Source organism: Gemmatimonadaceae bacterium, assembly GCA_037721215.1.
Classification (GTDB): Bacteria; Gemmatimonadota; Gemmatimonadetes; order Gemmatimonadales; family Gemmatimonadaceae; genus UBA4720.
Window position 1 is genome coordinate 1 of sequence record JBBJNV010000020.1, and the last position, 85,447, is coordinate 85,447.

Below are 85,447 nucleotides of genomic sequence, written 5' to 3' on the forward strand. Positions count from 1 at the left end.
ATGAAAGATTCGATGATGATGAAAGATTCGATGATGATGAAAGATTCGATGATGAAGCGTGACTCGACCATGAAGCGGGACTCGACGTCGAGACAGTAGGCGGAGTAAAATCAGGCCGGATTCACTAATCCGGGAAAGGGAACGCGAGCTGAACATTGGGGGCGGGATAGCCAGTTGGCGTCTCGCCCCCATTGTCGTCTTCGACTCTTGCCCAACTCGCTACACGGTACTTGACGCATAGCTGGTCAAAAAAACTCGCCAGGCCTGTCCGATACTTATCGCCTGCCTGATATCCGTGGGCATAGGTATTCCGGTATCTCTCAGCGAGATGAGGGAATTCGGACTCGATGAAGGGCAGATATTTCGCTCGCGCGGATGATTGGAGTCTGAGTGCACATGCGCCAACGTAGGTGGCGCCAGCTTCCGACACTCGCTTCACCAGAGCCTCGAGGTCCGACGGTTTGTCGGTAATGCCGGGCAGTACCGGCATGCAGTTGATCCCGGCGTCAATACCGGCCTCCCGCAATCGTGCGAGCGCACGGATCCGGGCTTCAGGTGTAGGCGCGCGTGGTTCGATGCGCCTCGCGAGGTCCCGGTTCAACGTTATCAGGGATATATGAACGCTGACGTCAGAGTGCCGTCCAAGACGCGATAACACGTCGATGTCGCGCGTTATCAGCGGGCTTTTGGTAATTATTACTACCGTCAGACCGGGATGATCGGTAAGCACCTCGAGAACTCGGCGAGTCACCCGGAACCGTCGCTCCGCCGGCTGGTAGGGATCAGTTGCCGTTCCAATTACGACAGCATCACCGTTGATGAGGCCCAGATGTCTGTCACTGCCTTGGCGAAGAGCGCGGGCGAGAACCTCGGGCGCGTTCTGTTTCACGAAGATATTCCGCTCGAACGCGAGCCAGGGTGGCGTCTCATCGAAGCGTTGCGCGAGACCGTTATCCATCCGGTCACTGGTTGCAGCTCGTTCCATGACGTAGCGGTGGGCGTAACGCGCATAGCAATAGGCACAGCCGAATGCGCATCCTACGTATGGGTTGATGGACCAGTATCCCATGCCCGTGGTTTCCGGCCCGTTGAGCACGGTTTTCGCCATCGATGAGAAATAGCGGATGTCTTTTTGTTCGCCGATCACCGGAATCAGGCGAGATTCACGCTCGAATGCGTCATCAAAAAGGCTTTGCTGACGGATGGCTCTGGCTTTCGCCGAAGGTCTGATGCCCGGGCTCATACCCGAATATATCCCGAAATGCCCCCGTATGCGATATTGGCTGTTACATTCTCGCGCGCGGCTTCAACCACTCCCACACGTCGCAAACGGAGGCGAGAAATATGGCCGAGCTGTTATCTGATATCGCTATTCAGCGTGAGTTGGGCAGTCTTGTGGGTTGGTCCCGGAAAGGTGACGTGCTCACAAAGACCTACCAGTTCAAGCAATTCAGGGATTCTATCGCGTTTGTGAACCGGGCCGCGGATGCTGCCGAGTCGGCGGAACATCACCCTGACATCGACATCCGGTACACGAAGGTGACCGCGGTGCTCAGCACTCACGATTCAGGTGGCATAACTCAAAAGGATATTGACCTCGCTAAAGCGCTGGAAGCTGCGCAGCAGGGGGAGTAGCCGGCACCCCTAACTTCGGCGTCCTCCAAGCACGCGCAGGAGCCCTAGGAAAATATTCAGCAGGTCGAGGTAGATCTGAACCGCCGCCGCGACATAGTCGTTGGGTCCGTAGACATTGCGGATGCGCCAGGTGTCGTACACCAGCAAACCGCTGAAGACAAGCACCGTAACGCCTGCCAGCCACAGGTCCATTGCCGGGTTGCGGAAGAAGAGATTGAGCAGCGAGGTGCCGATAAGCACCCAGAGTCCAACGACGAAGAAGCTGCCCCACGCGCTGAAGTCGCGGCGCGAGACAAATGCGTACCCAGTAAGCACGCCAAAGGCGCCGATGGTTAGAACCGCAGCCTGCGTGATGAGCCCGGGCTGTTGCTGTCCGTAGACGTAGAGTATTGGCGAGATAAAGACGCCCTCCACGAACGTGAAAAGCAGTACCAGGCCAATGTTGGCAGGGAAGGCGTCCTTCGCGCGCAACGCCATTATGAGCGGGGCGAAGGTAGCTGCCATCGCAATGAACGGATGTGCTGCGACTGCCTGCATCAAGCGCGGCTGCGAAAGCGCGAACATCGCGCCCGCGATCGTGAACAGCACACTGACAAAAACGAGCGAGTAGGTACGGCGAACGAGCGTCGCGCGCTCAGCGCCCGTACGAACGAGGGTTCCCGCGGGAAAAGTCACTCCCATCTAACTTGCTCCAGTGGTGGGGATCATGGTGCAATCATACACTGTGAAACGGGCGAGGGTTCGTGAATGACTGCTATTCGGCGCGCGGGGCCTGGATGGTGTCCAGCAACGCCGGCAGGCCGCGGATGGAATCCAGGTAATGCGCCGGTTTGCACGGCGCAAGCTGCTCGCGTGTAAACGGACCCCAAAGCGCGGCGACCGACACCACCTTCGCCGCATTGCCGGCATTGACGTCGTGAGGCGAGTCGCCCACGAACACGGCTTCGTCGGTGTTGTAACCCAGCTCCTGGAGCGCGAGCAGCACCGGAAACGCGTCCGGCTTGTGAGTCTCGCAGGAGTCGGCGCCGATCATCGTCTTCATGTAGCGATCGAGACCGACGTACCTGATGCCGCGCTCCATCATTTCATTGCTCTTGCTCGTGACCAAGCCCATCGGGTGGCCGCGCCGATCGAGCTCGGCGAGCGTCTCCGGTACTCCATCAAACACCGTCGTCAGGCGGTCGTGATGCTCCCTTTGAAACACCCGGTAGATCTGTTGAAACTCCGCTGCCTCTTCCTCTGAGCTGGCGTACGGTCGAAGCTGTTTCGCGAGCGGGGTGCCGATGCCTGCGATCCATTCTTCCACTGTTGGTGCGGGAGTGCGACCCTCGAAGGTGTGCTTCACCGATGCGAGCAGCAGCCCGACCGAGTCGATGAGCGTGCCGTCGAGGTCGAACAGGACGGCGAAGGGGCGAGGCGGATTCATCGCTCTAAAACTATGTTGAAAGTTGGCTCCCTGGTGGGGGAAGCCGAAACTGTCCCGCGGGACGGAGGTAGGTGCGATTCCGTCGCGTGACTCAGTCGCACGCAACTGGCGGTAGCAATGGTGCGCAGCAGCCGTGATATTACCCGCAGGATGCCTACCGTAACGAGAGCAGCGTTCAAGCGAGTCTTCGACGAGACCGGCACCGTAGATGAGGTCGGTATTGAAGAGCGCGTCGCCAAGTTCCAGACGCGGTCGATCAAGAAGAAATCAAAGCTCTGGGGCCTCACCACCGCGGTGTCGATGGTGGATCTTACCACGCTCGAGGGCAAGGATACGCGCGGCAAGGTTGCATCTCTTTGCGCCAAGGCGCGGCGGCCGAGTTCCGACCCTGAGGTTCCGCCGGTTGCGGCGGTGTGCATTTATTCGGCGCATGTTAAAACCGCCGCAAAGCTCCTGGCGGACACGCCTATCAGAATTGCATCTGTCGCGACAGGATTTCCGGCCGGGCAGACGCCGTTGAAAGTGCGGCTGGTCGAAGTGAAGCAAGCCGTTGCCGATGGTGCGGATGAAGTCGACATGGTTATCAACCGCGGGGCGTTCCTGGCTGGCGAGTTCCAGCTCGTGCAGGATGAAATCGCGTCCGTTGTCGAAGCGTGTGGTGATGCCACGCTCAAGGTAATTCTCGAGACTGCCGAGCTCGAGAGCTTCGACAAGATTCGTGCTGCGTCGTTTCTGGCGATGCGTGTGATCCGCGAAGGGGACTTCATCAAGACCAGCACCGGCAAGGCGTCCGGTTCTGCCACGCTTGGCAACACCCAGGTGATGCTCGAGGCGATTCGTGATTTCTACATGGAGACCGGCACTGCGATCGGCATGAAGCCCGCCGGCGGGATAAAGACCGCCAAGCAGGCGCTGCATTATCTCGTGGCGGTGAAGGAGACGCTTGGCGATGCGTGGCTCAACTCGAGCCGGTACCGGTTTGGCGCAAGCTCGTTGCTGAATGATCTGCTGAGGCAGATCGAGAAAGAAAAGACCGGCGCGTATCAGGCGCCCTACTATTTCACCGAAGCGACGGAGAGTTACTGATGGGCACCATCAAGTCAGTCCCGAAGCCTGTTGCAAAGGGGTCGCGGCAGCTCTCGACCAACGGCTCTCGCCATGGAGGCAGGGCACCGGTTCCGCAACTCATTTTCGGTGATCTGTGGGAATACGATCCAGCGCCCGAGACCGCTGACCCGAAGATCAAGCCACAATACGAGCTGTACATCGGCGGAAAGTTTGTTGCGCCTCGCTCCGGGAAATACTTCGACTCGATAAATCCTGCGACCGAAAAGGTCGTTTCGCGCATCGCGCTCGCCAACGCGGAAGACGTCGATGCGGCGTATCAGGCCGCGAAGAAGGCGTACGACAACGTGTGGTCGAAGATGCCGGGGAAGGAGAGGGGAAAGTACATCTTCAGGATTGCGCGGTTGCTGCAGGACCGGGCGCGTGAGTTTGCGGTGGCCGAGACGATCGATGGTGGCAAGCCGATCAAGGAATCACGCGATTTCGACGTGCCGATGGCGGCCGCGCACTTTTTTTATCACGCCGGGTGGGCTGATAAGATCGAGTACGCAATTCCGGGTATCGATGTAAAGCCCCTCGGAGTCGTAGGGCAGGTGATTCCCTGGAATTTTCCGTTGCTGATGCTGGCGTGGAAGATTGCGCCGGCGATCGCGATGGGGAACACCGTCGTGTTAAAGCCGGCTGAGACGTCGTCGGTGAGCGCGTTGAAGTTTGCGGAGCTGCTGGAGGAGGCTGAGCTACCGCCGGGCGTTATCAACTTCGTGACCGGTGCAGGTGAGACCGGTGCCGCAGTAATGGGTCATCCGATTGCGGCGAAGGTTGCGTTCACGGGTTCGACCGCGGTTGGCAAGCGAATCATGAAGCAGCTGGCCGGCAACGACAAGAAGATGACGATGGAGCTTGGCGGGAAGGCGGCAAACATCGTGTTCGATGATTCTCCGATTGACCAGGCGGTGGAGGGTGTCGTCAATGGAATCTTCTTCAATCAGGGACATGTGTGCTGCGCGGGGAGCCGGCTGCTCGTACAGGAGACCATCTCCGAGGCGTTCGTCGCGAAGCTGCGGAATCGGATCGATGTCCTGAGAGTGGGCAATCCGCTCGACAAGAACACCGACATCGGTGCGATCAATTCGCGGGCGCAGCTCGACCGGATCACCGAGCTCGTCGAGGCAGGAGTGACAGGTGGTGCAACGATGTATCAGTCGTCGTGCAGCCTTCCGGGGAACGGGTTCTGGTTCAGGCCCACTGTGTTTACCAACGTGACGCAGAGTCATCGGATAGCGCAGGAGGAAATCTTCGGGCCTGTGCTTGCGGTATTGACCTTTCGCACGTTGGAAGAAGCGGTGGAGAAGGCGAACAACACCATGTATGGCTTGTCGGCCGGGGTGTGGACCGACAAGGGGTCGCGGATACTCAAGATGAGCACCGAGTTGAAGGCCGGCGTGGTGTGGGCTAACACCTTCAACAAGTTCGACCCGTCGTCGCCGTTTGGTGGTTACAAGGAGAGCGGGTTCGGGCGGGAAGGGGGAAGGCAGGGGCTGCTCGACTACGTGAAGATCGGTTGATATATGGGATCCCATAGATTGCCGATTACGAAGACGCCCAAGGTTTATGTGGGTGGGGCGTTCATCAGGTCGGAGAGTGGGCGGGTGTTTCCTATCTTTGAAGACGGGAAGAAGGACGGGAAGTTTTTCGCCAACGTGCCGCAGTGCACCCGAAAGGATCTGCGGAATGCGGTAGAGGCCGCGGCGAAGGCGGGGCCGGACTGGGCAAAGCGGACGCCGTACAACCGTGGACAGATTTTGTATCGGCTCGGCGAGATGCTCGAGTCGCGGGCGGATGAAATGGCTGATGCGATTTCGCGTACAGGCGGGGCTTCGCGGGGAGAGGCGGAGAAGGAAGTCGCCGCTGCGGTTGACCGGCTCATTTATTACGCAGGCTGGGCGGACAAGTACGCGCAGGTCGTAGGGAATACCAATCCTGTAGCGGGGCCGTTCTTCAACTTCACCGTGCCGGAGCCGATGGGAATTGTCGGAGTCATTGCGGCGGATTCGGATCCGTTGCTCGGATTGGTGAGTCTCATCGCACCGGTGATCGTTTCCGGGAACACTGTCATCGCGCTGGCGTCCGAGACGGAGCCGTATCCGGCGATCGTGCTTGGGGAGATGCTGGCGACTTCAGATCTGCCGGGTGGGGTGGTGAATCTGCTGACAGGATTCAGGCGCGAGCTGATACCGACGTTCGCTACTCATACGCACATTCGAGGGGTGAGTGCGGTTGTTGGGGCGGAGGACAGGAAGGAGCTTGGGTTTGGTGCAGCGGATTCGGTGAAGCGGGTGAGGACACGGAAGGCGGAGGAGAAGATCGACTGGCATTCGGAGAAGGCGGAGGGTGTCTACGACATCAAGGACTTCATCGAATTCAAGACGACGTGGCATCCGATTGGGATTTGATAGCGCGAGGCGCAAGCGTTGCGGAATCCATGACACTCTCGACAAGCCCATGATTAACGCAACAAGGAGCGTAGGCGACCTTCATGAGGTTCGTCAGCGGACGGCGAACGCGCCAGATGACTGATACAACTCGGGTGCACAAACGCCGGCTGTGGTCGACCTGGTGGTTCTGGCCGTTCACGATTGCAGGACTGCTGTCGAACATTGTATTGATAATGATAATGACGGCGCGCGATTGTGCGCCGATGAGTGACGCGGCGCGCATCGCGATGCTCCCCGCGTACGCGACGCGTCTTGTCTTCAGCATACCCCTCATCGCGATCTACAGGGTCTTCAAAATCAGCCCGGGATATTCGTTCTTCCCGATAATCTCTCTTCTGTCCATGCTTCCGTTTGTCGGTCTCGATATGTTCATACGCCGAGTGCGCGCACGGGGGCAGGCGCGATAATGACCCGCGCTACTTCCTCTCCGCCACCACCTGCGGACTTACGATAATCGGCACCCCAACCCTGCTCCCCGTCGGCCACATCCACACTTCGAGCGTCATCGTACCCGCCTTCATCGGCACGTACGTGTAGTCCGCCGTCTCCCCGGGTCCCATCTCTGCCGTCGCCGTCCGCTGGCCCTGCAACGCTGCCGGCAAATCTGCGCCATCTCTCGCAATCGGATTCCAGCTCGCAACCGTGGAGTCGTCCCCCAGCCTGAACCTCAGGATGTTATCGGCATGGATGCTCACGGTTCGCAGCCGGTTGGGCTCACCGACGGTCATACGAATCGGCCGCGGTCGATCTCGCCCATTCACGAGCAGAAAAGACGGACCCAACTTGTCAAACACCGGCAAGCCTCCACCCCCAGCGACAACGACGTGGTCGCGCAGTGTGTCCCTCGGCGCATCGCTGACGATGAGCGCGCCATACATGCCTGATCCAATCTGCCTCAACTCATGAAGGTGAGAGTGGTAAGGAAATGTCCCGCTCCGCGGCGGTGTAAACTCAGCGACGAATGAGTCGGCAGGCGCGATCGGCGGCATGATGCGTTTGCCGATGCCGCTGAAGCCCGGCACGCCGTCGGGGAAACTTTCGATCTCCAGTCCATGCCAGTGAACGCCTGTCGGTTCGTCCATGTTGTTCTTCACGACAAGGCGCACCGGCTCGCCCCGTTTCAATTCGAGTATGGGGCCGGGGATCTGCACCGCGTCGCGTGGTGGTGCGGAATCGCTCGTTTGTAGCATGAACCCATATGCCGTCTGGAAGCCGGCCAACCTGCGAGGGCTCTTCTGCGCGAGCAGCCGGATGGTGCGCCGGTTGGTGACGACCGGCTCTTTGTAGCCACGCGCCGGCATGACATGCATGCCGATGACCAGACCGCGCATCTGATGTCCGCCGGGAGAACTCTCGTGCGCGTGGTCGACTGTCTTTGCGGCTTTCTTCCCTCCGGCCTTCGTAGCGCCGGTAGATACCGACGCGAGATGCGCATCCGGTGAGCCGTTCAGCGTGACGTGCTCACCAACATGAGACGCGAAGTGGCAGTGAAATAGCCAATTGCCGGGCGTGGTCGGCAGCCAGGAAATGGACATGGTGCCACCCTGCTGCATGATCTGCATGTTTTGCAGTGCCTGATGCGCGTGCGCGATGGCAGTATCGGCTCGCTCACCTCCACGCCTCGTGACACGAAAGTAAAATCCGTGTAAATGCATCGGGTGCTCGATGGCAGCGGCATTGATCAGCCGCCAGTGAACTGAGTCGCCCTGCGCGAGAGTAAGGCGATCGTTGTGCGGCCATGCCCTGCCATTGAACACCAGCACGCTCTCGAATGGCCGGTCAGGATATGAGTGAAACCACTCTGTCACAAGCCATATCCTGTCACGCGCTTTTCCTGGAGGAGTGCCCGCCGGATCGACGACAAATGCCCCCGTGAGCTGCGAGTCGAGCCAATCGCGGTCTTTCCATGTGCGAAGGCCCTTTAGTACGCCCCAGTAGAAAAACGTCCCGACAGAATCGAGCGCGAACGTGATCCGCCGCGTCGCGCCAGCAGCAAGGTGAAGGGTGTCGTCCTTCGCCGCGGTCGATTGACGGAAGCCGCCCATCATCACGGCCGAGTCGGAGCGGTTGCGCAGGGTCAGATGCACGGTCGTCCCGGCGGGGGCGCGAAGCAACGGTCCCGGAACCTGCGGATGCTTTCCGGGTTCGGCGAGCGCGAGGATTCGCACCACCGGGTCGCCCGTGCCTTCGGCGCGCCACGCGGCTTCGACAATGTCGAGTGAAAGGTCTGACTTCGACCCTGTGTTTGAGTGCCTCTAAACTGCGCCGGCGAGACGCATTGTCAATTCGGAATTGCAGAATCCGATGAAACGCTTCACGTCCGCCGCCCGCGGTATGTTGTTGAACATCACGTAAGTGTCGACGGCCGAGTCTTTGGGAAGCCACTGTATGATCTGACGAAGCTCGGCGTCAGTGTAACTGGCGTACGCGCTCTTGTTCCCATGCAAACGCCAGTAGACCACCTCGGGAGTGACTGACGGCCGAACGAACGGATCGACGGTATGGGTCAGCGCGAGATCGCGACAAAGCGTGAGGATCGTATCGTCGGGCCAGGCACCGCGTGGCTCCCAGAGAAACCGAATTCCACTGGGTCGCTCGATAGCCGCAAAGAATGATCGCATGGCGGTCACGTTATCATCCGTCGCCTTGAAGCTGGGCGGACACTGGAAGAGAATCGCGGTGGCGCGAAGGGCCCGAGCCGCTTCAAGGGTTGTATCCCAGGCCGCGAGAGTCGTGCGATTCAACATGAACCCACCTGCCTCCGCGCGTTCCCGCTCGTCGAACGCGCGCTTCATTCTGCGGTACGTGCTGCTTGTCCCACGATGCGTGATAACCTGCCACGCTTTCATCGTGAATTCGAAGTCAGCGGGCGCCTGACTTCGCCACTTCCCTATTGTCGCCAGCGGCGGCGGATCATAGAAAGTCTGCTGAATTTCCACGACGGGAAACCGCTTGACGTATGCGGCTGCTCCAATCGTAAAACCGCACATCCCCAGCTTTACTGGTATCTCATCGACCCGGTTGAGAAGTCAGCCAACCACCGGCAGACCGCTTATCGCCTTCGCGCTGCTGTCTTGTCGCGCACCGGGCGGAACTCAGATGTCGCCCGGTAGTTCGGCCAGTCTCGCGAATTGGCGAGGTTCATTCCCAATCCGTGCAGCACCGCGACATCCTCGGCGATCCCGCCAAAATTCCACGCCGGATTGTATTCATCCGCGGGCTGGTGATACGCATCCTTTCGATATGTATCATCAGCAAGCTTGCCCGCCGCAGCCCCACCCGTCAGCAGATCAGACCCACTGTCCATGTACAACATCGGCACGCCACGCTTCGCCATCGGGAAATGGTCCGACCGAAAGAAATATCCGGCCTCCGGACTGGCATCGGGCGTGATCACCCGGTTGCTGACGGCAAGTACGGCCTTTAGTCGATCCTCCAGATCGCTCTGCCCGTAACCGACAACGAGCACATCGCGCGCACGTCCTGTCGCACTCAGCGCGTCGATGTTGAACCCGGCAACAGTTGACTCGAGCGGATACACGGGACTGCTCGCATAGTGCTCCGAACCGAGCAAACCCTTCTCCTCAGCGGTCCAGAACGCGAATACCAGTGACCGCTGCGTACGCGGGCCCGCGGCAAATACGCGAGCCAGTTCCAGCACCGCGGCGATTCCTGTTCCGTTGTCGACCGCGCCATTGTAGATGCTGTCGCCGCGAGCATCGGGCGCGCCAACGCCAAGATGATCCCAATGCGCGCCGTACAGTACGGTCTCGTTCGGATGAGTCGTACCGGCCAGACGACCCATTACGTTCTTCGAGCGAATCGTCCGGCGGCGCACCTGATAGCTCGCCGAGAACGTGGCATTGCCGAGCGGCACCGGGCGAAAGTCGCGCGACTGTGCACGCCGCTTGAGCGCCTCGAAGTCCTGCCCTGCGGCGGTGAAGAATCGCACTGCATCATCCCGCTGCACCCAACCCTCGAGCAATGGATGCACCTCGGCGGGATTCGCCCGCACGATGTCGAACATCGTGTTTGTGTTGGAGTTCTTGACAGTCGCCCACCCATACGACGCCGGCGCGGTCTCATGTACGATAAGCAGTCCCGCCAATCCCTGTCGCGCGGCTTCTTCGTACTTGTAAGTCCATCGCCCATAGTAAGTCATTGCCTTGCCGCCAAAATCTCCCTGCCCGGTCTCGAAATCAGGATCGTTGACGAGCACGATCCCAACCTTGCCACGCACGCTCTCTCCCTTGAAGTCATCCCAGTTGCGCTCGGCGGCGCGGACGCCATAGCCAAGAAAAACCATCGGTGCATTCCGAATGTCGACGCGCTCCACGTTCTGCATCGACGCGCGCACGGCAATCTGCTCACCCTGTCTCAGTGCGATCGTCCGGCCGCCAACGGTTACCGAGAGCGATGGTGTCCCGGTGATATCTGACTGACTCAGCGGCACTTCCTGGAACCATGAGCCGTTTGGACCGCCAGGCTGTACGCCCGCGGCAATGAGCTGATCGCGAATGTAATTCACCGTCAGCTCTTCGCCGCGCGTCGCGGGGCCGCGGCCAATGAACGCATCAGACGACACTGTGCGAACGTCGGTGGTCATGCGGTCTGCGCTGACGGATGCGCGAACCGGGTCAGTGCCTGAACGCACGGGGGCGGTGCATGCAGTAAGTGCAGCGAAAGCGACAATGACGCGTGACTGCTTCATCATGTTGTGGGTAGAATGAAAGTGGAATGCGCAGTGGCGGAGCTTCCGCGCGCGTCCCGCCGCGGATCGAGGATCATCTAATAGTATCAGGATGTCATCCATGAAGCTCTGCTGGAACGCTGGCGAGCAGGGAATCGGATCGATGGCAATAGAGATCGAGCGCGTCTCGGAAGGTCAACGGTTCGTAACCCGCCTGCTCCCGGAATCGCAAACGCCACTCGGCGCGTCGCATCGAATTCAGCAGCCTTTGACGACCGATCCGGAGGGCGCAGTCAAACGTTGACCGACGTCACTTTCTGGTTGCGGTTCCCCACAAGTTGTCGTCCTGCAGTCTCATGACGAACCCCACCACGCGCCCGTTCGCGCGTGTGAATTCGACAACGACATCGGGCTTCAGCACTTCGTAGATCTGGCCCTTTTCATCGTACACGCCGGGTGCGAACCAGTCTGGTGCGATTCGTACAAGCGCGAACTTTTTCATGTACGGGTCGTCGGGAGTCCATCGGCCTTTCAGAGTGCCGTCCTCGTGCGTAATCGTAAATGCGGACACTTTGCCGGGTTTGCCAGTTGAATCCTGCTCGGTGAATGTGTACTGCCCCAGAAACGGCTTCGCGTCGCCGGCGGGAAGTGTCGTGACGAGCGACGGTTCGACCTCGACGTCAATCGCGACACGTGCCCGTTCCCATTGCATGACCAGCTTGCCGCCACTAATGCGGAGTTCGGGCATCGACCAGGTGAGCACTTCCGTAAAGGGAACCGCGTCGACTTTTGCCGGAAAGCGAATCTGCGTGGCGCTGGAATCGGGATGTTCCATGTGATACTGGCGCACCTTCGGATCCAATACGACCGTCCAGTCGCCCTTTTGCTTCACGACCATCCATACCGAATACTTGCCCTTCGCGACCGGGCGCCCGTTCAACTTCAAATTCCTGCTGACCTCGAGGGTCGTCGCCCAATTGGCGCCAGGCGTCCACACTTCGTCCCACTGGACTGCTTTTGTCCCGAAGAGTGGATCTCGCCCGCGTGCTCGCGGCCGGGAGTACTCGACGGTTAGGGTCGTCCCATCAATCGTCTGTGAGATTGTGCCGATCTCACTCGCGCGAATCTGAGCGACGAGTGGGAGCGGCAGGGTGGCGGACAAAAGCAGAGCGAGGCCAAACCCCATGAGGATTCCCTTATAGAAGGTCACGGTACCGAAACAGAACGAAGCTCCCTCGTTTCCTCAACCAAATTTCGCGTCGATTGCGGCTCGGATCTGCGCGAGCGACCTGCCTTCCCGGTGAAGCCGGACGGCGAGGCGGGCCTGGCCCTGACAGATGAAGCAGTCGCGCGCCATGCCATTTCCCTCGTAGCAGGACAGGAGGGAATAAAAAAGCGGCGGGTCGGTACAGCCGCAGTTACACCGAATTCCATCGATTATCTGGGGGATAGCACGGACCGAATCGAACAGCGGTATGAACTTCGGCGTGGCGGCAAGCTGCTGTTTCGTGAGCACCCTCGCTGCAGTGATCCCTGGTCGTGGTGCAGGATGCGGCAGGATGGAGCGCGCCCATGCATCGCGACGAAAGACAAGCAGCGCTGCGAGAGCCGCTGAGCAGGCGCCAACGAATCGGCGCCGCGTCAGGTCGATATGATGCATGTCGAGCATGCCGATGCGTGTAACGTGCGCGTTATTTCACCGACCAGTCGGTCGTGAGCGCAATGGTGCTCCACGCCATTATCAACTGGCCCTTCGGTGCGCCGGCATCTCTCGACGGGATCAGCCACATCGTCAGACTCTCGAGCGGGGCTGGCAATGTGCTTTGGCGAAGATCGATTCGTGCTACGTCATTGGCCGGATTGTAGGCCATTGCCGCTGCCATCGGCGATTGTTGAGCCTCTTTCTGGATCAGCAGCTTCCACCCGGCGCGGCCGGGAATTGTCTGAATCACATACGTGCCCCTGGGCACGCTCTTACCGCCGATTACCAGATCAACATCCGTTGTGAACTTCGTCGCGTCGTTCGCGCCGGTGCGCCATGGCTTGTCGTACGGAACAAGGCTGTCAGTGAGCAGCTTGCGGCCGCGGAGGTGCGGCTGACCGTAATCGATCTTGATCATCGACGGCTTCGCGGCCGCGCGCGCCACACTGTCCACAAGCGTAAGCGTAACCTGCGTTGTCGCTCGGCCACTTGGAGACGCCCGCATGGGCCCCTGGGCGGCGAGAGAGCCGGCAACAATCGTGGAGCAGGCGAGCGCAAGTGCAGCTGACTGATATCGCATTGATTTGACAGGATAAGGTTTTCTGATCGTCACCACGACCGTCGCAAGCCCCGCGTGTGCGAGATAAAGTAGCGGTAGGGGCGTACCGGCGCCAAGCTGACACGGGGCGGGGTTGGCTGAGCTCGGAAGACGGGAGGAAGCTGTGTCGGGCGGGCGGACTGGTCAGGGGCCGTTCATTGCATAATGTTCACCGTGTCTTTTTTCCAACGGAGAACAGGTGGCTGGTTCACGTACTTCGGCATTGATCGCTGTCGTTGCGGTTTTCGTTCTCGCAGATGCTTCAGCAGCTCAACCGCCAGGGTCCGGCCAGTCGGCGCGCGAGACCCGGATTGGGAACGGACAGTCCTGTCCGGCGGGCACAACGGAGATTCGTCCGGGGATTTGCAGAGCACCGGAAACACCCCCACCCAGCATTCTCGACTATCGCCCCCGGTCCACGCTTGTCACACCGGCGCACATGATACGAGCGGCGAAATATCCCGCAATCGACTACCATGGTCACCCGCAGGATCGGATCAGCACACCCGAAGGGCTGGCGCAGCTCGGTGCTTCGCTCGACAGTCTGAACGTGCGGGTAATGATTGCCGCAGACAATCTGTCGGGTGAGCGGCTACAGCGAGCCGTAGCTGCAATTCGTGCATCGCCGCAAATGAAGGATCGCGTGCGCGTTCTTGCGGGGGTCAACTTCAGGGACGTGGGACCGGGCTGGGCCGGGAAAGCCGTGAAGCAACTCGAGGCCGACATCGCTGCCGGCGCCGTCGGCCTCGGAGAAATATCGAAGGGTCTCGGGCTTTCGATCAAGAAAACAGATGGAACGCGCTTGCGCATCGACTCTCCCGATCTCGACCCGATCTGGGAAGCGTGCGCCCGGCTCCGTATTCCGGTGTTCATCCACACGGCAGATCCGCAGGAATTCTTCAAACCAGTCGTGGATTACAGCAATGAACGGTGGCTCGAACTGTCGCTGTTCCCTGGCCGACGCTATCCGCCGGATCATTTTCCGAGCTTCGATGCGCTGATTCAGGAGAGGAACAATCTTTTTCGCAGGCATCCAAAAACGACTTTCGTCGCAGCGCACATGGGGTGGCACGCCAACGACCTCTCGCGACTCGGCAAATTGCTGACGGAATTTCCAAACGTTTACACCGAAGTCGGTGCCGTGCTGTATGACATTGGCCGGCAGCCACGGGCCGCGCACGACTTCTTTGTGAGGTATCAGGACCGCATCCTGTTCGGTAAGGATTCATATCAGCCCGACGAATATCCGTACTACTGGCGCGTCTTCGAGACGCGTGACGATTACTTCGACTATTACCGTGACTATCACGCGTCCTGGCAGTTGTACGGGATAGATCTCCCCGACACGGTCCTGAGGAAGGTGTACTACCAGAACGCACTGAGAATCACGCGCGCACTTCCGAGAGGTGCCTGGTCGCGATGAGCTAAGCGCTTGCAGCGGCCACGATGCCGGGTTCCGTAGCCATCCGGCACGCGCCGAGCATGTGATCAAACGCAGGCGGGAACCAGGCCGTAAATGATTCCGGCTGAGTTGTCAGCCAATCCCGGATGTCGTTCACACTAACCCACCGCCACTCTTCGACTTCCGCTGAATCGTGTCCTGGTACATTGCTCGTCGACCCGACATAAACGTGATCGAACTCGTGTTCCATCAAAGCCATATCAAGCGATGCCTGATAGAGGAAACTTGTCACCCAGGTTAGATCACAATCTAATCCCATCTCCTCGTTGAGACGCCGTCTTGCCGCCTTCGCAGATCGCTCACCGGGTCGTGGGTGACCGCAGCACGTATTCGACCAGAGGCCGGGGCTGTGATACTTCGTCTCAGCACGCCGCTGAAGCAGGCAACGGCCATCGTTATCAAATACAAAAACCGAGAATGCTCGATGAAGTGCTCCAGTTCGGTGCACCTCGAGTTTCGGCGCCTCACCAATCTCGATGTCGGTGTTCGATACGAGTATCACCCGCTCCTCGTTGTCGATCATCCTGTAGCGCGGACCAAGGCAATCTCCGGTGCTCCGCCGCGCAGAGCTGACATCGACCCGCGCACGGAGGGCCACGCGGCAGGGGCGCCTTCGCCATGCTCGGCGACAAATGACAGAATGCCATCCAGCAGGCGCTCGACCGTCTGTTCCAGGTCCGCTGCCGTTGCAGATTGCGCGTCGACGACCTTGCCCGCAGCTAAAAATGCGTGGGGGGCGGGCGCCGACAGTGGCTCGAGATGGATGCCCAGAGGCAGGATATCCGCCGCCGGAAGATGCCTCGCAAAAAGCTCGATACCTTTTTCAAAGCCGAGCGGTCTGACGTGAGACGGCCAGATGCGGCCTTGCGGAAAGTAGGCGACCACCGAATCGGGACGTCGCTCGAGCCGTCCGCGTAACGAGCGGACGCAGCGAGCAACGCTCGTGGGGCTGCCCGGATCGATTCCCACGCATCCAAGCAGGCGAAACAGCGGCCGGCGCCCGAGTTCTGACTCCAGCATCACGGTATTGAGCGGTGCCCCGGGGCGTAGAAGCCGGTGGACTTCGCGCAACAGAAATCCGTCCCACCAGCTCACATGATTGCTGACGAGAATCAGCGGCCGCTTCGAGCCCGCGTTGTCCAGTCCCGTAATGTGGACTGCCGCTATACGGCGTCGCATCCACGGAAGGAACATCGCATCGAACGCACGGAGCGCTCCCGGCAACGGAAGATCGATTGCAGTCAACGGGAAAGAGTCTGCGACAGTGAGGGTCGCCGCTGTTCTCTGTGGCGATCCTCTTCCGAGACGAACGTGACCTCGTGCTCAACCCGTCGTCGCCGGCGCAACCTCACCTGGAGGTCCATCACCGCGCGGGTCGCCAGCAGGGCTTTACGAGGGCCCGAAGTGCGCGCGCGACGCGAGAGGTTGTCGTAGCCGGACTTGCGAATTTCATCGAGGATGCCCCTGTACACATAGCCGGCAACAGCGACAGGTAGCTGAAGTCCCCGCGGAAGATCCAACACCCCCGTAAATCCGGCGCGGTAAGCAGACTCGGCCGCAACGATCAACTCTTCCATCAACGCCGCATACCCGGCGGGGGGCTGGCCAAGGCTGAGCTCGGCCTCCGTCACCTGGTGCGTCCGCATCATATCCGCCGGCAGATAGCATCTACCTGCGCGCAAATCCTCGCCTACGTCGCGAAGAATATTGGTGAGCTGCATCGCGTGCCCCATCGCCTCTGCCCGTCGCAACACAACATGATCCCGAACGTTGAAAAGCTCGGAAATCCAGAGACCCACAACGGAGGCGACACGGTATGTGTATCGCTGCAATTCCAGCATCCCGCCATACCGCTCGCCGCGAAGATCCATCCGCATCCCCTCGGCAAGCTGCTCCGCATAGATGAAGGGAACGCGAGCGCCAGCCATTTCACTCATGACGCGATCGAGCAGGGGAAGACCAGAGGCATAACCGCCGTACGCGCGGCGGGAGAGCTCCATCCACTCATCGAGCAGCAAGGCGGCGGTGACTGGATCGGTGGCCGGATCGTCCACCAGATCGTCGGTAAATCTGCAATACGCGTAAACGCGAGTAACACGGTCGTCGGCACCACCAGGAAAAAACCGCGTCGCGAACCGAAACGAGCGGCTGTTCCTCGCCAGATATGCGTTCTCGCTCGCCGAAGGGATCAGCTTTGCAATCAGTTGCGGGCTGGGGCGCAGCACGGAAGGCGATCGAGCCGTGGAAACGCTGAGAGGCAGGAAGGTCGGGGGGGCATTGGCAGGCGATGTGATCCGAGAGACACCGGCGGTCCATCGAGCTGCTGCTACCTCCTCTCGCTCGACCGCTTCTCCAGCACGGCGACGCCAGCCCCCTAACATTTCGATGAGGGTAGCGCTGTCGCCAAAGTGGCTCACGATTTCTCTGGTGACAGCATCCACCTCTTCTTCGTACTGACACAGGCAGCATCGAAGTGCGGTTTGTCCCGCCGACTCGACATGCAATGCGCGCATAAGAGAGTCTGGCTCAGCACCAAATGCCTCAACGCCAAGCTTGGCGAGCGGCCACGTCCAGTGCCCTTGTGCGTAGTCGACCAGAGCGGGCTTCCCGGTATCGGTCGCGGGCGCAAGATCCAGAAGGTCGTCCAGCATCTGATAGACCAGGCCTACCCGGCATCCTATTTCGTGATAGGCCAGGACACGCTCGGGGGCGCAGAGCGAGGCACCAAGCGCTATTGCACAGCCGATCAGCTCTCCAGACTTTCCGCCCGCAATCGCAGAGTATTCCTCAAAGCAGAGGACCCGGCCAGTCGCGCGTGCCTGTGCAAGTTCTCCGGCGACTGTCCGCTCTACGGCGCGGGCAAAGAGCTCGACGAATGATGGGCTGCCCGTTCGCACAGCGTATCGATACGCCGTCGTGAGAAGATGATCCCCCTGCACGAGCGCAGCAGCTGCACCGCGCGTGGCAACAACGGTCGGAATACCTCGCCGCACCGCCGCACCGTCCACAACATCGTCGTGAAGAAGCGATGCTTCGTGCGCGAGCTGCACCGCCATCGCGCCAAACCAGAACTCAGCTGGCGGCGGCGCGGCGGAGAGCGAACGCCAGCCTGACAATGCCACCACCGGTCTGATGAGCTGTCCCTCCAACTGCGCGACAGCCATTCCCTCCGATTCGGCCCACTGGGCAATCGACTGGAGCGCACCACGAGCCAGGCCCGCGTCGGTTTGCGTCTTTCTTACGATCTGAGGGATGAATGTCGCAATCATGGTCAGGTCGCCAGCCGGGTTGACTGATCGGTTGAGATAACGTTGGTATCGGCACCCATCGATCGAGGCCTCGTGTTACCGAGCCATCGCCCGACAAGGAAGGCAGCGAGTAGCGCGACGAGCGCAGCACCGACGGCCGCCCACAGACCCGCGGCGACGTTCATGCCCAGGGACAGCGCGAGATTTGCGAGGTAGAACGCGGTGATCCATCGTATCGGCAGGGCCGCTATCCATCGATCCGCACGCAGTAATGCGAGGGCCGCCATCAGTGCCAGGCCGGTTACGTACCAGCCGAAGAGATTGAGCCACGGCATTCCGTAATAGGCGCCGCTCGACGCCCAGACCCAGTATTGAGTTGCATAGCTCATTGCCGGATCGAGACTCAGATCCCAGCTCAGCAACGCAGCCGATCCCAGGAAAACACGAGCCCGCCTCCTCTCGGGAGCAGGCAGAACCGACTGCGCCAACGCATAAGAAGGGACGGCCATGAAAAACCAGCTGAGGGGAATCACAATCGGCACATGCCCGAACCACATGGGGTTGAGCAGTGGGCTATAGCTGTATTCGCCGAAAGGGAGTCCAGTTACCGTGCCCAACAGCTCGCTTGCAAGACTGATCGCATAAAGCACGAAAAAAGACGGTAACCAACGCGTTCCGACGGTGCGGGTGAGGAAGAACGCAAGGACGCCCCACGCAAGCCAGACATGGGCGACCGCAAAAAATCGAAACGCGTACGAGTAGATGCTCGCAGCACCCGGCACATGTCTGATAAGACCCGGGTTGAGGCCAAATGTCGAAAATCCCAGCAGCGTCATAACCGTGAAGGCGGCGAGCGCGATAAGCGCTTTCTCGCTCCACAAATCTGACTTCCGCTGATCCCTCGAGGTTCTCGTTCCGCTCGTGTCGCGCAAGCCGCAGGCTCTCCCATCGATCTATTTCAGTTGTGCAACCGCTGTCAAACACGCGAGCACCAATTTCGGTCGTCGTCGAAGGGTTGTCAAGGCTGCGAGTGCAAATTATAATAGACAACACTTCTACAGCAAGAGGCATGCTTTGGCGGACGAATCAAGCGGGCGCCCGCTTTTTCCGATCGGCGCCGTGGTGGAGAAAACGGGCCTTTCGGCGCACGTTCTGCGAGCATGGGAGCGTCGCTATGGCGCTGTGGTTCCGAAGCGGCGGGACGACGGAATTCGCGTCTACGACGATGCGGACGTCGTCAAGCTGCGGCTGCTGAAGAGGGTTACCGAATCAGGCCATGGCATTGGCGGCGTTGCCAACCTTTCCACAGAGACGCTGCTGGAGCTGGTGCGCGACGAGCCCGAAACGCGGGCGAGATCCGACAAAGGTGCAGCAAAGCGCCAGATGGCCGAGTGTTTGAAGGCTGTCGAGTTGATGGACAGCGGTCGGGTTCACGGGTTGCTCATGCGGTCTCTGGTAATCATGGGGAGCGAGCGCTTCGTCGAGGCTCTGGTCGTCCCACTGCTTCACCGCGTGGGAGAACTCTGGGACGATGGAAGCATTTTTCCTGCGCACGAGCACCTTGTCTCTGCTGCACTGCAGAGGGTGCTGGGCTGGGTGATGGATCAGCTTGAAGTCGACGATGGCAGTCCAACGATCGTGACATCGACGCCGACCGGACAGCGACATGAAATGGGCGCGCTCCTGAGTGGGGTGGTGGCGGCAGAAGAGGGATGGAGGGTGGAGTACCTGGGTGCCGACCTTCCCGCGGAAGACATTGCCAGGGCAGTCACAAGGGCATCGGCAACCGTCGTGGCGCTGAGCGTGATTCATTCAACGGATGCCGATTCGCTGTTTTCCGAGCTTTCAGGTCTTCGCGAGCAACTTCCAGGCAACGTCACGATACTCCTCGGTGGGAAGGCGATATCGGGGCAGGCCGAAAAGCTTGCGCGAATGGGGGTGACGTGGCTCCCCGACCTGGGCGCGCTGCGCGATCAGCTTCGGCGGCTGCGCCTGGAGCACGCGGCCGGTGTAGCGTAGTGTCCGCGCATGCGGTGGTGATCGGAAGCGGATTTGGAGGCTTGGCGGCGGCAGTACGTCTTCGTGTGATGGGCTACCGGGTAACCGTGCTCGAGGCTCTCGACCAACCTGGAGGACGGGCACGTGTATTCCGGCGTGATGGCTTTACCTTCGACGCCGGTCCAACGGTAATCACTGCCCCGTACCTGCTCGAGGAACTATTCGTACTGGCCGGCCGCAGCCTGAGCGATTACGCCACCCTCGTTCCAGTCGACCCTTTTTACCGCGTGCTGTTTCGTGATGGGAGCCGGTTCGATTACGTGGGGGACGAGGAGAGGTTGATTCAGAATATCGCCGCGATCAGCCCCGGTGATGTCGACGGCTATCGTAAGCTGGCGGCCCACGCAGAGCGCATTTTCGATGTCGGATATACACAGCTCGCGGACCAGCCTTTTCACCGGGCCGTCGATATGATGCGCGTCATCCCGGCAATGATGCGACTGGAGAGTTACCGCAGTGTGTATGGGCTGGTGTCGAGGTACATAAAAGACGACCGGCTGCGGAGAGTATTTAGCTTTGAGCCGCTGCTCGTAGGCGGTAATCCATTCACTACAACGTCCATTTATCTCCTGATTCACTGGCTGGAGCGGAAATGGGGCGTGCATTTCGCGATGGGTGGCACGACGTCGCTGGTTACCGCACTCGTGCAACTTCTCACGGAGCTGGATGTCGAAGTGCGGCTCGATACGGCAGTGACGGCGATCGAGGTGGCGAACGGCACCGCTCGCGCCGTTCAGACTCAGAGCGGAGAGTGGATTCCGTGCGACATCGTGGTCAGCAACGCCGATCCCACTCACGTATACTCTCACCTGATTTCGCCACAACACCTCAAAAAAAACGCGCCTCGATCCGTGGCGCGCGTCAGACAATCAATGAGTTTGTTCGTCGCCTACTTCGGCGCCACACGGCAGTACCCGGATATCGCGCACCATACGATCGTACTCGGCAACCGGTACAAGGACTTACTCGACGACGTCTTCAGGCGGCGCATTCTGGCAGCCGATTTTTCGTTGTATCTTCACGCGCCCACACGCACCGATCCCTCGCTTGCGCCGCCGGGCCACGAGGGGTTTTACGTCCTGTCGCCGGTGCCAAACAACAAAAGCGGTATCGACTGGAGCAAAGAGGCCAATCGATATTTCGCGCGCATCGTCGATGAGCTTGAAGCGCGTGTTCTCCCAGGCATTTCAGATTCGCTGGTGTCCACTTCGTTTATGACGCCTCACGATTTCGAACACACTCTTCGCTCCGCCGACGGTTCTGCTTTCGGTCCAGAGCCGATTCTCACGCAGTCGGCGTACTTTCGCTACCACAATCGCTCAGGCGACGTAGAGGGGCTTTACTTTGTTGGCGCGGGGACACATCCGGGCGGAGGAGTGCCCGGGGTGCTTTCGTCAGCCCGGGTTTTGGAGCGGATTGTACCACGGCCCGCGAGCGCCGAGCCGCTCCCTCCGCGCGGCGCATCATCGCGTCCGGGTGCAATCATCGCAATCACCGGCAACTGATGGCAGGTGCGTGACGTACCTGCAGTTTCATTTCTACTTCATCGTTCCACCGTTGATACTGCTCGCGGCGGGGCGACCGTGGCGCAAAGTCGACGGCCGGGCGCTGCGATTCCTGTTGCTGCTCGCGCTGATCGCCTTTCTGTACGCAACGCCGTGGGACAACTATCTGGTGTGGCGTGGTGCATGGGCCTACGATCCGGATCGTGTTGCCGGCGTGGTTGGTTATGTGCCGATGGAGGAATACCTTTTTTTCATTCTGCAGCCGCTGTTGACGGGTTGCTGGCTTTATCATTTGATGGGAAGGGAAGGGCGGGCTCACGTAAAACAGGCTGTGCCGGGTTTCGGAAATCGCGTCCGGATTGCCGGCGCTCTCTCCTATGCCACCGCCGCCGTCGCTGGCGCATTTTGTCTCACGCGTCCAGAAGGCACCTACCTCGGTCTCATTCTCGTCTGGGCCGCTCCCATCCTTGCCGCGCAATGGGCATACGCCGGACATCGGATATTCACGTATCGACGAACCGCCTTACTCGGCGTGGCCATTCCGACTTTATACCTGTCCGTAGCGGATGCGATCGCGATCCGTGCTGGAATCTGGCGCATCTCGGATGCTCACAGCTTCGGACTTGAACTGTTCGGCCTGCCAATTGAGGAAGCGGTTTTTTTTCTCGTCACCAACATCCTTGTAGTCCAGGGCCTGATCCTGTTCATCGCTCCGCCAGCGCGAGTACGCGGCCGCGTCGATGCCTGACTACGACGTAATAGTCGTGGGTGCCGGTCACAATGCGCTCGTCACTGCCTGCTACGTCGCGCAAGCCGGTTACAGTGTCGCTGTGTTCGAACGGAGGGATCAGGTGGGCGGCGCTGTATCGACAAAAGAAGTCATCCCCGGTTATCAGTTCGATCTTGGCGGCAGCGCGCACATCCTTATCCGCCTCACGCCGATTGTCGAGGAGCTCGGCCTCGAACGCTTCGGGCTTCAATACCTCGAACTGGACCCGCTGTTCTTCGCTCCGTTTCTTGATGGAGACTCAATGTTCATCTACCGTGATGAGGATCGCACGGTTGCGGAGCTCGAAGCGAAATTCCCATCGCAGGGTGAAGCCTACAAACGTTTTATCGATGACTGGCGGCCCTTCGCAGGCCTTGTCAAGGAAGCATTTCTCAGCCCGCCGGGTCCGCTTGAACTGGGGAAGCGATTTGTATTCAACCGCGCTCTTCGCAACGACTGGCAACGCGCACTCGGGACGATCCTGCGCCCGTATGGTGAAGTGGCGGACAGCTACTTCTCCGAAGAAAAAGTAAAGGCGCCGCTGGTGTGGATGGCGGCGCAGTCCGGTCCGCCACCAACCGAGCCGCTCTCGGCGCCGTTCCTGTTGTGGCAGCCACTCTATCATGAAGGGGGTATCGCCCGACCGCGCGGGGGCTCGGGAATGCTGAGCGAAGCACTTCGCAGAAAACTGCAATCCAACGGAGGTGAAGTGCATGTCTCCGCGCATGTGGACGAGATTCTTGTCGAGGGCGGGCGAGCCGTGGGTGTGCGCGTTGCGGGCACCATTTACACGTCGCGTGCGGTGATTTCGGGGACTCACGCGATGGAGACTTTCGGGCGCCTTTTGCCCGAGGCACATCGGCCACCGGGAGCGTTGGGCATGCGCGCCGGAAATGGGTTCGGCGCTGTACTGCGACTCGCACTGAGCGGGCCAGTATCATACACAGCGCATCCGGGCGCCGAGGCGCGCGTTGCGCTCCAGTTGTTATGCGAGAATCGTCTGCAACTGATGACCGCATATGGCGACTATCTGCGCGGCGAGCCCGCAGCTGAACCGCCGATTGTAGCAATGACGTTCTCAGCGGTAGACGATTCTCTCGCCCCGCCCGGAGGCGAAGTGCTGTGGCTGTGGGCTCAATATTTTCCGTACGAGCTCGCGAGCGGAAACTGGGATGAGATCGGCCCTGTCATTGCCGACCGGATTCTGACCGCCTACGAGCGTTATGCCCCGGGAACCCGTGAGCGAGTCGTCGGCTCGCTATTCCAGCATCCGCTCTGGCTGGAGCGTGAGCTGGGGTTGCACCGCGGCAACGTTATGCACCTGGAGATGAGTGTCAGTCAGATGTTCTCGCTGCGTCCGTTTGCCGGTATGTCCGGCTATCGTACTCATCTAGGGGGTCTCTATCTCACCGGCGCAAGCACTCATCCGGGAGGCGGCATCATGGGCGCCTCGGGGCGAAACGCGGCCCGGGTTCTCCTTCGAGACCTGAGCCGGCGAAAGATCTGAGCAGACAACTCCTTATGTCGTAAAATTATCTGCGGTCTCTCACAATATTCCAACGGAGAAGGTTACGATGGCGACGGGAATACGGAAAACGGGTGAATTCTGCTGGATCAACATGCTCACGCCGCAGCCGCCGCAGGCACGAGAGTTTTTCAGCAAGCTCCTTGGCTGGACCTACACCGACGTTCCGGGCATGGACTCCGGCAACATCATCCAGATGAATGGGCATAATATCGGAGGGTTGTGGGACCTCGAAAGCCCCATGACGCCGCCGGGAACGCCGCCCGCAATCGGTGTCATGGTGAAGATCGACAGCGCCGACGACATGGTTAAAAAAGTGACGGCGCTCGGCGGAACCGCGAATCCGCCGATGGACATCATGGAGAACGGGCGAATGGTCGGATGCGTTGATCCGAACGGTGCCGCCATCGATCTGTGGGAGGCGAAGAATCAGCCAGGGATGGACGGAGACAGCACGCAGCACGGCGCTCCAAGCTGGTTCGAGACGCTGACGACGGACGCCGGACGCGCGCGGGAGTTCTACAGTGAGCTCTTTGGCTGGACGTCCGAGGACCAGCAGATGCCGGGTTTCAAGTACACGACCTTCAGCCTCGGTAGCGAACCGGTGGCAGGCATGTTTCCGCTGACGCGCGAAATGGGGGAAATGCCCCCGCACTGGGCGACTTATTTCACGGTTGACGATCCCGACAAGACTGCGGAGAGGGTAACTGAGCTGGGGGGGAGTGTCTTCATGCCATTGATGGATATCGATGGCGTGGGACGCATGGCCGGCGTAAGCTCACCGCAAGGGATCATGTTTTATGTCATCAAATATTTTCCAATGACGTAGAACGAAAGCGCGCCTCGCAATCGGAAGGCGGCGTGTGACGGGCAGCTGATACCGAATACACCAACGCTGCGCAAACCAGTGGCTTGCGCAGCGTTGCGGTGAATAGAATGGCCCCCAGCGTCACACCATCGGCGGATCGCTCTCGCGCTCGGGATGGCGATGTCTGGTGAGCGCGGCGATGAACTTGTCGGCGGTGCTGCCGGTGGCGCCGGGGACGATGAGCAGACCTGGGTCGGCCTTTGCGCCATCTTTAGCGCCGGCAATGCCGGCTTTTTCGAGCAATGTGCGCGACGCCCCGAGCGCGAGAATCGTCTTGGCGTGCCGGTACTGGTTGGTCACGAACTCCATCGTGTGACCGTCCGAAGCGAGCGCCCGTACCCCAGCCTCTCCGTCGGGAAGGATGAGACCGTCGAACAGTACAGCTGGAGAATTTTCCATCGACGCATCGGCCTCGAGAGTGCCACCGCTTGTCGTGGAATAAGTGCCAAGTCGCGGGCCCACAAAACGCGGTACCGCGCCGGCGTTGGTGAGGGAGGAATGCAGCGACTTCAATGAGTCGCCGTCGACGCCATTCGCAATGAGAATGGCAACCTTTCGCGTGCGGATACCAACTTCACCCGGCAGCGCTGTCAGAGACAATGCCGGTGACTCGGTGACCTCTGGCTTCGGCGGGTTCTCGAGTACACGTGGCAATGGATCCGGGAGATCGATGCCAAGTCCTTTCGCGACCTGTGCTGCCAGATCCTCGTCCACGTTTCGCAGCGATGCAACCATCCGCACGCGGATTGCTGGAACCGTGAGCTTGCTCAGCTCGAACCGCAATGCGCCAACAATGTGCTGCTTTTCCCAATCGGTCTGGCTGTTGTAGAAAAGCGTCGCCTGCGCGTAATGCTCGGCGAATTTTTCAGGTTTGCCACGCAGTTTGTCTTCCTGCACCGGCTGCGGGAACGACACGAAGCCTTTGGCGCCTGCCTGAAAAGGACAGCCGCCGCCAAGCGAATTGGGCTCGTAAGAAACGCGTCCGCGCGCGATTGACTGGCGATGCATGCCGTCGCGCTGATTGTTGTGGACGGCCGCAACAGGAGCGTTGATCGGAATCTCGTGGAAGTTCGGCCCGCCAAGTCGCGAGATCTGAGTGTCGACGTAGGAGTGGATTCGTCCGGCGAGCAGGGGATCGTTGGAGAAGTCGATACCGGGCACCACATGCGCCGTGCAGAACGCAACCTGCTCCGTTTCGGCAAAGAAGTTGTCGGGGTTGCGATTCAGAGTCATGCGGCCAACGGGCCTGACCGGCACGAGCTCCTCCGGTATGATTTTGGTCGCATCAAGAATGTCGAAGCTGAATCGTTCAGACTCTTCTTCGGTAAAGATCTGGAGTCCGAGCTCCCATTCCGGGTACTCGCCAGCCTCGATTGCCTCCCAAAGATCGCGGCGGTGAAAATCCGGGTCGGCGCCCATTATTTTTGCGGCTTCGTCCCATACCAGTGAATGCGTTCCCTGCTTCGGCTTCCAGTGGAACTTCACGAAGACCGATTCGCCCGCCTCGTTTACAAAGCGGTAGCTGTGAACTCCGAACCCCTGCATCATGCGGTAGCTGCGGGGAAGACCGCGATCCGACATCGCCCACATGATCATGTGTGTCGACTCTGGCATCAGTGAGATAAAATCCCAGAACGTGTCGTGGGCTGACGCTGCCTGCGGCATGCCGTGGTGAGGTTCAGGCTTCACCGCGTGAATGAGGTCCGGAAACTTCATTGCGTCCTGAATGAAAAAAACAGGGATATTGTTTCCCACGAGATCCCAGTTGCCTTCGTCCGTGTAGAATTTGACGGCAAATCCTCTTACGTCGCGCGCGGTATCGACCGAGCCACGTTCCCCGGCGACAGTGGAGAAGCGCACAAACACCGGTGTCTGCTTGCCCGCTTCTTTGAAAGGAGCCGCGCGCGTGATGTCAGTGAGCGGCTCGTAGCATTCGAACACACCATGCGCGCCAGAGCCGCGAGCGTGAACGATGCGCTCCGGAATTCGCTCGTGGTCGAAGTGGGTGATTTTTTCGCGAAGGATGAAATCCTCGAGCAGCGTTGGCCCGCGAAGCCCTGCCTTGAGCGAATTCTGATTGTCGCCGATGGCGACGCCCTGATTGGTGGTGAGGGCGCGCCCGCTGTTGTCCACCCGCACGCGGTCGAGCGGCCCTGTCATCCGATTGACACCGTCCGGTGAATCGCCAGTTCCAGTCTTGTCCGACGCGTTGGCTTCGCTGACGGTGCTGCTCCCAACAACCGGCGACGGTGCTTCCACGGAGAAGCCAGTGGGCGGTGCGACCGCATTCGCGGCGCCGAATTCGCCGGGCTTGTTGGTGTTGTGCGTAACCTGGGAGACCATCGCTTCGGTATCTGCGGCTTTCACCGATAGCATGTCGTTGGGCGGTGGCGGGGCGGTATTCGACGGACTGCTCGAAGTATTCCGGGAAGGAGTTTTTGCAGCCGACGATCCGGATTTCGAGTTGCTGCTCTTCGGTAATTGGGAAGCCGGCGGGGCCGGCGCTTTCTTTTTAGCCATGGATGGACGGGGGAAAGAGAGGCTGGACTCGCAGCCCGGGACCCTGCCCCGACCGCATTCGCGGAGTGGCAGCGAGTTTGTTTCCCACGCCCCATGCAAAAGCTGCGCTCGGTCGGCGAAAGCTCTCGTAATTCCGACTAGCTCTGCCTGAGTGCCCTCGTCAGCGCCCGGTCGAGTGCGTTGGCGAACGCCTGTTTTTCGCGCGAACCGTAGGGCGCGTGGCCGCCGGTCTCCACGCCGGAACTTCGAAGACCGTCCATGAAATTTCTTACCGAGAGCCGCTCGCCGATGCTCTCCGCGGTGTACTCCTCGCCTCGCGGGTCGATCACGACAACTCTCTTCGGCACCAGCAGCGCAGCCAGCGGGATATCGGCCGTGACCGCGACATCGCCCGCCTCGGCGTGCTCTGCGATGTAGAGGTCGGCCACGTCAGGCCCGCCGTCGACGCGGATTGCCGTGAGGGACGCGTAGCCGGCGGGAAGCTGAACCCGCTGGTTGGCGACCAGCACAGTCTCGAGCCCCAGCCGCTCGGACGCGCGGAAGCAGACCTCCTTTACCTCACGCGGCGCTGCATCCGCATCGATCCACAGCTTCATCGATGCGAATGGGTTAACGTGATGCGACTGGGTAACGAAGGTGATCGACAAACATCGTCGCGACACATGAGGAGCGCCAGGCGTTGCTCGCTGCTTCAGCCGGCGTCGGTTCTGTTCCTCTGACTCCGCCAGATCAGATAGACCGGCAAACCTGCCGCTACAATCCCTGCGCTGAGCAAAGTCGCCGAGGGTCGCTTGATTAGCGCATTCGCCATCATTACTGATACGCCAATCAGGAAGATTGCGGGGATAACTGGATAACCGGCGGTGCGATAAGGCCGGTGAAGCTCTGGACGCCGTCGGCGAAGCACGAACACTGCGGCTACAGTCATCGCAATGAACGGATAGAGCAGGAGAACGAACGCCTCGGCGAGCTGCTCAAATGTCCTTACCGAAGCGTTGAGTACCGTAAGCGCGACGATTACCGCGGTTGCAACATGTGGTGTCTGGTAACGCGGATGAATTGCGGCAACGCTGCGGAAAAACAGCCGATCTTCAGCCATCGCGTAGAACACGCGGGGGCCGGTCATGATCCCGGCGTTGAGTCCGCCAAATGTCGAGAGCATCACGAGGGCCGCGACCAGCGCCGCACCACCTGCGCCGGCCACGCGAGTCATTGCGTCAGCGGCGACGGCCTTCGACGCTGCCATATCCGCGAGAGGAAGAGCATACAGATACGCCAAGTTAATGGAGAGATATGCGATCACGATGACTACCGCGGCCCCACCCAGTGCCCGTGGAAGGGCGCGTTCGGGATCGCGGATTTCCCCCGCAACGAGCGTGGCCGCAATCCATCCGTCATACGCGAAAAGCGCCGCGATGAGCGCGACACCGAAACCGCCGGAGCTCCACGGTGATAACGAGGGTGCCGTCGCGAGCGCACCTGCCTGTGCATCGCCGAGCGCGAAAATCGCCACCGCCAGAACTAGAAGCGCGACGACCTTCGCCAGCGTCGACGCGTTCTGAATGGCGGCGCCCAGCCGTACCGAGCGGTAATTCGCCAATCCGACCAGAATAATCAGCGCTACCGCCACCATTCGCCCCTGTCCGTCTTCCAGTGGCACGAAGGTCCGCAGGTAGGCAACGAAAATCAGCGCAGTTCCTGCCGAGGCTGCCGAGCGGATGAAAAACCAGGACCAGCCGAAGAGGAAAGCAGCGAGTGGGCCGTATGCTTCGCGCAGGTACACGTACAATCCACCCGCGCGCGGGAACATTGCCGCGAGCTCGGCGAGGGTCAGCGCGCCGCAGAGGGTGATTACACCGCCAAGCACCCAGACGAGAATCGCTGCGCCGACGCTCCCCGACTCTGCGGCCACGGTGCTTGGAACGCGGAAGATGCCGCTGCCAATTGTCAGGCCTACCGCCGCTGCCGCCGCGCTCCACACCCCAAGGCTGCGCGGCAACCGGTCCTCGCGGATAACACTTTCCGAAGTGCTGGCGGATCGTAAATCGGCAGTGGGTCGCGAGGTCATCGCAATGTCCTTTCAAGAGTGCGCTGATTTATCATGCATTCGGGGCTGCTGGTCTGCGTGCTGTGCAGCGACAACACAAGCTACGAGATTGTTGCAGCGAAGCGACAATCGAAAATCCGGACGGGGGGGTACGATGCAATACGCACAACTTGGTCGAAGCGGTCTCACCGTTTCGCGCATATGCCTCGGCTGCATGAGCTACGGAAGCTCGAAATGGCGCCCCTGGATACTGGATGAAGCCGAGGCAAGACCGTTTTACCGTAAGGCTCTCGACCTTGGAATAAACTTCTTCGATACCGCGGACATGTACTCCCTGGGAGTAAGCGAAGAAGTAACCGGCAAAGCATTGCGCGAGATGGCGAACACGGAGGAGATCGTGCTTGCCACCAAGGTTCATTTCCCGATGGGGAAAGGGCCAAACCTGGAAGGGCTTTCGCGAAAACACATTGTTCAGGGCTGCGAGGCGAGCCTTCGACGACTGGGCGTTGAGACTATCGACCTGTACCAGATTCATCGGTTCGAAGGAACAGCGCCCATCGAGGAGACCCTCGGCGCGCTGCAGCATCTGGTTCAGCAGGGGAAGGTACGGTACATCGGGGCGAGCTCAGGTTACGCATGGCAGATGGCCAGGGCACTGTCGGTTTCCGAGCGTAACGGTTGGGCTCGTTTCGTATCGATGCAGAATCATTACAACCTCATGTATCGCGAGGAGGAAAGAGAAATGATTCCGCTCTGCATCGAGGACGGAGTGGGTGTGATCCCGTGGTCGCCGCTGGCGCGCGGACGCCTCGCGCGCACCGGGCCGGCTGACGCTGGTGGAACGATGCGGGCCGAGAATGATCAATACGCGGTGGGTCTGTACGATTCGCCGGGCGACTCGGAAGTCATTGAAGCAAACCAGGCCGTGGCCGAAGAGATTGGTGCGCAGCCGGGCGAGGTAGCGCTCGCGTGGCTGTTATCGCGTCCGGGGGTTGTGGCGCCAATCATTGGCGCGACCAGGGTCGAACATCTCGATACGGCGGCGAGAGCCCTGGAGTTGACCCTCAGCAACGAACAGGTCGGCCGGCTCGAGGCCGCGTACCGGCCTCACGCAATCAAGGGGCATTGACCGACGGTGTCCGGGACTCGCGACCATTGATACAGAAAGCCGGGGCGAGCCAATGACGCCGAGGCGAACGACAGATGCGAACAGCCCGATGATACTCCTCACCGGAGCAACCGGTTACGTCGGCGGCCGTCTTCTGCAACGACTGCAGGAGGATGGTCATAAGGTGCGCTGCCTCGCGCGCCGTCCTGAAGTTCTTGGGCAAAAGGCGATCTCTCCGACAGAAGTAGTAGCGGGCGATGTCCTCGACCGGGCGAGTCTCAATTCTGCGATGCGTGGGGTTGGGGTGGCTTACTATCTCATCCACTCCATGGGTTCGAGTGGGTCGTTTGAAGTGGCCGACCGGCAGGCTGCGCTGAACTTTGGCGAAGCAGCGATGAGTGCGGGTGTGAAACGGATTGTTTATCTGGGAGGCCTGGGCAGGGAGGACGAGGTGCTGTCGCCCCATCTCCGCAGTCGCCAGGAGGTAGGAGATATCCTGCGCAAGTCCGGCGTGCCCGTGCTCGAGTTTCGCGCGTCGATCATCATCGGTTCCGGCAGCCTGTCGTTTGAAATGATTCGCTCGCTGGTTGAGCGCCTGCCGATCATGATCACACCGAAATGGGTGAACGTCCCGGCGCAGCCGATCGCTATCGACGATGTGCTGGAATATCTCGTTGCGGCGCTTGAGCTGCCCATCGCGCAATACCGCGTTTACGAGATTGGCGGTGCCGATCAGGTCTCGTATGCGGAAATCATGCGCGTATATGCGCGCCAGCGCGGTAAACGTTTTCGGATGCTGCCGGTTCCGGTTCTTACTCCGTTCCTGTCGAGTCTGTGGCTCGGGCTCGTCACACCTTTGTATGCGCGTATCGGAAGAAAACTGATCGAGAGCATCGTTCACACGACAGTGGTTCGCGATGAGGCGGCGCTCACGACCTTCGCCATACGTCCGGTTGGGGTAAACGATGCCATTCATCGCGCGCTTGCCGGCGAGGAAGCCCAGCATCTGGTGACGCGCTGGTCAGACGCACGGTCATCAGCAGGGGAATCGCGCTCGTGGGATGGAGTACAGTTTGAACCACAGCTCATTGACTCCCGCACGGTGAGCGTGGCCACCACACCGCAAATGGCGTTCAGGCCTATCCAGCGCATTGGAGGCGACACCGGATGGTATGCGTGGAACTGGCTCTGGGACGTGCGCGGGTTGCTCGATCTTGTCGCCGGCGGGGCAGGGATGAGGCGAGGACGTGCTTCTCCCACTACGCTTCGCGTCGGCGATACACTCGATTTCTGGCGCGTTGAATCGATAGTGCCTGACCGGCTCCTGAGGCTCGTGGCGGAAATGAAACTGCCGGGGCGAGCATGGCTCGAATTCGAGGTTACCGGCGAGGGTTCGTCAGCGATCATTCGGCAAACCGCGACTTTCGACCCAGTGGGGAAGGTCGGGATAGCGTACTGGTATGCGCTGTATCCACTGCATCAACTGGTGTTCAAGGGAATGCTTCAGGGTGTCGCACGCGCGGCCCTGGATGAACAGCGCCGGAGCTGATCGCGGCTGGTAATTGCGACATCTGTCGCATCACCACAAGTTGGGGATGCGGCCAGCCGGTCGCCGTCCGTGGAGGCATAGCCATCTCGAAAACGCAGACAGCTAGTGCGATGATCCACCTCTGGTCTGCCCGCCGTCGCACGCTCGTCTGCGCGTCTGCGATCGCATTCATGTCCTGCCCCCTTGCAGCGCAGGGCAGGCAGGCAACCGGAACGGTGTCGGGTGCGGCCGTAAGCGAAGCCGGTACACCACTGGCAGATGTCACTGTTTCGGTCGAACGTAACGACAGCGGCGAAACGCACACGGCGGTTACCGATGAGCGAGGCGGGTTCCGTGTTGGAGGGTTGAACCCCGGACTGTACCGCGTGACTGCGCGTCGTATTGGCCACCGGGTGGCGCAGCTGCACTTCCTGCGCGTCATGGCGGGACAAACCGCCGAGATCCGCGTCACGCTCAGCGCATCGCCAACCCTGCTCTCGACAGTCGAGGTCCGTTCCAGTCCTACCTCTATCGATGTCGCCACGAGTGAACTAACGCGCCGCATCGAAGTTGCCGACGTTGCGCTGGTCCCGATGGGTCGCACGGCTGCTTCGCTTGTCGAGCTGGTACCGGGCGTGCGTAATGGGTTCGTATGGGGCGGGGCGGGTGAGGCAGCGAACAACTACCAACTTGACGGCGTTGCCGTGAACCATCCGGGGATCGGCGGAGATTTCCTCGCACCGAGCATCGACTGGATCGAATCCCTCGAGTTACGAGGGCTGGGAGCAGGCGCCGAGCATGGGGCGTTCCAGGGCGCAATCATAAATGCCATCACGAAAACCGGATCGAACGTTTGGCGCGGCGCGCTTCGCTCCCACTATATCTCACCCCGGCTGACTGATTCGAACATCCTGCCGAATGAAGAAGGCGCCGAGCAATCCATGAGGCGCGAGTTCAGCGGCGACATGCGGGGCCCGATCGTGCGCGACCGGCTCTTTTATTTTCTGGGTGCAATCGTTACCGATCGGAATGTTCAGGTGCCGCAGCTGCTGACGGTAATTCCGGATGATGTGAGGCCTGTGGAGCAGCAATTCCGGGATCTTCGCGGAATCGGCAAGCTGACCCTGAGGCCAGGTCCGCTCGATCGCCTCGACGCGCTCGTCGGTCACACCAGCAACAGAGCCGAGCACGCGAATCTCGATGGCATCGATGACCCCGCCGCGTCGAACAGGGTCAGATCACCAACGACGTTCTATGAGGCCATCTGGGCGAGGACGGGTTTGACCAGCTCGCTCGATGCAAAGCTGGCCGGGTTCACCTCGAGCCAGAGCACGGTGGGATACGCCGGTGACAGCGTACCCGCGGTGCAGGTTTTCTCCGCCGGACGTCAACCCGTCTTTCAAAACGCCATCTTCAGCGAAAGGACGGCGCCACGCAGTCTCGGCGGGAATCTCACTTACCGGAAAGAGCATGCTGCGTTTGGCGGAGTGAACCGGCTCGTCGTCGGGGGTGAATACACACGAGGCTTCTGGAAGAAAGCGCGTACGCGGAATGGCGGGATGACGTGGCTGCCGTACGTGAATCCGGCAACGGGGACGGTCAATCCCCTCGATGCTGCAAGCTGGGTCGATGCGGCCAACGAGTGGGGCGGCGAGGTCGACATCGATTCCGAGATCGAGGATCTCGGATTGTTTTTTCAGAATTATCTGAGCATCCGTCCGAATTTCACAATCACGCCCGGAGTGAGGGTTGGACGCTGGAAGGGATGGCTGGCCGGCGACAGGTCGCAAGCGAAATTTCTGGCAGCGAGCGACGCGAGGCCGGATGGTAGAATCGGAATGATCTGGGACCTGACCGGCCGGAATGACTTCGTCGTGAAGGCACACTTGGGGACATATCATCAGTCGATGAGCTCACTTTTCTTCGACAGGGCAGCAGGTAGTAACTCCTACACCAACGAGCATTTCTATTTTCAGGGTCCGCCAATCGGTGATAGCCGAACCACGTTCACGCCGGCTCAACGCGACGCGCGGCTCGACACGTTTACAGGTTTTTCTCCCACCTACCTCGAGACGATCCTGAACGAGGCGGGGTCGGTGGAGAACTTTCGACAGCCCTATGTTCGCCAGACGGTGCTGTCGATCGAGAAGGAGCTCGGTCAAAGATGGAAAGTCGAGGTTTCCTTCGCCAACAGAGTCAACAAGGACATCGTCGGATTGGTAGATCGCAATCTTGATCAGAACTACAGCTTGCTCCCGAATGTGGCAGTGCGCGACCGAGTCACGCAGCAGCCAATCTTCGACCAGTTCGGGAACCCGCTCGTTCTGCCACAGGTGTGGATTTCGAACTACGACCTGGTTCGGGCGCTCATCCGCAGGCGCGACGGATTTTTCCGGTCCCAGCCTCCGCTCACGGGTTTCTCATTCGCGGATATCGACCGGCTCAAGTTCGAGCCGGACATCGCGCTCACGACCCTGCCCGGCGCGAGGCGCCGCACCAATCAGCTGTCCGCGTCTGTGCGAACGGAACAGCAGACCTGGAGCGCGTTCGCTTCGGCAACGTTCACGGACATTCGCGGAAATGTCGAGGGCCTTACGGGTTTCGCGACGACCCGCTCGGGGTTCACCGCCGGCCCTGGAGTGCGCCGAAACGAAGGAATCAATACCGATGGACGGCTGGGGGGCATCCCTGCTTTCGATACGAAGGCGTGGTTGACGGGGCAGCTTCCGTGGGGAATCCGCGGCGGCCTGTTCACGACCTTCACCCTCGGCGAATATATAACGCCGGGCTTCCAGATTACGCCGCGGTATCAATTCCTCCTGTCCGACCGCAGCATGCTCGAGGACTCGCTGTTTGCCGGAGTGCTGGGCCAGAGCATTCTCATCGAGGAAAGAGGAGCCCGGAAATATCCTTCGTACGCGACGGTTGACTTGCGAGGTGAAAAGCGCTTCACCGCCGGAGGCTTGAGTTACGTGATTAGCGGAGACGTGTTCAACGCGCTTGCGTCCGATGCGATTGTGCAACGCAACCTTAGCGTTAACGATGCGGTCAGCAAGGATCCGACATCGCTATTCGGCGCGCCGCGCAGGCGGGCGGCACCGTTGCGACTGCAAGTGGGATTCCGAATAGAGCGGTGAGCACCGGTTAGGGTGGAAGCGGTCCGATTGTAGTGATGCCATCCGGAATATACGAAGAGCGTAGTACCAGACAGGTGATGTAACCCGTGGACGTGCGGGGCTCTTGTTAATAAGAGCGCGCTGAGCACAGTTGAGCGCCCCGGCGGGGCCGGAGCGCTCAACCATAGGGGTGGCGCGATCATGTCTGGTTGTTGCCGGAGTGGCGCAATCACGTCGGTTGCTACCGTGGCGCTCGTCCGGAATGTCGCGGATGTCCTGCTCAGTAAGGCAGAATCCCCGCAGCAATCGAGGCAGCCGCAGCTCGCCCAGCAGCATTGCTCAAGCCGATTGGGCCCAGAAACCATTCGTACACGATCGTCCCGATAAACGCACCGATATCCGCCTTGATGATTCGCTTCTCCCGCTGGGTCAGTCCGAGACGGACTTCCGTGCCCGATGCACCAACCACAATCTTAGAGGGGACGGTAGGGTAGCCGTTGCGAGCGTAGGCAATTGGACCGTCGTTGTTTCCGCCAATCCCCCCCGATTGCCACTCATCCTGATTGGCATCCCAGTAGTCGACCGAGCTGATGGCAACCTCGCCGGCGGAGATCACTGCACCTGCCTCCAGCTCCTGGAGATTGAACGCGGCGGTGCCCTGGATGGAGTAGATGGCCGAGCGAATCGCCTCCACCGACTCGTTATTATCGACTGCGGCATCGACCTGAGCGAGAAGCGCGCTGGCGTCAGCCGAGATTTCGTTCTTGCGGAGAACTCCCGGAACTCCGGACGGTTCGACGATCTGCTGCTTCGCTCCCCTGTTGCAGGCGGTGCCGGCGAAGGAAACGTCCGCAAAAGGCATCGGCTGTCCATCCTTTCGGTACGCCTTGTTGAAATCCCTGAGTGCTGCTTCAGCCAGGCGGCACTTGGCCGCTGGCGAGAGCGATCTGGCGTTTTGCTTCATGAGCTGGCTGAAGGCGTACTCGAGCGCGCGCGTATGGTAGTCTCCCGGCCAGCCATACTTTGCCCGGAGCTCATTCACCTTGCCGTTGATGGCGGGCTTCACGCTGTGATTTACGTCGGACTTCCGCGGTGAAGTCGCCGTGTCCGTGCAGCTCACCGCCGCCACTGCAATTCCTCCGGTAATCACTGCGACATACGTTGCGCGTTTCCAGATGGTTCGCATCCTTCCTCCTCGTCTGTGGAGTCTGGGCAGGTAATTCCTGCCTTGGCGCGAACCATAAATTCGATGTGGCCATCGACCGTCAGCGATTGGTTTCCGCTGTCAACCAAATCACGTATCCCGGCTGCACTGATACAGAATTAACGCTGCGATGGACGAGCCATCTGACTCATCCTCGGACGCAGCGAGGGAGTACTCCGCGCCGAAAGCTTCGATGGATTCAAGCCAGTCTTCATCATTCACCTTTGACGACGCCAACTGGCAAAGCGCTCGCTCTGCCTCAATTCCGTACGTCGCGAGCACCACGGCGCGAGAACGATCTGCGGCGGCAGCAGCCCGACCTCGCAGATGAGGCTGCGCACGAATGGAAACAGTAGCTATTCGTCTCAGCAAAGCGCGTCGCGCCTGCGTCACCGAAACGGCGCCGGGCGTGATACCACGCATCGCATCGACTGCGCGGAAATGCGAGTGCAGAGCAAACAGCGCGGCGCGCAATGCGATCCGGGATACAGGCTCGACGCTGCCGATTATCTGCGTCACTGTCACTGTTTCGCATACTGCATTAAGATCCCCGGTGGCATGCCCGTCGTTCGATGTCAACAACACCTTCCGCCCGTTCAGGACACACGCCGCGAGAAAGCCTTCGCGTTTAGCGGCGACGGCCGTTAGAAAGCCGGTCGTCGAAAGCGGCAGATGAGCGGATTGGCATTGCGAATCAGGATCACCACCTTGCCATGTCGCCATAGCGCGACGAATCGCCTCCGCCGCTGCTGGCGCCGCAACCCCACCTGATTTGACCTCAGTGCGGGCAGATTCCCGGAGCCCGCGATTTGTCTCCCCGGTACCGGTAACTACGGGCGCGCAAGGCGGCGATGCGGCAGCCCCGCCGTACGCCTGCAGGTCTGCAAACGGGGGAAGCACGTGATAATCGCCTCCGATGCTGGCTTGCGCGATGGTGAGTTTGTCCGCGATGATCTGCTCGAATTGCAACAGAGCCTCGGCACTCGCAGGAGGTTTGAATACATAGGACCACACGCGTCGATGCTCCGATTCCAGGCGCACGATTCGGCCAGTGCGCTGCACCAGCCTCGCCGGTGTCCAGGGAATATCCAGATGCACCACTACTCCGGCGTCCTGAAGATTCACACCCTCGCTGAGGATATCCGTAGTGAGGAGCAGCGATATCTGCTCAGCGGGGCTCGGTGGTGATGCACGTCGAGCGCGCGGGGCGAAACAGTCGAGAGTTTCCCGCCGCGACATCGTTCCGCCCGCTACTCTTGCGCCTCGCGCTGTAAGCGCCGCCGACCGACCGCGCCCTGCAAGCGACCGAAACAATCCGTTGACCGTATCGGAGTACTGCGAGAACGCGACGATCTTGACCCCTTCGTGCCGTTTCGCGATCCGCAGGAGCGCCGAAGCGCGCTCCTGGTCAGCTTGCCGCGTGTGATCCCTGCTTCGGAAGATCTCGAGCAGCCCCTCGCGATGCGCCCGCGCCATGCCGAGGTATTCTGCTGCTGAGCGAGTGGGCGGCGCGATCAGCTCCGGAAATGCGAGCTGCATCGAATCTTCGCCTGCGACCCATGCACGCAACTCAGCGTCAGAGGGAAATACGCCGCATTCCAGGCTGGCAATCAGCGCGGCAGTTTTCTGAAGGCGGCGCCTCAGCCCTCCCAGCAGAGCTGATTCGCTTGACGACCATTGCCTGATGAGCGATCTGGCGATCAACACGCCCCCGTCCCCGCCGTCGCGTGGAGGCAGTGGCGGCGGCAGGGCCAACACAGCCGCCGGCAAAGCATCATCCCGCGTCACATGCACCCACTCGGCCGCTTCAGCAACCGGAATTGCCTGCCCCTCACCGACAGTCTCACGCTCACGACGAATGATGCATCGGGAGATTTCGGGATCGCTCAGCGATCCGGCTCGAGAGCCGAGAAACAGTGCAAGCAGCACCGGCAGATCGCTCGATCGGTTATGAACAGGCGTGGCTGATAGAAGCAGGGTAGGTGTGTTGGAGGCCAGCGCTGACAGCTCCCGGTATCTGGCAGTCGACGGGTTGCGAGCATGGTGCGCCTCGTCGACGATGAGGAAGGCGCAGTTTTCGTGGGGTCGTCGCCTCCTGCTCAACAGCTCGAATGATGTAAAGGCCACTGCAATTCCCGCGCGTTGCGCGGACTGGCGCCACATATCCTCCAGCGATGCAGGAGCTACAACAAGTATGCTCCGGGCATGCCGCGCTACCGCGAGGGCAATGAACGTTTTACCGGTTCCGACTTCGTCACCCAGTAGTGCACCGCCAAACTCCTTGATTGCGGCTGCAAGACGTGCGACGGCCGACTGTTGGTGTGGTCGCAGCGTAATTTCGCCGAGGGCGATTTCGTGAGAGTTCGATGCGGTGCAGGTTGCATCGCCCAGCCACCATCGGGATATGAATGATCGGACTGCGTCAGGAGTGGCGACGCGCAATGTTCCCGAAGTAGCGCTTATCGAACGCTCCATGTCATCAGCGCTTCCACTTCCGCATGGCTGACTCCGTAGGCATCGAGGGTAGCTGAAACGAGCTCGTGCAGCGGAGGCGGTTGTCCACCAGCAGCAGCTGCGCCAATAGGAGCGAGGATCCCGCGCGCGCGCGACCAGTCCTTTGGTGCAGGAAGTAGAGCCACTGTCCACCCTAAATAGCGATTGTAGCCACCGCGCGCGGGTTCGGCGATGGCATTCAGCCACGCGGCCGTGACCGGCGAGTTCAGCAGCGTTGCGAGAGTGTGTGCATCGGTCATGTCGCGACATCGCGCGACGTAGCAGGTGTTGAGCGCCACTACTGGATCGCCGGCAGGAATCGCAACCGCGCGCGGTATCTTTCCGATATCAGACCAGAAGACGCGCGGGGCTTCCGCGCTTGCGCTTTCCGTGCGAAACAGCATCCACCACCGTTCCCTGCCGGACGCGTCGCTGCGATCCTCCAACCGGCGCCGCCAGCTTCCCAGCCATTTGCGGGCATGTGAGGGGAGCTGACGGAGTGCCAGCCCGTCGTCGCCATGCGTCCAGACGATCCGGGAACCGGCCGGCACTGTTTTCCATGGCACAACCGAGTCGCCTCGCGCGAGCGGGCGAAGCAGGGTGCTCTCGATCTCACCGGACCGCCCCGCCGACTTTACGATCGACACTCCATCGATGCAGCTCTCGTCGACCAGCTCGACCACGAATGCTTCATTGCACCCCGTTTTGACTCCGAGCAACGGACGGCCGATGATGCTTTCGCTCAAGGGAATGCCGGCTGCGGCTAGCAGGTTGAATGCTGTACGAACCTCCGGTGGCAGCAGCAGCCACGGGCTTCCAGGCGATGGATCGAAGGCAAGTCCCGCCGGGTCGAACGACCATGTTGCGACTACAGAGCGGCGATGGACATACGCGCTGCCGCCCGGACATTCGATGCGATGGGAAGATTTTCTGTCGAGCGGGATCGAAAACGTATGGGATCCCATGGGATCGGCGCTGCCGGCGGGCATGGTCACCGTTTCCCGCGACTGGCTGATCCCTGGCAAACGGCGCGGCACAACCGGGTTCACCGTGGCTACAACCAGCGATGGATAGACCACGGCATCGAACACCTGTGGTGAATCGGTCAGGTCGTGGATCTGGGTGAGTCGCGTATGGCGCAGGAGAAACTCTCTGACTCCGCCTCCCGCCAGCGATCGCCAGAGTTTGGCTGGGACCAGCAGTGCGATTGTTCCGGACGGGCGGGTGAGACGGACAGAACGCTCGATGAACAAAGCAGCGAGGTCGACCTGAGAGGCAAACCCGCTTGCGGCGCCGGCGGACTGCGCGCCGCTCGCCCATGCAGAATGCCGAAAGACCCAGAAGTCCTGTCGAAAACTGGCGCGTGCAGTGGGGTTGAAGTTGCCGGTTCGCACCCAGGGCGGGTTGCCGATCACGAGATCGAATCCGCCCGCTGCGCCCGCATCGGCAAAATGTGTCTGAAAGGAGAATGGCAGGGCTGCTCCGCGCCCGATTGATCGCATTTCGCGGCGGGCCTGTCGCATTGCCGTGCGGATCGTCGCCAGGCTTGCAGCGATGCTGACCGGTGGCGGGAGACGATGTCCAAAAAGGTCGCGAGACCGTGCAGTGGCAATAAGGTCAAGTCGTGTGAGCGTGAGGGCGCGGATCGTTGCTGCGAGGCTCTCCAGGGCGCAGGCCCGCTCGGTTCGATCGATAGCGCGGGCGAGGGTTTTTCTGCGCGGTCCGGTTGCTCGCGCGTACTTCGCGCGGGCGGTTGCCAGTCGCCTCGCGTCGCGGAAGGTGTCGCGGTCATGGAAGCCGCCGCCCGAGAGGGAATCACCAACCCTGATGTGTCGATCGAGGTTTGGCAGCGGCCGGACTTTCATTGGGTCTCGCTCGGGATCTTCGATTGCCATCGACAGCCAGAGCCGCAGCTCGCACAGCCAGACCGCCATGGGGTTGATGTCCACGCCGAAGATGGAGGATGTGAGAATCGATCGCCGAATCGTGTGGGGTGGCCGGACGTCTCCCAGGCGGGTGCACAGTGTGGAAAGCTGTTCGAGGATATGCACGAGGAACGCGCCCGATCCACATGACGGGTCGAGTACGCGAAAGCTGGAGATTCGTCCCAGAATCTCCTCCCGTGCTTCTGGTTCCGGGATCTGGCCAGCGAGAGCACGTGCTATCGTCTCAATTTCTGTGTGGGGGCCAGAGAGAGCGCCTGTCAGACCTGATGTGGTGAGCTCGCCGACGAGGGACTGAGGTGTATAGAACGCGCCGGTTGTTTTCCGGTTCGACGATGCCATCAGCGATTCGAACGATTTGCCAAGCATTTCCGGATCGATTGCGGCTTCGGACCAGACGGCTGAGTCTTCGCGTGCGGTAAAGCGGTATCTCGTGAGCAAATTCGCGTAGAGGTTGCCGAGTGATTCATCGGTGAACCGGGCGTTGCGGAGGTTGCGTTCGAGTGGGGAGCGTGCGAAGAGCCCGCCGTTGAGGAATGGCACCTTGCCGAAGGAGCGAGCCCGGGGGGCGCGGTTGCGGGGAGGCGTGTTGAGCGTGCCGAAGAAGAGCGGAGCCAGTACTCTTTCATGATAGCGTCCGCCGGTAACCATGCAGTCGGCGTAAGTGTTGGCGAGGAATGCGTGATCGCGATTCAGCCATCCCTTTGTTTCGAGGAAGCAGAGGAAGATGAGGCGGGATGTGTAGACCAGTGCCAGTTCGGCGGCATCGGATTGCGATGTGGCGTTACCCAGGCCTTGTGCCATGTCGCTGACGGAGCGTTGAAGGCATCGAAAAAAGCTGCGGCCGATTGATTGTCGGCCGAGTGTTTCGAGCCAACGCTGGTGGGTGAGGGAGTCTGAGGTGGTGGTGGCTGCGGAGAGTGTGCAGATCGTTTCAGCGTCGCTGTCGACGATGCTGTTGCGGTTTGCGATAAGTGCGGCGATTCGGGGCTTGGCTGTGTCCTGGCTCCATGAGGCGATGGCTATCTCGCCGGTATCGGCGGTTGCGATGATGAGCCAGAGGAGGTGTGGGGTGGTTTGTGAGAGGTGAGATGCGCAATCGCTGATGGCTGAGCGAAGTGCGGAGGGGCTTGTTGCCGCAAAGGTCAGTGCGGACAGAGCGCCTTTGCCGCGGGCGATGTGCGGTGAATTGATGTTGTGGGGGAGTCCGAGTCGTTCGCATGATTCTGCGTCGAGTGGGACGATGTCGGTCGTGAATCCCAGTTCGGCGAGGAGGGCGGTAGCGCTGTTGATATCAGTAATGCGACTCAGGAGTGCCGAGGCGGAAGCGAGGGAGTGCATGGGGTCGACGCTACCGCGGGTGGCGGGGGCGGCCGACATCGTTCTGTTACGGGAGGAAACGGGGGATTGCCGGGGGTCGGGGGCCGGGGTCGCCAAGACCGCGGATTGAGGACTCTTGCGGATCCAGGCGTTGAAGGGGAATCTTGCGGAGCCCGCCAAGCTCGAGCTGGAGGTCCTCCTGACGACGGCCAGCATCGATACCCGCCAGGAGCAACGTGACACTCATCTCCGATCACCCGATTTTTTCGATGCGGAGAAGTGGCCCGGAATGCGGTTCGTGGGGAAAAGAATTAAAGGCGATATAAAGGGAGAGTTCACACTCTATGGCGACATGACAATCCGGGATGTAACCCGTGAGATCGAGCTCGCCGTGACGAACGAAGGCTCAGTCCGCGATCCCTGGGGCATGGCCCGGGTTGGGTTCAGCGCGAAAGGAAAGCTTGACCGGCAAGAGTTCGGGCTGAGCTGGAATCAGGCGATCGAAGCCGGCGGGTTTGTCGTCGGAGATGAAATCAGGATATCGGTAGATGTGGAGTTCACTGATATCGTGGCGGAAACAGCCGCGGCTGTGCCGCAACGTCAGGTCGACACGTAATCCCGCCCCTTCCACTGTACGTTCTGCCCTCGCATTACAGCTCGCAGGAATATGTAGAAGATGACTGCGCCTCCAAGGGGATAAAGAAAGGCGCACCAGAGCGGCTCGCCGATGCGCCGATAGGTATCAAGCCACGTCGAATACTTCTGGACGCGCACACCTTTGTTCTGTGGATGGCGATACTTTGACGACGGTGATTGTGCGGGTTCCTATCAAATCTCGCTTGAGAGTTATGGATTTTTCCAGTAGCCCGAAATTGCAGAGCGTAAGCACGCGGCGACTTTACCTCGACTGGCCGTCCAACTCGCGCTTCTGGTTCCGAGCGCTGTCGCTGATCACCCTCCTTGCATCATGCTCGGTGCTCACTACCGGGCCGGATGTTTCCAGCGTAAGCGGGGGCTATAAGTTAGAGGCTGTGGATGGGCAGCCATTACCCGTGATTATTGAGAATACGGCGTGTCCACGTGAGATTTTTGACGGCGAACTTCATCTCGATCCGAAGGTCTCGAACCGGCGGGCGCTATACGGCATCATCGTATACGCGAGATTGAGGTGCGATCCGAATCGCGTTCTCCAGGGAGAAGCCGGGACACCGCTCTTCGATCTGGGCCGCTGGAGTCTGGATGGCAGACGAGTAAATTTCAAGTCGAGCGAAGGCTACGGCGACTATTCAATCACATCGGTAGACCCCGGACCCGCCGACGGTCTTCCAGGTCCCACGCTCGTCATTAATCGCGATGGACGGCAGTATAGATTTCGACGCGACCGTCTTTTCGGTCAGCTGCCCTGAGTTCGACGGTTTATCAGGCGTGTTGCGCTCCTGGGTGCACCGAACCTGACTGCGCTGCACGGCTTACTCACAGACACGCCGAAATAGGTTTTCTCGAAGTTCATGGCTCGCCGGATCATTCAATTGGGCGTAGGTGACCGCAACCAGCGCCGCTGGAGCCGCATGGCTACAGTGGCTGAGAGACTACCCGGCACGTTGCATGGGAGACGATCAAACTGGCTCGATAAGTACCTTTCAGGTCGACACGTAATCCCGCCCCTTCCACTGTACGTTCTGCCCTCGCATTACAGCTCGCAGGAATATGTAGAAGATGACTGCGCCTCCAAGGGGATAAAGAAAGGCGTACCAGAGCGGCTCGCCGATGCGCCGGTAGATGTCAAGCCACCAGACGAGAGATACCGTGCTGACGACGACCGCCCAGACGTAAATGACGGTCGCAACCGGCTGCACGAGCGATATCAACAGAACGACCAGTGGCAGAACGCTCCACAGAGGCGCAAGAAGGAGAAGCAGGGGGAAGAAGAATCGTCCCACTCGTCCCATCGGAACGGAATCGCGACCGCCTGCGTAAACATTCTTCCCCCAGCCGTGGACGAGTTCGCCAAATGACGTGTACATCCGCGTCGAGAGCTGCTCGATTCCTTCCTCCAGCACTACATGCTTGCCGCGTGCGAAGAAGCGTTGCGCCATCATCATATCGTCAGCGACATGGGACTTGACCAGCGAATGGCCGCCAAGCTCGTCGTATGCCCGGCGCTGAACGAACAGACACTGCCCGTTGGCGATCTTGTCACTGGTTTGCCGTGATTTCGTGACGCTCTCCGTGCCGCCGTATCGCACCGCCATTATTCCGAAAATGTGGGGCTGGACGATTCGCTCCCAGAAACTTCCCAGCTCCTGTCGTCCCATCACCGAAAAGAGGTCGGCGTTTCGCCGCATGATTGCGTTGACCGACCGGGTCAGCAGGTCGGGCGCATGCTGTGTGTCAGCGTCGGCGAAGCACAGGATGGTTCCGTTTGCAGCACTCGCGCCGGTGTTGCATGCCCATTGTTTTCCGAACCATCCCTCAGGAGGATGCGAATTGTCGATCACGCGGACGCGGGAATCCCGCAAGGCGATGGCGCGCGCGAGTTCACCGGTGCCGTCGGCGGACTGGTCGTCGATGACAACAACTTCACATTCAGGGTACGTCGTGGTGAGAACCGAATTCAGGCAGCGTTCGATATTGCCCGCCTCGTTCCGCGCCGGTATCACGATCGTCACCAATGGCGCGGGCGAGGGCGGCTCGACACTCTCGGAAGCGAGCGATACCGAGTGTCGCACACGGAGAGCGGTGGCGATGTGCGCGATCACCCAGGGCAAGGCCGCTGCGGCGCCGATCAGAGTTTCCATCACGGGAGAAAACTAAGCGTATCCTGCCGCCGCCTCTCTCGAAAGTCTCCCCCGGACATCGATACCCGAATCGCTGACAGTCAGCCCGTTCCCTCCACCCCTCCCGAGCTTTTCATCGACTCGGCGTCAGCAGGCTCGCCGCCCAATGATGTCGTACCACTACTCGCAGGATTCTGGCGCGCTGCGTCAGGGCCAGGCTTTTCGCTACCTTCGGCCTCAGTGCGCTGACCGGCTGGTGACTTCCCGGCCCGGTCATCGCTCGTTCCGTCGCCCTGATCGGCAGGGTCAGGTGGCCTGATAGTTCCTTCTGATTCAGACCCTTCCGACTCGATCGCTCCCATGCTTTCCTCGCGGCTGCCGGAGGTCGATGATGAACCAGCAGTGTGCTGGTCCCTGGGGCCCGATCCGCGGACAGGCCCCCTCTGTTTTTCGTCTGCCACTATTGCTCCATTGTTTCACGTATGCCCGCTTGAAATGGCAATGCATATGCCATCGCGCCACGTTCGTTGACTCGCCTCACCCGCGTTCCTACGTTTGCCGACCCCAATGAACGACAAACTTTTCGGTTCCATCCAACCCCTCGGCCCCGGATCACGCGTTGCGCTCGTCGCACCCGCAGGAATCGTATTGGACCGCATGCATATCCTCCGCGCCGAGGAGAACGTGCGATCATTCGGCTGGACTCCAGTAACCGGCGCACACGCTACGTCGGCGTTCGGCTACCTCGCCGGCCGGGACCCGGAACGGTTGAGCGATCTGAACACTGCCTTTAGATCTACCGACATCGATGCCATCTGGTGCGTGCGGGGGGGATACGGCTCGATGCGATTGCTCCACGAAGTCGACTACGCGGCGTTCGCAGCCAATCCACGCCCCCTCATCGGCTTTTCCGACATCACCGCCCTGCACTCAGCGATTCACTCCCAATGCGGTTCAGTGACTTTTCACGGTCCCACCGCACGCGGAGTTCTTGGCGATTTCTCGCGTGAGTCGCTGCGCCTCGCGCTCGTCGAGCAACGCGATCCGTGTGGCGTTGCCGCAAACGGACGCGAGCTGACAGCGGGCCGCGCACGTGGCCGGCTGATCGGCGGAAATCTCGCGCTCGTAACTGCACTTCTCGGAACGCCTTTTGCGGCCGACTTCGACGATGCGATACTCGTCCTCGAGGATATCGGCGAAGCAGTCTACAGGGTCGATCGGATGCTCAGGCAGCTTCTGCTTGCCGGAGCGTTGCCACGGTGCGCCGGGATGGTAGCAGGCGATTTCCGAATGCCGGTGAAGGATCTCGAACCAGGGAACCGCACTGTCGATGACCTCCTGGGAGAGGCAGCCGAGGAAGCTCGCATACCCTGCCTTGCGGGTGCACCTTTCGGCCATATTCCCAATCAATGGACGTTACCACTCGGCGCTATCGCCGAGCTCGACACCGGCAAAAAATCGCTGCGAGTGGTCGCGCCAAACCACAGGAGCATTCAATGACCCACAATACAGGCGCTGAGCTGATCGACCAGGCAAAAGCACGCGTCAAGCAGATGGCTCCGGCCGACGCCATCAGTGGCCGGACGGACGATACGGTGTATCTGGATGTGCGTGAACCAAATGAGTGGAATCTCGGGCATGTGCCTGGCGCGATTCATATTCCGCGAGGAATGCTGGAGAGCAAGGTCGAAGAGCTGATATCCCGTGACAAGCGAGTGGTGATCTACTGCGCGAGCGGAAATCGATCTGCGCTGGCCGCAGACACCATGCAACAGATGGGATATGACGATGTCTGCTCGATGTCCGCGGGTTTTCGCGGGTGGGCTGATTCGGGTGGCCAGGTCGAATCGTGATTGAAGTCGATGAGTTCGAGCTATGGCGCGACCGGGATGAAGACTCTCCCCTCATAATTCGCGGTGATGCTCGAATCCCATCTGATGCCAAGGCAACCGTGGTCATCTGCCACGGATTCAAGGGGTTTGCGCGTTGGGCGTTCTTCCCCTATCTCGCCGACCGGATTGCGACCGCCGGGCTGGGAGCCATCACCTTCGACTTTTCCGGCAGCGGAATTGGTGAAGATCGCGAGAACTTCACCAATCCCCACGCGTTCACGAATAATACCTTCACCCAAGAACTCGACGATCTGGACGCGGTGATCGCTGAAGCAAGAGTGAAGGACTGGATCGGGGAGGGATACGGTCTGTTCGGACACTCGCGCGGCGGTGGCGTCGCCGTCCTGCACGCGTCCCGCAATCCGGACGTCAGAGCGCTGGTGACGTGGGCGGCCATTTCTGATCCCAACCGCTGGCCAGCAGACGTAGTGGCGCTGTGGAAAGCGCTTGGATATATCGATGTGCACAATGCCCGCACAGGCGAAATCATACCGCTCAGCACAGCGATCCTCCACGAGGTCGAAGCACTCGGCGAGACTACTTTGAATATTGACGCGGCGGCTTCCGGGGTCCGCTCGCCCTGGCTCGTGATTCATGGCGACAGTGACGAGACAGTGCCGCACTCCGAGGGCGAGCGGCTTCATCGCTCATCGAGCGAAGTGAGTGAGTTCCGGCTTATCGAGGGCGCAAACCACGCGTTCGATGCCAGCCATCCTCTCACTGAGCCGCCGCAGGCGCTCGACGCAGTGACTCGCGATACAGTTGAATTCTTTTGCCGGCACCTCGCGGCGTCGACTATGTGATACCTCTCGCACTCAGCTCCCATGCGCAGATCAGGCGTCTGGCGATATCGCTGAAGGTGAGACATGCCCCCGCCATTACGCACCCAGGGGCGAAACGGGCATGCGTTGCGCTTCTCATTCGTCTGGGGGCTGTTGCCACACCCGAAATTCTTCTCATTCAGCGGGCAGAGTACGAAGGCGATCCGTGGAGCGGGCAGATAGCGTTCCCCGGTGGGCGGGAAGAACCCGGCGACGAATCGCTTTACGACACTGCAGCACGCGAGACTTTCGAAGAGACCGGGATAGATCTCCGCGCCAACGGCGAACTGCTGGGTACGCTCGACGACCTTCACCCGCTGACGGTCCGGCTGCCGGCCGTCATCGTCCGGCCATTCGTTGTCCTGGTTGCAGATATTACGGAAGTGCGGCACAACCGGGAAGTCGCGAAGAGCTTCTGGGTGCCTTTTCCGAAGTTGTCGGATCGTGCAGTGTGGCGAGAGACGACCGTTGCGGCAGGCGGACACGAGTTTAGCCGTCTGGCGTTTCATCACGAGGGGTGCGTCGTGTGGGGAATGACTGAGCGAATTCTTTCCGGGCTGATAGCGGGAATGGCCCGGGTTTAGCTTGCAGTGGCGAAAAAATTCAGGGATGGCTTAATCCCCCTTCAGCAGACTGCGCGTGGCAACCCAACTTACTGACCGGCCTCCTGACCCAGCGGTTTCACCTCAGCCGGATCCAGGCTGGCGGCGCGCCCGCGTGTCGCCCTCGCTGGCCGAGGTGTACCGCACCGTTCCGGTGACGGGGGCAGGATGGTGGCGCAAGATCCTGGCGTTTGCGGGCCCTGGATATCTCGTCGCGGTTGGTTACATGGACCCCGGCAACTGGGCCACGGATCTGGCCGGCGGTTCGCAGTTCGGATACCGCCTCCTGACAGTGATCCTGATCTCGAATCTGATGGCGATACTGCTTCAGGGTCTTTCGGCCAAGCTTGGAATTGTCACCGGGCGCGATCTCGCGCAGGCGTGTCGCGATAATTACTCGAAGCCGGTCGTCTGGTTTCTCTGGGTCATCTGCGAGCTGGCGATTGCGGCCTGCGATCTCGCGGAGGTGATCGGTTCGGCGATTGCGCTCAACCTGCTTTTCGGGATACCGCTGCCGCTGGGAATCGGGATTACGGCGCTCGACGTTCTGATTGTCCTCTACCTGCAGAACAAAGGATTCAGGTTGCTCGAAGCGCTCGTGATCGCGCTCGTCGGAACCATCGGTGCGTGCTTCCTGTTCGAAATGATAATTTCCAGCCCGCCGATAGCGGAGGTAATGAAGGGATTCATCCCGACCTCGCAGGTGGTCACCAACCCGGCCATGCTCTACGTGGCTATCGGGATACTTGGTGCAACGGTAATGCCGCACAACCTCTACCTGCATTCGTCGATAGTTCAGACAAGACAATACGAGCAGACCAGCGAAGGGAAGAAAACCGCGGTGAAGTTCGCGTTCATCGACTCGACGATTGCGCTCTCGTTCGCGTTGTTCATCAACGCCGCCATTCTGATCGTTGCGGCCGCGACATTCCATACGAGCGGCAACACCGAAGTCGCGGAGATTCAGGACGCGTACAAGCTGTTGACGCCGCTGCTTGGTGCCGGAGCCAGCACGGTGTTCGCGCTCGCGTTGCTGGCGTCAGGCCAGGCATCGACAATTACCGGGACGCTCGCCGGCCAGATCGTGATGGAAGGCTTTCTCAACATCCGCCTCAGGCCGTGGCTGCGCCGCCTCATCACTCGCAGCATTGCGATCGTACCGGCTGCGATTGTGGCCATCCTGTACGGTGAAAGCGGCACCGCACAATTGCTTGTCTTCAGCCAGGTGATCCTCAGCATGCAGCTTTCATTTGCTGTCTTCCCGCTGGTGAGGTTTACCTCCGACAAGACAAAGATGGCCGAGTTCGCCAACCCTGTATGGCTCAAGTCCCTCGCTTATCTGGTTGCGACAGTGATCGCTTCGCTCAACATTTGGCTGCTCGTTCAGTTCTTCACGGGAGCGTGAGCATGTACAAGAGAATACTGGTCCCGGTCGAGAACTCTCCGTTCGATGACGCGATCGTCGATCACGTGAAGTTGCTCGCCAGGATCTGCAATTCCTCGGTTATTCTCATTCACGTCGCCGACGGCTGGGCCGCGCGTAATATTTCTCATCTGAAGTTGAGAGAGAGCGAAGAAATGCAGAACGACCGCGCGTACATCGAGCGCCTCTCGGCGACTCTCGAGGCAGAAGGATTCGATTCCGAAGCAGTACTCGCATCCGGCGATCCTGCTTCTGAGATTTCGGCGGCGGCTGTTCGTGAGGAGTGCGACCTGATTGCGATGTCCACGCATGGCCACAAATTCATTGGCGACTTGATTCACGGCAGCGTGGCGCATGGAGTGCGGCACGGTTCGACGATTCCGGTGTTGCTCGTTCGTGGCAACGCCCGAGGCCGGGGCGCGGCGGGAGCGTGATGGCTGCGCGGCGTGGCCCGTTGCGGCCGGGTGTGCCGGATGCGCAAAGTGAATCGCTGACGGCGCCGGTTGAGGACTATCTCAAGGCCATCTATTCCCTTGGCCGGGGAAGTGTGCCGGTTGCGACCAACGACATCGCGAACAGGCTTCTGCTGGCGCCCGCATCGGTAAGCGGAATGGTGCAGCGTCTGGCGGAGCAGGGCCTGCTATCCTACGAACGTTATCGCGGAGTGACGCTCACCGAGTCCGGGCGAAGAGCTGCCTTGCGCACGCTCCGCCGGCACAGGGTAATCGAAGCCTATCTGTCGGGTGCGCTTGATTATCCCTGGGACCGGGTGCATGACGAAGCCGAGCGCCTCGAACACGCCGCGTCTGACGAGCTCGTTGACCGGATGGCTGAGGTGATGGGCGAGCCGCTGGTGGATCCGCATGGTGCGCCGATACCTTCGCGCGACGGCATGATGGACGAAACCGAGTACATGCAACTCGGGGATATCGATGCCGGGTCGGGGGCGCGGGTGGTGCGCGTAAGCGATGCCGATCCGGAGATGCTGAGATATCTGGCCGAGCTTGGCATTGTTCCCGGTGCAGAGCTTGTGGTGGTGGCGAAAGCTCCGTACGATGGGCCCGTCTCTTTACGGACCGCGGGCAATCTGCTGTCGATCGGCCCCCCGCTTGCTGCCCGGGTCATGGTCGAGCCAATAGCAAACGAAGGGCCTTCGCACTAGGAGCTCAAATGGCGTATCCCTCTGTGACTGAAGCTGGCGAGGCTGCGCCGGCTGCCCATAAACGCCCGGAGAAGGGCGAGCTCGATGTGTACGGGCTGACCCACCGCGGGCTCGTACGGTCGCACAATGAGGACCATTTCCTTGTCTGCACTCTCCAGAAGCGCATGGAGGTGAGTCACACCAGCCTTCCCGATATCTCGCAGCTCGGCGGAACTGAGCGGCTTGCGTTTATCGCCATGGTTGCCGATGGGGTTGGCGGCGCTGCTGCCGGTGAGGAGGCAAGCCGGCTCGCGCTGGAAGGAGTGACGCGTTACGTGTCACAGGCCCTCAGCTGTTTTTACAACAATGACAGCGCCAACGATGCCGGCTTCATGCAGGAGCTCGAGGAGGCGGCACTGAAAGTTCATAATGAGCTGGCAGCTACCGCTGCGGAAAATTCGGCGCTGCGTGGAATGGCGACCACACTTACGCTGTGGATCGGTCTGGGGCCGCGGGCATTTCTCGTGCAGGTTGGCGATAGCCGCTGCTATTCGTTGCGGGGTGGTAAGCTGGTCCAGATTTCACGCGACCAGACGATGGCGGAGGAGATGATAACGCAGGGAGTTCTCTCTCGCGAAGACGCCGCTGGCAGCAGGCTCGCAAACATACTGTCGAGTGCGATTGGCGGGCCGCAGGCAGCGCCTGTGGTGCGCCGGCTGGAACAAGCGGAAGGGTCGGTGGGGCTGCTCTGCAGCGACGGACTCACGCGCCATGTGTCCGACGATCGTATCCGCGACCGGCTGGTGTCGATGACTTCGGCTCAACAGGCTTGCGAGACGCTGCTGCAGGACGCGCTCGATGCCGGTGGGAGCGACAACATCACGATAATTGTTGGCCGGAAGATTCCGGGAGCGGGCGAACTGGTTGCGAGAGATGGCCATTTGGCCTAAATTGATGTACCACTTGCCGAGGGGCCCATGGCCGCCATTCGACCGCATAGCCACCGCGCGGATCAGCTCAGTCACCGGTTCATAACCGGTCTTTTCGGTGGCGACGACTGGCAATCGCTTCATCAGTTGATGCAGACAGGGCTCGAGAAAAAAGCATTCAGGGCACAAACGGTCACCGAGTTTCTCGAGCACGCCGTGACCGAAGTGGCTGCACGGTCGGCATTGCGTTCCTATCTTGTCGCGGATCGATCCTGGAAGCGAAGGGTGAGCGAGAAAAGTCCGCTCTCCGCAGCGGAGCTGGACCGGATCGCCGACGTCGGCGAGGTTGTGCGGGAAGCAAGGCGCATCTGGGGCGAGTCCGATGCCGCCGAGCGGTTCCTCACCCGCCCACATCCGCAACTGAGGGATAGAAAGCCAATCGAGGTCGCGGCGACGGAAGGTGGGGCGCAGGCCGTTCGTGAGCTCATGTCACGAATCGAGGAAGGAGCGCCCGGCTGATGGTGCTGCGAGCTGTTCGTGTCACGGCTCGCACGTATGACCCTCGGCGCTCGAGTGGTCGTGAGAATCGTTGGAATGCGGCGGGCCAGGCTGTCGTGTACCTATCCGAACATTTTTCGACTGCCCTTCTGGAAATGCTTGTTCACAGTGCTGGAGTGCCGGTGCCGTGCCATGCGGCCTGGGCGACAATCAGGGGTGGCGTCAGCGTCGAGGAACTCGATGTGGCGAAGTGGCCCGGCTGGGATGATCTGGACGATCAAGGGTTCGCTCGAGCCGCAGGCTCAAAGTGGTTCTCGGAGCATAGAAGTGCCTGCCTTCTTGTGCCGTCGGTACCCGGGCGGCCATTCGAGCGTAACATCGTTGTGAATACCACCCATAAGCTGGCCGGGAGGATCGTGTGGGAGACCACGGTCGAAGTTCCGTGGGATCCGCGAGTGTTCGGCTAGCGAGCAGGCTGAAGTACAGATTTCGACGGGCCCGGCTCTACGGCAGATAACCCATAATGCGTGGGGAAACAACCAGGGCTTTTTCGCCGTTTCGCCCGACTAGCTTTCACCCATGCTCGTCCACGCTTTTGCGGTATTGCTTGCGTTCCAGCAACCCGCCCCTCGAACCATCGCCATCGACGAGCGGCTGGCCGCCGACGCCCGAATTGCGATTGGAGATCGGCTCACCGTATCGGCTCAGTCGGGCGCCGCAAATGTTGACACTGTAATCGTCTCCGCGATCGTCAAGCGAGGTGCAGATCCCGCCGAGATCGCGCGCAGCGAGTACAGGATTCACATGCATCTGGATCATCTGCAGAAAATTGCGGAGTACGGAGACCGTGTCGACAAATTCGCCGTGGCCACTCGGGGCCCATCGGCAACCGAAGAAGCGCTTGCCGCAATCAACCTCGCCGCTTTTGGATTCCAGGCGCATCGGTCGCGCGACATCGCGGTAGAAACCTCGAAAACGTTTCAGGTCATCAGCCGGTTCCATCGGGCAATCGGGGTGATCACCATTGTCGCCAGCGCGATCTTTCTGCTCTGCATCATGCTGCTCAAAGTCGAGGAGCGGCGACGTGACGTAGCGGCTTTGCGTCTCATGGGGATTTCAAGGAGAACCGTCGTGCAGAGCGTCGTCATCGAGGCGGCGGTCCTGGCGGTGGTCGGAAGCGCGCTGGGAGTGGCGGTCGGCTTCGGGGCATCGCTGTTCATCAACTGGTATTACCAGAGTCTTTATCGCACGCCGCTTTATTTTTCGATGATCACGCCGTCGATTATCACTCTTGCGGTGGGCTTGTCGCTGATACTGGGCATAGGCGCCGGGCTGCTTGCTTCGCTGCGTCTCGTGCGTACGCCGCCGCTGGCGCTTTTCGGACGCTGATGCGGCTGGCTCTGGCCTGGGCGGGGCTGAGAGGGCATGGCGTTCGCACCTTGCTTGCCATACTGGGAGTGGCGGTTGCCGCGGCGATGCTGCTCGACATGGTGATGATGTCGACGGGTATGCGCGAATCATTTCGTGAGCTGCTGCTATCGCGCGGATATCAAATCCGGCTTGCTCCCAAAGGGACACTCCCATTCGACACGGATGCCACCATCGAAGGGACGAGCCGCATCGTCGCCGTTCTTCGCGCAAATCCCGACATCGTGGCGGTAAGTCCGGTGCTGGGCGCAACCATCCACGTACCGGTTGGGAATCGTACGGTGACAAGCGCTGCGCTCGGAGTTATGGCCGAGGTGCAGGGAGATTACGAACTTCTGTCGGGCCGTGATCCGATTGCGTCCAATGCGATAGCGGTGAATGACGACTTCATCAGGGCGACAGGGGCACAAATTGGAGATACGCTTGAAGTTGCAACGGGTTATGACCCTCAGCTCAGGACCTTTGCTGCGTCGAAGAGACTGGTGGTGACGGGTCGCCTGCGCTTCATCTACGGCGCCATCAATCAGCCCGCGACCGCGATTCGACTCTCGACACTTCAGGAAATGGGTGGAGCGGTGCGTACGGATGATGCGTCGTTGTTCATGCTCAAGGTTAGGGATGGTGCCGACGTCGAGCGCATCCGCCGGTGGATCGAACGCGGGGTGCCGTCGGTGAGTGCGATCTCAACAGCCACCGCGATTGCGCAGGTGGACGAGCGGCTCAGTTATTTTCGCCAACTGGCATTCATCCTCGGCACCGTCAGCCTGTTTGTCGGATTTCTGCTCGTAACGACGCTCGTGACTGTGTCCGTCAACGAACGCATCGGCGAGATCACGGTAATGCGCGCGATCGGCGTCTCGAAAGCACATATCGTGCAACAGATTGTGATGGAGGGCATGGTAATCAGCCTGGCTGGCGCAGTTGGCGGGCTGGCGCTGGGCCTCGGGACCGCCCGGTATCTCAACAGCATTCTCTCGAGCTTTCCCGGGCTTCCGATGGCCATCGATTTCTTTCTTTTCCAGCCGCGATCCGCGTGGACGGCGATGGGATTGCTGACGTTATCGGGAGTGGCGGCGGGTGTGTATCCGTCATTCCGGGCCGCGTCGCTTCCCATCGCGACGACTCTCAGAGAAGAGGCGATCGCGTGATATACCGGCGCCCGATATGTCTCTGCCCGCAGGCCGACGAGTGACAACTATCGGTGCCGATCGAGCCGTGCGTGATGCTGCAGCGAGCGCGGCAGGCAACGTCGTCGAAGCGCGCGATCTCGCTCGCGAGTACAGGTTTGGCAAGGAACGCGTGCATGCGCTCCGTGGAGTGACGTTCGACATTGCCGATGGCGATTACGTGGCGATCGTCGGACCCTCGGGGTGCGGCAAGTCGACGTTGCTCAATCTGCTCGGCGCTATCGATCGCCCAACGAGCGGCTCGGTCACCATTCGCGGCGAAAATGTCGGAGCAATGCGCGACCGCGAGGCGACTTTGTTCAGGCTGCGTAACATCGGTTTCGTGTTTCAGAGGTTCTACCTCATGCAGACTCTGTCGGCGCGCGAGAATGTGGAATTGCCGATGGCCGAGGCGGGCGTGAAGTCGGCAGAACGTGTAGCGAGGGCGAGGGAGCTGCTCGCGTATGTGGGCCTGGAACACCGTGAACGGCATCGTCCGTCGGAGCTGTCGGGCGGAGAGCAGCAGCGTGTGGCTATCGCCCGTTCGTTGTCCAACCGTCCCGCGATACTCCTTGCCGATGAGCCAACCGGAGAGCTCGACGCGAGAACCGGGGCCGATATCATCGGCCTCTTCGAACGGCTCAATGGGGATGGCACCACGCTTATCGTAGTCACCCATGACGAGGAGCTTGCACGCGCAGCCCGGCGCCGCATCCACATGCGCGACGGAGTCATTGCGTGATCCCGCTTCTCGCGCTGAGGAACATCGTGTCCCGCCCATGGCGCGCGCTGCTGCTGTTTTTCGGGTACGGCGTTGGAGTTGGAGTGATGGTCGTGCTCCTTTCGATTGGCGAAGCGCTGCTGAGTCAGGCGCGCGACGAGCGGCTGGTGGGTGGCGGGTCAATTACGGTGCTGCCTCAGGGCCTCGACGTCGAGGTAATGAAGACCGGTGGTGTGGGCGGTCTCTATTTCTCCATCGACCACGGGCGGTTCGTCTACGATCAACTTCTCGCGTCGCCGCGGTTGTCGAACGTGATAAGCGCTGTGGCGCCCCAGATCGACGGCCGCCTGACGTATCTGCGCTCGATGAGCGGCGCGGAGTACGCCGTGCGGGCCAGCGGCGGGGTGCCGAGTGCGGCAACAGCGGTGGGTGTGCCCCTCCAACTCGTCAGCGGCAGCTGGAAGAATGATGAAGGTGACCGGAAATGGATCTCCCCGACCCCGCGCGAGCTGCGCGACGAGATCGATCATTTTCATCTACCGCCTGACAATGTTGCCAACCGCGAAAGCTGGGCTGAGTGGCACTACTTCAATGTGATATCACCGGATAGCAGGCGATGGGCTTTCATTTCTTTCATCGTCGCGGGCGATGTAGGCCGTGAGAAATGGGGCGCGAGCGTGACGATCACGTTGCGGGAGCAGGGTGGGCGGTCGCGGAAATTTGTCTCATACATTCCGCGTGAGCGCGTCCGTTTCTCTACGACCGATGCCAATCTCGCGCTCGGCGGCTCGACCGTCACTGTCCGCCCCGACGGCAACTACGTCGTTGCCGCAGAAGCGCGGGAAGAAGGAGGGGGCGATGTCGTGCGTGTGAATCTCGTTGTCACACCCACGCCGCGTGCGTATTTCCCGGGCGCATCGCTTGGGTCGAGAGAGCTCGTATCCGGGTATGCGGTACCGGCGTTGCGCGCGAATGCCGATGGCAGGATCTGCGTCGGCGGAGCATGTGAGACCTATGCGGGGGCGCAGTCATATCACGATCACAACTGGGGTGTGTGGCGGGGAGTTACGTGGGACTGGGGCGCTTCGAGAGCAGGCGGCTACACACTTCTTTATGGCAGAGTGCTGGGGCCGGACCAACGTGGAAGGGAGACCCCGTTATTCGTTTATCTCGTGGACTCGCTTGGATTCAGATCCGTGATGCGGCCGCGGCGAATCGACTATACCGACGGGCGGGTGATAGAGGTCGATGGACGGCGTGTAGCTGTTCCGTCGCGCGCGGTGTTCGCGGATGTACGGGGTGCCGACACACTGCGTGTCGAGCTAGTGATAGACGACGCAATCGGAACCGACACGCGGAAGCAATCGGAGGGCGAGAGTCCGTTCGCGAATCAGGGCGATGGATTGGCCGGGACTGCCGATAGTCGCGTCGAAGAGCGCGGCGACCCGAACCGCGTCGCCGACGCCGGGCGGCCCTACTTCATCCAGATGAAAGGGACCGCAAGCATCAGCGGGCGTATCAGTGGCGAGATCATTCGCGGAACCGGAACCGGATTTTTCGAAACCTATCGTTAGCTCAGCCGGTCAGCCCCGGGCGTCAGCGCGCGGCTCTCGGTTATTTAGGGCTTCGCGATTCCCGCTGGCGCTATTATGATGACGGGGATTGTGCAGCGTCTTATCATGCCTCCCTTGATAATTATGGATTCTTTGACTGAGGCAATTTCGTGGACGGTCACGGGCATGCTTCCCCGCTCTGGTCGAGATGCTTGCCCCCGCCTGCGGTTCCTGGGGCTTTCGCTCGTTGGCCTAATCACGGCATGCTCAGCGCTCACTACTGGCCCGGATGTTTCAAGTGTTAGCGGAGCCTATAAGTTAGTTCTTGTCGACGGGCAGCAATTGCCGACGGCTATTGAGTCTGGTGTTTGCCCGCGAGAGATTTTCGACGGCGAACTCAACCTCGAACCAAAGGTTTCGAATCGCCGCGAGTCGTATGGGATTCACGTATACGCGAGACTTCGGTGCGATCCAAATCGAATCCTACAGGCGGAATTGCGTAATCAGCTATCTGATCTTGGTCGCTGGAATCTGGACGGCAGCAGTGTGCAGTTCCGGTCCGACAGGGGCAACGGGGATTTTTCGGTGCAGGTGCAGGATCCATCACTGAATGGCGGTGTCCCCGGCCCAACGCTCGTCATCAAGTCCAATGGCCGGGAATACACTTTCCGACGAGACCGGCTTTTCGGCAGCCGGCCCTGACGTGATCCATGCGACCCCCACCCCCTTGCACCGCGACTAAACGTGGGTGAACGCAATACGGTTGAACGGGAAACGCTCAACATGTCACTCACCGGGGTTGTTCTTCCACCGTCCTACGCCGGATTCTTCGGGATGCGATCGGCACCGATACACGGAAGCAGGCTAAGGGGGAAGGTCCATTCGCGAATAAGGAAACGGACCTGGAAAAGGGGGCTGCGGCTGGGGTTGAGGAACGAGGGGATCCTGCCCGCGCCGTTGACGCAAAGCGTTCCGAGCCACTCGTCAAATCCAGGAATCTTCGCGCCGTTGTGGCCTGTCAACTGAAGGCAGGACGATGGTCCACCCCGTCACCCTCGCTCAAAACGCGGTCGAGTACTTCACGATCGACGTTGCCCCCTGACAGTACAACTCCGACGCGCTTGCCGCGCATGCTGGCGCGTTCCTTCATCAGTGCGGCCATTGCGGCGGCGCCAGCTCCCTCCGCTACGTTGTGCGTGTCGGTGAAGAGTATCCGCATCGCTGCCTCGACTTCCGGATCGCTCACCTGCACGACACGTTCCGCACCCCGACGGATGATTTCCAGGGCCTCGGGGACAGGCGTGCGACATGCCATCCCGTCGGCGATCTGCGTTGTGACGTCGTGCGAAACAGGATGACCGGCGGCGAACGAGATCGCGTATGCAGGCGCGGCATCCGACACAACGCCGACGATCTTTGTGTGAAGACCAAGCGCTTCGCGCGCCGCGATCAGTCCGCAGATTCCCGATCCAAGTCCGATCGGGACGTAAACGGTATCGAGGTCAGGCACGGCTCGAAAAAGCTCCAGTGAGTAGGTGGCAACGCCGAGGAGCAGGAGTGGATGAAATGCCGGTACGAGATGCCAGGCCCGCTCTACGGCGATCTCAGCCGCGGCCTCCAGTGCCGCCTGAAAGTCGTGTCCGCGCTCGATCAGCTCAACGCCAAGCCTGCGCATCGCATTGTTCTTTTCGACGGCGTTACCCCGTGGCACCACAACAGCGGCTGCCAGCCCGTGACGCCTAGCGGCCAGCCCGATCGACTGACCGTGATTTCCCCGCGTTGCCGTGACTACACCGGTTACACCGGGCTCCGTCCGGCGGAGGTGGTCGAGGTACGTGATGCCGCCGCGTACCTTGAACGCCCCCACCGGGGTCTGGTTCTCGTGCTTCACCCACACCTCCGCCCCTGTTCGCGCCGAGAGCGCCGGCCAGGACTGCTGAGGTGTCGGTGGCATAACCGTGTAAACGAGCGCGGCTGCGGACTCCAGCTCGTCGAGCGATGGAAGCGGAAAGCTCATCGCCATCTTTCTACTGTGTGTTCCATGGGACTCCTGGAAGGGCAGAACCGGCAATGCACATGCCAATTGCTGAGTGTTGTCGCCCGCGCCCGGTGACACTCCAGACGGCGAGCCTCTTGACTAGACGGACTAGTTCGTTAGACTCTGCATCCATGCGCGATACCTACTCATTATATGAGGCGAAGGCGAAGCTGTCGGCAATCGTTCGGCGGGTTAGAGAAGGGCATAGTGTGACTGTCACTCTTCGCGGCGAGCCAGTTGCGGAAATCCGGCCTATCGCGGCGCCGGCGCCAGGGCTCGACGCCCGGCTCAAAGAGCTCGAGGATCGCGGCACGATTTCTCCCGCTGTTGGAAGATTTGTCCGCGTTCGTCCGGTTGCCCGAAGGCCCGGAGCACTCAAGCGGTTTCTGGATGAACGCGATTGAGCACGCTGGCCTACGTGGATGCCTCGTGCATGGTGTCCATCGCGTTCGGTGAACCGGGATCGACAACCCTCGAAAGGAAGCTGACGAGCTTCGATCAGATATGTTCTTCCAGTCTGCTGGACGCGGAACTCAGGTCCGCCATGGCGCGGGAGCGCGTCCCGGCGCCTCCCGAACTGCTCGCCAAAGTTCGCTGGATCATGCCAGATCGGCCTTTAAACGGCGAGATCGGCCGCGTGTTGAACGCCGGTTACGTCAGGGGCGCCGACTGCTGGCATCTCGCCACCGCGCTCTACCTGGCGCCGGAACCGGCCGATATCAGTTTCCTTACACTCGATCTTCGGCAACGCGGCGTTGCCCGGGCGCTTGGATTCAAAAACTGACTGCGGACGGTAGCGGCCTGCAAAACAAAGGGGGCCGTCGCCAAAGACGGCCCCCTTTTTGTCCTCCCTCCGAAGGAGACTACAACCGGCTATCTGTCGGATCGAGGCCCGGCTTCGATGCCGGATTGCCGTCCACCCGATCCTTCACATTATCGACTGCACCGATCACTGTGTTCGCGGCTCCGCGGGTCGTGTCGGCCGCGCGGTCGGAGAGATCGTCACCGCTCTCGCTCATGCGATTCTTCGCCTCGCGCGACGTCACCGACGTATTGCGTGAGTACGCTTCCTCGGCATACGGACGAACAGTCGCCCAGTCGCCGTGCTTTGCGCGGAGATCGTTGCTCCAGCCCTTTTGCAAATCCGTTTCTACAGTCTCGAAGCTTTTGCCGTTGTAATCGGGATTCTCGCTGGCGAGATGGCCCAGCTGGTATGCGGGTCGAATGTCGTCGTAGCTCCGGTCAGCGAGGCGATCCGACCGCCCTTCATACGCTGTGCGGTAATGTTTGTCGTCGTTATCGCCAAATCGCGATGCAGCCTCGGAGACAGCGCGACCTGTCCACCATCCACCAGCAGCACCGGCGATAGCTCCAATGATCGTTCCGATAGGCCCGCCAACAGACCCAATGGCAGCACCTGCGGCAACGCCTGAAATGCTTCCAACCGCCTCGCCCACCACGTCTCCAGTGCTTGGATTATCATCGTGATGCAGTACGCCGCCCTTCTCGGGCTTCAGCTTGTCGTCGTGCTCCATAATTCCTCCTGGAATCAAACTCGCGGGTACGTTACTTGTACCTCCAGGATGGCAATATTGAGACCACTTTTCTGCAAATGCCCTCTACCGATCCCGATGCTCCGGTGAAGAAAGAGATTACGACAGTCAACATCGGAACACAGGGGTGGAATTACGACGCCTGGGTCGGGCCATTCTTTCCCGTCAACACACGCGCGCCCGATTTTCTCTCCGTCTACTCCCGGGCCTTCAGCACTGTCGAGGTCGATTCGACCTTCTATGGGGTGCCTGCCGCGACGACGTTCCAGAGCTGGTTCGACCGCACTCCCGCGGACTTCGTTTTTTCTCTAAAGTTGCCGCAGGAAGTCACGCACGAACAGCGACTTCGCGACACTTCGGGAGTGTCCGAGGAGTTTTACGAGAGAGCACGCCTGCTCGGCACGAAACTCGGCCCGATCCTCGTTCAGCTCGGACCGAGCTTCGACCCCGGCGAGCTTCCCGCGCTGGTGGATTTCATCGGAAAGATTCCGGACGATCTGCGAGTCGCCGTCGAATTCCGCCATCGGGGATGGCTCAATGAAGGGGTTGTTGCATTCCTGCGCGATCGCGGTATTGCCCTCGCCCTCGTTGAAGGGCGATGGTTTCCGCGCCGGCTCATGCTCGCTCTTGCCGCGCGCCCAACGGCAGACTTCGCGTATATCCGCTGGATGGGACCCAACCGTGACCTTGTCGATTACTCGCGAGTGCAGGTGGACCGAACCCGGGAGGTCGAAGCGTGGACCCGCGCAATGCTCGAGATGCGAGGCGGTGTCAACGACATCTTTGGTTACGTGGCCAACACCTTCAGCGGTCACAGCCCGGCAACCGCGCGTGACCTTCAGCGACGAATGGGACAACGGCCCGTCGACCCGGACCTGCTCGGCGATCAGCTATCGCTGTTCTGATGCTCTGAATGGATTCCAGTCGGACGCGCGGCGGTCACGCCGCGAATCTCCTTACATTGTAGTCATGAGGGTTCGCACCGCATCGATGGCCGCCGTCTCGCTCGCAATCGCGGCCGCTTGCGCGAGTCTCGGAGTGTGGCAGCTCTCGCGGCTCGATTCACGCCGCGACTTCAATCAGATCCTCGCCCGGCGGCTTGCGGTTCCACCGGTTGAAGTGTCGCGGTTGCCCGCCGACACGGCCAACGCACGCTATCGCCGGGCGACGATAGCCGGAACGTACGATTACGCGAACGAGTTCGTGCTGATGAGCCGCACCCGCCAAGGTTCACCTGGAGTGAACATCGTTACTCCCGTTCGCATCGCGGGCAGCGATACGGCGATTCTCGTCAATCGGGGATGGGTCTACGCACCTGACGCCATGACAGTGGATCTCAGGAAATGGCGTGAGAAGGACTCGGTCGCCGGTATCGGCTATGTCGCGACCTATCCGCCGCCGCGCAGCGGCAACGCTGCCTCCGCCAGTCGTCCGAACGCCTACCGGTGGCTTGATTACCGGGTATTGAGAAACCGGTTGCCATACCCGATCGCCCCGTATCACCTGGTGCTCGCCGCCGACACGACGCCCGTGCCGCGAGACCTGCCGCAAAGCAATCCTCCGCGGCTGCCGGCGCCAATGATGGATCAGGGCCCGCACCTCTCTTATGCGTTCCAGTGGTTTTCATTCGCCACCATATCTATCATTGGCACATACGTCCTCCTGAGGCGCAAATGACGGACGCATCGCAGATGCTCGCGACCGAAAAGGAAGCGCGTGACACAGCAGAGTCGGCGCGCGAGACCGAATGGGAGCATCCGAGCTTCGCTCGCGAGCTCTTCCTCGGCAGATTCCGTCCCGACCTGATCCATCCGCATCCGCCGAACGACCCCATCGAGGCGGCCCGCGCAAAGCCGTTTCTCGACCGTCTGACGAGTTTCATGGACAGGGTGAATTCCGACGAGATCGACCGCACGGGCGAGATACCCGAGCCGGTAGTGCAGGAGCTGCGTGACATGGGGGCGTTCGGAATCAAGATTCCGACGGAATACGGCGGGCTCGGGCTCTCGCAGATGACCTACATTCGCGCGATGGAGATAGTCGCGTCCAAGGACGGATCACTGATCGCGCTACTGTCCGCCAGTCAGTCAATCGGCGTTCCGCAGCCGCTCAAGATTTTCGGAACGGACGATCAGAAACAGAGATTTTTTCCACGTCTGGCCAGAGGCGCAATCTCAGCGTTCGCTTTAACCGAAGTGGACGCGGGTTCTGATCCCGCGAATCTACGCACCATCGCAACGCCCACGGACGATGGCGAGAACTTCATTCTGAACGGCGAAAAACTCTGGTGCACGAATGGAACGCGCGCCGAGCTGTTCGTTGTCATGGCAAGAACGCCCGATGCTCAGGTAAGGGGACGAACTGTAAAGCAGATCACCGCGTTCATCGTCGACGCAAGCATGCCGGGAGTCGAGGTCGTCCATCGTCTCCGGTTCATGGGCCTCAAGGCAATCGAGAACGGCGTGATCCGTTTCACGAACGTGAAAGTGCCGCGCGACAACATTCTGTGGGGCGAAGGGAAGGGGCTCAAGCTGGCCCTGGTTACGCTCAATACAGGGCGACTGTCCCTGCCCGCCGGATGTACCGGCGTGGCCAAGTCGATGGTGCGCATCTCCCGTAAATGGGCGGCCGAGCGGGTACAGTGGGGCCAACCGATTGGGAAGCATGAGGCTGTGGCGCAGATGATCGCAAGAATGACAGCCTACACATTTGCTATGGAGGCGGTAGCCGAGTTGGCGACCGCGTTATACGAAAAGGGCAGTTACGACATCCGGCTCGAGGCGGCACTCGCGAAACTCTACAATTCCGAAGCTGGCTGGCAAATCATTGACGATACGCTGCAGATTCGCGGCGGCCGCGGCTACGAGACGGCGAGCTCGCTGGCAAAGCGCGGTGAGGAAGCCATACCTGTCGAGCGCGCGATGCGGGATTTCCGCATCAATCTGATTTTCGAAGGCTCGTCGGAGATCATGCGGCTGTTCATCGCGCGCGAGGCTGTCGATCATCATTTCAAGCTTGCGTTCGATATCGTCAAGCCGGAGTCGACGATGAAGGATCGGCTGACGGCGATGGCGAAATCCACTCCGTTCTACCTTACCTGGTATCCCGGACGTTGGGTGGGTACCGGGAGGCTCAAGCGGTACAGCGAGTTTGGAAAGCTGGCAACCCACATGCGATATCTCGAGAGCACGACGCGGCATCTCGGCCGATCGATATTTCATGCAATGGTGCGGTTCGGCCCCAAGCTCGAGCGGAAGCAGGCCGTACTTTTCCGGGCGGTGGACATAGGAGCGGAGCTATTCGCCATGTCGGCCGCCTGTGTGCGCGCGCAGATGCTCGCAAAAAACGGCCAGAAAGAAGCGGTGACGCTTGCCGACAGCTTCTGCCGGGAGGCGAGACTCCGAATCGACGATCACTTCCGAAACCTGTACGGACCGAACGACGACAATCTTTACAAGCTGGCGATGCAGGTGCTGAAGGGCGAGCATGCCTGGCTCGAGCAGGGCATTTCCGCGTATGGTATGGAGATGGGGATAGACAGCATGCCGCAATCAATGGATGAAACGCCATCGCCGATGCCGGAGCGGGACGTACTCGCCGGAGCACATTAGAGCAAAGTGCCCCTCAGGATGATAGCGGCAGCGTAGAAGTAGATCACCAGTCCGGTAACATCCACCAGCGTCGCCACGAACGGCGCCGAGGCGCTCGCAGGATCGAAGCCGGCTCTTCGCAGGACGAATGGAAGCATCGATCCGGCGAGTGTTCCGAACGTCACCACTCCCAGCAACGCAACGCCGACGACGGCAGCAATGAGTATGTATTGATCCCCATACGTTCCCGGCCAGATGGTCTGCCACAGCACTATCCGCAGCACGCCCAGAACACCGAGGATCGTTCCGAGCACGAGTCCTGACGGCAGCTCGCGCAACGCCACGCGCCACCAGTCCCTGAGTCGCACTTCGCCAAGCGCCATTGCGCGAATAATGAGAGAGGTTGCCTGCGATCCGGAGTTTCCGCCTGAGCTGATGATGAGCGGAATGAACACCATGAGTACCAGCGCGCGGCTGAGCTCCTCCTCGAAGCCTCTCATCACCGACGCGGTGAGCATCTCGCCGACGAGGAGGACGGCGAGCCACCCGCCGCGCTTCCGGATCATCGACAGGAATCCGATCTGCATGTACGGCTCGTCGAGGGCTTCCATTCCGCCGAACCGCTGCACGTCTTCCGTGTGCTCCTCGACGAGCGCATCGATGACGTCATCGACGGTGACCACGCCGAGTATTCGCCGCTGCTCGTCCACCACCGGCAGCACCACCAGATCGTAGTTCGTGGTGAGCCGCGCAACTTCCTCGCGATCCATGCTTGCCGGTACACTGACGACTTCTTCCCACGCGACATCCTTCACCATCGCACCTTCGGGAGCTGCGAGGAGTTCGTGAAGGGACATTACACCTTTTACCGTACCTGCCGTATCGACGGCATAGATGGCGTGCATTGCTTCGCGCCGGCCGCCTCTGGCGATTCGCCTCACGCCGGCGAGCGCTTCTTCGACGGGTGTATCCTCGAGCACGGAAACGAACTCGGTGGTCATCAGCCCGCCGGCCGTGTCTGGCTCGTAGGCCAGGAGCCGCTCGGTTTCCTCACGTGCCTGCCGCGGAATTTCGGAGAGGATCTCGTCTGCCCTCTCTTCCTCCATCTCGTCGAGAACGTCGGCGCGATCGTCCGGCGTCATCTGGGTGACCAGCTCCGCCGCCTGGCGGGTGGTCATCGCTTCGAGAACTTCGCTTCGCAGATCTTCGTCGAGATACTCGAGCACATCGGCAGCGCGCGCAGCGCTGAGCGCGCTCAGCAGCTCCGCGACCCTGTCTCGCGGCAGCGCCTCCGCGACGTCGGCGAGATCGGCGGGATGCATCTCCTCCGTCTCCGCCGAAATGCTGGCCGGAGCTTCGTCGAGAAGAACCAGAATGTCGGGGGCGATCAGTGCGGCAACCCCTCTCGCTGCGTCCTCACCGACAACGGTGCGAGAGGGGGTGTGCCGATGGTCTTTCATCACACCACCGGCAGCTGGCGGCGGCTGACGCTGAGCGCGGCAACGCGGTATCCGGCAATGGTCACGGCTTCGCTGATGGCCTCGTCGGTAGCCGTCCCGTCGTGATCGATCACCGCCTGGCCGAGTGAGACATCGGCGCTGGAGATGCCGGGGACGCCGGCGAGCGCCGTAAAAACAGCGCGGACACAATGCGCGCAAGTCATGCCCGTGATCTTCGCCGTGGTGACCATGCGGCAAGTATAGTGGAGAGCCGGGAATTTGCCCACCGCCTGATCGCGAGCATTTCTGCGGTGCTCAGAGCGAATCAGACCGGCACGTGGCAAACGGTTTCTGGCCCAGCGCGGTTGCGGGCCAATCAGGACCATCACAGTATTTCTGACAGGTTGTGGAAGGGTCGGCGGCCCCCAGTGCCTCGAGCGCGAGGGTGGTTGACGCATTGGCAGGACCCCGCTTTCCATGCACGCCTGCCACGCATCTGCCGTCAACAGAGGAGTCTCGATGAAATCTTTGCTGCACGCAGAGTCGCGTGATGCGCTTCGACGCCGGCTCGCGGCGCTGCGGCCGAATACCGTACCAAAATGGGGCAAGTTCTCCGCGCCGCAGATGGTCGCTCACCTCATCCAGTCGCTCGGGATGATGACGGGCGATGTTCACGTCGTTACCGCGCGGGTGCCGTGGGTCGTGCGCAACGCTCCACTGAAACACATGCTGATCCATGTGATTCCGTTTCCGAAAGGCCTGCCGACTTCTCCCGAGCTGCTTGCCCGCAATGCGATCAGCGGTGTGGAGAGCGGGCCGGCGTGGAGCGCCGAGCTGAGCGCTTTCGACGAAGCGCTGGAGCGCATCCCGATCGTCGCGGAAGCTGGTCGGTGGCCTGCGCATCCAGCGTTCGGGCCTCTTTCCGGCCAGCAGTGGGGAGTACAGCAGTACCGGCACCTCGACCATCACTTCCGTCAGTTCGGGGTGTGATCGGCGGGAGCAGCAATCAAGCCTTTCTCTCTCATTGAGCTGAGTGCATTATCTGATTCCCGCGTCGGCGTAATTTCCACTCTCGGAGCTCTTGATGTCCAGACTCTCTCCGCTCGCAATCACATGTGTCCTTGTGACGCTCACTGCCTGCTCGTCCGACTCGCCTGATCCGAAAGCTGCTTCCCCGCCGGGTGTCAGGACTCAAACCGGTACCGGCGAGGCGAACAAACGGGTCGTCCGGCGCTTCTTCGAGGAAGTGTGGAGCAAGGGAGACATGACTCTTCGCGACTCGTTGCTCGATCCGAACTACGCGGGGCACATCCCGGGCAACGCGGCGCCACTTGACCGTGAAGGGTGGACCGCCTGGTTCACAGGATTCCGGAAAGCATTCCCCGATGCGCGTTTCACCATCGAGGACATGGTAGCGGAGGGAGACCGGGTCGCTGCCCGCCTGACGATGCGTGGCACGCACCGTGGCGAGTTGAACGGGATTGCACCCACCGGCCGCGAAGTGACAGTCACCGGGATGAGCATCGAGCGCCTCGCGAACGGGCGCATCGTCGAAGGGTGGAATCAGAACGACGCGCTCGGGATGCTCGGCCAGCTTGGTGCGCTGCCACCTCCTGTCCGATAAATGTTGAGCCGATCGACACAGCGGTCGATTATTTCGGGCTCTGGTGAACGATCAGCTTGTAGTCTGGAGCAACGGAGATCAAACCCTGATGACGGATAAAACGTTGCAGCCAACAGCCATCGCGGCAATGCCTTCCGCTGAGCATATGCCGCCTTACCGAACCTCGTCCGCGCTTGCACGCCGAAACGGCCGTCTCCTGGTACTCTCGGTGGCGGTGACTTTCGTGGTTCTCCGCGCGATGCTGCACCTCTCCCCGGAGTCCGACTTCGACGTTGCGGGCTACAACATCCACCACCTCTTCACGGGCCTCGTTCTCGTAGTCGCAGGAGGCATCCCCCTCGCGATTTTTCGCGGATCGACGCGCCGAATGGACCTGGCAGTCGTCGTCTTCGGCTCGGGACTGGGCATGGCGCTCGACGAGTGGATCTACCTCATCGCTACCGACGGCAGCAACGCATCCTATCTGCTTCCTGTTTCCCTCTGGGGCAGCGTTGCCGCAGTTGCAGCAGCGTGCTTCTACGCCGGGTTTCTCGTCGCGTCGAAAGTACGGCGAAATCGGCGGTATGAGCCCGCGGGGACTAATCAGGAACATTGACCAGGAGTCAGGTGTGCCTAGCATCGAGAAACGAGATATGCGCAAGTTGTTGTTGGTTGCCCTTTTGCATCTTCCGCTGCCACTGCTGGCACAGTCGTTTCATCCCTCTATTGAAGCCGGCTATGGCGTCACTGGGAGTCGTCTTTATTCAGGCGAAGCCTTTAGTGCGCAGGGAAGCGTTTCGGTATTCGAACGGAACGGGTTGCAGGTTCGCGCCGAGCTTCTGCATCAGAGGGGCACTGCCGGCAGCAACGGTCCACGTTGCGATCGGCTTGACGACCAGTACTGCCTGGGAACGTCAGACCGAAATCGGATCACGGCGCTCGGTGCCGCCTTACACATTCCGCTGGGAATGGTTGGTCGGTTCCGCGCCTACGCCCCCGTCGGAATCGGTCTCTACAACCGCCAGACCACGACCACTGAAGCAGAAGGGCCTATCGCGGTCTGCGTGGTGGACCGCCAACTCGTTTCGTGCGCCGGCAACCCGCCGTTTCGTACGGTCAGCTACAATACGCGCGCGACTGTGCCCGGGTATAACGTTGGCTTCGGGCTCTCCGCTCGATTCTCGAGCGTGAACCTGTACGCAGAACTGCGCGCCCACGACCTGATTGAATCGAACAGCGAGGCGGCCGCCATTCCGATTAGCGTTGGTATCAGATTCTAGCGTGCAATCGCTGGCCGCTTCTTTGGTGTTGGATGGTAACTCGCGCCGGGGCGGTCACGGCCGTCCCTACAAATCTCTTACAGCACACCCCCCGCTGTGGCCGCTATCATGGTGACTGAGGTTCAGGTTTTCCGATCCTGATACCAATTCTCAGGCATTCCCACTGCATCACCCAGCCGGTTCAAGGGCGCCCGTTGAAACTGCCTTGTGCATTCATACTGCTCGCGTTCGCAGCAGCGACGCTCGCCGCGCAACAGCCAGCGCAAAAACCCGCGGGCAATCACAACGCCGAGGCGCCCCGTGCGACCGCGGCGCGCCTGACAGGTTCGATCCGCCTCGACGGGTCGCTCGCCGACCCGCAATGGCGCACCGCGCAGCGGCTCGGTGAATTCAGGCAGCTCGATCCCCAGGAAGGAAAGCCGGCGAGCGAGCAGAGCGACATTCGCTTCCTTTACGACGACGACGCCGTCTACATCGGCGCAATGCTGTACGACCGCCAGTCAACGAGCGGACGGCTCGGCCGGCGTGACATGCAGATGACGGCCTCGGACTGGCTCACGGTCATCCTCGACACCAATCACGATCATCGCACTGCGGTAGGGTTCGAGGTCAACCCCCTGGGCGTCCGGCGCGACCAGACCCGGGCGCCGTCGAACGAGGACGATGGCTGGGAGCCTGTATGGGAAGTGGAAACAACTGTTACCGATTCAGGATGGATTGCGGAAATGCGCATTCCGTTCAGTCAGCTCCGCTTCACGGGGCGCAGTAACCTTCAATGGGGTCTGCAGGTGGAGCGGCAGATTGCGCGGAATCAGGAATTTTCCGTGTGGGCGTTCACACCGCGTGAACAGGCTGGCGGAATTCCGCGGTTCGGACATCTCGTGGGGATCAATGACATCGGCACGGGAAAGAAGCTCGAGATCATGCCGTATGTGGTGGGCCGCGCTGAAAGTATCGACCGCGGAGGAAATCCCTTTCGCGAAGATCGCGAGGCAGGAGCCGATGCGGGGCTCGATCTCAAATACCGAGTCACCAGCAACATGACCCTGGATGCCACGGTAAATCCGGATTTCGGGCAGGTGGAAGTGGATCCGGCAGTTATTAACCTTACGGCGTTCGAAACTTTTTTCCCGGAGAAGCGGCCGTTCTTCGTGGAGGGTTCGGAACTTTTCAATTTCGGAACTGACGGAACGAACAGTGTCTTCTACTCGAGGCGGATCGGCCGGCAACCGTCGCTTTCGCCGCGGTACGCGGAAGTCGATGTTCCCGATGCGACGAGGATTATCGGCGCCACAAAGCTCACCGGCAGAACCGCTGGCGGGTGGGCGATGGGCGTCCTTGATGCCGTCACACAGCGCGAGACCGCACGTTTCCGCACGCCTGAGGGAGTTAACGGAACTCAGGTGGCCGAACCACTCACGAATTATTTCGCCGGCAGGCTGAGGCGCGAAGGACGGGGAGGCCAGACGGCTGTTGGCGGATTTCTTGGTGCGGTCAACCGCGTCAATGTCGAGGGAGACCTTGCCGCCGTTCTGCGAAAATCGGCGTACACGGGGGGCATCGATTTGTCGCACCAGTGGTCCGAGCGTACATGGACTTTCCGCGGATTTGCCGCATCGAGCCACGTGCGCGGTGACCAGTCAGTCCTGCTCGCCACGCAGCGACTGCCCTATCACTACTTTCAGCGTCCCGACGCAGACCACCTCGAGCTCGACAGCTCGGCTACTTCTCTCACTGGTTTTTCCGGGTCGGCGAACCTTTCCCACCGGGTCGGCCGCCACTGGAGGATGAACGGCGCCCTCAGCACGATAAGCCCCGATTACGAAATCAGCGACCTCGGCTTCCAGCGTCGCGCTGACCGGATAGATGCACAGGCCAATGTGAATTACTCGGAATCACGGCCGGGGCGTTTTCGACGCTACGAACTTTCATCCACAGCCCTCGTCGAGCACAACTACTCGTGGGAAAACATCTCCAACCGGCTGTTCTTTAACGGATTCGTGCAGCTCCTCAACTACTGGTCCGTTTTCACCGGTTTATCGTCGGCGTTGCCCGGCACGGTGGATGACCGGCTCACACGGGGTGGTCCGCGCGCATACAGGCCGGGAACTCTTTCCCTGAATGTTTCAGTTTCGTCCGACCCCCGTAAATCGCTGGTCGCGGAATTCGGAACGTTCGCGCAGACGGGTCCGGGCGACGGGTTCAACCGGTCTTTTTTTGGAAATCTTCAGATAAAGCCCCGGTCCAACCTGGAGCTGTCGGTCGGCCCCTCGCTCAGCCGCGACCGGTCGGAAGCGCAGTTCCTCGGCCGCATAATCGACCCCTCGGCGACCCGCACATTCGGGACGCGGTATCTGTTCGCGAATGTCGACCAGACGACGGTAGCGTTCGATACCCGGATCAACTACACGTTCAGCCCACAGCTTTCCCTTCAGGTGTTCGCACAGCCGTTTGTGGCGAGCGGAGATTTTGGCGCCACGAAAGAGTTCGCCGAGCCGGGCGAATTCAAGTTTCTCACCTACGGTGCAGACATCGGGGAGGTAGTTGACGGGCGCATTTATCCGAACGGACGGGGCAACGGCGCGATCTCGTTCGCAGACCCACGTCCCGACTTCAACTTTGCATCGTTGCGCGGGGACGCGGTTGTGAAGTGGGACTGGCGCCCCGGGTCGACGATGTATCTCGCCTGGCAGCAGACCAGGAACAACTTTCAGCCAATCGGTGATTTCGCGTTCGGCCGCGACTTCGACGGGCTGTTCGGCGCGAGACCGGACAACATTTTTCTGATGAAGGTGAGCTACTGGCTGAATCCGTAGCGCTAGTCCAGCGACACCTTGCGCGGCGGGACCGGCGGCTTCTTCGCTCGTGATACCAGGGTCTTCTCGAGCGCCGGCAGCACGTGGTCGTACTTTGTGCCCGGGTGCCACAGAATCCAGCCCTCGTAACCCGAGTCGTATACAGCCCGCTTCTGCTCCCTGATCTCGTGCGCGCCGTAACGCGGCTGGCCAAGGTCAAAGGCCTGGAGCCAGGGGCGCACGCGTTCGCCTTTCAGCCCGAGCGCTTCGGTGCGCTCGCGGCCCCGTGAGATCGCGATGTGGATGATGTTATAGGGATCGGCGTTCGGGCGGGCGATGCCGAATGAACCGCGCGGATAATGCGACGGATAGACCATTGGCAACACTACGTCCACCGACTTGACCAGTGGCTCCCATTTCTGGCCGATTTCCAGCGCGCCCCCCACCGTGGAGACGAGGCCGAAAATGTCGGCAGTCGTTCTTACGCCCAGCTTGTCGAGACGCTTCTTCGACTGGTCCAGAAATTCGCTGAGGGCAGCCGGCTTGGAGCGACCATTGGCTTCGGGGAAGACCTGCGTCGGCAGGCTCTTGTACGGCTCGGGAAATCGTATGTAGTCCCATTGAATTTCGCCGAAGCCCATTCGGACTACTTCCTCTGCGACACGGAAATTGTATTCCCAGATCGCGTTCGCGTAGGGATTCACCCATGTGAGCCCCTTGCGGTCGCGCCACGCAGACCCGTCGGGCTTGCGGATGGTCGACCCCGGGTTCAACCGGGCCGCGACTGAGTCCTTGAACACCACCAGCCGGGCGATGGGGAGAATTCCATGCGCGTTCAGGGTATCGAGCAGAGGCTTGAGGTTGGCGATTTTTGTCTGCGTCCCGCCGTTCTTCTGAACGAGAGGGTCGTCAGAGTTGTAATTCAACCCGAACTCGTCCTTGATGTCGATGACGAACGCGTTGATTTCGGTGGAATCCGCGATCGCGATCAGCTTCGCCATCTTCGTCTTGCTCTGCGCGGCAAACCGGTTGACGTACAGGCCTCTGATGGGAGCCGTGCCGTCGGTACGCAGTTTCAACATCGCCGGCGACATACCGTTCACGCTGGCGGCAGCACCAGCCGGCTGCTGCCCGGCGGCATCGGTTGCGGAGCCGCTGCCCATCGACGATGCACCCACCGAGTCAGTGCCGATTTCGGTCTTGCCACCCGCCGCATCGCGGTTTGGGGCGCACGCTGTGAGCACAACCGCAAGCATTATGAAATGACGCATCGGGAATCTGATTGAGTGTTGAGGGATGAGTCGCGCATGATGCACTATATTTGCCACCAATGCGATACCTGTACCGGCTGCTTCTGATACCCCTGTTTGGCTGTTCGTTTCCCTCAGCAAAGCCTCCCGAGGCGGAATTCCTCGTTGCTGACGGAAGCTCGACCTACTGGGTGCGAAGCGGGCCGCGTGGTATCACGGCACGGATGTCGCCGCTGATACTCACCAGCGCCAACGATCGTTTTTATGAGGTGTACGTTGGTGAGTCGGCTCGATCGTACGATAATGCAGTCTTTACTACCGAGCCGGTGTTCAGGCGCGACGTTGTGACCGGCGATTCCACTCTGCTGCTGGCAGATCCGGGTGTGAGCAACTGGGAGAAGCGGTACCTGTCCATGTTTCCCGGGGCAGCACTACTGGATTCCGACGAGCTCAATGATGATGACGTCGATTTTGCCGCATCGAGTGAGATCGACATTCTTGGCGTTGTCGGGCCCTACATCCTGTACGACCGGAGAACAACCGTCGAGCGGGGCGACGATGTGAAAACAGACGCATTGCGGGGGGCGCTCGATGTTCGTTCAGGCGATGCGGTTCCGCTAGCCGCTGTGGGCCGGGACAGTACTGTGGCCAACGGCGGAGGCATTCGCGACGCAAACGGCGTGACGTGGCGCCACGCAGGTTACGAAGTTGTGGCTCGACTGGATACCGCTCGCGCCGAAACCGAAGTTGTACTGCGGAATCTGAGCGGCCGGGAGTGGATTCTCGGCTACGTTGATTCAGGGCTCCCGCGTGTGTTCTGGCTCGATGAGCACCGGGCGGGTTCGAAGCTTCGTATAGCCCTCACCGCGGCGTTCGACGGCGCTTTGATCGAAGGTGGAGACACGCAGATCGCTCAGGCGTTGACTGGTGCAACGGCCGCCCGGTACGCGACGACGCAACGATGAGTTCCGGCATCTCGAGAACCGTCAGCGAGACCCAGCACGAGACATCGCAGCTGATGATGCCTCAGCACTCGAACAATCTCGACCACGTATTTGGCGGAGTCATTCTCGCGATGATGGATACGGCCGCTGCCGTGTCGGCGATTCGTCATGCCCGCGTCAGTTGCGTCACCGTGTCAGTCGACCGTGTCGATTTCCGCGAACCGATTCATCTCGGTGATCTGGTCGTGATGAAGTGCAGCGTGAATTTTGCTGGCCGCACGTCGATGGAGGTCGGAGTGCGTGTGGAAGCGGAAAACCTTCAGACTGGTATTCGCCGGCACACCAATTCATGTTACCTGACCTTCGTGGCGATCGACAGAAACGGCAGGCCGGTGGAAGTACCGAAGCTGGTTTGTGAAACCGAAGTTGAACTTCGGAGGTATGAAGCGGCGAAGGATCGCCGCCGTCGCCGAAATGAAGAGCGGAAAGAAGAAGAAGCGACGATCTCCGCGCAGACGTAACCACATCGCATCTCGGGCGGCGGCCGTCCGTCAGACAACGAACAAGGTCGACAAGGCACATCCTGGCATTTCACATACGCAGAGGCTGATGACGACAAATACATTGTGGCGCGCGTCGCTTGCCACAGTTTTCGGCTTTTTGTCGCTCGGCCGGGAGGCTGTGGGACAGACAACGCCGCCGTCAACGGCCCCGGTAGTCAACGTGGTTCCAGGCCCGGAATACGAAGCAGGCCGGCTGACACGAAAGCTGCTTGGCGACGGGTGGCGGGATGTATGGACCACTCCACTCGACGTGCCGGTACTCGACCTTGCCCGCTACGCGGGTGGCCTCAAGGTGGTGCGGAGCGGCGGCGGAATGCAGAGCCGGACTTTGCACTTCGAGGAAACGGGCGGCTGGCGGGAATACGTCTTCCGATCGGTAAACAAATTCCCTGTCGGCAAGGCCATCCCGCGCGCAATCAGGGATACGCCGTTTGGCGCAATCATCGAAGACCAGGTAAGCACACTCTTTCCGGCGTCGGCGCTGATGGTGCCGCCATTGCTCGAGGCGATTGGCGTGCTGCATGTGAAGCCTGAGCTCTTTCTCATGCCGGATGACCCCCGGCTCGGCGTTCATCGCGATACCTTCGCCACAATGCTGGGCCTGATGGAGCTGAGTCCGCAGGAAGCACCCAAGGGCGAGGCGGGATTTGCGGGGTCGCGAGAGATCAAGGGTGGAGAGGATTTCCTCGAAGACATTCGGTCGAGCAGGTCGCACCGCCTGGATGAGCGCGAATTTCTGGCGGTTCGGCTTGTCGATTTCCTCATCAACGACACCGACCGAAGCGCCGACAACATACGCTTCGCCCGCTACGGTGACGACAGCGCGTACCGCTGGCGTCCACTCCCCCGGGACAGGGACCGCGCCTTCATCGATGCACGCGGGTGGTTGATCAAGTACGTCGTGAAGCCGCTCTATCCCAAGCTGATAGATTTCGGACCCGAGTTCCGGTTGGACGGTCTCGTCTATGAAAGTCACAATCTCGACCGGCGCCTGCTGCAAAGGCTCGCCCGCGCTGACGTCGACGAAGTCGCACTCCGCGTTCAGAAAGCGATCGACGACAGGGTCATCGAGGGGGTCGTCCAGGCGCTTCCGGCGCGCTGGCGCACCCAGACCGGCGCGGATGAGCGACTCCGTACCAATCTCAGAATCCGTCGCGATCAGTTGCCGAATGTTGCCCGCGATTTTTACCAGTGGCTCGCGACTGAAGTAGACGTACATGGCACCGACAAGAAAGAGCGTGTAGTCGTTGACCGGCATGTTGACGGCCGCGTTACGGTCACAGTGACGGGTCCCAAGGATACCACAGCGGAACCGTTCAGCCGCAGGACATTCCTGCCTCGCGAGACCAACGAGGTGCGCATCTATCTGCACGATGATGATGATGTAGCCCTGGTGCGGGGTGCCCCGGGCAACGCGATCAAAGTGCGCATTATCGGTGGCGATGGCGACGATTTGATGACCGACTCTGCGGGTGGAGATGCTACGCGATTTTACGACTCCAACGGCGAAAATGAGTTCATCACCACTGAAGGCACGCGGGTGAGCATCGAGGAGTGGGATCCGCCGCAGCAGGGAGCGGGGATCCGGTTCGATGCGCCTTGGCGGCCGGACTGGGGAACCAGCAAAGGCTGGGGCCCATTGGTGGACTACGCTGATGGTGCGGGGGTCATCGTGGGATTCGGTCCCCGTTTGCAGTCCAACGGATTCCGGCGGTTGCCATATCGCTGGAAAGCCGGCGCGAACCTGCTCCTTGGGCTCGGCAACGGTCGTCCCGGGGTCAGCATCGATGCGGACTACCGAGCGGAGAATTCACCGCTTGCGGTGCGGCTCGCGGCGCGCGCTACAAAATTCGAGTCGTTTCGCTTTTACGGATTTGGCAACGATACGGATCGTGAGCGCACCAGTCTCGTGCGGGTTGACGAGGACCTGGTTGCCGTCGAGCCGGCTTTGATATGGCACATCGGTTGGAGATCGCGCGAAGGTCTGGGGAGCGGTCTAGGTGATGGCGATGATGGCTTTCCGGGTCTCCGGCCTCTGACAGGAAGGCTGGAGGCCGGTCCGTTGCTGTACTGGACGAAGGTCCGGCCAGCGCCGGGCTCGCCGTTCGTGACTGAAGCCGGCGCGCAGGATCGCGACGCAAGCGGCCGAGTGGGTGTGCGGCTTGGGCTTGCCCTCGATCGCACACCTGGCGGCGCGGCGCCCGATCGCGGCTGGCGATTCCAGGCGAATCTGGCTGGGTTTCCGCCGCTGTGGAATGTCGATCAGTCGTTCAGCACCGCCGCCGGTGTGGGGTCGATGTATTTCCCCCTGCCCGGAGATCGAGCCCACGTGGCATTCCGCACAGGGGGTGCGTTTGCATCCGGTGCATTTCTCGTGCAGCATGCTCCAACGATCGGCGGACGCGAAACGGTGCGTGGCTTCGATTTTCAACGGTTCACCGGCGAGAGCTCTGCGTTTGGGTCCGCCGAGATCCGGGTGCCAGCAGGTACGCTGCCATTGTTCCTTCGCTGGCGCACCGGGGTATTCGGCCTTGTGGATGCGGGACGAGTGTGGTTCGACGATGCTGCAGAACCGGGCAGGCCCGCGTTGCCGCGAAGTGACGGAGGATGGCACACGGGCGTTGGCGCGGGTTTCTGGCTCTCCGCGCTTGGCCAGACCGTGAGTGTTGCATTCGTACGCGGTGAAGTGAATCGCGTTTACCTTCAGCGTGGCTTGTCCTTCTGATTCTGGCAAAGGGGAGTTTCGGTACTTGAGCAGCATATGGATTTCAAAACGGACGGCGGGCGTGGCGCTGTGTGCGATCGTCCTGAGCATCGCATCGGCGTGCCGGTCGCGTGCGCCAATCGGGGAGATCGCTCCCGCGGATATCGAAACGACGCTGCTGTTGATCGGCGATGCCGGCGAACCGGATCCCCGCGAAAGCGGACCTGCTCTCGATTCAATGTCGGCACAGGCATCGCTTGCTCCTGGCCGCACGATAATCGTCTTTCTGGGCGACAATGTTTATCCGGAAGGGATGCCGGAGGAAGGTCGCGCCGAATGGGAGGACGCGCGTCGCCGGCTGGCGTCCCAGGTGAACGCGGTTCCTCGCGGAGCACAGGGAATATTCGTTCCCGGAAATCACGACTGGGCCAATACAGGTCCATTCGGTCTCTACGCGATTCGGCTTCAGGAGCGTGTGATCGCGTCACTCGCACAGGGTCGGAACGTGCGCATGCTGCCCAGTAACGGCTGTCCAGGCCCCGTCGCGCTCGACGCGGGGCGGCTCCGATTGATTGCCCTCGATACGCAATGGTGGCTGCACAGCTACATCGTCAGAGATTCCTTGTCGAAGTGCGCTACCGATCCTGCCGCAGTGACCGCGGCGCTCAGGGCTCAGGTTGGAGCGAAGCAGGACGGCCGTGTGACGTTTGTGGCAGGCCACCACCCGCTCATGACCGGCGGTGAACACGGCGGCTATTGCGGAATCACCGGGCCATTCCGCCGCTTCGGCGGACGCGGTCAGGACATCACCTCGTCACGCAACCGTGTCATGCGTGATTCCATCGAGGCGGCGTTCGCGGCTAATCCGCCGCTGGCGTACGCCGCGGGACATGAACACAATCTTCAGGTGTTGAGAGGCGGACCCAACGTTCGATATTTGCTCGTGAGTGGTGCGGGTTCTGAGGCCAAGACGACATGTGCAGTATGGATGCGAGAGAGTTATCACGTGGTTCAGCGGCGGAGCGGCTTCATGCGTGTCGATATCCTCCGCAATAAGGGCGTGCTGCTGCGGGTCTTCAACTATTCCGACGGCGGCGTTGGCGGGCTCGCCTACTCACGATGGCTGGAGGTTCGGTGATGATGCGCTCGACGACCATGACGGCTCGCGAAAGGAATATGCGGATTCTCTTTCGCACGGTGTTGCTGGGTCTCGCATGGGCGGTGTTCACGCCACTCGAAGCACAAACTCCGGCGACGGATGATGATCTACATCTTCTGCGACTTCAGGCCACGCCGGTTGGAGCACTCCCGCCGCTGGCATTGCCGATGCCGGCAAGCCGGAATCACAACTACTGGGGTGGCCGACTCCAAGCCGGACACCGTCGCGAGCGACACGGGCCCGATCTGCTGGCTGTCGCCGCAGGCATCGACTATCAATACAGCGGTGGCTCCACTATCGGAGTCACTGGCGGCTTTCAGGATCGGGACTGCGATCTTGCCGGCAAGGGATGTGGTCGCCACCTGATGGTCGGCGGACGAAGCCGCTTCAGCATTCTTACGGGCGCCTCTGCTCTGGCCGGAGTATTTGGCGACAACAGTGCGACCAATACGCTTGGAGCAGAGTTCGGGGTTGGTTATGCGCCAAATGTGCTGCCGGGTATGAATGCATGTACCCTCGACTTCGGCCTGCCTTTCTCGGTTGCACTTTTCCAGAGGATACGGCTGGTGTCGTACGTCACACCGGGTTTTGTGCTCGACGTTGACTGCTCCAATGAAGGGCGCCAGAACAAAGCCAGCTACCTTGGCAATTTCGGCATTGGCCTGCAGCAGTTCGGCAGCCGCGAGCTCGACATCTACCTCGGCGTGCAAAGAATTTTTCGTGGCAACAGCGGTTACCAGCTCGGTATCAGCGTCACGTACGTCCGGCTGCCGTAGTGACCCGCCGACAGCCATGACTACCTTGGCGAGCCGGGCTGCGGCGCTCCCGCTGTAATCGCGAGGCTGAACCGTTCAACCTGCCGCTGATTCTGGCTCATCAGAACTGCGGCAAGATTTGCTGAACGCACCAGAATCGGCGTCGTTTCCCACGTTCCTGCAACGCCAGGTGGTGCCACGCGAATCGTGTCGATACCGGCCATGTCACGGGCAAGCGCCTTTTCGTCTGTGTAAACGAACAACTCGATACGAGCCCTGCCCAGTGTGTAGACCGCGGGCGCGACACTGAATCCCGCTCGTCTGGCTGGTGTTCCCGCAACGGGTTTTGCGACGAATCCGGCCTGGCGGAGACGTCTTTCAACCGTGCACAGCGCCCATCGTCCGTCATGCACACAGACGTTCCGCGCAGTGCCAGAGGAATCGGTTGGTGCATTGCCGGACGCTGCAACGGCCTTTCCCCCGGAATCAAGGTTCTCCGAAACCATTCCCGGTACGACCGCCGCACCCGGAACGGCCGCAGTAGAATCACCATCAGCAGTGGAATCACTACTGCACGCGAAAACCAGCATGCAGGCGAGGATCAATCGACATTCTGAAGAGGTCATTGGTGCACTAACACTTGACCATCAACTACCGCTCCGTCAACCTTCGGCGATGCGTACCAGCTTTACTGTCGCCGATGCCAACAGAATGCTTCCCCTCGTGCGTCGCATCGTGAGCGATGTCGTCCGGGATTACCTGCGGTGGCAGGACAAGGTCAGAGAATTCGAAGCGGCGGCGGCCAGCCGCACTATCGACACACCGAGCGATGAGGCCGACCGGCTCGAGCGCGAGGCTCAGAACCTTGCCCGGGACATCGACGGGTATATCGCCGAGATCACGCAGCTTGGTGTTCAGATCAAAGGTCTGGATACCGGGCTGGTGGATTTCCCGGGCGAAATGGACGGGAGGCCGGTATTGTTGTGCTGGCAGCTTGGAGAGGAAAACGTGCGCTACTGGCATGAGGAACATGCGGGTTTCATCGGGCGGCAACTGCTGCCTGAAACACATACGGGGCTGTAATGGCGAAAGAGATGCGCGGGTTCAGCGGGCCGGACGGCACGAGCTGGGGAGTGCAGGTCAGATTGCCGACAGCGAGCAACGTAATGATCGTGTTTCGGCATCCTGACGGAGAAACGTCGCGGCTCGACCGTTACGCATGGCATCAGTGGCATGGGCCGGAGGCGCGAAGCGTGACGTCGCGCATCGGGCCGGATGCCGTGATGAAAACCCTTGCTGACGAAACGCTCGAGCTCCTGTTTCGCAGGTCGATGCCAATCTCGGCTGGCACCAGCCCGCTTGCCGGGCAACGCGCGATGGCCCCCGCGCCGGGTGAGAAATACGGTGAGATGGAGCCGCGCGACTGACGGTCAAGCCGTCACGCGGAGGCTTTTGCCGTTCGGTCTTCGTGCCTCGTGTCCCGGCTTACCAGGCTATCCCGTAGTCCTCCCCATAGTTGCTCGAGGCACCCCAGAACGTCCCGTGTTTGCGATCGAACAGAATCGCGTTGATCGGGCCCGAAGTGAGCCGTTCGACCTCGAGCGTGTAGCCCATCCGTACCAGCTCTGCACGCACACTGTCCGGGGTGGACGAGGCGATCAGCATGCGCCCCGGCCGCGACTCGTGCGCACCGAACGACGACCGCATCTGGTAGCTGTTGATGTTCGGCGCTTCCGCGGCCTGCTGCACCGTCATTCCGAACTCCACGACGTTGAGAAAGAACTGAAGCAGATTCTGATCCTGCGAGTCGCCACCCTGCACGGCAAACGCCAAGTATGGGAGCCCATCCTTTAGCGCCATCGTCGGGGTGAGCGTAACCCGCGGCCGCTGGCCCGGCTGAATGACGTTGAACGGACCATCAGCCGCATCGGTCACGAAACTCTGCCCGCGCTGGCTCAGCCCAACGCCCGTATGTCCCGCGATCACCGCCGGTACCCAGCCCCCGCTTGGTGTAATTGACACCACCCATCCCTCAGCGTCGGCAGCCTCGATGGAAGTTGTTCCCCGGTAAAATCCATCCCTGAACGCCGAATCCGTGCTGGCAATCGGTGCAGAGCCGCTGTCGGGCTTCGCGGGTTTGTCCTGTTGCCCGCTTTTTGGCTGCGCCGCAACGGCGCCAGTGATACTCCAGTCCGCCAGCACCTGTTTGAATGGATTGGTGCCCTGTTGAAAGGGATAAGGGTCTCCCGGCCTGACGGTTGAGTCATTGCGGCGCCAGTCAATACCGGCATAACGCGCTTTCGCATATTCCTTCGACAGCAGTCCGCGCACCGGCTCCTCGGGCGGAAAGTACGGGTCTCCGTAGTAGAAGTCGCGATCGGCGAAGGCGAGGCTCATTGCCTGATAAATCGCGTGGATGTACTTCGGCGAGTTGTGGCCCATCGCCTTTACGTCGGCGTTCTCGAGAATGTTCAGCGCCTGCAGCATTGCCGGACCCTGCTGCCAGAATGGAAGCTTGTAGACCTGAATGCCGCGGTAGTTCACGCTCACCGGCTCCTCGATACGCACCTTCCAGCCTGCCATATCCTGCATCGTTATCAGGCCGCCCTCTTCCTTCGTCCCGCGAACGATCTCCTTCGCAATGTCGCCCTTGTAGAACCTGTCGTACGCCGCGTAAATAGCCTGCTTCCGGTTCTTGCCGGTACGTAGGGCCTCACGTTCCGCCGCCACGAGTTTCCTGAGCGTCACGGCGAGATCTTTCTGCACGAACAGCTCTCCGGGCTCGGGTGCCTCCCGAGTCTGGCCGGGATGGGTGAGGTACAAAGCGCGGGAGTACTTCCATTTCTTGATATGCGCCTTGTCCCGCTCCATCCTGTCGGCTGTTTGCGCTTCGATCGGGTATCCATCTGCCATTTCGATCGCGGGCGCAAGGATCTGCGCGAGGGACAGCGTGCCGTATTCGGCCAGCATGACCATGAGCCCTCCAGGTGTCCCCGGAGTCACTGCGGCGAGCGGCCCGTACTCGGGAGGATTGCGCATCCCCTTCGACTTGTAATACGCCGCTGTTGCACCGGTGGGAGCAACGCCGAGGGCATTGATGCCGATGACTTTTTTCAGCTTGGGGTGATAGATCAGTGCCTGCGTCTCGCCGCCCCACGAAAGTACGTCCCACATCGTCGCGCCGGCGGCGAGCATCGCGCATGCGGCATCGACAGCATTGCCACCCTTCTGAAATGCCATCGCACCCGCCGTTGCGCTGAGAGGCTTGCCGGTAATGGCCAGCCAGTGTTTCGCATGCAGTGGAGGTTTCGCTGTTCGCTGCGCGCCAAGCGGGAGCATCGCGACCGTTGTCAGCGCGGCGAACAGCAGGCGAACAGAGTGAGATGACATGGTCGGAGTGGTTTGAGGTGTCGGAGAGGAGGGCGAATTGATTCGTCTTTCGACTGTAGAAAGAATCGCGCCCAATTCAACAAAGGCGAGTGCAAATCCTGACCCCGCCGCCGGTATGTTTCCGGAACTCTGTAAAAACGCCGAGCTGCCCGCCCGTATATTCCCGGGATGTCTGGCCCGACTGTTCGCGCCCGGGTGTCAATCCGCGCTGCCTGGCGCATGCTCTCGCGCGCGATGCGCCTGCGTTGCCCGCACTGCGGTGCTGGATCGGTGCTCGCGACATGGTTCAGGCTGAAGGAGCGCTGCCCTCGCTGCAGGCTGCATCTCGAACGAGGCGAGAGTGACTACTTCCTCGGCGCGTACATGGTGATGCTTATAGTGATGGAAGGAATCTTTGCGATCGGATTCCTGATTGTGCTGTTAATCACGTGGCCGGATCCACCCTGGGAGGCAATCCAGTGGGGCGGTGCGGTGGTGCTGTTTGTGAGCGTTCTTGGTTCCTATCCTTTTGCCAAAACGCTGTGGCTTGCGGTCGATCTGATGTTCCGCCCGGTGGTGCCCGCCGAACTGGGATGGCACGAGGGTGATCCGTCGCTTGAGGAGGAAGACATCCGGCGCTGAGATCGTTCGTTCGTGGAATAACCTGTCACGCGCCAATCGGGTGGGCGGGAACCTGCGGCATCTGTGTAAATGCACCGGCTAATCCTCGGCGAACGGAACGTCGATCTCCATTCCGTCCCTCGCCACTACGCAGTTGTCGAATAACTCGCGCGCCTCGCCTAGCAACTCCGATGCGTTGAGGGAGTACCGCGCGGAGAGGTGGGTTAGCGCGAGCTGTTTCACGTTTGCCTCCGCTGCAACATCGGCTGCTTCGCGTGCGGTGGAGTGACCAGTCTCGATCGCTCGTGCGGCTTCCTCGTCGGCAAACGTCGCTTCGTGCATCAGAAGGTCGGCTCCTTGTGATGCTGCGATCGTGGCAGCGCACGGCCGGGTATCACCACTGAAAACGATCCGTCGTCCCGCGCGAGATGGCCCCACCAGTTGCGCTGCTTCGACGACCCTGCCGTCATCGAGCGTCACCGGGAGGCCGCGGTGAAGTTTTCCCCATGCCGGCCCTTCGGGTATTCCAATCCTGCGCGCGAGCTCAGGGTTGAAGCGACCGAGGCGGATGTCTTCGATCAGTGCAAATCCGACCGCGCTTTTCTGCTTGTGATCAACTGTGAAGGGGAGAATGCTGTACCCCTTTCTCTGAATCGGGGTGTCCGGCACGAACTCGGTGATCTCGACCGGGAATTTTTCTCGTTCACTGCCCAGTGCGATTGCCTGGCGCAGGAGGGGTTCCGATGCTGGTGGGGCCCAGAGGTGCATTGGCTCGGTACGTCCCTGCAGTGCGAGAGTCCGCATCAGCCCGATGACGCCCAGCATGTGGTCGGCATGCATGTGAGTGAAGAAAATATCGACGAGCGCGAAGCTCGTTCCGTAACGCATCATCTGCCGCTGGGTGCCTTCGCCGCAGTCGAAGAGCAGCGTTTCCCCTTCGCGCACTACTGCGATCGAAGTGACGTTCCGCTCCACGGTGGGCCGCGATGCGGAGGTGCCGAGGAAGCGAACGGTGAGTGACATGCGCGCAATATATCTCAAGGGGTTTGCGGCCTTCGCGCTCACCAAATTGCGGGAACGGCATTTGCCCGGACAATGTTGCGAGGCGCACCGCTTGCGAGCCATGCAGAATTGGCACTGGTCCTATTCGCGTCGGTGACCGTTGCCTCAACTAACCTCGGGTGAGAACTGACATGGCTTCAGCAAAAAAGAAGGACGATAAAAAGCAGGGCGGGAAGAAGAAGGGCGGTAACAAGCGGGAACAATCCTACGCTCAGCCTCCGCTGCCGAGGCAGCATCAGCAGTCGCCCGGGCTCGAGTCTGCAGTAAATCCACGTCCGAAATTCGAATCCCCTGCCTACCGGGCTGCGGGCAAACTCGAAGGCAAGGTTGCTCTCATCACCGGAGGAGACTCAGGCATTGGCCGGGCCGTCGCGCTGCTCTATGCCCGGGAGGGGGCGGACGTGGCCATTCTGTACCTCCCTGAGGAACAGAGTGATGCCGAGGAGACAGGAGCGGCGATCGAGGGAGAGGGCAGGCGGGCGCTACTGATTCCCACCGATGTCACCAGCATGGAAAATTGTCAGTCAGCGGTGGACGAGACGGTGAGTGAGCTGGGGAAGCTCGACATTCTGGTCAACAACGCCGCTTTCCAGATGAACAAGGATTCGATCGAGGAAGTGAGCGAGGAACAATGGGATCATACGTTCAAGACCAACATCTACGGCTATTTCTACATGACGAAGGCGGCATTGCCGCATCTGCGGGAGGGGAGCTGCATCATCAACACCGGTTCGATCACCGGGTTTGAAGGAGGGAAGACGCTGCTCGACTATGCCTCAACGAAGGGGGCGATCCATGCCTTCACGAAGTCGCTGGCGCAGAATCTCATCGAGCGGAAGATCCGGGTGAACGGGGTAGCTCCGGGGCCCGTGTGGACACCGCTCAACCCGGTTGCCAGTACGGCCGAGAAGATCACTAAGTTCGGCGCCGATACGCCGATGGGGCGTCCGGGCCAGCCAGAGGAGATGGCGCCGACGTATGTATTTCTGGCCTCGAATGCGGACTCCAGCTACATCACCGGCGAGATAATCGCACTGCTGGGCGGTGATGTCACGGGAGGGTAGCGATTCCGTATCGTGATTGCAGGCAAGGAGTTACGACTGCGTACCGCGTTCGATTTTCTCTTGACAGCCACCGTATGTGCCCCTATCATGAATGAGTTCGGGCGGTGCGCAACATGGCGACGCCTGCATTGGTGAGGCCTGCTGTGTGAGGTGGTGTGTTTTTGCTTCGGGCGAGCTAAGTTGTGTTCTCGCGCATGCGCGGGGCTGTAGCTCAGCTGGGAGAGCGCTGCATTCGCATTGCAGAGGTCAGGGGTTCGAGCCCCCTCAGCTCCATTGAGAAGATTGTTCGCACTTTTTGCGAATCAGGGTGTAAGCAGTGCATAGATCAGCTGCCCGCCGCCGTTCGGTAGGACGTAGAGTTCCAATGACGGCGCGCGTGGCA

General features: G+C 60.6%; 80 protein-coding genes and 1 tRNA gene. 51 read left to right on the top strand and 30 right to left on the bottom strand.

Annotated elements, in window-relative coordinates:
* Positions 1-124: 124 nt before the first annotated feature.
* Positions 125-1,243 carry a radical SAM protein gene (locus tag WKF55_11575; GenBank protein ID MEJ7760214.1) on the bottom strand — a complete coding sequence of 373 codons (1,119 nt, stop codon included), beginning with the start codon at positions 1,241-1,243 and terminating at the stop codon, positions 125-127.
* Between the two features lie 101 nt (positions 1,244-1,344).
* Between WKF55_11575 and WKF55_11580 the strand changes: the two genes are divergently transcribed.
* Complete coding sequence (locus WKF55_11580; protein MEJ7760215.1) at positions 1,345-1,635, top strand: 4a-hydroxytetrahydrobiopterin dehydratase; 291 nt, start codon at positions 1,345-1,347, stop codon at positions 1,633-1,635.
* A gap of 9 nt (positions 1,636-1,644) precedes the next feature.
* Here the strand turns inward: WKF55_11580 and WKF55_11585 are convergent, their stop codons facing one another.
* Both WKF55_11585 and WKF55_11590 read right to left on the bottom strand, forming a co-directional pair.
* A complete protein-coding gene (locus WKF55_11585) occupies positions 1,645-2,316 on the bottom strand; it encodes a Bax inhibitor-1/YccA family protein (protein ID MEJ7760216.1) in 672 nt (223 codons plus the stop codon).
* Positions 2,317-2,389: 73 nt separating this feature from the next.
* Positions 2,390-3,061, bottom strand: coding sequence for an HAD-IA family hydrolase (locus WKF55_11590; protein MEJ7760217.1), 672 nt, complete (start codon positions 3,059-3,061; stop codon positions 2,390-2,392).
* A 150-nt stretch (positions 3,062-3,211) separates the two neighbouring features.
* Here WKF55_11590 and deoC point away from each other — a divergent pair, with 150 nt between their 5' ends.
* The 4 genes from deoC (at position 3,212) to WKF55_11610 (ending at position 7,028) form a co-directional block, all read left to right on the top strand.
* Positions 3,212-4,147: a deoxyribose-phosphate aldolase gene (deoC, locus tag WKF55_11595; GenBank protein ID MEJ7760218.1), complete on the top strand. Its 936-nt coding sequence runs from the start codon at positions 3,212-3,214 to the stop codon at positions 4,145-4,147.
* Positions 4,147-5,691 (top strand): aldehyde dehydrogenase family protein, encoded by a 1,545-nt coding sequence (locus tag WKF55_11600; protein MEJ7760219.1) that lies wholly within the window; start codon positions 4,147-4,149, stop codon positions 5,689-5,691. The genes deoC and WKF55_11600 overlap by 1 nt, the downstream gene beginning before the upstream one ends.
* A 3-nt stretch (positions 5,692-5,694) precedes the next feature.
* The gene (locus WKF55_11605) at positions 5,695-6,579 is read left to right on the top strand and encodes an aldehyde dehydrogenase family protein (protein MEJ7760220.1); all 885 of its coding nucleotides are present in this window, start codon (positions 5,695-5,697) and stop codon (positions 6,577-6,579) included.
* A gap of 116 nt (positions 6,580-6,695) precedes the next feature.
* The gene (locus tag WKF55_11610) at positions 6,696-7,028 is read left to right on the top strand and encodes a hypothetical protein (protein MEJ7760221.1); all 333 of its coding nucleotides are present in this window, start codon (positions 6,696-6,698) and stop codon (positions 7,026-7,028) included.
* A 9-nt stretch (positions 7,029-7,037) separates the two neighbouring features.
* Here WKF55_11610 and WKF55_11615 read toward each other — a convergent pair whose 3' ends face one another.
* From WKF55_11615 to WKF55_11625, 3 genes are all read right to left on the bottom strand, one after another.
* Positions 7,038-8,789, bottom strand: coding sequence for a multicopper oxidase domain-containing protein (locus WKF55_11615; protein MEJ7760222.1), 1,752 nt, complete (start codon positions 8,787-8,789; stop codon positions 7,038-7,040).
* Between the two features lie 87 nt (positions 8,790-8,876).
* Complete coding sequence (locus tag WKF55_11620; protein ID MEJ7760223.1) at positions 8,877-9,611, bottom strand: DUF72 domain-containing protein; 735 nt, start codon at positions 9,609-9,611, stop codon at positions 8,877-8,879.
* A 62-nt stretch (positions 9,612-9,673) separates the two neighbouring features.
* Entirely contained in the window at positions 9,674-11,332 is a 1,659-nt protein-coding gene (locus WKF55_11625) for a M28 family metallopeptidase (protein ID MEJ7760224.1), read from the bottom strand.
* A 100-nt stretch (positions 11,333-11,432) separates the two neighbouring features.
* On the opposite strand from WKF55_11625, the gene WKF55_11630 reads away from it, so the two are divergent.
* Positions 11,433-11,615 (top strand): hypothetical protein, encoded by a 183-nt coding sequence (locus WKF55_11630; GenBank protein ID MEJ7760225.1) that lies wholly within the window; start codon positions 11,433-11,435, stop codon positions 11,613-11,615.
* 6 nt (positions 11,616-11,621) lie between these two features.
* Here WKF55_11630 and WKF55_11635 read toward each other — a convergent pair whose 3' ends face one another.
* The 3 genes from WKF55_11635 to WKF55_11645 are packed head-to-tail and all read right to left on the bottom strand — an operon-like array spanning position 11,622 to position 13,593.
* Positions 11,622-12,521, bottom strand: a complete 900-nt coding sequence (locus WKF55_11635; GenBank protein MEJ7760226.1) for a DUF2911 domain-containing protein — start codon at positions 12,519-12,521, stop codon at positions 11,622-11,624.
* A gap of 33 nt (positions 12,522-12,554) precedes the next feature.
* A complete protein-coding gene (locus tag WKF55_11640; protein MEJ7760227.1) occupies positions 12,555-12,980 on the bottom strand; it encodes a hypothetical protein in 426 nt (141 codons plus the stop codon).
* Between the two features lie 22 nt (positions 12,981-13,002).
* A complete protein-coding gene (locus WKF55_11645) occupies positions 13,003-13,593 on the bottom strand; it encodes a DUF2911 domain-containing protein (protein ID MEJ7760228.1) in 591 nt (196 codons plus the stop codon).
* 217 nt (positions 13,594-13,810) lie between these two features.
* Between WKF55_11645 and WKF55_11650 the strand changes: the two genes are divergently transcribed.
* Positions 13,811-15,034 (top strand): amidohydrolase family protein, encoded by a 1,224-nt coding sequence (locus WKF55_11650; GenBank protein MEJ7760229.1) that lies wholly within the window; start codon positions 13,811-13,813, stop codon positions 15,032-15,034.
* A gap of 1 nt (position 15,035) precedes the next feature.
* Here the strand turns inward: WKF55_11650 and idi are convergent, their stop codons facing one another.
* From idi to WKF55_11670, 4 genes are read right to left on the bottom strand one after another with little or no spacing between them, the layout of a single operon-like run.
* Positions 15,036-15,596, bottom strand: a complete 561-nt coding sequence (gene idi, locus WKF55_11655; GenBank protein ID MEJ7760230.1) for an isopentenyl-diphosphate Delta-isomerase — start codon at positions 15,594-15,596, stop codon at positions 15,036-15,038.
* Entirely contained in the window at positions 15,593-16,318 is a 726-nt protein-coding gene (locus tag WKF55_11660) for a lysophospholipid acyltransferase family protein (protein MEJ7760231.1), read from the bottom strand. Before WKF55_11660 ends, idi begins: the two co-directional genes overlap by 4 nt.
* The gene (locus WKF55_11665) at positions 16,315-18,342 is read right to left on the bottom strand and encodes a squalene/phytoene synthase family protein (protein MEJ7760232.1); all 2,028 of its coding nucleotides are present in this window, start codon (positions 18,340-18,342) and stop codon (positions 16,315-16,317) included. Before WKF55_11665 ends, WKF55_11660 begins: the two co-directional genes overlap by 4 nt.
* 2 nt (positions 18,343-18,344) lie before the next feature.
* Entirely contained in the window at positions 18,345-19,253 is a 909-nt protein-coding gene (locus tag WKF55_11670) for a carotenoid biosynthesis protein (protein MEJ7760233.1), read from the bottom strand.
* Positions 19,254-19,395: 142 nt separating this feature from the next.
* On the opposite strand from WKF55_11670, the gene WKF55_11675 reads away from it, so the two are divergent.
* The 5 genes from WKF55_11675 (at position 19,396) to WKF55_11695 (ending at position 25,007) form a co-directional block, all read left to right on the top strand.
* Entirely contained in the window at positions 19,396-20,340 is a 945-nt protein-coding gene (locus WKF55_11675) for a MerR family transcriptional regulator (protein ID MEJ7760234.1), read from the top strand.
* Positions 20,340-21,884 (top strand): phytoene desaturase, encoded by a 1,545-nt coding sequence (locus WKF55_11680; protein MEJ7760235.1) that lies wholly within the window; start codon positions 20,340-20,342, stop codon positions 21,882-21,884. Before WKF55_11675 ends, WKF55_11680 begins: the two co-directional genes overlap by 1 nt.
* 10 nt (positions 21,885-21,894) lie before the next feature.
* Positions 21,895-22,632: a lycopene cyclase domain-containing protein gene (locus WKF55_11685; protein MEJ7760236.1), complete on the top strand. Its 738-nt coding sequence runs from the start codon at positions 21,895-21,897 to the stop codon at positions 22,630-22,632.
* Positions 22,625-24,160, top strand: coding sequence for an NAD(P)/FAD-dependent oxidoreductase (locus tag WKF55_11690; protein MEJ7760237.1), 1,536 nt, complete (start codon positions 22,625-22,627; stop codon positions 24,158-24,160). The genes WKF55_11685 and WKF55_11690 overlap by 8 nt, the downstream gene beginning before the upstream one ends.
* 67 nt (positions 24,161-24,227) lie before the next feature.
* A complete protein-coding gene (locus WKF55_11695; GenBank protein ID MEJ7760238.1) occupies positions 24,228-25,007 on the top strand; it encodes a VOC family protein in 780 nt (259 codons plus the stop codon).
* A 120-nt stretch (positions 25,008-25,127) separates the two neighbouring features.
* Here WKF55_11695 and WKF55_11700 read toward each other — a convergent pair whose 3' ends face one another.
* The 3 genes from WKF55_11700 to WKF55_11710 form a co-directional block, all read right to left on the bottom strand.
* Positions 25,128-27,413 (bottom strand): catalase, encoded by a 2,286-nt coding sequence (locus tag WKF55_11700; GenBank protein MEJ7760239.1) that lies wholly within the window; start codon positions 27,411-27,413, stop codon positions 25,128-25,130.
* A 290-nt stretch (positions 27,414-27,703) separates the two neighbouring features.
* Positions 27,704-28,162: a YaiI/YqxD family protein gene (locus WKF55_11705; protein ID MEJ7760240.1), complete on the bottom strand. Its 459-nt coding sequence runs from the start codon at positions 28,160-28,162 to the stop codon at positions 27,704-27,706.
* Positions 28,163-28,257: 95 nt separating this feature from the next.
* The gene (locus WKF55_11710) at positions 28,258-29,634 is read right to left on the bottom strand and encodes an amino acid permease (GenBank protein ID MEJ7760241.1); all 1,377 of its coding nucleotides are present in this window, start codon (positions 29,632-29,634) and stop codon (positions 28,258-28,260) included.
* 133 nt (positions 29,635-29,767) lie between these two features.
* Here WKF55_11710 and WKF55_11715 point away from each other — a divergent pair, with 133 nt between their 5' ends.
* From WKF55_11715 to WKF55_11725, 3 genes are all read left to right on the top strand, one after another.
* Positions 29,768-30,742: an aldo/keto reductase gene (locus WKF55_11715; GenBank protein MEJ7760242.1), complete on the top strand. Its 975-nt coding sequence runs from the start codon at positions 29,768-29,770 to the stop codon at positions 30,740-30,742.
* A gap of 88 nt (positions 30,743-30,830) precedes the next feature.
* A complete protein-coding gene (locus tag WKF55_11720; GenBank protein ID MEJ7760243.1) occupies positions 30,831-32,270 on the top strand; it encodes an SDR family oxidoreductase in 1,440 nt (479 codons plus the stop codon).
* Between the two features lie 110 nt (positions 32,271-32,380).
* A complete protein-coding gene (locus WKF55_11725; protein ID MEJ7760244.1) occupies positions 32,381-35,386 on the top strand; it encodes a carboxypeptidase regulatory-like domain-containing protein in 3,006 nt (1,001 codons plus the stop codon).
* 259 nt (positions 35,387-35,645) lie between these two features.
* On the opposite strand, the gene WKF55_11730 is transcribed toward WKF55_11725, so the two are convergent.
* From WKF55_11730 to WKF55_11740, 3 genes are all read right to left on the bottom strand, one after another.
* A complete protein-coding gene (locus WKF55_11730) occupies positions 35,646-36,551 on the bottom strand; it encodes a hypothetical protein (GenBank protein MEJ7760245.1) in 906 nt (301 codons plus the stop codon).
* Positions 36,552-36,659: 108 nt separating this feature from the next.
* Positions 36,660-39,044, bottom strand: a complete 2,385-nt coding sequence (locus WKF55_11735; GenBank protein ID MEJ7760246.1) for a DEAD/DEAH box helicase — start codon at positions 39,042-39,044, stop codon at positions 36,660-36,662.
* Positions 39,029-42,385, bottom strand: coding sequence for a DNA methyltransferase (locus WKF55_11740; protein ID MEJ7760247.1), 3,357 nt, complete (start codon positions 42,383-42,385; stop codon positions 39,029-39,031). Before WKF55_11740 ends, WKF55_11735 begins: the two co-directional genes overlap by 16 nt.
* 91 nt (positions 42,386-42,476) lie before the next feature.
* Between WKF55_11740 and WKF55_11745 the strand changes: the two genes are divergently transcribed.
* Positions 42,477-42,941: a YceI family protein gene (locus WKF55_11745; GenBank protein MEJ7760248.1), complete on the top strand. Its 465-nt coding sequence runs from the start codon at positions 42,477-42,479 to the stop codon at positions 42,939-42,941.
* Here the strand turns inward: WKF55_11745 and WKF55_11750 are convergent.
* Positions 42,926-43,099, bottom strand: a complete 174-nt coding sequence (locus WKF55_11750) for a hypothetical protein (protein ID MEJ7760249.1) — start codon at positions 43,097-43,099, stop codon at positions 42,926-42,928. The two genes, WKF55_11745 and WKF55_11750, sit on opposite strands and share 16 nt — an antisense overlap.
* 98 nt (positions 43,100-43,197) lie before the next feature.
* Between WKF55_11750 and WKF55_11755 the strand changes: the two genes are divergently transcribed.
* Complete coding sequence (locus WKF55_11755; protein ID MEJ7760250.1) at positions 43,198-43,731, top strand: hypothetical protein; 534 nt, start codon at positions 43,198-43,200, stop codon at positions 43,729-43,731.
* 234 nt (positions 43,732-43,965) lie between these two features.
* Here WKF55_11755 and WKF55_11760 read toward each other — a convergent pair whose 3' ends face one another.
* Complete coding sequence (locus tag WKF55_11760) at positions 43,966-45,123, bottom strand: glycosyltransferase family 2 protein (protein MEJ7760251.1); 1,158 nt, start codon at positions 45,121-45,123, stop codon at positions 43,966-43,968.
* A gap of 80 nt (positions 45,124-45,203) precedes the next feature.
* On the bottom strand, positions 45,204-45,464 hold the full coding sequence (locus WKF55_11765) for a hypothetical protein (protein ID MEJ7760252.1): 261 nt from the start codon (positions 45,462-45,464) through the stop codon (positions 45,204-45,206).
* A 205-nt stretch (positions 45,465-45,669) separates the two neighbouring features.
* Here WKF55_11765 and WKF55_11770 point away from each other — a divergent pair, with 205 nt between their 5' ends.
* From WKF55_11770 to WKF55_11835, 14 genes are all read left to right on the top strand, one after another.
* Complete coding sequence (locus WKF55_11770) at positions 45,670-46,602, top strand: LD-carboxypeptidase (GenBank protein MEJ7760253.1); 933 nt, start codon at positions 45,670-45,672, stop codon at positions 46,600-46,602.
* The gene (locus WKF55_11775; protein ID MEJ7760254.1) at positions 46,599-46,955 is read left to right on the top strand and encodes a rhodanese-like domain-containing protein; all 357 of its coding nucleotides are present in this window, start codon (positions 46,599-46,601) and stop codon (positions 46,953-46,955) included. The genes WKF55_11770 and WKF55_11775 overlap by 4 nt, the downstream gene beginning before the upstream one ends.
* Positions 46,952-47,797 (top strand): alpha/beta fold hydrolase, encoded by an 846-nt coding sequence (locus WKF55_11780; GenBank protein ID MEJ7760255.1) that lies wholly within the window; start codon positions 46,952-46,954, stop codon positions 47,795-47,797. Before WKF55_11775 ends, WKF55_11780 begins: the two co-directional genes overlap by 4 nt.
* Positions 47,794-48,399, top strand: a complete 606-nt coding sequence (locus tag WKF55_11785) for a CoA pyrophosphatase (protein MEJ7760256.1) — start codon at positions 47,794-47,796, stop codon at positions 48,397-48,399. The genes WKF55_11780 and WKF55_11785 overlap by 4 nt, the downstream gene beginning before the upstream one ends.
* Before the next feature lie 55 nt (positions 48,400-48,454).
* Positions 48,455-49,822, top strand: a complete 1,368-nt coding sequence (locus WKF55_11790) for an Nramp family divalent metal transporter (GenBank protein ID MEJ7760257.1) — start codon at positions 48,455-48,457, stop codon at positions 49,820-49,822.
* A gap of 2 nt (positions 49,823-49,824) precedes the next feature.
* Positions 49,825-50,274, top strand: a complete 450-nt coding sequence (locus WKF55_11795; protein MEJ7760258.1) for a universal stress protein — start codon at positions 49,825-49,827, stop codon at positions 50,272-50,274.
* Positions 50,274-51,002, top strand: a complete 729-nt coding sequence (locus tag WKF55_11800) for a metal-dependent transcriptional regulator (GenBank protein MEJ7760259.1) — start codon at positions 50,274-50,276, stop codon at positions 51,000-51,002. The genes WKF55_11795 and WKF55_11800 overlap by 1 nt, the downstream gene beginning before the upstream one ends.
* A gap of 8 nt (positions 51,003-51,010) precedes the next feature.
* Complete coding sequence (locus tag WKF55_11805) at positions 51,011-51,931, top strand: protein phosphatase 2C domain-containing protein (protein ID MEJ7760260.1); 921 nt, start codon at positions 51,011-51,013, stop codon at positions 51,929-51,931.
* Positions 51,932-51,958: 27 nt separating this feature from the next.
* Positions 51,959-52,429, top strand: coding sequence for an antitoxin Xre/MbcA/ParS toxin-binding domain-containing protein (locus tag WKF55_11810; GenBank protein MEJ7760261.1), 471 nt, complete (start codon positions 51,959-51,961; stop codon positions 52,427-52,429).
* Positions 52,429-52,875 (top strand): RES domain-containing protein, encoded by a 447-nt coding sequence (locus WKF55_11815; GenBank protein ID MEJ7760262.1) that lies wholly within the window; start codon positions 52,429-52,431, stop codon positions 52,873-52,875. The genes WKF55_11810 and WKF55_11815 overlap by 1 nt, the downstream gene beginning before the upstream one ends.
* 112 nt (positions 52,876-52,987) lie before the next feature.
* Positions 52,988-53,797, top strand: a complete 810-nt coding sequence (locus WKF55_11820; GenBank protein ID MEJ7760263.1) for an FtsX-like permease family protein — start codon at positions 52,988-52,990, stop codon at positions 53,795-53,797.
* Positions 53,797-54,984, top strand: coding sequence for an FtsX-like permease family protein (locus tag WKF55_11825; GenBank protein ID MEJ7760264.1), 1,188 nt, complete (start codon positions 53,797-53,799; stop codon positions 54,982-54,984). Before WKF55_11820 ends, WKF55_11825 begins: the two co-directional genes overlap by 1 nt.
* Before the next feature lie 16 nt (positions 54,985-55,000).
* Positions 55,001-55,744, top strand: a complete 744-nt coding sequence (locus tag WKF55_11830; protein MEJ7760265.1) for an ABC transporter ATP-binding protein — start codon at positions 55,001-55,003, stop codon at positions 55,742-55,744.
* Complete coding sequence (locus WKF55_11835) at positions 55,741-57,297, top strand: hypothetical protein (protein MEJ7760266.1); 1,557 nt, start codon at positions 55,741-55,743, stop codon at positions 57,295-57,297. The genes WKF55_11830 and WKF55_11835 overlap by 4 nt, the downstream gene beginning before the upstream one ends.
* A 997-nt stretch (positions 57,298-58,294) precedes the next feature.
* Here WKF55_11835 and WKF55_11840 read toward each other — a convergent pair.
* Entirely contained in the window at positions 58,295-59,293 is a 999-nt protein-coding gene (locus tag WKF55_11840) for a threonine dehydratase (protein MEJ7760267.1), read from the bottom strand.
* A 152-nt stretch (positions 59,294-59,445) separates the two neighbouring features.
* Here WKF55_11840 and WKF55_11845 point away from each other — a divergent pair, with 152 nt between their 5' ends.
* Both WKF55_11845 and WKF55_11850 read left to right on the top strand, forming a co-directional pair.
* The gene (locus tag WKF55_11845; protein ID MEJ7760268.1) at positions 59,446-59,718 is read left to right on the top strand and encodes a type II toxin-antitoxin system prevent-host-death family antitoxin; all 273 of its coding nucleotides are present in this window, start codon (positions 59,446-59,448) and stop codon (positions 59,716-59,718) included.
* The gene (locus WKF55_11850; GenBank protein ID MEJ7760269.1) at positions 59,715-60,098 is read left to right on the top strand and encodes a PIN domain-containing protein; all 384 of its coding nucleotides are present in this window, start codon (positions 59,715-59,717) and stop codon (positions 60,096-60,098) included. Before WKF55_11845 ends, WKF55_11850 begins: the two co-directional genes overlap by 4 nt.
* Positions 60,099-60,177: 79 nt before the next feature.
* Here WKF55_11850 and WKF55_11855 read toward each other — a convergent pair whose 3' ends face one another.
* Positions 60,178-60,849, bottom strand: coding sequence for a hypothetical protein (locus tag WKF55_11855; protein MEJ7760270.1), 672 nt, complete (start codon positions 60,847-60,849; stop codon positions 60,178-60,180).
* Positions 60,850-60,884: 35 nt separating this feature from the next.
* On the opposite strand from WKF55_11855, the gene WKF55_11860 reads away from it, so the two are divergent.
* The 3 genes from WKF55_11860 (at position 60,885) to WKF55_11870 (ending at position 64,478) form a co-directional block, all read left to right on the top strand.
* Positions 60,885-61,772, top strand: a complete 888-nt coding sequence (locus WKF55_11860; protein MEJ7760271.1) for a DUF72 domain-containing protein — start codon at positions 60,885-60,887, stop codon at positions 61,770-61,772.
* A 64-nt stretch (positions 61,773-61,836) separates the two neighbouring features.
* Positions 61,837-62,544 (top strand): SURF1 family protein, encoded by a 708-nt coding sequence (locus WKF55_11865; protein ID MEJ7760272.1) that lies wholly within the window; start codon positions 61,837-61,839, stop codon positions 62,542-62,544.
* Entirely contained in the window at positions 62,541-64,478 is a 1,938-nt protein-coding gene (locus WKF55_11870; protein MEJ7760273.1) for an acyl-CoA dehydrogenase family protein, read from the top strand. Before WKF55_11865 ends, WKF55_11870 begins: the two co-directional genes overlap by 4 nt.
* On the opposite strand, the gene mgtE is transcribed toward WKF55_11870, so the two are convergent.
* Positions 64,475-65,917 carry a magnesium transporter gene (gene mgtE / locus WKF55_11875; protein MEJ7760274.1) on the bottom strand — a complete coding sequence of 481 codons (1,443 nt, stop codon included), beginning with the start codon at positions 65,915-65,917 and terminating at the stop codon, positions 64,475-64,477. The two genes, WKF55_11870 and mgtE, sit on opposite strands and share 4 nt — an antisense overlap.
* Positions 65,917-66,147, bottom strand: a complete 231-nt coding sequence (locus tag WKF55_11880) for a cation transporter (GenBank protein MEJ7760275.1) — start codon at positions 66,145-66,147, stop codon at positions 65,917-65,919. The genes mgtE and WKF55_11880 overlap by 1 nt, the downstream gene beginning before the upstream one ends.
* A gap of 268 nt (positions 66,148-66,415) precedes the next feature.
* Here WKF55_11880 and WKF55_11885 point away from each other — a divergent pair, with 268 nt between their 5' ends.
* The 5 genes from WKF55_11885 to WKF55_11905 all read left to right on the top strand — a co-directional run bounded on the left by WKF55_11885 (position 66,416) and on the right by WKF55_11905 (position 71,595).
* On the top strand, positions 66,416-66,886 hold the full coding sequence (locus WKF55_11885; GenBank protein ID MEJ7760276.1) for a DUF1569 domain-containing protein: 471 nt from the start codon (positions 66,416-66,418) through the stop codon (positions 66,884-66,886).
* Positions 66,887-66,980: 94 nt separating this feature from the next.
* A complete protein-coding gene (locus WKF55_11890; GenBank protein ID MEJ7760277.1) occupies positions 66,981-67,520 on the top strand; it encodes an ester cyclase in 540 nt (179 codons plus the stop codon).
* Positions 67,521-67,608: 88 nt separating this feature from the next.
* Positions 67,609-68,115, top strand: a complete 507-nt coding sequence (locus tag WKF55_11895; GenBank protein ID MEJ7760278.1) for a hypothetical protein — start codon at positions 67,609-67,611, stop codon at positions 68,113-68,115.
* 37 nt (positions 68,116-68,152) lie between these two features.
* A complete protein-coding gene (locus WKF55_11900; GenBank protein MEJ7760279.1) occupies positions 68,153-68,779 on the top strand; it encodes a hypothetical protein in 627 nt (208 codons plus the stop codon).
* A gap of 194 nt (positions 68,780-68,973) precedes the next feature.
* Positions 68,974-71,595, top strand: a complete 2,622-nt coding sequence (locus WKF55_11905; protein MEJ7760280.1) for a DUF5916 domain-containing protein — start codon at positions 68,974-68,976, stop codon at positions 71,593-71,595.
* 2 nt (positions 71,596-71,597) lie between these two features.
* Here the strand turns inward: WKF55_11905 and WKF55_11910 are convergent, their stop codons facing one another.
* Positions 71,598-72,845 (bottom strand): putative glycoside hydrolase, encoded by a 1,248-nt coding sequence (locus WKF55_11910; GenBank protein ID MEJ7760281.1) that lies wholly within the window; start codon positions 72,843-72,845, stop codon positions 71,598-71,600.
* A 59-nt stretch (positions 72,846-72,904) separates the two neighbouring features.
* On the opposite strand from WKF55_11910, the gene WKF55_11915 reads away from it, so the two are divergent.
* From WKF55_11915 to WKF55_11935, 5 genes are all read left to right on the top strand, one after another.
* Positions 72,905-73,789 carry a hypothetical protein gene (locus WKF55_11915; GenBank protein ID MEJ7760282.1) on the top strand — a complete coding sequence of 295 codons (885 nt, stop codon included), beginning with the start codon at positions 72,905-72,907 and terminating at the stop codon, positions 73,787-73,789.
* Complete coding sequence (locus tag WKF55_11920; GenBank protein MEJ7760283.1) at positions 73,786-74,289, top strand: acyl-CoA thioesterase; 504 nt, start codon at positions 73,786-73,788, stop codon at positions 74,287-74,289. Before WKF55_11915 ends, WKF55_11920 begins: the two co-directional genes overlap by 4 nt.
* Positions 74,290-74,377: 88 nt before the next feature.
* Positions 74,378-77,056, top strand: coding sequence for a BamA/TamA family outer membrane protein (locus WKF55_11925; protein MEJ7760284.1), 2,679 nt, complete (start codon positions 74,378-74,380; stop codon positions 77,054-77,056).
* A gap of 61 nt (positions 77,057-77,117) precedes the next feature.
* Entirely contained in the window at positions 77,118-78,173 is a 1,056-nt protein-coding gene (locus WKF55_11930) for a metallophosphoesterase (GenBank protein ID MEJ7760285.1), read from the top strand.
* On the top strand, positions 78,173-78,970 hold the full coding sequence (locus tag WKF55_11935) for a hypothetical protein (GenBank protein ID MEJ7760286.1): 798 nt from the start codon (positions 78,173-78,175) through the stop codon (positions 78,968-78,970). Before WKF55_11930 ends, WKF55_11935 begins: the two co-directional genes overlap by 1 nt.
* Before the next feature lie 20 nt (positions 78,971-78,990).
* Here WKF55_11935 and WKF55_11940 read toward each other — a convergent pair whose 3' ends face one another.
* Complete coding sequence (locus tag WKF55_11940) at positions 78,991-79,554, bottom strand: hypothetical protein (GenBank protein MEJ7760287.1); 564 nt, start codon at positions 79,552-79,554, stop codon at positions 78,991-78,993.
* Positions 79,555-79,624: 70 nt separating this feature from the next.
* Between WKF55_11940 and WKF55_11945 the strand changes: the two genes are divergently transcribed.
* Entirely contained in the window at positions 79,625-80,032 is a 408-nt protein-coding gene (locus WKF55_11945) for a DUF2203 domain-containing protein (GenBank protein ID MEJ7760288.1), read from the top strand.
* Positions 80,032-80,376: a hypothetical protein gene (locus WKF55_11950; protein MEJ7760289.1), complete on the top strand. Its 345-nt coding sequence runs from the start codon at positions 80,032-80,034 to the stop codon at positions 80,374-80,376. Before WKF55_11945 ends, WKF55_11950 begins: the two co-directional genes overlap by 1 nt.
* A 58-nt stretch (positions 80,377-80,434) precedes the next feature.
* Here WKF55_11950 and WKF55_11955 read toward each other — a convergent pair whose 3' ends face one another.
* A complete protein-coding gene (locus WKF55_11955; protein MEJ7760290.1) occupies positions 80,435-82,339 on the bottom strand; it encodes a gamma-glutamyltransferase in 1,905 nt (634 codons plus the stop codon).
* Between the two features lie 168 nt (positions 82,340-82,507).
* On the opposite strand from WKF55_11955, the gene WKF55_11960 reads away from it, so the two are divergent.
* On the top strand, positions 82,508-82,960 hold the full coding sequence (locus tag WKF55_11960; GenBank protein ID MEJ7760291.1) for a DUF983 domain-containing protein: 453 nt from the start codon (positions 82,508-82,510) through the stop codon (positions 82,958-82,960).
* Positions 82,961-83,038: 78 nt separating this feature from the next.
* On the opposite strand, the gene rnz is transcribed toward WKF55_11960, so the two are convergent.
* A complete protein-coding gene (gene rnz / locus WKF55_11965) occupies positions 83,039-83,962 on the bottom strand; it encodes a ribonuclease Z (GenBank protein MEJ7760292.1) in 924 nt (307 codons plus the stop codon).
* Between the two features lie 170 nt (positions 83,963-84,132).
* Here rnz and WKF55_11970 point away from each other — a divergent pair, with 170 nt between their 5' ends.
* Positions 84,133-85,065 carry an SDR family oxidoreductase gene (locus tag WKF55_11970; GenBank protein MEJ7760293.1) on the top strand — a complete coding sequence of 311 codons (933 nt, stop codon included), beginning with the start codon at positions 84,133-84,135 and terminating at the stop codon, positions 85,063-85,065.
* Positions 85,066-85,265: 200 nt separating this feature from the next.
* Positions 85,266-85,338, top strand: a tRNA-Ala gene (locus WKF55_11975).
* Positions 85,339-85,447: the final 109 nt, after the last annotated feature.

Bases quoted from the DNA above. Each gene is read 5' to 3' on its own strand.
- WKF55_11910 (MEJ7760281.1), bottom strand. From the start codon at position 72,845: ATGCGTCATTTCATAATGCTTGCGGTTGTGCTCACAGCGTGCGCCCCA.
- WKF55_11800 (MEJ7760259.1), top strand. From the start codon at position 50,274: ATGGCTGCGCGGCGTGGCCCGTTGCGGCCGGGTGTGCCGGATGCGCAA.
- WKF55_11920 (MEJ7760283.1), top strand. From the start codon at position 73,786: ATGAGTTCCGGCATCTCGAGAACCGTCAGCGAGACCCAGCACGAGACA.
- WKF55_11695 (MEJ7760238.1), top strand. From the start codon at position 24,228: ATGGCGACGGGAATACGGAAAACGGGTGAATTCTGCTGGATCAACATG.
- WKF55_11690 (MEJ7760237.1), top strand. From the start codon at position 22,625: ATGCCTGACTACGACGTAATAGTCGTGGGTGCCGGTCACAATGCGCTC.
- WKF55_11580 (MEJ7760215.1), top strand. From the start codon at position 1,345: ATGGCCGAGCTGTTATCTGATATCGCTATTCAGCGTGAGTTGGGCAGT.
- WKF55_11770 (MEJ7760253.1), top strand. From the start codon at position 45,670: ATGAACGACAAACTTTTCGGTTCCATCCAACCCCTCGGCCCCGGATCA.
- WKF55_11710 (MEJ7760241.1), bottom strand. From the start codon at position 29,634: ATGACCTCGCGACCCACTGCCGATTTACGATCCGCCAGCACTTCGGAA.
- WKF55_11900 (MEJ7760279.1), top strand. From the start codon at position 68,153: ATGCGCAAGTTGTTGTTGGTTGCCCTTTTGCATCTTCCGCTGCCACTG.
- WKF55_11795 (MEJ7760258.1), top strand. From the start codon at position 49,825: ATGTACAAGAGAATACTGGTCCCGGTCGAGAACTCTCCGTTCGATGAC.
- WKF55_11815 (MEJ7760262.1), top strand. From the start codon at position 52,429: ATGGTGCTGCGAGCTGTTCGTGTCACGGCTCGCACGTATGACCCTCGG.
- WKF55_11870 (MEJ7760273.1), top strand. From the start codon at position 62,541: ATGACGGACGCATCGCAGATGCTCGCGACCGAAAAGGAAGCGCGTGAC.
- idi (MEJ7760230.1), bottom strand. From the start codon at position 15,596: ATGATCGACAACGAGGAGCGGGTGATACTCGTATCGAACACCGACATC.
- WKF55_11585 (MEJ7760216.1), bottom strand. From the start codon at position 2,316: ATGGGAGTGACTTTTCCCGCGGGAACCCTCGTTCGTACGGGCGCTGAG.
- WKF55_11605 (MEJ7760220.1), top strand. From the start codon at position 5,695: ATGGGATCCCATAGATTGCCGATTACGAAGACGCCCAAGGTTTATGTG.
- WKF55_11715 (MEJ7760242.1), top strand. From the start codon at position 29,768: ATGCAATACGCACAACTTGGTCGAAGCGGTCTCACCGTTTCGCGCATA.
- WKF55_11855 (MEJ7760270.1), bottom strand. From the start codon at position 60,849: ATGGAGCACGACGACAAGCTGAAGCCCGAGAAGGGCGGCGTACTGCAT.
- WKF55_11620 (MEJ7760223.1), bottom strand. From the start codon at position 9,611: ATGTGCGGTTTTACGATTGGAGCAGCCGCATACGTCAAGCGGTTTCCC.
- WKF55_11935 (MEJ7760286.1), top strand. From the start codon at position 78,173: ATGATGCGCTCGACGACCATGACGGCTCGCGAAAGGAATATGCGGATT.
- WKF55_11880 (MEJ7760275.1), bottom strand. From the start codon at position 66,147: ATGGTCACCACGGCGAAGATCACGGGCATGACTTGCGCGCATTGTGTC.
- WKF55_11825 (MEJ7760264.1), top strand. From the start codon at position 53,797: ATGCGGCTGGCTCTGGCCTGGGCGGGGCTGAGAGGGCATGGCGTTCGC.
- WKF55_11960 (MEJ7760291.1), top strand. From the start codon at position 82,508: ATGTCTGGCCCGACTGTTCGCGCCCGGGTGTCAATCCGCGCTGCCTGG.
- WKF55_11775 (MEJ7760254.1), top strand. From the start codon at position 46,599: ATGACCCACAATACAGGCGCTGAGCTGATCGACCAGGCAAAAGCACGC.
- WKF55_11955 (MEJ7760290.1), bottom strand. From the start codon at position 82,339: ATGTCATCTCACTCTGTTCGCCTGCTGTTCGCCGCGCTGACAACGGTC.
- deoC (MEJ7760218.1), top strand. From the start codon at position 3,212: ATGCCTACCGTAACGAGAGCAGCGTTCAAGCGAGTCTTCGACGAGACC.
- WKF55_11640 (MEJ7760227.1), bottom strand. From the start codon at position 12,980: ATGCTCGACATGCATCATATCGACCTGACGCGGCGCCGATTCGTTGGC.
- WKF55_11740 (MEJ7760247.1), bottom strand. From the start codon at position 42,385: ATGTCGGCCGCCCCCGCCACCCGCGGTAGCGTCGACCCCATGCACTCC.
- WKF55_11760 (MEJ7760251.1), bottom strand. From the start codon at position 45,123: ATGGAAACTCTGATCGGCGCCGCAGCGGCCTTGCCCTGGGTGATCGCG.
- WKF55_11720 (MEJ7760243.1), top strand. From the start codon at position 30,831: ATGATACTCCTCACCGGAGCAACCGGTTACGTCGGCGGCCGTCTTCTG.
- WKF55_11915 (MEJ7760282.1), top strand. From the start codon at position 72,905: ATGCGATACCTGTACCGGCTGCTTCTGATACCCCTGTTTGGCTGTTCG.
- WKF55_11765 (MEJ7760252.1), bottom strand. From the start codon at position 45,464: ATGGGAGCGATCGAGTCGGAAGGGTCTGAATCAGAAGGAACTATCAGG.
- WKF55_11895 (MEJ7760278.1), top strand. From the start codon at position 67,609: ATGACGGATAAAACGTTGCAGCCAACAGCCATCGCGGCAATGCCTTCC.
- WKF55_11725 (MEJ7760244.1), top strand. From the start codon at position 32,381: ATGATCCACCTCTGGTCTGCCCGCCGTCGCACGCTCGTCTGCGCGTCT.
- WKF55_11665 (MEJ7760232.1), bottom strand. From the start codon at position 18,342: ATGATTGCGACATTCATCCCTCAGATCGTAAGAAAGACGCAAACCGAC.
- WKF55_11845 (MEJ7760268.1), top strand. From the start codon at position 59,446: ATGCGCGATACCTACTCATTATATGAGGCGAAGGCGAAGCTGTCGGCA.
- WKF55_11735 (MEJ7760246.1), bottom strand. From the start codon at position 39,044: ATGGAGCGTTCGATAAGCGCTACTTCGGGAACATTGCGCGTCGCCACT.
- WKF55_11600 (MEJ7760219.1), top strand. From the start codon at position 4,147: ATGGGCACCATCAAGTCAGTCCCGAAGCCTGTTGCAAAGGGGTCGCGG.
- WKF55_11805 (MEJ7760260.1), top strand. From the start codon at position 51,011: ATGGCGTATCCCTCTGTGACTGAAGCTGGCGAGGCTGCGCCGGCTGCC.
- mgtE (MEJ7760274.1), bottom strand. From the start codon at position 65,917: ATGAAAGACCATCGGCACACCCCCTCTCGCACCGTTGTCGGTGAGGAC.
- rnz (MEJ7760292.1), bottom strand. From the start codon at position 83,962: ATGTCACTCACCGTTCGCTTCCTCGGCACCTCCGCATCGCGGCCCACC.
- WKF55_11625 (MEJ7760224.1), bottom strand. From the start codon at position 11,332: ATGAAGCAGTCACGCGTCATTGTCGCTTTCGCTGCACTTACTGCATGC.
- WKF55_11705 (MEJ7760240.1), bottom strand. From the start codon at position 28,162: ATGAAGCTGTGGATCGATGCGGATGCAGCGCCGCGTGAGGTAAAGGAG.
- WKF55_11590 (MEJ7760217.1), bottom strand. From the start codon at position 3,061: ATGAATCCGCCTCGCCCCTTCGCCGTCCTGTTCGACCTCGACGGCACG.
- WKF55_11890 (MEJ7760277.1), top strand. From the start codon at position 66,981: ATGTCCAGACTCTCTCCGCTCGCAATCACATGTGTCCTTGTGACGCTC.
- WKF55_11970 (MEJ7760293.1), top strand. From the start codon at position 84,133: ATGGCTTCAGCAAAAAAGAAGGACGATAAAAAGCAGGGCGGGAAGAAG.
- WKF55_11885 (MEJ7760276.1), top strand. From the start codon at position 66,416: ATGAAATCTTTGCTGCACGCAGAGTCGCGTGATGCGCTTCGACGCCGG.
- WKF55_11630 (MEJ7760225.1), top strand. From the start codon at position 11,433: ATGAAGCTCTGCTGGAACGCTGGCGAGCAGGGAATCGGATCGATGGCA.
- WKF55_11820 (MEJ7760263.1), top strand. From the start codon at position 52,988: ATGCTCGTCCACGCTTTTGCGGTATTGCTTGCGTTCCAGCAACCCGCC.
- WKF55_11830 (MEJ7760265.1), top strand. From the start codon at position 55,001: ATGTCTCTGCCCGCAGGCCGACGAGTGACAACTATCGGTGCCGATCGA.
- WKF55_11645 (MEJ7760228.1), bottom strand. From the start codon at position 13,593: ATGCGATATCAGTCAGCTGCACTTGCGCTCGCCTGCTCCACGATTGTT.
- WKF55_11610 (MEJ7760221.1), top strand. From the start codon at position 6,696: ATGACTGATACAACTCGGGTGCACAAACGCCGGCTGTGGTCGACCTGG.
- WKF55_11730 (MEJ7760245.1), bottom strand. From the start codon at position 36,551: ATGCGAACCATCTGGAAACGCGCAACGTATGTCGCAGTGATTACCGGA.
- WKF55_11945 (MEJ7760288.1), top strand. From the start codon at position 79,625: ATGCGTACCAGCTTTACTGTCGCCGATGCCAACAGAATGCTTCCCCTC.
- WKF55_11810 (MEJ7760261.1), top strand. From the start codon at position 51,959: ATGGCCGCCATTCGACCGCATAGCCACCGCGCGGATCAGCTCAGTCAC.
- WKF55_11950 (MEJ7760289.1), top strand. From the start codon at position 80,032: ATGGCGAAAGAGATGCGCGGGTTCAGCGGGCCGGACGGCACGAGCTGG.
- WKF55_11865 (MEJ7760272.1), top strand. From the start codon at position 61,837: ATGAGGGTTCGCACCGCATCGATGGCCGCCGTCTCGCTCGCAATCGCG.
- WKF55_11575 (MEJ7760214.1), bottom strand. From the start codon at position 1,243: ATGAGCCCGGGCATCAGACCTTCGGCGAAAGCCAGAGCCATCCGTCAG.
- WKF55_11840 (MEJ7760267.1), bottom strand. From the start codon at position 59,293: ATGAGCTTTCCGCTTCCATCGCTCGACGAGCTGGAGTCCGCAGCCGCG.
- WKF55_11925 (MEJ7760284.1), top strand. From the start codon at position 74,378: ATGACGACAAATACATTGTGGCGCGCGTCGCTTGCCACAGTTTTCGGC.